The 82,546-nt window shown below is 73.5% G+C and carries 68 protein-coding genes, 1 tRNA gene and 1 pseudogene; 37 read left to right on the forward strand and 33 right to left on the reverse strand.

Annotation, left to right across the window (positions count from 1 at the left end):
* Positions 1-17 precede the first annotated feature (17 nt).
* Together AB0O40_RS00790 and mgtA are read right to left on the reverse strand one after the other, a co-directional pair.
* Positions 18-314, reverse strand: a complete 297-nt coding sequence (locus AB0O40_RS00790) for a hypothetical protein (protein ID WP_365034189.1) — start codon at positions 312-314, stop codon at positions 18-20.
* A 252-nt stretch (positions 315-566) separates the two neighbouring features.
* Positions 567-3,308: a magnesium-translocating P-type ATPase gene (gene mgtA / locus AB0O40_RS00795; RefSeq protein WP_365034191.1), complete on the reverse strand. Its 2,742-nt coding sequence runs from the start codon at positions 3,306-3,308 to the stop codon at positions 567-569.
* A gap of 567 nt (positions 3,309-3,875) precedes the next feature.
* Here mgtA and AB0O40_RS00800 point away from each other — a divergent pair.
* The 6 genes from AB0O40_RS00800 to AB0O40_RS00825 all read left to right on the forward strand — a co-directional run bounded on the left by AB0O40_RS00800 (position 3,876) and on the right by AB0O40_RS00825 (position 12,311).
* The gene (locus tag AB0O40_RS00800) at positions 3,876-5,096 is read left to right on the forward strand and encodes an ROK family transcriptional regulator (protein WP_365034192.1); all 1,221 of its coding nucleotides are present in this window, start codon (positions 3,876-3,878) and stop codon (positions 5,094-5,096) included.
* Positions 5,097-5,215: 119 nt separating this feature from the next.
* Complete coding sequence (locus AB0O40_RS00805) at positions 5,216-6,331, forward strand: substrate-binding domain-containing protein (RefSeq protein WP_365034194.1); 1,116 nt, start codon at positions 5,216-5,218, stop codon at positions 6,329-6,331.
* A gap of 176 nt (positions 6,332-6,507) precedes the next feature.
* A complete protein-coding gene (locus AB0O40_RS00810) occupies positions 6,508-7,296 on the forward strand; it encodes an ATP-binding cassette domain-containing protein (RefSeq protein ID WP_365034196.1) in 789 nt (262 codons plus the stop codon).
* Between the two features lie 62 nt (positions 7,297-7,358).
* Positions 7,359-8,594, forward strand: a complete 1,236-nt coding sequence (locus AB0O40_RS00815) for a sugar ABC transporter permease (RefSeq protein WP_365034318.1) — start codon at positions 7,359-7,361, stop codon at positions 8,592-8,594.
* A gap of 134 nt (positions 8,595-8,728) precedes the next feature.
* Complete coding sequence (gene dxs, locus AB0O40_RS00820; protein ID WP_365034198.1) at positions 8,729-10,645, forward strand: 1-deoxy-D-xylulose-5-phosphate synthase; 1,917 nt, start codon at positions 8,729-8,731, stop codon at positions 10,643-10,645.
* 151 nt (positions 10,646-10,796) lie between these two features.
* Positions 10,797-12,311 carry an amino acid permease gene (locus AB0O40_RS00825; RefSeq protein ID WP_365034199.1) on the forward strand — a complete coding sequence of 505 codons (1,515 nt, stop codon included), beginning with the start codon at positions 10,797-10,799 and terminating at the stop codon, positions 12,309-12,311.
* A gap of 42 nt (positions 12,312-12,353) precedes the next feature.
* Here the strand turns inward: AB0O40_RS00825 and AB0O40_RS00830 are convergent, their stop codons facing one another.
* The gene (locus tag AB0O40_RS00830; RefSeq protein WP_365034201.1) at positions 12,354-13,421 is read right to left on the reverse strand and encodes an LCP family protein; all 1,068 of its coding nucleotides are present in this window, start codon (positions 13,419-13,421) and stop codon (positions 12,354-12,356) included.
* A 232-nt stretch (positions 13,422-13,653) separates the two neighbouring features.
* Here AB0O40_RS00830 and AB0O40_RS00835 point away from each other — a divergent pair, with 232 nt between their 5' ends.
* From AB0O40_RS00835 to AB0O40_RS00860, 6 genes are all read left to right on the forward strand, one after another.
* A complete protein-coding gene (locus AB0O40_RS00835; RefSeq protein WP_365034203.1) occupies positions 13,654-15,210 on the forward strand; it encodes a hypothetical protein in 1,557 nt (518 codons plus the stop codon).
* Positions 15,211-15,465: 255 nt separating this feature from the next.
* Positions 15,466-17,586, forward strand: coding sequence for a hypothetical protein (locus AB0O40_RS00840; protein ID WP_365034205.1), 2,121 nt, complete (start codon positions 15,466-15,468; stop codon positions 17,584-17,586).
* Between the two features lie 73 nt (positions 17,587-17,659).
* On the forward strand, positions 17,660-19,153 hold the full coding sequence (locus tag AB0O40_RS00845; RefSeq protein WP_365034207.1) for a bifunctional cytidylyltransferase/SDR family oxidoreductase: 1,494 nt from the start codon (positions 17,660-17,662) through the stop codon (positions 19,151-19,153).
* A gap of 5 nt (positions 19,154-19,158) precedes the next feature.
* Complete coding sequence (locus tag AB0O40_RS00850; RefSeq protein ID WP_365034209.1) at positions 19,159-20,034, forward strand: rhamnogalacturonan acetylesterase; 876 nt, start codon at positions 19,159-19,161, stop codon at positions 20,032-20,034.
* A complete protein-coding gene (locus tag AB0O40_RS00855; protein WP_365034211.1) occupies positions 20,031-20,858 on the forward strand; it encodes a hypothetical protein in 828 nt (275 codons plus the stop codon). Before AB0O40_RS00850 ends, AB0O40_RS00855 begins: the two co-directional genes overlap by 4 nt.
* A gap of 64 nt (positions 20,859-20,922) precedes the next feature.
* Complete coding sequence (locus AB0O40_RS00860; protein WP_365034213.1) at positions 20,923-22,518, forward strand: glycosyltransferase family 2 protein; 1,596 nt, start codon at positions 20,923-20,925, stop codon at positions 22,516-22,518.
* A 10-nt stretch (positions 22,519-22,528) separates the two neighbouring features.
* Here the strand turns inward: AB0O40_RS00860 and AB0O40_RS00865 are convergent, their stop codons facing one another.
* The 6 genes from AB0O40_RS00865 to AB0O40_RS00890 all read right to left on the reverse strand — a co-directional run bounded on the left by AB0O40_RS00865 (position 22,529) and on the right by AB0O40_RS00890 (position 30,401).
* The gene (locus AB0O40_RS00865) at positions 22,529-23,572 is read right to left on the reverse strand and encodes a signaling protein (RefSeq protein WP_365034215.1); all 1,044 of its coding nucleotides are present in this window, start codon (positions 23,570-23,572) and stop codon (positions 22,529-22,531) included.
* A gap of 111 nt (positions 23,573-23,683) precedes the next feature.
* The gene (locus tag AB0O40_RS00870; protein WP_365034216.1) at positions 23,684-25,822 is read right to left on the reverse strand and encodes a 3-hydroxyacyl-CoA dehydrogenase NAD-binding domain-containing protein; all 2,139 of its coding nucleotides are present in this window, start codon (positions 25,820-25,822) and stop codon (positions 23,684-23,686) included.
* A complete protein-coding gene (locus tag AB0O40_RS00875; RefSeq protein WP_365034218.1) occupies positions 25,819-27,045 on the reverse strand; it encodes an acetyl-CoA C-acyltransferase in 1,227 nt (408 codons plus the stop codon). Before AB0O40_RS00875 ends, AB0O40_RS00870 begins: the two co-directional genes overlap by 4 nt.
* Positions 27,046-27,333: 288 nt before the next feature.
* Positions 27,334-28,629: a ribonuclease D gene (locus tag AB0O40_RS00880; RefSeq protein WP_365034219.1), complete on the reverse strand. Its 1,296-nt coding sequence runs from the start codon at positions 28,627-28,629 to the stop codon at positions 27,334-27,336.
* Positions 28,630-28,766: 137 nt separating this feature from the next.
* Positions 28,767-29,429: a response regulator transcription factor gene (locus tag AB0O40_RS00885; RefSeq protein WP_365034221.1), complete on the reverse strand. Its 663-nt coding sequence runs from the start codon at positions 29,427-29,429 to the stop codon at positions 28,767-28,769.
* Between the two features lie 321 nt (positions 29,430-29,750).
* A complete protein-coding gene (locus AB0O40_RS00890; protein WP_365034223.1) occupies positions 29,751-30,401 on the reverse strand; it encodes a DUF3000 domain-containing protein in 651 nt (216 codons plus the stop codon).
* 91 nt (positions 30,402-30,492) lie between these two features.
* Between AB0O40_RS00890 and hemE the strand changes: the two genes are divergently transcribed.
* The gene (gene hemE, locus AB0O40_RS00895; protein ID WP_365034225.1) at positions 30,493-31,557 is read left to right on the forward strand and encodes a uroporphyrinogen decarboxylase; all 1,065 of its coding nucleotides are present in this window, start codon (positions 30,493-30,495) and stop codon (positions 31,555-31,557) included.
* A 43-nt stretch (positions 31,558-31,600) separates the two neighbouring features.
* On the opposite strand, the gene AB0O40_RS00900 is transcribed toward hemE, so the two are convergent.
* Both AB0O40_RS00900 and AB0O40_RS00905 read right to left on the reverse strand, forming a co-directional pair.
* Positions 31,601-32,983, reverse strand: a complete 1,383-nt coding sequence (locus AB0O40_RS00900) for an FAD-dependent oxidoreductase (RefSeq protein ID WP_365034227.1) — start codon at positions 32,981-32,983, stop codon at positions 31,601-31,603.
* A 53-nt stretch (positions 32,984-33,036) separates the two neighbouring features.
* Positions 33,037-34,137, reverse strand: a complete 1,101-nt coding sequence (locus AB0O40_RS00905; RefSeq protein ID WP_365034228.1) for a DUF4349 domain-containing protein — start codon at positions 34,135-34,137, stop codon at positions 33,037-33,039.
* 125 nt (positions 34,138-34,262) lie between these two features.
* Here AB0O40_RS00905 and hemG point away from each other — a divergent pair, with 125 nt between their 5' ends.
* Positions 34,263-35,759, forward strand: a complete 1,497-nt coding sequence (gene hemG / locus AB0O40_RS00910) for a protoporphyrinogen oxidase (RefSeq protein WP_365034230.1) — start codon at positions 34,263-34,265, stop codon at positions 35,757-35,759.
* A gap of 5 nt (positions 35,760-35,764) precedes the next feature.
* The gene (gene hemQ / locus AB0O40_RS00915) at positions 35,765-36,478 is read left to right on the forward strand and encodes a hydrogen peroxide-dependent heme synthase (RefSeq protein ID WP_365034232.1); all 714 of its coding nucleotides are present in this window, start codon (positions 35,765-35,767) and stop codon (positions 36,476-36,478) included.
* 92 nt (positions 36,479-36,570) lie between these two features.
* Here hemQ and AB0O40_RS00920 read toward each other — a convergent pair whose 3' ends face one another.
* The 5 genes from AB0O40_RS00920 to AB0O40_RS00940 form a co-directional block, all read right to left on the reverse strand.
* On the reverse strand, positions 36,571-38,235 hold the full coding sequence (locus AB0O40_RS00920) for an alpha/beta hydrolase (protein ID WP_365034234.1): 1,665 nt from the start codon (positions 38,233-38,235) through the stop codon (positions 36,571-36,573).
* A gap of 99 nt (positions 38,236-38,334) precedes the next feature.
* Complete coding sequence (locus AB0O40_RS00925; protein WP_365034236.1) at positions 38,335-39,126, reverse strand: TIGR04222 domain-containing membrane protein; 792 nt, start codon at positions 39,124-39,126, stop codon at positions 38,335-38,337.
* 79 nt (positions 39,127-39,205) lie between these two features.
* Entirely contained in the window at positions 39,206-40,276 is a 1,071-nt protein-coding gene (locus AB0O40_RS00930) for a TIGR04222 domain-containing membrane protein (protein WP_365034237.1), read from the reverse strand.
* Entirely contained in the window at positions 40,273-41,634 is a 1,362-nt protein-coding gene (locus AB0O40_RS00935) for a DUF692 domain-containing protein (RefSeq protein ID WP_365034239.1), read from the reverse strand. Before AB0O40_RS00935 ends, AB0O40_RS00930 begins: the two co-directional genes overlap by 4 nt.
* A gap of 159 nt (positions 41,635-41,793) precedes the next feature.
* Positions 41,794-42,621 carry an aminoacyl-tRNA hydrolase gene (locus AB0O40_RS00940; RefSeq protein WP_365034241.1) on the reverse strand — a complete coding sequence of 276 codons (828 nt, stop codon included), beginning with the start codon at positions 42,619-42,621 and terminating at the stop codon, positions 41,794-41,796.
* Between the two features lie 85 nt (positions 42,622-42,706).
* On the opposite strand from AB0O40_RS00940, the gene AB0O40_RS00945 reads away from it, so the two are divergent.
* Positions 42,707-43,384 (forward strand): AIM24 family protein, encoded by a 678-nt coding sequence (locus AB0O40_RS00945; RefSeq protein ID WP_365034243.1) that lies wholly within the window; start codon positions 42,707-42,709, stop codon positions 43,382-43,384.
* Positions 43,385-43,397: 13 nt separating this feature from the next.
* Here the strand turns inward: AB0O40_RS00945 and AB0O40_RS00950 are convergent, their stop codons facing one another.
* The 5 genes from AB0O40_RS00950 to zapE all read right to left on the reverse strand — a co-directional run bounded on the left by AB0O40_RS00950 (position 43,398) and on the right by zapE (position 48,288).
* Positions 43,398-44,315 (reverse strand): polysaccharide deacetylase family protein, encoded by a 918-nt coding sequence (locus AB0O40_RS00950; RefSeq protein ID WP_365034245.1) that lies wholly within the window; start codon positions 44,313-44,315, stop codon positions 43,398-43,400.
* A 17-nt stretch (positions 44,316-44,332) separates the two neighbouring features.
* Positions 44,333-45,199, reverse strand: coding sequence for a PPK2 family polyphosphate kinase (locus AB0O40_RS00955; protein WP_365034247.1), 867 nt, complete (start codon positions 45,197-45,199; stop codon positions 44,333-44,335).
* A gap of 67 nt (positions 45,200-45,266) precedes the next feature.
* A complete protein-coding gene (locus AB0O40_RS00960) occupies positions 45,267-46,616 on the reverse strand; it encodes an alkaline phosphatase PhoX (protein WP_365034249.1) in 1,350 nt (449 codons plus the stop codon).
* A 100-nt stretch (positions 46,617-46,716) separates the two neighbouring features.
* Positions 46,717-47,142, reverse strand: coding sequence for an OsmC family peroxiredoxin (locus AB0O40_RS00965; protein WP_365034251.1), 426 nt, complete (start codon positions 47,140-47,142; stop codon positions 46,717-46,719).
* 54 nt (positions 47,143-47,196) lie between these two features.
* A complete protein-coding gene (gene zapE, locus AB0O40_RS00970) occupies positions 47,197-48,288 on the reverse strand; it encodes a cell division protein ZapE (RefSeq protein ID WP_365034253.1) in 1,092 nt (363 codons plus the stop codon).
* A gap of 37 nt (positions 48,289-48,325) precedes the next feature.
* Between zapE and AB0O40_RS00975 the strand changes: the two genes are divergently transcribed.
* From AB0O40_RS00975 to AB0O40_RS00995, 5 genes are all read left to right on the forward strand, one after another.
* Positions 48,326-49,132, forward strand: coding sequence for a pyrimidine reductase family protein (locus tag AB0O40_RS00975; protein ID WP_365034255.1), 807 nt, complete (start codon positions 48,326-48,328; stop codon positions 49,130-49,132).
* 124 nt (positions 49,133-49,256) lie between these two features.
* On the forward strand, positions 49,257-49,724 hold the full coding sequence (locus AB0O40_RS00980; RefSeq protein WP_365034256.1) for an indole-3-glycerol phosphate synthase: 468 nt from the start codon (positions 49,257-49,259) through the stop codon (positions 49,722-49,724).
* 93 nt (positions 49,725-49,817) lie between these two features.
* Positions 49,818-51,224, forward strand: a complete 1,407-nt coding sequence (gene murC, locus AB0O40_RS00985; protein WP_365034258.1) for a UDP-N-acetylmuramate--L-alanine ligase — start codon at positions 49,818-49,820, stop codon at positions 51,222-51,224.
* Positions 51,225-51,252: 28 nt separating this feature from the next.
* Entirely contained in the window at positions 51,253-51,660 is a 408-nt protein-coding gene (gene msrB / locus AB0O40_RS00990; RefSeq protein WP_365034260.1) for a peptide-methionine (R)-S-oxide reductase MsrB, read from the forward strand.
* Between the two features lie 52 nt (positions 51,661-51,712).
* Entirely contained in the window at positions 51,713-52,006 is a 294-nt protein-coding gene (locus AB0O40_RS00995) for a helix-turn-helix transcriptional regulator (RefSeq protein WP_365034262.1), read from the forward strand.
* Positions 52,007-52,136: 130 nt separating this feature from the next.
* Here the strand turns inward: AB0O40_RS00995 and AB0O40_RS01000 are convergent, their stop codons facing one another.
* Positions 52,137-52,943, reverse strand: a complete 807-nt coding sequence (locus AB0O40_RS01000) for a hypothetical protein (RefSeq protein ID WP_365034264.1) — start codon at positions 52,941-52,943, stop codon at positions 52,137-52,139.
* On the reverse strand, positions 52,943-54,220 hold the full coding sequence (locus tag AB0O40_RS01005) for a VWA domain-containing protein (protein WP_365034265.1): 1,278 nt from the start codon (positions 54,218-54,220) through the stop codon (positions 52,943-52,945). The genes AB0O40_RS01000 and AB0O40_RS01005 overlap by 1 nt, the downstream gene beginning before the upstream one ends.
* A gap of 186 nt (positions 54,221-54,406) precedes the next feature.
* Between AB0O40_RS01005 and AB0O40_RS01010 the strand changes: the two genes are divergently transcribed.
* From AB0O40_RS01010 to AB0O40_RS01035, 6 genes are all read left to right on the forward strand, one after another.
* Positions 54,407-54,970, forward strand: a complete 564-nt coding sequence (locus AB0O40_RS01010; protein ID WP_365034266.1) for a LemA family protein — start codon at positions 54,407-54,409, stop codon at positions 54,968-54,970.
* Positions 54,967-56,592 carry a hypothetical protein gene (locus tag AB0O40_RS01015; protein ID WP_365034268.1) on the forward strand — a complete coding sequence of 542 codons (1,626 nt, stop codon included), beginning with the start codon at positions 54,967-54,969 and terminating at the stop codon, positions 56,590-56,592. Before AB0O40_RS01010 ends, AB0O40_RS01015 begins: the two co-directional genes overlap by 4 nt.
* A gap of 163 nt (positions 56,593-56,755) precedes the next feature.
* Positions 56,756-58,816, forward strand: coding sequence for a phosphocholine-specific phospholipase C (locus AB0O40_RS01020; protein WP_365034269.1), 2,061 nt, complete (start codon positions 56,756-56,758; stop codon positions 58,814-58,816).
* Between the two features lie 119 nt (positions 58,817-58,935).
* Entirely contained in the window at positions 58,936-59,691 is a 756-nt protein-coding gene (locus AB0O40_RS01025; RefSeq protein ID WP_365034271.1) for an alpha/beta hydrolase, read from the forward strand.
* 111 nt (positions 59,692-59,802) lie between these two features.
* Positions 59,803-59,875, forward strand: a tRNA-His gene (locus AB0O40_RS01030).
* Positions 59,876-60,046: 171 nt separating this feature from the next.
* On the forward strand, positions 60,047-60,592 hold the full coding sequence (locus AB0O40_RS01035) for a GNAT family N-acetyltransferase (protein WP_365034320.1): 546 nt from the start codon (positions 60,047-60,049) through the stop codon (positions 60,590-60,592).
* A gap of 33 nt (positions 60,593-60,625) precedes the next feature.
* On the opposite strand, the gene treZ is transcribed toward AB0O40_RS01035, so the two are convergent.
* Positions 60,626-62,386 carry a malto-oligosyltrehalose trehalohydrolase gene (gene treZ / locus AB0O40_RS01040; RefSeq protein WP_365034273.1) on the reverse strand — a complete coding sequence of 587 codons (1,761 nt, stop codon included), beginning with the start codon at positions 62,384-62,386 and terminating at the stop codon, positions 60,626-60,628.
* Between the two features lie 111 nt (positions 62,387-62,497).
* On the opposite strand from treZ, the gene AB0O40_RS01045 reads away from it, so the two are divergent.
* Positions 62,498-63,058, forward strand: a complete 561-nt coding sequence (locus AB0O40_RS01045) for a DUF1707 and FHA domain-containing protein (protein WP_365034275.1) — start codon at positions 62,498-62,500, stop codon at positions 63,056-63,058.
* 49 nt (positions 63,059-63,107) lie between these two features.
* Complete coding sequence (locus AB0O40_RS01050; protein ID WP_365034277.1) at positions 63,108-63,614, forward strand: GNAT family N-acetyltransferase; 507 nt, start codon at positions 63,108-63,110, stop codon at positions 63,612-63,614.
* Here AB0O40_RS01050 and AB0O40_RS01055 read toward each other — a convergent pair.
* Together AB0O40_RS01055 and treY are read right to left on the reverse strand one after the other, a co-directional pair.
* The gene (locus tag AB0O40_RS01055; RefSeq protein ID WP_365034279.1) at positions 63,596-64,867 is read right to left on the reverse strand and encodes a M14 family zinc carboxypeptidase; all 1,272 of its coding nucleotides are present in this window, start codon (positions 64,865-64,867) and stop codon (positions 63,596-63,598) included. The genes AB0O40_RS01050 and AB0O40_RS01055 overlap by 19 nt on opposite strands.
* A gap of 77 nt (positions 64,868-64,944) precedes the next feature.
* Positions 64,945-67,293: a malto-oligosyltrehalose synthase gene (gene treY, locus AB0O40_RS01060; RefSeq protein ID WP_365034281.1), complete on the reverse strand. Its 2,349-nt coding sequence runs from the start codon at positions 67,291-67,293 to the stop codon at positions 64,945-64,947.
* Between the two features lie 82 nt (positions 67,294-67,375).
* Here treY and AB0O40_RS01065 point away from each other — a divergent pair, with 82 nt between their 5' ends.
* Positions 67,376-68,656, forward strand: a complete 1,281-nt coding sequence (locus AB0O40_RS01065; protein WP_365034283.1) for an MFS transporter — start codon at positions 67,376-67,378, stop codon at positions 68,654-68,656.
* Between the two features lie 253 nt (positions 68,657-68,909).
* Complete coding sequence (locus AB0O40_RS01070) at positions 68,910-69,437, forward strand: RICIN domain-containing protein (protein ID WP_365034285.1); 528 nt, start codon at positions 68,910-68,912, stop codon at positions 69,435-69,437.
* A gap of 72 nt (positions 69,438-69,509) precedes the next feature.
* Here the strand turns inward: AB0O40_RS01070 and glgX are convergent, their stop codons facing one another.
* On the reverse strand, positions 69,510-71,627 hold the full coding sequence (glgX, locus tag AB0O40_RS01075; RefSeq protein ID WP_365034286.1) for a glycogen debranching protein GlgX: 2,118 nt from the start codon (positions 71,625-71,627) through the stop codon (positions 69,510-69,512).
* A gap of 138 nt (positions 71,628-71,765) precedes the next feature.
* On the opposite strand from glgX, the gene AB0O40_RS01080 reads away from it, so the two are divergent.
* The 4 genes from AB0O40_RS01080 (at position 71,766) to AB0O40_RS01095 (ending at position 76,152) form a co-directional block, all read left to right on the forward strand.
* Positions 71,766-72,590, forward strand: a complete 825-nt coding sequence (locus tag AB0O40_RS01080) for a Tat pathway signal sequence domain protein (RefSeq protein ID WP_365034288.1) — start codon at positions 71,766-71,768, stop codon at positions 72,588-72,590.
* A gap of 62 nt (positions 72,591-72,652) precedes the next feature.
* Positions 72,653-73,966, forward strand: a complete 1,314-nt coding sequence (locus AB0O40_RS01085) for a copper amine oxidase (RefSeq protein ID WP_365034290.1) — start codon at positions 72,653-72,655, stop codon at positions 73,964-73,966.
* 107 nt (positions 73,967-74,073) lie between these two features.
* On the forward strand, positions 74,074-75,345 hold the full coding sequence (locus AB0O40_RS01090; protein ID WP_365034292.1) for an SAV2148 family HEPN domain-containing protein: 1,272 nt from the start codon (positions 74,074-74,076) through the stop codon (positions 75,343-75,345).
* A gap of 90 nt (positions 75,346-75,435) precedes the next feature.
* Positions 75,436-76,152 carry a 3'-5' exonuclease gene (locus AB0O40_RS01095; RefSeq protein ID WP_365034294.1) on the forward strand — a complete coding sequence of 239 codons (717 nt, stop codon included), beginning with the start codon at positions 75,436-75,438 and terminating at the stop codon, positions 76,150-76,152.
* A 12-nt stretch (positions 76,153-76,164) separates the two neighbouring features.
* Here AB0O40_RS01095 and AB0O40_RS01100 read toward each other — a convergent pair whose 3' ends face one another.
* Positions 76,165-77,016 carry an aminoglycoside phosphotransferase family protein gene (locus AB0O40_RS01100; protein WP_365034296.1) on the reverse strand — a complete coding sequence of 284 codons (852 nt, stop codon included), beginning with the start codon at positions 77,014-77,016 and terminating at the stop codon, positions 76,165-76,167.
* 77 nt (positions 77,017-77,093) lie between these two features.
* On the opposite strand from AB0O40_RS01100, the gene AB0O40_RS01105 reads away from it, so the two are divergent.
* Positions 77,094-77,642, forward strand: coding sequence for a DUF1697 domain-containing protein (locus AB0O40_RS01105; RefSeq protein WP_365034298.1), 549 nt, complete (start codon positions 77,094-77,096; stop codon positions 77,640-77,642).
* Positions 77,643-77,649: 7 nt separating this feature from the next.
* Here the strand turns inward: AB0O40_RS01105 and AB0O40_RS01110 are convergent, their stop codons facing one another.
* On the reverse strand, positions 77,650-78,498 hold the full coding sequence (locus AB0O40_RS01110; RefSeq protein WP_365034300.1) for an aldo/keto reductase: 849 nt from the start codon (positions 78,496-78,498) through the stop codon (positions 77,650-77,652).
* Between the two features lie 44 nt (positions 78,499-78,542).
* On the opposite strand from AB0O40_RS01110, the gene AB0O40_RS01115 reads away from it, so the two are divergent.
* Positions 78,543-79,547: a 2-dehydropantoate 2-reductase N-terminal domain-containing protein gene (locus AB0O40_RS01115; protein ID WP_365034302.1), complete on the forward strand. Its 1,005-nt coding sequence runs from the start codon at positions 78,543-78,545 to the stop codon at positions 79,545-79,547.
* Positions 79,548-79,804: 257 nt separating this feature from the next.
* Here the strand turns inward: AB0O40_RS01115 and AB0O40_RS01120 are convergent, their stop codons facing one another.
* The 4 genes and pseudogenes from AB0O40_RS01120 to AB0O40_RS01135 all read right to left on the reverse strand — a co-directional run.
* Positions 79,805-80,554 (reverse strand): sirohydrochlorin chelatase, encoded by a 750-nt coding sequence (locus AB0O40_RS01120; RefSeq protein ID WP_365034304.1) that lies wholly within the window; start codon positions 80,552-80,554, stop codon positions 79,805-79,807.
* Between the two features lie 7 nt (positions 80,555-80,561).
* The gene (locus tag AB0O40_RS01125) at positions 80,562-81,458 is read right to left on the reverse strand and encodes an ABC transporter permease (protein ID WP_365034306.1); all 897 of its coding nucleotides are present in this window, start codon (positions 81,456-81,458) and stop codon (positions 80,562-80,564) included.
* Positions 81,445-82,239 carry an ABC transporter ATP-binding protein gene (locus AB0O40_RS01130; RefSeq protein ID WP_365034308.1) on the reverse strand — a complete coding sequence of 265 codons (795 nt, stop codon included), beginning with the start codon at positions 82,237-82,239 and terminating at the stop codon, positions 81,445-81,447. The genes AB0O40_RS01125 and AB0O40_RS01130 overlap by 14 nt, the downstream gene beginning before the upstream one ends.
* A gap of 36 nt (positions 82,240-82,275) precedes the next feature.
* Positions 82,276-82,546: pseudogene (locus AB0O40_RS01135) on the reverse strand (sulfate ABC transporter substrate-binding protein); the annotation flags it as partial.

An 82,546-nucleotide genomic window follows, 5' to 3' on the forward strand; every position in this document is an offset into this window, starting at 1 on the left:
CCCGGTCCGGTCCCGCCTCAGGCAGCCGCCGGGTCCGGGACCACCGCCCAGCCCACCGCCGAGACCGACGGGTCCGTCGAGAGGCTGCTGACCGCGTCCTCCAGCGCCTTGGCTCCCTCGCCCTCGGCGGTCAGCAGGGCGGAGACGGTCACCCGGCCCGCCGCCGGCCCGTCCTCGCTGCGGATCTCCCGCAGCTGGTAGCCCGGCCGGCCCAGGGCGTCCACCAGCCGGGCCCGGATGTGCGCCTCCTCCGCCTCCAGGCAGACGGCCTCGAAGTGGTAGTCGACGGTGACCTCGGCCCCGCCCCGCGGCACCTCCAGCCCCGCCGGCGCTTGAGGCGCGGCTCCCGGGCCCGCGCCCGGACGCTGCGCGGAGCCAGACCCCTCCCCGCCCCTTCCCGAAACCGGTGGGCGCTGCCCCCGGAGCCCCCGCACAGCCGCTGTGCGACGGTCGCCTCAAGCTCCCCCAGCTACCGCTGGGAGGTGCCCCCAGCAGGCTGGACATGCCACAGGTGCCCGGTCGGGGACCGCCGCTCCGCGACGGTCCCCGCGGACGCCGGGTGACGGCTACAGCCAGGTGCCGAAGCGGCGGATGTAGCGGGTCTTCACGAACTGGGTCAGGGCGCAGTACGCCAGCAGGACGCCGACCAGCCACGGGAAGTAGGACAGCGGCAGCGGGACGAAGCCCAGGGCGCCCGCCAGCGGCGAGAAGGGCAGGACGAGCCCGGTCAGCACCGCGAGCACGGTCATCACCATCACCGGCCAGGAGGCCCGGGACTGGATGAAGGGGATCTTCCGGGTACGGATCATGTGCACGATCAGGGTCTGGGAGAGCAGTCCCTCGACGAACCAGCCGGTCTGGAAGAGCGAGGCCTCGGCCACGCTGTTCGCCGCGAAGACGTGCCACATGACCAGGAACATCGCGATGTCGAAGATCGAGCTGATCGGGCCGACGACCACCATGAAGCGGCCGATCCCCTTGGCGTCCCAGTTCCGCGGCTTGCGCAGGTACTCCTCGTCCATCCGGTCCCAGGGCGTGGCCAGCTGGGCGATGTCGTAGACCAGGTTCTGCACCAGCAGCATGATCGCCAGCATCGGCTGGAAGGGGATGAAGGCGCTCGCCACCAGCACCGAGAAGACGTTGCCGAAGTTCGAGGAGGCCGTCATCTTGATGTACTTGATGGTGTTGCCGAAGACGGTCCGGCCCTGCACGACCCCCTGCTCGAGGACCGTCAGGTCCTTCTCCAGCAGGATGATGTCCGCCGACTCCTTGGCGATGTCCACCGCGGTGTCCACCGAGATGCCGACGTCCGCGTCGCGCAGCGCGGCGGCGTCGTTGATGCCGTCGCCCAGGAAGCCCACGGTGTGCCCGTCGGCCTGCAGGGCCCGCACGATCCGCGCCTTCTGGACCGGGTTGACCTTGGCGAACACGGTGGTACGGGCGGCCAGTTCGCGCAGCTCGGCGTCGTCGAGCGGGTCGGTCTCGGCGCCCTGGACCACCTGGCCCACGGTCAGGCCGACATCGGCGCAGACCCGGGCGGCGACCAGTTCGTTGTCACCGGTGACCACCTTGACCGCGATGCCCTTGTCGGCCAGCCCCTGGAGGGCGGCGGCCGCGTCGGCCTTCGGCGGGTCGAGGAAGGCGAGGAAGCCGATCAGGGTCAGACCCTGCTCGTCGGCGACGGTGTACGCATCCCGCGGGTGCTCGACCGTACGGGTGGCCACGGCCAGTACGCGCAGCCCCTGGCGGTTGTGGTCCTGGGCGATCCGCCCGGCGTGCCACCGCAGTTGACCGGTGAGCTCGACGACCTGACCGTCGTCCTTCAGGTGCGTGCAGAGGTCCAGGACCTCCTCCACCGCGCCCTTGGTGATCATCACGTGCTCGGTCCGGTCCGGGTCGCCGACCACGGCGTTGCGGTTGAGGACCACCGACATCCGCCGCCGGGCGAAGTCGAAGGGGATCTCGTCGACCATCGAGAACCGTGCGTCGACGACAACCTCCTCGGCCTCGTCCACGCGGTCGATGACGGCCCGGTCCATCAGGTTCCGCAGCCCCGTCTGGAAGTGCGCGTTGAGGTAGCCGTACTCCAGGACCTCGCCGTCCTCGCGGCCGTGCACGTCCAGGTAGCGGTCCAGGACGATCCGGTCCTCGGTGAGGGTGCCGGTCTTGTCGGTGCACAGCACGTCCATCGCGCCCAGGTTCTGGATCGCGTTCAGCCGCTTGACGACCACCTTCCGGCGCGCCATGGCGACCGCGCCGCGGGCCAGGTTGGTGGAGACCACCATCGGCAGCATCTCGGGGGTCAGGCCCACCGCGACGGAGACGGCGAAGAGGAAGGCCTCGTCCCAGTCGCCCTTGGTGAAGCCGTTGAGGGCGAACACCACCGGGACCATCACCAGCATGAAGCGGATCAGCAGGAAGCTGACCTTGCGCACGCCGGTGTCGAAGTTGGTCTGCGGGCGCTCGCCGACCAGCGAGCCGGCCATGGAGCCGAAGTAGGTGTCCGCGCCGGTGGCCACCACCACGCCGGTGGCGGTGCCGGAGGTCACCGAGGTGCCCATCAGGCAGAGGTTCTCGGCCTCGACCGGGTCGGTGCAGGGGCGGCGGCCCGGGGCCGGCGGCGCCCCGGGCAGGGTCCGGGCCGGTGCGTCGGCCTTCGCCACCGGCAGCGACTCGCCGGACAGCGCGGCCTGGGCGACCATCAGGTCCTTGGAGGACAGCAGCCGCAGGTCGGCCGGGATCAGGTCGCCGGCGGCGAGCCTGACCACGTCGCCGGGGACCACCTGGTCCATCGGGATCTCGAAGGTGGTGGGTGAGGCACCGGTGCCGGCCCGGCGCTGCACCGCGCAGGTGGTGGTCACCAGCCGGCTCAGGGCGTCGGCGGCCCGGCCCGACCGGTACTCCTGCCAGAACCGCAGCAGTCCGCTGATCCCCACCATCACGGAGAGGATCACGACGCCCGGGTCCTTCGGGTCCTGCCAGAACATGACGGCCGCGAGGGCGACCAGGACCAGGATGAAGGGGTTCCAGAAGGCCTTGGCCAGCTGGACGCCCCAGTGCGGGGCCCGCTGCTGGGCGACGGCGTTGGGGCCGTGGCGCTCCAGGCGGCGGGCGGCCTCGTCGTGGGTGAGCCCGGTGCGACCGGCGTCGACGTGCTGGAGGACCTGCACCTCGGAGTGGTCGTTGACGGCGGCCAGCCGCTCGCCGACGGCCCGGGTGCGGGCCGCGAGCTCGGCGGCCCGGCGCTCGCGGCGCCCCTGGCCCGGGGGTGCGAGGGTGTTCGGGGTACGGGGGGTGAGCATGGTCATGATGAACCTCCCACCGGGCGCCCGGGCAGCACGGAGCCGCCCGGTCACACGGAGTGGTCATGGATCGGCGCGGGACGGCACGCGGCGGCCGCGGGCGCGGATCGGCATGGATGGGACCGCAGCGGCCGGAGCGCCGGGAGGGCGCGCCGGGGCGTGCGGGAAGAACGGACGCAGCCGGGGGCTACGCCGGGAAGGAAGGGTCAGGCCGCCGGGGGCGGGGCCGGGGTGACCGGGAGACGGTCAGCCGGCGAGCACGCGGCGGAAACTTCGATCGGGACTCATCCCGAACACCTCCTCGCCTCGTGCGTCACATGTCAGGGCGCCCGGTCCGGCCGTACCGACCGCAGAGGATCCGGCGCCTCAGCGACCGTAACACGAACTCTTGCGGCAGATCTCTCATACTTAAGGCTGATACGTCCGATTCGCTTTGCGTCGGCCTCTTGACGCATTACGGGGCGCAGGCTCGACTTAGGGTTCACAAGTTGGAGACGCCGGAGTCTCGATCTGCGGATCCCGGCGCGGGGGGCGGTGGACACAACGCCGCTTATGGGCAGGAGTGGATGAGTCGTGGAGACTCCGGGATCGCAGTCGTCGCTGCACCGGGCCAATCTCGAGCGGGTCGTACGGGCCGTACGGCTGGCGGGGTCGCTCACCCAGGCCGAGATCGCCCGAAGCACGGGACTGTCGGCTGCGACGGTCTCCAACATCGTGCGCGAGCTCAAGGACGGCGGCACGGTCGAGGTCACCCCGACCTCGGCGGGCGGCCGGCGGGCCCGCAGCGTCTCGCTCAGCGGTGACGCCGGCATCGTCATAGGCGTCGACTTCGGCCACACGCACCTGCGGGTCGCGGTGGGCAACCTCGCCCACCAGGTGCTCGCCGAGGAGTCCGAGCCGCTGGACGTGGACGCGTCCTGGGTGGACGGCTTCGACCGGGCCGAGGCCCTGGTCGGCCGACTGATCGAGACGGTGGGGGTGGGCCGGGACAAGGTCATCGGGGTGGGCCTGGGCGTGCCGGGGCCGATCGACGTGGAGTCCGGCACCCTCGGCTCCACGGCCATCCTGCCGGGCTGGACCGGCATCAACCCCCGCCAGGAGCTCTCCGACAGGCTCGGCGTGCCCGTGTACGTCGACAACGACGCCAACCTGGGCGCGCTCGGGGAGCTGGTCTGGGGCAGCGGCCGGGGCGTCAAGGACCTCGCGTACATCAAGGTGGCCAGCGGCGTGGGCGCCGGACTGGTCATCAACGGCCAGATCTACCGGGGCCCGGGCGGCACCGCCGGGGAGATCGGGCACATCACCCTCGACGAGTCGGGACCGGTGTGCCGCTGCGGCAACCGCGGCTGCCTGGAGACCTTCGCCGCCGCCCGGTACGTGCTCCCGCTGCTCCAGCCCAGCCACGGCCCCGACCTGACCATGGACCGGGTGGTCCAGCTCGGCCAGGAGGGTGATCCGGGCTGCCGCCGGGTGATCGCCGACGTGGGCCGCCACATCGGCAGCGGTGTCGCCAACCTGTGCAACCTGCTCAACCCCAGCCGGGTGGTGCTCGGCGGCAGTCTGGCGGAGGCCGGTGAGCTGGTCCTGGCACCCATCCGCGACTCCGTCTCGCGGTACGCGATCCCCAGTGCGGCACGGCAGTTGACGGTACTGCCGGGGGCCCTGGGGGGCCGGGCGGAGGTGCTCGGCGCGCTGGCGCTGGTGCTCTCCGAGATGGGGGATTCGACGGTTCTGGAAGGTTCCTCCACATCTGGCGCTGCACTGGGCCGGGTGGCCGTGTCTTCAGCTAGATAACGAATGGCACCGTTGTCATCTCGTTAAGTCTTCACTCCTTGACGACAACCTTGCGGCCGAGTTGACTCACGTCACACCTCGGCCGCAAGGACGCGGCCTCGTCAGGGAGGTTTCACAAGATGAACACGCGTTTCCGCCGTGCCGCGTTCGCCGTAGCCGCCAGCGCGATGGCCGTGTCCCTCGCCGCCTGTGGCAGCGCCAAGGAGTCCGGCGACAAGACCAAGCCGAGCGGCTCCGCCGTCAAGGGCGACGCCATCACGGTCGGCCTGCTCCTGCCCGAGAACCAGACCGCCCGCTACGAGAAGTTCGACCAGCCGCTGATCGAGGCCAAGGTCAAGGAACTGACCGGCGGCAAGGGCAAGGTGGTGTACGCCAACGCCAAGCAGGACGCCACCACGCAGAACTCCCAGGTCGACACCATGATCACCAACAAGGTGAACGTGCTGATCGTCGACGCGGTGGACTCCAAGGCCATCGCCGGCTCGATCAAGAAGGCCAAGGACGCCGGCATCCCGGTCGTGGCCTACGACCGCCTGGCCGAGGGCCCGATCGACGCCTACACCTCCTTCGACAACGAAGAGGTCGGCAAGGTCCAGGGCAAGGCCCTGCTCGAGGCCCTGGGCGACAAGGCCAAGTCCGGTGACATCGTGATGATGAACGGCTCGGTCACCGACCCCAACGCCGCCCTCTTCAAGAAGGGTGCGCACTCCGAGCTCGACGGCAAGGTGACCGTCGGCAAGGAGTACGACACCAAGGAGTGGAAGCCGGAGAACGCCAACGCCAACATGGAGGCGGCGATCTCCGCGCTGGGCAAGGACAAGATCGTCGGCGTCTACTCCGCCAACGACGGCATGGCGGGCGGCATCATCACCGCCCTGAAGTCCGCGGGCGTCAACCCGCTGCCCCCGGTCACCGGCCAGGACGCCGAACTCGCCGGCGTGCAGCGGATCGTGGCGGGCGACCAGTTCATGAGCGTCTACAAGCCGTACGCCCCGGAGGCCACCGCGGCCGCCGAGATGGCGGTGGCCCTGGCCAAGGGCGAGAAGCTCGACTCCGTGGCGAAGTCCACCGTCGACAGCCCCACCACCAAGGCCGTCCCGTCCGTCCTGGTGCCCGTCGTGTCGCTGACCAAGGACAACATCAAGGACACTGTGGTCAAGGACGGTGTCTACACCGTCGCGGAGATCTGCGCCGGCAAGTACGCCGACGCCTGCGCCAAGCTCGGCCTGAAGTAGGCCCCGGCCCTCGAGGCCCCCGCCTGACCAGGCCGAGAAGGCCTGGTCAGGACCTGGATCCTGCCCGGTGCCCCGCCCCATTCATCCCGCCACCGGCGGGGCGCCGGGCAGAAACGATCCGCCATCCCACCCCAGCTCTTCTGTACGACATCCCCGCCGGTCAGGCGGCGAAGGAGATGGTTCATGTGTCCGCTGCGCCCGTGCTGGCGTTGCGAGGCGTCTCGAAGCGGTTCGGTGCCGTCCAGGCGCTCACCGACGTAGACCTCGAGATCCACTCCGGCGAGGTGGTCGCCCTCGTCGGCGACAACGGCGCCGGCAAGTCCACGCTGGTCAAGACGATCGCCGGGGTGCACCCCATCGATGACGGGGTCATCGAGTGGGAGGGCCGCCCGGTACAGGTCAACCGGCCCCACGACGCCCAGAGCCTGGGCATCGCCACGGTCTACCAGGACCTCGCGCTGTGCGACAACATCGACGTCGTCGGCAACCTCTTCCTCGGCCGCGAACTGCGCCGCCGCGGAGTCCTGGACGAGGTGGAGATGGAGCGCCGCGCCCGCGAGCTCCTGACCACCCTGTCCATCCGGATCCCCAGCGTGCGGATCCCGATCGCCTCGCTCTCCGGCGGCCAGCGCCAGACCGTGGCGATCGCCCGCTCCATGCTGGGCGAGCCCAAGCTCGTCATCCTCGACGAGCCCACCGCCGCCCTCGGCGTCGAGCAGACCGCCCAGGTCCTCGACCTCGTCGAGCGGCTGCGCGAGCGCGGTCACGCGGTCATCCTCATCAGCCACAACATGGCCGACGTGAAGGCCGTGGCCGACAAGGTCGCCGTGCTGCGCCTCGGGCGCAACAACGGCGTCTTCACGGTCGCCGACACCTCGCAGGAAGAGATCATCTCCGCCATCACGGGAGCCACGGACAACGCCGTGACCCGCCGTGCGGCGCGCACCGGGGAGGCTCGCAAGTGAGCACCGAACACCAGCCCGCCCTGGATGCCGAGGTACCCGGCCCCAAGACCGCCGCCGACGAGGTGGCCGCCGAGGCGGTGCCCGCCGTCGACCCGCGACTGCTCGTCCGCGAGCAGGGCCTCGCCGGCTACCTCGGCGAGTTCAAGCGCCGGATGCGCGCCGGAGACCTGGGCTCGCTGCCCGTGATCGTCGGCCTGATCGTCATCTGCGCGATCTTCCAGAGCCTCAACGAGAACTTCCTCTCGGCCGAGAACCTGAGCAACATCGCCGTCACGATGGTCGCCACCGGCATGATGGCCGTCGGCATCATCTTCGTGCTGCTGCTCGGCGAGATCGACCTGTCCGTCGGCTCCGTCAGCGGCGTCTCCGGCGCGATCGTCGCCGTGCTCGCCGTCACCCACGGTGTCAACGAGTGGCTCGCCGTGCTCGCCGCGATAGCGGGCGGCGCGGCCATCGGCGCCCTGCACGGGTTCTTCTTCGCCAAGATCGGCGCCCCCGCCTTCGCGGTGACCCTGTCCGGCCTGCTCTTCTGGTCCGGCTTCATGCTCCAGATCCTGGGCAGCAACGGCACCATCAACCTCGACTCCGAGGGCGTGGTCGGCAAGCTCACCACGTACTACTTCACCGACGTGGCGGCCGCCTACGGCCTCGCCGTGCTCGCGGTCGCGGTGTACTTCCTCAGCGCCTTCTTCGACGCCCGCCGCCGGGCCGCGGCCGGCGTGCCGGCCCGGCCGGTCAGCGAGATCGTGGTGCGCACCGTGCTGCTCGCCGTGGTCGCGCTGGGCGCGGCGGCCGTCTTCAACCAGTACAAGGGCCTGCCGCTGGCGCTGCTGCTCTTCCTGGTCGTCCTGGTCGGCACGGACTTCGTGCTGCGCCGCACCGCCTTCGGCCGCAAGGTCTTCGCCCTCGGCGGCAGCGTCGAGGCCTCCCGCCGGGCCGGTATCAACGTCACGGCGGTCCGGATCACGGTCTTCGCCATCGCGGGCACCTTCGCGGCCGTCGGCGGCCTCTTCTGGGCCTCCAAGATCGCGGCGGCGAACCAGAGCGCGGGCTCCGGCGACCTGCTGATGAACGTGATCGCGGCGGCCGTCATCGGCGGCACCAGCCTCTTCGGTGGCCGGGGCCGGACCTGGAACGCCCTCCTCGGCGTCATGGTCATCACCTCCATCCAGTACGGTCTCGCCCTGGAGGGGATCGCCACCCCGATCCAGTACATGATCACCGGCGCGGTGCTGCTGGCCACCGTCGTGATCGACTCCGTCACGCGCAAGACGCAGAAGACCGCGGGCCGCGCCTAGCGGCCGGCCGCCGGGACCCCCGGTGGCCGGAACCCTGCGTCGAACGAGTGCCCGGTACCGCGGACGCGGTACCGGGCACTTCGGCGTGGAACATTAGACTCGTCAGACCAGCAAGCAACTGCAAGGAGGCACGGGTGCTGCTGACCCGCATCACGGGACCGCGAGACCTGGACCGGCTCAGCCCGGAGCAGCTGGACCAGCTGGCCGCGGAGATCAGGTCCTTCCTCGTCGAAGCGGTCTCCAAGACCGGCGGGCACCTGGGCCCCAACCTCGGCGTGGTCGAACTGACGATCGCCCTGCACCGCGTCTTCGAGTCCCCGAAGGACAAGGTCCTCTGGGACACCGGTCACCAGTCGTACGTCCACAAGCTGCTCACCGGGCGCCAGGACTTCTCGAAGCTGAAGATGAAGGGCGGCCTCTCCGGCTACCCCTCCCAGGCCGAGTCCGAGCACGACGTCATCGAGAACTCCCACGCCTCGACCGTCCTGGGCTGGGCCGACGGCCTGGCCAAGGCCAACGAGGTCCTGGGCCGCGAGGACCACGTCGTCGCGGTCATCGGCGACGGCGCCCTGACCGGCGGCATGGCCTGGGAGGCGCTGAACAACATCGCCGATGCCAAGGACCGCCCGCTGGTCATCGTCGTCAACGACAACGAGCGCTCCTACGCGCCCACCATCGGCGGCCTGGCCAACCACCTCGCCACCCTGCGCACCACCGACGGCTACGAGCGCTTCCTGGCCCGCGGCAAGGACCTCCTGGAACGCACCCCGGTCGTGGGCAAGCCGCTCTACGAGACCCTGCACGGCGCCAAGAAGGGCCTCAAGGACTTCATCGCCCCCCAGGGCATGTTCGAGGACCTCGGCCTGAAGTACGTCGGCCCGATCGACGGCCACGACATCGAGGCCCTGGAGTCCGCGCTCACCAAGGCCAAGCGGTTCGGCGGCCCGGTCATCGTGCACTGCCTCACCGAGAAGGGCCGCGGCTACCAGCCCGCCCTCCAGGACGAGGCCGACCGCTTCCACGCCGTCGGCAAGATCCACCCGGACACCGGCCTGCCGATCGCCTCCTCGGGCGCCGACTGGACCTCCGTCTTCGGCGAGGAGATGGTCGCCCTCGGCCAGGAGCGCGAGGACATCGTGGCCATCACGGCCGCCATGCTCCAGCCCGTGGGCCTGGACAAGTTCGCCAAGGCCTTCCCCAAGCGCGTCTACGACGTCGGCATCGCGGAGCAGCACGGCGCGGTCTCCGCGGCCGGCCTGGCCACCGGCGGCCTGCACCCGGTCTTCGCGGTGTACGCCACCTTCCTCAACCGGGCCTTCGACCAGGTCCTGATGGACGTCGCCCTGCACAAGTGCGGCGTGACCTTCGTGCTGGACCGGGCCGGCGTCACCGGCACCGACGGCGCCTCCCACAACGGCATGTGGGACATGTCGATCCTGCAGGTCGTACCGGGCCTGCGGCTCGCCGCCCCGCGCGACGCCGACCAGGTCCGCGCCCAGCTGCGGGAGGCCGTCGAGGTCACCGACGCCCCCACCGTGGTGCGCTTCTCCAAGGGCGCGGTCGGCCCCGCGGTGCCCGCCGTGGGCCGGGTCGGCGGCATGGACCTGCTGCGCACCCCCGCCCCCGAGGTCACCCGGCCGGACGTGCTGATCGTCTCGGTCGGCGCGCTGGCCCCGATGTGCCTGGAGATCGCGGACCTGCTCGACGCGCAGGGCATCTCCGCCACCGTCGTCGACCCCCGCTGGGTCAAGCCGGTGGACGAGGCCATGGCCCCGCTCGCCGAGCGGCACCGGGTCGTCGTCACCGTCGAGGACAACAGCCGCGTCGGCGGCGTCGGCTCCGCGGTCGCCCAGGCGCTGCGCGACGCCGGCGTGGACATCCCGCTGCGCGACTTCGGCATCCCGCCGCGCTTCCTCGACCACGCCTCCCGGCCGGAGATCCTGGCCGAGATCGGGCTGACCGCCCCGGACATCGCCCGGCAGGTCACCGGCCTGGTCGCCAAGCTGGACAGCCGCTTCGACAGCGCCTCCGTGGAGGCCGCGGCCGACTAGCGGCGGGGCGGGCACCCTTGCCAGGGCCGGCCGGACCACCCTTAATGGGTGGTCCGGCCGGCCCATTCTCATGACACACCCGTACGGAGCCGGGCTCGGGCTGCCGCGGCCCCGAGCATGGCCCTCACGACGAGTGCGTGGAGGTACGACGGTGAGCACGCAGCAAGGCACGGGACCGGGTTCCGGTGGAGTATTGCGGACGAAGACGGTCGAACAGTCCATCCGGGACACGGAGGAGCCGGAGCACCAGCTCCGCAAATCGCTCTCGGCCTGGGACCTGACGGTCTTCGGCGTCGGTGTGATCATCGGCACCGGCATCTTCGTCCTGACCGGCAAGGTGGCCAAGGAGGTCGCGGGCCCGGCCACCGCCCTCGCGTTCGTCGCGGCGGGCGTCGCCTGCGGGCTGGCGGCGCTCTGCTACGCGGAGTTCGCCTCGACCGTCCCGGTGGCGGGCTCGGCGTACACGTTCTCGTACGCCTCGCTCGGCGAGCTGCCGGCCTGGATCATCGGCTGGGACCTGGTCCTCGAGTTCGCCCTGGGGACCGCGGTGGTCGCGGTCGGCTGGTCGGGGTACGTCCGCTCCCTGATGGACAACGCCGGTTGGCACCTGCCCGCCGCGCTGGAGGGCCCCGACGTCGCCGGGGGCACCTTCGACCTGCTGGCCTTCGTGCTGGTGCTGCTGCTGACCGCGATCCTGGTGGTCGGCATGAAGCTCTCGGCCCGGGTCACGTCGGTGGTGGTGGCCATCAAGGTGGCGGTGGTGCTCATCGTCATCGTCGCGGGGCTGTTCTTCATCAAGTCGGACAACTACTCGCCCTTCATCCCCAAGGCGGTGGAGCAGCCCTCCGGCGGGGGCCTGGACGCCCCGCTGGTCCAGCTGATGTTCGGCTACGCCCCCACCAACTTCGGCGTGATGGGCATCTTCACGGCCGCGTCCGTGGTGTTCTTCGCCTTCATCGGCTTCGACGTGGTGGCCACCGCCGCCGAGGAGACCCGCAACCCGCAGCGGGACATGCCCCGGGGCATCCTGGGCTCGCTGGTGATCTGCACCGTGCTCTACGTCGCCGTGTCGATCGTGGTGACCGGCATGGAGCACTACACCGAGCTGTCGGTGAGCGCCCCGCTGGCCGACGCCTTCAAGGCGGCCGGCCACCCCTTCTACGCGGGGGTCATCAGCTTCGGTGCGGCGGTGGGCCTGACCACGGTCTGCATGATCCTGCTGCTGGGCCAGACCCGGGTGTTCTTCGCGATGAGCCGGGACGGGCTGCTGCCGCGGTTCTTCTCCGTCACGCACCCGAAGTTCCGCACGCCGTACCGGCCGACCATCCTGCTGGGCGTGATCATCGCGATCGTGGCCGGCTTCACCTCCATCAACGAGCTGGCGACGCTGGTGAACATCGGCACCCTCTTCGCCTTCGTGGTGGTGGCCCTCGGCGTCATCATCCTGCGCCGCACCCGGCCGGACCTGCCCCGGGCCTTCCGCACCCCCTGGGTGCCGGTGGTGCCGGTGCTCTCCATCGCGGCCTCGGTGTGGCTGATGCTCAACCTGCCGGCGGAGACCTGGCTGCGGTTCGGCATCTGGATGGTGATCGGCTTCGTCGTGTACTTCGCCTACGGCCGCTCGCACAGCCGGCTGGCCGCCGGGCCGGGGCGCGACCGCGCCTGACCGGCGCGACCGGGGCCGGCCGACGGCCGGCCCCGGGAACGGTCAGCCGCCGCTGGCGGGGGACTTCTTGGCGGCGGCGGGGATCTTCTTGTCCTCGCGGACCGCGGTCCACAGGTCGGTGGCCTGGGGCTCGGCGACCACCACGCGGTTCGGGTCGATCTGGTCGTAGGCCACCGGCAGCATGATGGTCTCCATCGTGTCCGCGTCCACGCCCTTCATGCTCTTGGCGAAGTCGGCGAGGGCGGTGAGGGAGGCCAGGTCCGAGTCGGTGGTGAGCGACTTGGTGCCGGCGTCGGCGAGCTTGTAGAGCCGGGTCGGGCTGCCGAAGACGTCCTGCTTCTTGATCTCGGTCAGCATCGAGAGCATGAACTGCTGCTGGAGGCCGATGCGGCCCAGGTCGCTGCCGTCGCCGTGGCCGTAGCGGGTACGGACGAACTTGAGCGAGTCGGTGCCGTCGAGCTTGTGGGTGCCGGGCTCCAGGGTGAAGCCGCCCTTGGAGTCGTGGATCCGCTCCTTGGTGGTGACCGTCACCCCGCCCAGGGCGTCGACCAGGCCCTTGAAGCCCGCGAAGTCGATCTCGACGAAGTGGTCGACGCGGACGCCGGACATCGTCTCGACGGCCTTGACCACACAGGCCGGTCCGCCCACCGAGTAGAGCTCGTTGAACATGACGCGCTTCTTGGCCGGGACCGTGTCGCCGCTCTTGGTCCGGCACTCGGGCCGGGTCACCAGGGTGTCGCGGGGGATGCTCACCGCGGTCGCCTTGGCGCGGCCCTCGGGTATGTGCACCAGCATCGTGGTGTCGGAGCGGGCGCCGCTGACGTCGCCGTGGTCGAGGTCGCCGTTGGCGCCGCTGCGCGAGTCGGAACCCAGGACCAGGACGTTCTGCGCGCCCGCCACGACCTTCTTGGGCCGGTTGTCGCCGAGCGCCTTGTCGAGGTCGACGCTGTCGATGTTGCCGTTGAGGTGGGCGTACATCCACCACAGCCCGCCGCCGAGCAGCAGCACCAGCGCCAGCAGCACCAGCAGGATGATCTTGCCCGCCCGGCCGCCCCCGCGCCGACGGGGAGCCCTGCGGGAGCGCGGCGGTGCTTCGGTTGCCTGAGTCATGCCAAAGGTGTCCTTCGATCCCGGTGATCGGTCGTGTGGAGTGACCGCCACCTTCGCGGGGGACCGGGCGGTCGGTCGCTTCGGCAGCGGAGGCGGGGGTCTGCGCGCTGCGGCAGTGGAGCGATACCCGAGAACTATAGGCAAACGTGCACGTCGAACGGGAGTGCCCTTATCGTGCTCGCGGGCGCCGGACGGCGAACCCGTGGTGTCGGGAGAGGGAACGTGGAGGGGCATGATGCGCTCGGTCGACCGTCGTACTGAGGGGCGTCGGGGCGCGGATCCGCAGGTCGACCGGGCGACGGGGGCCCTGCCGGCGGCCCGGCTGCTGCTGGTGGCCACCGACCCGGGGGCGGCGGCCGTCCTGTTGGCGGAGGCGGCCGGACCGGCCCGGGTGAGCGTGGTCTGCCCGGAGCCCGGGGACCCGCAGGGGCAGGCGGAGTTCGCCCGGGCCGCCGCCGGGGCCGCCGGCCGGGGCACCCCCGTCGAGGGAGCCCCCCGGCAGCCCGTGGGGGAGCGGCTGACCGAGGCGCTGCTGCGGGAGTTGTACGCCGTACAGCCGGCGCGGGTCCTGACGCAGGATCCGCTGGCCGGCCGGGACGGGGAGCCCGCCGGGCAGCGCGAGTCCGCACTGGTGCTGGCCCTGCTGGACGCGGTCGCGCAGTACCAGCGCGAGACCGGCCGCCCGGTGTTCACCGACTGCCGGGTGATCGAGGCCCCGGCCGGCCGGCCCGCGTCCTCCCGCCCGCGCTACCCGGCCCCCCGTGACTGGCTGGTGCGCGGCACCGACGGCCGGCTGACGGCCTATCTGCCGGTGCCCGGCGCGGTGGTGCGCTGGACCGAGGGCCCCGACGGCGCCTTCGGCGGGCCGGAACTGCTCCAGGTACCGGGCCTCCTGCCCGCGCTGACCGTGGTCCAGGGCCCCGACGGGTACGTCCGGCTGCTCGGGCTGCGCCGCCTCGCCCAGGGCGCGGACTGGAGCACCGAGGTGGTCTGCGCCCTCCAGTACCAGAGCGGGCGGCCGCTCGGCCCCTGGCACACCAAGAACAACCCGCACCGCTCCGAACCCGAGCGGGGCAAGTACGTCGGCCTGCCCGCGGCGGTCTGCGACCGGGCCGGCACCCTGCACCTGTTCGTCCGCAACGACCTGCACACCCTCAACCACTGCTACGAGCGGGAGAACGGCTCCTGGTCCGGCTGGACGCTGCTGCGCGGCACCCGTACCGCCGAGGACCTGGCCGCCCTGGCCCTGCCGGACGGCGGGGTGGAGCTCTACGCCCGGCTGCGGGACCGGCCCGGTACGGCCCGCTGGCACCGCGGCGGGCCGGACGGCACCTGGGCCGAGGACGGCGGGCCGGCCGTGCACGCGGCCCCCGGCTCGCTGGCCGCCGCCCCCGAGAGCGGGGCGCTGCGCTTCCGGTACGCGGAGACCGGCGAGCCGTGCGAGTGGCGCCGGGGCGCGCCGGGCCCGGTCGGCCTGAACGCGCCGGGTGTTACCGGGCGTATCACCGGAACCTCGGGCGTTCCGGTGGGGGGTTGGAGCTGCACGGTGCTGGCCGCGGCCGACGCGGACGGCCGCTGCGCCATCGGCACGTACGTGGACGGCACCCCGGAGTCGGGCGTGTGGTGGTCCTCGACGGCGCAGCGAACTGTCGTGCCCCCGGCGGTCGTCCGCGATCGGACCGGCCGCGTGATCATTGCCACAATGGGGCCGGATGCCCGCCTTTCGGTCAGTCGGCAGATTCCCGGCCAGGCCCTGGACTTCGGTGTCTGGCAGTCCGCGGGTGACTGAAAGGGGCCGGACTGGGCGCACCGGGCAAGCGGGCCAGGGCGCTCCATTTTTCACACCGGTTACTTATCCGTGACCTTGAGGCGGGTACTATCCTCACTCCAGGTAAAGCTGAGGTGAAGACTGAAAGTCGACGCGGGGAACTCAGCTGGACTGTCACCGCGGGCTGGATTCCACCCTGTTGAAGTGGCCTCAGCCGTTCCCCCTCCACCTCCGTCACCTGGCGTACGCACGGGCCGATGAGAGAAGAGGACGACAGTGATCGCCGCGCTGATCCGCCATGCGGAGATCAGCAAGGACAAGAACGTCCTTGTCCTTCTCCTCCTGTTGGGCAGTTACCTGGGCATGCTGGTCTCGGCGGTGCTCGGGCACTTCTGGGTCTTCACCGCGGCCCTTACCGTGAGTTACGCCTCCGACGTCCACCTCCACAAGCACGAGCCGGACCTCATCAAGTTCCTCGGCAAGCTCAAGTGGGGCCTGTCGATCCGCGTCCTGGTGCGCGAGCTCGCCGTGCTGGTGATGCTGCGGGACCTGGCCGGCACCGACGGGGACGCCTTCATCGTCGTCTTCCTCGGCTTCGTCGCCGTGCACTCGCTGCGGCTCCTCTACACGTTCCTGTGCATGTTCATCAAGCGCCGCCGCGCGCTGCCGGTCCGGGTGCGCAACCTGGACCTGAGCAAGCTGAACATGCCCGAGCCGCCCTCGCCGATCGCGTTCAAGAGCCACGAGCGCAAGCTCCTGTACCTGGACACGGCCGTCATCGTCGGCGCGCTCGCCTCGCAGTACACGAAGGTCATCGGCTTCGGCGTGCTCGGCGTCGCGGTGGCCGTCACCCTCGCGATCGTCGGCATGCTGATGCTGCTGCCCACCGTGAGCCAGTGCCGCCGGGTCCCCAGCCACGAGCGCACCTTCAAGATCCTCAACCAGCAGGTCGCCAAGTACCAGCCCGAGGTCGTCCTCTACTTCAGCTACGCGGCCGGCGCGCGCGACTCCGCGTACCAGGTCAACATGTGGCTGGACACCCTCGCCCGGCTCGGCCGCCGCCCGCTGATCGTGCTCCGCGAGGTCACCACCCTGCGCTTCCTGGCGTACACCCCGCTGCCGGTGGTCTGCATACCCAAGGCCGACGACCTCTCGCTGCTGGAGCTGCCCGAGGCCCGGGTCGTCCTCTACCCGGCCAACGCCGGCAAGAACGTCCACATGCTCCGCATCGCCGAGGCCAAGCACGTCTTCATCGGCCACGGCGACAGCGACAAGCTCGCCAGCTCCAACCGCGTCAGCAAGGTCTACGACGAGATCTGGACCGCCGGCGAGGCCGGCGACGACCGCTACCAGCGCCTGCGCGGCACCATCCCCGCCGCCGACCTGGTCCGGGTCGGCCGCCCGCAGCTCAGCGCCGTCGAGACCGTCGCCCCCCGCCCCCAGAGCCACATGACCACCATCATGTACGCGCCCACCTGGGAGGGCTGGACCGCCGACCCGTACCACACCTCCCTCGTCCTCATGGGCGAGAAGATGATCCGGATGCTGCTCAATTCCGAGCGGCCGGTCCGCGTCATCTACAAGCCGCACCCGCTCACCGGCAAGCGCTCCGTCCAGGCCACCCGCGCCCACCGCCGCATCATCGCGATGCTCGAGGCCGACAACGCCCGCCGCGACAAGCAGGCCGGGGCGAACGCCGCCAAGGCGCTGGCCCAGGGCGACAAGCGGCTGCGCGAGCTCGAGGGCCGGATGGGCAAGCTCAAGGCCTGGACCGTGGTCGGTGTCTACGGCATCTGGGACAAGGACCGCGCGGCCCTGGCCAAGCCGCCGAAGGAGTCCTGGGAGCAGCTGAACGCCGACTGGCACGACACCTTCTGGAGCTCCCGCGGCCACGACCGCCACCAGGTCGTCACCGGCCAGCTCCCGTCGCTGTACAGCTGCTACAACGAGTCCGACATGATGATCAGCGACATCTCCAGCGTCGTCTCGGACTTCGTGCAGAGCGAGAAGCCGTACGTGGTCTGCAACCCCTCCGACATGGACCCCGAGCTGTTCAAGCAGCTCAACCCGGCCGCCTCGGCCGCCTACATCCTGGGCCCCTCCTGCCAGGAGCTGGGCGTGGGCGTGGAGGCGGCCCGTACCGCGGGCATGGACCGGCTGGCCGACCACCGCACCATCCTCAAGCGCTACCTGCTGGGCGACGGCGACTCGATGGTCCGCTTCAACGACGCGGTCAACGCGCTCTTCGCCAAGGCGAGCACCAAGTTCCCGCCCGGCGACGTGGCCGAGCCCATCCTGGCCAACCCGTTCACCCGCGGCCAGGCCGTCGTCCACGACGCCACCATGCCGATCCGCATGGTCAGGCAGCCCCAGAACTCGATGCAGCAGTACTTCTAGCCCCCGGGGCGGCAGCACTGCCCGGGCCCGCGCCGGTGCCCACCTCCCCCGTCAGTCCGTTCGAGGAGTCGACTTGTCCCGAAGTGCCCGTACGATCGCCGTCGTTCTCGCCGGAGGTACCGGTCAAAGGGTCGGTCTCGCCATCCCGAAGCAGCTCGTCAAGATCGCCGGCCGGACCATCCTCGAGCACACCCTCGCGGTGTTCGAGGAGGCCGCCTCGGTCGACGAGGTGATGGTCGTCATGCACCCGGAGTACGTCGCCGAGGTCGAGAAGATCGTCGCCGCGGCCGGCCTGCGCAAGGTCAGCAAGGTCATCGGCGGCGGCTCCACCCGCAACGAGACCACCTGCCGGGCCATCGACACCATCGGCGCCTCCCTCGACGCGGGCGAGCCCGACCCCAAGGTGCTCTTCCACGACGCGGTCCGCCCGCTGCTCTCCCGCCGGGTCATCGACGACTGCGTGGCGGCCCTCGACAAGTACGAGGCCGTGGACGTGGCCATCCCGTCCGCCGACACCATCATCGTCACCCGCACCCACGGCGAGGACGGCGAGTTCATCACGGACATCCCGGACCGCTCCCGGCTGCGCCGCGGGCAGACCCCGCAGGCCTTCCTGCTGTCCACCATCCGCCGCGCCTACGCGGTGGCCGCCGGCGACCCGAACTTCGAGGCCACCGACGACTGCTCCGTCGTGCTGCGCTACCTCCCCGACGTGCCCGTGCACGTGGTCGAGGGCGAAGAGCACAACATGAAGGTCACCCACCCGGTGGACATCTTCATCGCGGACAAGTTCTTCCAGCTCGCCCACCAGGCCGCCCCCGAGCACGGCGACGACGCCACCTACCGCGCCGCCCTCGAAGGCAAGGCCTTCGTGGTCTTCGGTGCCAGCTACGGCATCGGCGCCGACATATCGGACTTCGCCGAGTCCTACGGCGCCACCGTCTTCCGCTTCAGCCGCTCCGGCACCGGCACCTTCGTCGAGGACCCCGCCCACGTCGAGAAGGCGCTGGCCGAGGCCTACGAGCAGGCCGGCCGGATCGACTACGTGGTCAACACCGCCGGCGTGCTGCGCACCGGCAAGCTCGCCGAGACCGACAGCGCGACCATCGAGAGCGCCACCCTGGTCAACTACCTCGCCCCGGTGCACATCGCCCGCGCCTCGCACCAGTACCTCGCCAAGACCCGCGGCCAGCTGCTGCTCTACACCTCCAGCAGCTACACCCGCGGCCGGGCCGGCTACAGCCTCTACTCCTCCGCCAAGGCCGCCACGGTCAACCTGACCCAGGCGCTGGCCGACGAGTGGGCCGTCGACGGCATCCGCGTCAACTGCGTCAACCCCGAGCGCACCCGCACCCCGATGCGCACCAAGGCCTTCGGCGACGAGCCCGCCGACTCGCTGCTCACCTCCGAGTCGGTCGCCCGCACCTCCGTCGACGTGCTGATCTCGCAGCTCACCGGCCACGTCATCGACGTCCGCCGGCAGGACCCGTTCAAGACGGTCGCCGTCCCCGAGGGCGACCTCGCGGAGGCGTTCGCCAATCTCGACGAGGGCGCCGAAGGGATCTGAGCGCGATGACGGCGATGCAGGGGCACGGCGGTCCGCGACGGCGGATCTTCCTCGCGGGCGACTCCACGGTGATCACCCGCGGGGTGGACTACCTGCCGATGGCGGGCTGGGGGCAGATGCTCCAGCTGTTCTTCACCCCCGACGTGGAGGTCGTCAACTGCGCCCGGGCCGGGGCGAGTTCGATGAGCTTCTTCAACCGCGGCCGCTTCCAGTGGATCCTCGACAACGTCAGCCCCGGCGACTACGTCGTCATCACCTTCGGCCAGGTCGACTACAAGCCCGGCAAGGGCCTGTACGCCGGCCCGCACGCCGACTACCAGCTGTACCTGCGCACCATGGTCGAGATGACCCGGGAGCACCAGGCGCACCCGGTCCTGGTGATGACCCACGAGCGGCGGAAGTTCGACAAGCACGACAACCTCATCCGCTACATCACCACCTACCCGATGGCGATGCGCGAGGTCGCCGCCGAGACCTCCGCCCCGCTGATCGACCTCTACGCCCAGAGCCTGGAGTGGTGGCAGGACCTCGGCCCCGACGCCAGCCGGGACCTCTTCACCCACCTCAGGCAGTACGAGAACCCGCTCGCCAACATCAAGGGCTGGGACGACACGCACTGCCGGGCCGAGGGCTGCACCGAGTTCGCCCGGTTCGTCGCCCGCGCCATGCGCGACCAGGGGCTGATCCCGGCCCACCAGGTCACCGGCCTGGAGCGGACCGAGTTCACCGCCGAGGAGATGGGCTGGGTCTCCGTCGCCGTCTCCGACCAGCGGGCCAAGGAGCGGGTCTCGCCGCCCACCGAGGACGCCAAGGCCCGGGTGGCCGGGGCCGTCCTCGCGCCCAGCGGCCCCGGGGTCGCCAAGCCGGGAGTGATGAAGTGACCCACCTGCTCACCGTCGTCAAGGTCGCCGAACCGGGCCGGCCGGAGAACTCCGCCCGCGCCGCGGTCTACAGCGAGACGCACCCCAGCGCCGCCGTCGCCCCCGGCCAGACCCTGCGGCTGGCCCTGTCCGTCCAGGCCGCCCCCGGCGCCCGGCACGCCTACGGCTACCTCGACGTACGCCCCTTCGGCTTCGCCGAAGCCGCCGAGGTGCTGGCCGTCCAGGGCGGCGAGTACCTGCCCGAGCGGCAGGTCTACCGGGTCCGGGCGGGCTCCGGCGCCACCGAGAACGCCCTGCTCACGGTCCGGATCCGGCCCGGCACCCGGGAGCCCGTGCTGCGCCCGGCGATCGCCGCCGGGGTGCCCGGGGTCGAGCCCCGCAAGCCGGTGCGCACCGAGCCGCTGGCCGACCTCGGCGTGCGGATCCGCGGCTTCCACGTGCCCGGCCGGGCGCTGAACGTCCCCCCGCACGCGGCGCACCTGCCCGCCCTGCTCGACGTGCGCCAGGGGGTGCCCCCGGGCACCGTGCTGGTCGGCCACGGCCAGCCCCGCACGGGCAGCGTCGCCGTCACCCCCGAGGGGCTGCTCGCCTACCAGGCAGCCCCCGGCGCCCTCGGGTACGACGGCTTCCGCTACTCCCTCCAGACGCCCGCCGGCGAGGTGGCCGAGGGGCGGGTGGTGGTCTACGTGGGCGACCTGTCGGCCACCCCGGGCCTGCTGACCCCGCCCGGGCCGAACGGCATCGGCACCACCGCCCACCAGCCCTGGCGCCAGCCGAAGATCATCGGCCAGCTGCCCTGGCCGCCGGAATCCCTGTCCGGCTGACGCCGGCCCCCGGCCGCGCGCCGGACCGGACTCCCGTACGCGACGAAGAGTGGTGACCCGCCCCGTGAACCCCCAGGACCAGCCCGACGTCAGCGTCGTCATCGACGCGGCGAACGCCCTGCCCGGGCTCGCCGACTGCCTGGCCTCCGTGCTGGCGCAGACCGAGGACGGGCTGCGCGTGGAAGTGCTGGCCTTCGACCGGGGCTCGCAGGACGGCTCCCGCGAACTGCTCCAGCAGTGGGCCGCGCAGTACCCGCAGTTCGTCCGGTGCGCCGTGCTGCCCCCGTCGGAGACCCCGGCCGAGGCCCGCAACATCGGCATCGAGCAGTCCGCCGGCCGCCACCTCTTCTTCCTCAGCGGCACCGACCGGCTCGCCCCCGGGGCGCTGCGCCGGCTGGTGAGCACCGCCGACCAGAACGACGCCGACATCGTGCTCGGCAAGGTCGCCGGGCTGGACGGGCAGAAGGTCGGCACCTCGATGTTCGTCCGCAACACGGCCGACGCGGACGTCTTCGCCTCCCGCGTCTACTGGTCGCTCAGCCCCGACAAGCTGTTCCGCCGCAGCTTCGTCGAGCGCTGCTTCCTGCGCTTCCCCGCCGACTGGCGGCTCGGCGAGGAGACCGCCTTCACCGCGCTGGCCTACCTCTACGCCGACCAGGTCTCGGTCGTGGCCGACCAGGTCTGCGTACAGCAGGCCAAGCGGGTCGCCGGGGTCAACGCCTCCCGCTTCGGCGGCTCGCTGGCCGACCGGATGGCCGTCACCCGGCAGCTCATCACGCTGGTCGCCGAGCGGGTGCCGGCCGGACCCGGCCGCGACCACGTGCTGGCCCGCCACTTCGAGCTGGAACTGGGCCGGGCCACCGGCGCGCCCTACCGCTCCTGCGACGACGCCCAGCTGCGCTGGCAGGTCATGTCCGAGTGCCGGGAGCTGCTGGAGGCGTACGCCACCCCCGGGCTCTTCGCCAAGCTGCCCCGGCCGCTGTCGGTGCGGCTGGAGCTGATCCGGCTGGGCCGCTTCGCGGAGGCCGACCGGCTGATCGCCTTCGAGCTGGACAAGGAGAAGGCCGAGCAGCGCATCGAGGGCGGCCGGGTCTACCGGGCCTACCCCTTCTTCCGGGACCCCGCCATCGGCGTGCCGGACGAGCTGTACGACGTCACCTCGACGCTGAAGGTCAAGCACCAGCTCACCAAGGCCGTCTGGACCGGGGCCACCCTCCAGCTCTCCGGCACCGGCTACTTCGAGCAGCTGCCCACCAAGGCGCCCCACACCCGGGTGGTGCTGCGGGAGCGGCGCACCGGGGCCGAACTGCGCTTCCGCACCTTCGCCTTCGACTCGCCGCCCAAGCTGAAGGCGGCCGCCAAGGTCGAGCGGGGGCTGGCCTCCTGGGAGGCCCGGATCGACCTGGCCACCGCCGACGGCCACCGGCCGCTCACCGACGGCCTGTGGGACGTCTTCCTGTCCGTGTCCTTCCTCGGCGTGGCCAAGGAGGTCCGGCTCGGCAGCGCCCGCACCGACGCCGTCTCCGACCGCACCCGCCAGGGCGTCGTGGTCGGCCCGGTCGACGCCCTGGGCCTGGAACCGGTCTGCCACCTCTACGCCACCAAGGCCGGCAACCTCACCCTCGAACTCTCAGCCCGCCGGCCCCTGCCGGGGGCGTGAGCCCGGCCGCTCAGAGCGGTTCGAAGGAGTGGACGGTCAGGCGGCGGTCGCCGGAGGGGCCGGTGGCGAAGCCGGCGCAGAGGCGGGGGCGGTCAGTGGTGCGGACCGCCAGGCCCTCCGGCTCGCGGTAGGGCAGGTCCCGGCCGGCGGTCACCGGGGCGCGGCCGGCGACCTCGCCGGAGCGCAGGTCGATGGCGGAGAGCACGGCGTTGCCGCCCTCGGCGGGCGGGTTGTCGCCGTCGTCCTCCGTGTACTCGTTGCCGGTCAGCTGGTAGACGTGCGCGCCGTACAGGGTGCAGCCCTGGAAGGTCTCGCCGGCCCGGCCGGCCGAGCGCACCGCGTACAGCTCCTCGTACCGCCCGGCCGCGAAGTCCGCGGCCCGGTAGACCGCGTACCACTGCCGGCCGGCCTCGCCCGGGGTGCGGTAGGCGACCATCAGCCGGTCGCCGTGGGCGTCGTAGACCGGCTGGTTCGCGACGGAGCCCGGCACCGGCCGGTGGTGCCGGACCGAGGGGTCGTCGCTGTCGAGGGTGGCGCCCGGGCGGAACGGGATCCGGGTCACGGCCCGCCCGTACCCGGTCTTCGGGTCCGCGTCCGACTCGGTCCACAGCCACACGCCGGTCGGGCCGGGCTGCACGCCCATCGAGACGCCGTGGCCGAAGCCGCGCAGGTACATGTACTCCGGGGGCCCGCCGCGGGCCGGCAGCCGGGTGACGCACAGGTCGCCGAGGAGGGTCCGCTCGTCCCCGGAGATCCGCCGTCCGTCGCCGGCCAGCCGCATACCGCCCTGCACGATCTGCACGGCGTACAGGTCCCCGCGGGCGGGGTCGAAGTCGAAGGACTGGGCGACGGTGGTGTTGGCGAGCCGGGTGGGGGCCAGGACCTGGCGGGTGGCGGCGGCGTCGAAGCTGCCCACCGGCTCGGGGCCGCCGGCCGCCGGGCCGTGGTCGGTGAGGCGGCGTCCGGCCAGCAGGCCGCCGCCGACCGCGACCGCCGCCGAGCCGCCGGTCAGGAGCAGGGCGCGGCGCGACAGGCGGGGGCCTCGCCGCTCCATGACCTGCTCCTTGCGTTCCCTGCACGTACTGCCGTGATCTTGTCATACGAAAAGACGGCTGCCCGTCCGTGGTGGTTCCACGGACGGGCAGCCGCCGTACTGCGTGTGCGCTTAGGCCGGGACGCTCGCCAGGCCCGGGGCCAGGAACTTCTTGCCGTTCACGCGCTCCGAGACGCCCTCGCGGTCCAGGTACGGCGTGATGCCGCCCAGGTGGAAGGGCCAGCCCGCACCGGTGATCAGGCAGAGGTCGATGTCCTGGGCCTCGGCCACGACACCCTCCTCCAGCATCAGGCCGATCTCCTGCGCCACCGCGTCCAGGACGCGGTCGCGGACCTGCTCCTCGGTCAGGACGCTGTCGCCCTGCTTGAGGAGGGCGGCGACCTCGGGGTCGAGCTCCGGCTTGAAGCCGTTCTCCGCCTTGTAGACGTAGAAGCCGCGCTTGCCGGCCTCGACGACCGCCTTCAGGTTGGGGGAGACGGTGAAGCGCTCCGGGAAGGCGCGGTTCAGGGTCTCGGAGACGTGCAGACCGATCGCCGGGCCGACCAGCTCCAGCAGCACCAGCGGGGACATCGGCAGGCCGAGCGGCTCGATGGCCTTCTCCGCCGTGACGACCGGGGTGCCCTCGTCGATGACGTTCTGGATCTCGCCCATGAAGCGGGTCAGGATGCGGTTCACGACGAACGCCGGGGCGTCCTTGGTGAGGACCGCGGTCTTCTTCAGCTTCTTGGCCACGCCGAAGGCGGTGGCCAGCGAGGCGTCGTCGGTCTGCTCGCCGCGGACGATCTCCAGCAGCGGCAGGATGGCGACCGGGTTGAAGAAGTGGAAGCCGACCACGCGCTCCGGGTGCTGGAGCTTGGAGGCCATCTCCGAGACCGACAGCGAGGAGGTGTTGGTGGCGAGGATCGCGTGCGCCGGGGCGACCGCCTCGACCTCCGCGAACACCTTCTGCTTGACGGACATCTCCTCGAACACGGCCTCGATGATGAAGTCCGCGTCCGCGAAGCCCTCGGCCTTGTCCAGGACACCGGTGACCAGGGCCTTGAGGCGGTTGGCCTTGTCCTGGTTGATCCGGGCCTTGCCGAGCAGCTTGTCGATCTCGGCGTGGACGTAGCCCACGCCCTTGTCGACGCGCTCCTGGTCGATGTCGGTGAGGACCACCGGCACCTCGAGGCGGCGCAGGAAGAGCAGCGCCAGCTGCGAGGCCATCAGACCCGCGCCGACCACGCCGACCTTGGTGACCGGACGGGCCAGGGACTTGTCCGGGGCACCGGCCGGGCGCTTGGCGCGCTTCTGGACCAGGTTGAAGGCGTAGATGCCGGAGCGCAGCTCGCCGCCCATGATGAGGTCGGCCAGGGCCGTGTCCTCGGCGTCGAAGCCGGCCTGCAGGTCGCCCGACTTGGCGGCGGCGATGATGTCCAGCGCGCGGTAGGCGGCCGGCGCGGCGCCGTGCACCTTGGAGTCGGCGATGGCGCGGCCCTTGGCGACGGCCGCGTCCCAGGCCTCGCCGCGGTCGATCTCCTCGCGGACGACCTCGGTGGTGCCGTTCAGGACGTTCGCGGTCCACAGGAGCGACTGCTCCAGGAAGTCCGCGCCCTCGAAGATCGCGTCCGCGATGCCGAGCTCGAAGACCTGCTTGCCCTTGAGCTGGCGGTTCTGGTTCAGCGAGTTCTCGATGATGACCGAGACAGCGCGCTCGGCGCCGATCAGGTTCGGGAGGATGGCGCAGCCGCCCCAGCCCGGAACCAGGCCGAGGAAGACCTCGGGCAGCGAGAAGGCCGGGATGGCCTTGGAGACGGTGCGGTAGCTGCAGTGCAGACCGACCTCGACGCCGCCGCCCATCGCCGCGCCGTTGTAGTACGCGAAGGTGGGGACGGCCAGCGCGGCCAGGCGCTTGAAGACGTCGTGGCCGCCCTTGCCGATGGCCAGCGCCTCGTCGTGCTTCTTCAGCAGCTCGACGCCCTTGAGGTCGGCGCCGACCGCGAAGATGAACGGCTTGCCGGTGATGCCCGCACCGACGATGGAGCCGGCGGTGGCCTCCTGCTCGACCTGGTCGATCGCCGCGTTCAGGTTGGCGAGGGACTGCGGGCCGAAGGTGGTCGGCTTGGTGTGGTCGAAGCCGTTGTCCAGCGTGATGAGCGCGAAGCGCCCGGCGCCGAACGGCAGGTCCAGGTGGCGGACGTGCGCGGACGTGACGACCTCGTCCGGGAACAGCTCGGCCGCGCCCTTCAGGAGCTCAGCGGTGGTGCTCACTTGGAGTCTCCCTCGGCGTTGAAGTTCGGGTTCTCCCAGATGACCGTGGCGCCCATGCCGAAGCCGACGCACATGGTGGTCAGGCCGTAGCGGACGTGCGGCTGCTCCTCGAACTGGCGGGCCAGCTGCGTCATCAGGCGGACGCCGGAGGAGGCGAGCGGGTGACCGAAGGCGATCGCGCCGCCGTACTGGTTGACCCGGGCGTCGTCGTCGGCGATGCCGTAGTGCTCGAGGAAGGCGAGCACCTGGACGGCGAAGGCCTCGTTGACCTCGAAGAGGCCGATGTCCTCGATCGTCAGGCCGGCCTGGGCCAGGGCCTTCTCGGTGGCCGGGATCGGGCCGTAGCCCATGACCTCGGGCTCCACACCGGCGAAGGAGTAGGAGACCAGGCGCATCTTGACCGGGAGGTTGTTCTCCCGGGCGAAGTCCTCGGAGGCGATGAGCGAGGCGGTGGCGCCGTCGTTCAGGCCCGCGGCGTTGCCTGCGGTGACACGGCCGTGCACACGGAACGGCGTCTTCAGGTTCGCCAGGTTCTCGAGCGTGGTGCCCGGGCGCATCGGCTCGTCGGTGGTGACCAGGCCCCAGCCGGTCTCGCCGGCGGCCTCGTTCGTGTTGCGGACCGAGATCGGCACCAGGTCCTGCTGGATCTTGCCGTCGGCGTACGCCTTGGCGGCCTTCTCCTGCGAACGCACGGCGTACTCGTCGGCGCGCTGCTTGGTGATCGTCGGGTAGCGGTCGTGCAGGTTCTCCGCCGTCATGCCCATGAAGAGGGCGGACTCGTCGACCAGCTTCTCCGACACGAAGCGCGGGTTCGGGTCCACGCCCTCGCCCATGGGGTGGCGGCCCATGTGCTCGACACCGCCGGCGATGGCGACGTCGTACGCACCGAAGGCCACGCCGCCCGCGACCGCGGTCACGGCGGTCAGCGCGCCGGCGCACATGCGGTCGATGGAGTAGCCCGGCACCGACTGGGGCAGGCCCGCAAGGATGCCCGCGGTACGGCCCAGGGTCAGGCCCTGGTCGCCGATCTGCGTGGTCGCGGCGATGGCGACCTCGTCGATCTTCTTGGGGTCCAGGTCCGGGTTGCGGCGCAGCAGCTCCCGGATCGCCTTCACGACGAGGTCGTCGGCGCGGGTCTCGTGGTAGATGCCCTTCGGGCCCGCCTTGCCGAACGGGGTGCGGACGCCGTCGACGAAGACGACGTCCCTGACGGTACGAGGCACGTTGGCTCTCCTCCAGGTGCGGGATGGCACTGCTGCGCGGAGCGGCGACTGAGCGCGCGCTCACCCGGCCATGCTACTTGCGAGTAACCGGTGTGGACACCCCCAGCCGCGGGAGCGGCGAAGGTCACACCCCGGCCCCGGTGAGGACGTGCTCATGATGGGCCGCCGCAGGCCCGGGCCGCCGCCCCCGTCCAGTGGTGCTGGACGGGCCCTGCACTACCCCCGGGTACGCCGAGAGCCCCCGGCCGGGACGGCGGGGGGCTCTCGGGAGCCGTACGGGGCGCTACCTCAGGCCTGGGCCTGCACCAGGGCCGTCACCAGGCCCGGGGTCACCTGCTCGACCTGCCAGGGGCGGGCGCCGTGGCCGGTCAGGGTCTCGGCGACGGTGTCGGCGTCCACCCGCTGCGGGGGCTCCCAGCACAGCCGGCGGACGGTGTCCGGGGTGATCAGGTTCTCCTGGGGCAGGTGCAGCTGCTCGGCCAGCGCCGAGACGGCCGCCCGGGCCGCCGAGAGACGGGCCGCGGCCACCGGGTCCTTCTCGGCCCAGGACCGCGGCGGGGGAGGGCCCGAGGGGGTCTGTCCCGGCTGCGGCAGCTCGGCGTCCGGCAGGGCCCTGGCCCGCTCCACGGCCGCCATCCACTGGTCCAGCTGGCGCCGGCCCATCCGCTGCCCGTACCCGGGCAGCGCGGCCAGCGCGTGGACGTTCACCGGCAGGGCCAGCGCGGCCTCCACGATCGCGGCGTCCCCGAGCACCTTGCCGGGGGAGATGTCGCGGCGCTGGGCGATCCGGTCGCGGGCCGTCCACAGCTCCCGGACCACCGCCATCTGACGGCGGCGGCGCACCTTGTGCATGCCGGAGGTGCGGCGCCAGGGGTCCTTGCGCGGCGGGGCGGGCGGGGCGGCGGCGATGGCGTCGAACTCCTGGCGGGCCCACTCGAGCTTGCCCTGCCGGTCCAGCTCCTTCTCGAGCGCGTCCCGCAGGTCCACCAGCAGCTCCACGTCGAGCGCGGCGTAGCGCAGCCACGGCTCCGGCAGCGGGCGGGTGGACCAGTCCACGGCCGAGTGCCCCTTCTCCAGGGCGTAGCCGAGCACGCTCTCGACCATCGCGCCCAGCCCGACCCGCGGGAACCCGGCCAGCCGGCCGGCCAGCTCCGTGTCGAAGAGGGAGGTCGGCACCATGCCTATTTCCCGCAGGCACGGCAGGTCCTGGGTGGCGGCGTGCAGGATCCACTCGGTTCCGGCCAGCACCTCGCCCAGCCCCGAGAGGTCGGGGCAGCCGACCGGGTCGATGAGGGCCGAGCCGGCCCCCTCCCGGCGCAACTGCACCAGGTAGGCCCGCTGTCCGTAGCGGTAGCCGGAGGCGCGCTCGGCGTCGACGGCCACCGGTCCGGTGCCCGCGGCGAAGGCCGCGATCACCTCGGCCAGGGCGCTCTCGTCGGCGACCACGGGAGGGATCCCCTCGCGCGGTTCGAGCAGGGGGATGGGGACGGGCAGCCCAGGGGACGATTCGCCGTCGTCCGGGGGGCCGCCCCCGGTGGTGTTGCGCAGTGCCGCGTCTGCTGCGGTCTCTTGGGCGTCTGTCACCTGTCAAGGGTATCCGTGGATGCACCGCGCCCGTCGCCGGAACGTTCCGTCGACGGGCGCGAGGTGTTCGTACGGCCGTTTCCCGGTGGCCGTACGTCCGTTTCCCGGTGTCCCCCGGGCGTTTGCGGACGGCTGGGTCAGTGAATGATCCCCGTGCGCAGGGCCACCGCGACCATGCCGGCGCGGTCGCCGGTGCCCAGCTTGCGGGCGATCCGGGCGAGGTGGGACTTCACGGTCAGGGCGGAGAGCCCCATCGAGACGCCGATGGCCTTGTTGGACTGGCCCTCGGCGACCAGGCGGAGCACTTCGACCTCACGGCCGGAGAGCTCGCGGTAGCCGCCCGGGTGGCTCGGGGCACCCGGGGGGCGGCGGTGCATCCGGGCCGCGGCGGCCCCGATCGGAGCGGCGCCGGGCCGGGAGGGCAGCCCGATGTTGGTGCGCGTACCGGTGACGACGTAGCCCTTCACGCCGCCCGCGAGGGCGTTGCGGACCGCGCCGATGTCGTCGGCGGCGGACAGGGCCAGGCCGTTGGGCCAGCCCGCGGCGCGGGTCTCCGACAGGAGCGTGAGACCGGAGCCGTCGGGCAGGTGGACGTCGGCCACGCAGATGTCGCGCGGGTTGCCGACGCGGGGGCGGGCCTCCGCGATGGACGACGCCTCGATCACATCGCGTACGCCGAGGGCCCAGAGGTGCCGGGTCACGGTCGAACGCACGCGCGGGTCGGCCACGACGACCATGGCCGTCGGCTTGTTCGGGCGGTAGGCGACCAGGCTTGCGGGCTGCTCGAGAAGAACGGACACCAGGCCTCCTGGGGGGAGTGGCGGGACGGCCGGCTCGGGGAAGGAAGCCGGTGCGAACCGTGCGGATGGTCACTGACTCCTTCGGCACGCCACCCGCCCGGCTTTAGGGAATGATCACGATTTAGTGAGTAACAATTCGGGCAATTCGGACGCGCGATCGATCAAAGGGTGATCAGAACCCTTCAGGGAGTGCGTCGTTGTGGCGCATCACCCCGGGCCCCACGGGCCCCGGAGGCCCCCGCGCCGCCCCCGTGAACGCCGACCGGGGCCTCCTGAGGAGACCCCGGACGGGCGACGCTGTTCGGCCGGTCGGCCCGATTCCTACGGGTGGTGCGGACCGCGCCGCTGTGGCAGGGAGACCACGGCCGTGTCCGCCGGCTGCACCGGCTCCAGCCCCGCCACCTGGCACAGCAGCTCGCACCAGGCCGCCAGGTGGGCGGCGGTGTCCGGCACCCCGCCCACCCCCTCACGCGGCGTCCAGGAGGCCCTGATCTCGATCTGGGTGGCCGGCCGCCGGGCCGACAGGCCCCCGAAGTAGTGCGAGGAGGCCCGGGTGACCGTGCCGCTCGCCTCCCCGTACGCCAGCCCCCGCGCCTCCAGCGCCCCCGTCAGCCAGGACCAGGACACCTCGGGCAGCAGCGGGTCCGCGGCCATCTCCGGCTCGAGCTCCGCCCGGACCAGCGTCACCAGGCGGAAGGTCCCGTGCCAGGCCTCGTGCCCGGCCGGGTCGTGCAGCAGGATCAGCCGCCCGTCGGCCAGGTCCTCCTCGCCCTCGACCACCGCGGCCTCCAGCGCGTAGGCGTACGGGGCGAGTCTCTGCGGCGGCCGGGTGGGGTCGATCTCGATCCCCGGCCGCAGCCGCGCCTTCGTCAAGCCGTCGACCGCCCTTTTGAACGGGAGCGGGACGGAGCTCTCCTTCGCGCTGTCCACACCGTCAGCGCCATCTGAAAATCGTCCCTGAGCCGCAGCCATGCGGGGAAGACTAGGCGGAAGAGCGCCCCGTTCAGCGCAAGGACACCCGGCCCGGGTCGGGCACTTCTTCGTACGTGCGAGGATTTGGGTCGTGAGTGCCATTGACAGGCCCGCGGGCCAGCCCAGCCAGACGTACGATTCCGCCTTCCTCAAGGCGTGCCGCCGGGAGCCGGTGCCGCACACCCCGGTGTGGTTCATGCGCCAGGCCGGCCGCTCACTCCCCGAGTACCGCCGGGTCCGCGAGGGCACCGCCATGCTCGAGTCGTGCATGCGCCCCGACCTGGTCACCGAGATCACCCTCCAGCCGGTGCGCCGCCACGACGTCGACGCCGCGATCTTCTTCAGCGACATCGTGGTGCCGCTCAAGGCCATCGGGATCGACCTGGACATCAAGCCGGGCGTCGGCCCCGTCGTCGCCCAGCCGATCCGCACCCGCGCCGACCTCGCCCGGCTGCGCGACCTCACCCCGGACGACGTCCCCTACGTCACCGAGGCGATCGGCATGCTGACGGCCGAACTGGGCGGTACCCCGCTGATCGGCTTCGCCGGCGCGCCCTTCACCCTCGCGAGCTACCTCGTCGAGGGCGGGCCCTCCCGCAACCACGAGCACACCAAGGCGCTCATGTACGGCGACCCGCAGCTGTGGGCCGACCTGCTGGACCGCCTCGCCGAGATCACCTCCGCCTTCCTCAAGGTCCAGATCGAGGCCGGCGCCTCCGCGGTCCAGCTCTTCGACTCCTGGGTCGGCGCGCTGCCCCCGGCGGACTACCGCCGCTCGATCATGCCGGCGTCCTCGAAGGTCCTGGCGTCCGTCGCCTCCTACGGCGTCCCGCGGATCCACTTCGGCGTGGGCACCGGCGAGCTCCTCGGCCTGATGGGCGAGGCCGGCGCGGACGTCATGGGCGTCGACTACCGGGTCCCGCTCGACGAGGCCGTGCGCCGGGTCGGCCCCGGCAAGGCGCTCCAGGGCAACCTGGACCCCGCCGTGCTCTTCGCCACCACCGAGGCCGTGGAGGCCAAGACCGACGAGGTCCTGGCGGCCGCGGCGGGCCTGGAGGGCCACGTCTTCAACCTGGGCCACGGCGTGCTGCCCACCACGGACCCCGACGCGCTGACCCGCCTCGTGGAGTACGTCCACACCAAGACGCAGCGCTGAGCCGCCGGGCCGGTCCGCCGCCGTGCGGACCGGCCCGCGCCGGTCAGACCCCGGCCGCCCGGACCGCGCGCACCGCGCGCCGGGCCGCCACCAGCACCGGGTCCCAGACCGGGGAGAACGGCGGGGCGTACCCCAGGTCCAGCGAGACGACCTGCTCGACCGTCATCCCGGCGGTCAGGGCCACCGCCGCCACGTCCACCCGCTTCGCCGAGCCGGCCCCGCCCACGATCTGCACCCCCAGCAGCCGTCCGGTGCCCCGCTCGGCCAGCATCTTGACGGTCGTCTGGGCCGCCCCCGGGTAGTACCCGGCCGTGGTCGTCGAGCTGATCGTCGCCGTCACGAACCGCAGCCCCACCGCGAGCGCGTCCTTCTCCCGCAGCCCGGTCCGGGCGATCTCCAGGTCGCAGACCTTGCTGACCGCGGTCCCCACCACCCCCGGGAAGGTCGCGTACCCGCCGCCGGCCCCGGACCCGATCACCTGTCCGTGCTTGTTCGCGTGGGTGCCCAGCGGGATGTGCCGGTACCGGCCCGAGACCAGGTCCAGCACCTCCACGCAGTCCCCGCCCGCCCAGACGTTCCCGTACCCGCGCACCCGCATCGACAGGTCCGTCAGCAGCCCGCCGGACTCGCCCAGCGGCAGCCCCGCCGCCCGGGCCAGCTCGGTGCGCGGCGCCACCCCGATGCCGAGCACCACCACGTCCGCCGGGTACTCCTCGCCGGCCGCGGTGGCCACCGCCCGGGCCCGCCCCCGCTCGTCCGTCAGGATCTTCGTGACCTCGGCGCCGGCCACCGTGCGGATGCCCATGGCGTTCATCGCCGAGTGCACCAGCCCGCCCATGTCCGGGTCCAGGGTGGCCATCGGCTGCGCGCCCCGGTGCAGCACGGTGACCTCGTACCCGCGGACCACCAGCGCCTCGGCCATCTCCACGCCGATGTAGCCGGCGCCCACCACCACCGCGCGCCGGCCCGCGGTCCCGGCCAGCGTGTCCAGCAGCGCCTGCCCGTCCTCCAGGGTCTGCACGCCGTGCACCCCCGCCGCGTCGATGCCCGGCAGCGGCGGCCGGACCGGGCGGGCGCCGGTGGCCAGCACCAGCTTGTCGAAGCCGGTCCAGGACTCCGCCCCGCTCGCCAGGTCCCGGGCCCGGACCCGGCCGCCGGCCAGGTCCAGCTCGGTGACCTCGGTGCGGATCCGCAGGTCGATCCCGCGGGCCCGGTGCTCCTCGGGCGTCCGGGCCACCAGGTCGTCCCGGTCGGAGACCGCGCCGCCGATCCAGTACGGGATCCCGCAGGCCGAGTAGGAGGTGAAGGGGGAGCGCTCGAAGGCCACGATCTCCAGTTCGTCCGGCCCCTTGAGCCGCCGCGCCTGCGACGCGGCGGACATCCCCGCCGCGTCGCCCCCGACCACCACCAGTCGTTCCGCCGCCATGACCCGCTCCCGTCCCGCGCTCTCGTCCGCACCGTGGTGCCGTGCGGACCACGCTACGGCTGCGGTCGCGGCGTCTCCCCGTCGACGGGCGCGGGGCCGGTCTGCGCGGGTACCTCCGGGGCCCCGGACGGCATCGCGGGGACCGCGGCCGACTCCCGTTCCGCGGTGGCGGGCGCCGCCTTGCGGCCGGGCCGGGCCCGCCGCACAGCGCGGAAGACCAGGGCGGCCAGCGCGCCGGCGGCCAGGAACGGCAGCAGCGCGCCGAGGACCAGGCTGATCCAGCGCAGCACGGCCACGAAGACGTCGAAGCCGGCCGAGACCGCGTCCGTGAAGCCGGGCTCGTCGTCCTTCGCCGCCGGCGGCGCGGGCCGCCCCGGCTCGGCGAGCGAGACGGTGACGGTGGCCATCGCGGTCTGGTCCGCCAGCGAGTCCCGCTGCGCCAGCAGGGACTCCAGCTCGGCCTGACGGCGGCTCAACTCGCCCTCCAGCATCACCACGTCGCTCAGCTGGTCGGCCCGGTCCATCATGGCCCGCACCCGCGCCACACTGGCCCGCTGCGAGGCGACCCGGCTCTCCACGTCGACCACCTGCCGGGTGACGTCCTGTGCGTCCACCTTCCGGCTGAGCAGCCGGCCGCCGCCCGACAGCGCGCCGAGCACCGCGTCGAACCGCTCCACCGGCACCCGCAGGGTCAGCTCGGAGACCACGCTCTGGCGGCCGTCGGCGGCCGGCTCGCGGCGGGTGGACTCGTCGCCCACGTACCCGCCCGCGCCGGTGGCGGCGGCCCGGGCGGTGACCAGCGCCGCCTGGGTGTCCTTGACCTCCAGGGACAGCCGGGCGGTCCGGATGATCTTGGGGAGGACGGCCGGGGCCTTGCCGGGGGCGGGGCTGCCGGCCGCCTTGCCGTCGGCCGCCGCGCCGCCGGTACCGGACGTGCCGGCCGTACCGCCGCCGGAGCCGCCCGCGCCCGGCCGGGCGGCCGATCCGCCGGAGCCGTCCGCGTCCTGCCGGCCGATGTCCGCCCGGGCGCCGGACTTGGCGTCGGAGCCGCGGTCGTCCGCGGACCCGCAGCCGGCCAGCGCCAGCGCCCCGGCCAGGGACAGGGCCGCCAGGGCCGTCGCGGTCCGTCGTCGTGCCGCCCGTACTGCTCTCATTCCGGCCACCCCCGAGGGTCGTGTGATGTCCTCGTTTCGACGTCCCACCACCGCCCCCGGTTGCCGCCCCCGGTCCCGAACCGGTCACGGTCCGGCCTCGGTACGGGAAATGAGACGATGACCCCATGCGAGAAGCGGACATCCGTACGGGCCGGGCGGCCGGAGCGGGCAGCGGGGGCGGGCGGCCGGCGCCGCGGGTCGTCGTGGTCGGCGGCGGGATCGCCGGGCTGGCCGCGGCCCACCGGCTGACCGGGCTGGGCGTCCGGGTGACCCTCCTGGAGGCCTCCGGCCGGCTCGGCGGCAAGCTGTACGCCGGTGAGCTGGCGGGCGCCCCGGTGGACCTGGGGGCCGAGTCCCTGCTGGCCCGCCGCCCCGAGGCGATCGACCTGGCCACGGCCGTCGGCCTGGCCGGCGACCTCCAGCCGCCCGCCACCGCGACCGCGGCCCTGTGGACCCGCGGCACCCTGCGCCCGATGCCCCGCGGCCACGTCATGGGCGTCACCGCCGACGCCGGGCTGCTGCGGGCCGCCGGCATCCTCTCCGAGGCCGGCCTGGCCCGGGTCGGGCAGGACGCCGAGCTGCCGCCGACGGAGATCGGCGAGGACATCGCGGTGGGCGAGTACGTCGCCGCCCGGGTCGGCCGGGAGCCGGTCGACCGCCTGGTCGAGCCGCTGCTCGGCGGGGTCTACGCCGGCGACGCCTACCGCATCTCGCTGCGCGCGGCCGTCCCCGCCCTCTTCGCCGCGGCCCGCGAGCACGCCTCGCTGGGCGAGAGCGTGCGCGCCGTCCAGCAGACCGCCGCGGCCACCACCACCGTGATCGGCGCCGCCGCCACCGGCCCGGTCTTCCAGGGCATTGAGGGCGGCATCGGACGGCTCCCGCTGGCCGTCGCCGACGCCCTGCGCGCCGCCGGCGCCGAGCTGCGCACCGGTACCCCCGTACAGGCCCTGGCCCGTACCCCCGAGGGCGGCTGGCAGGTCACCACGGCCGCCGGCGAGCGGATCGCGGCGGACGCCGTGCTGCTCGCCACCCCGGCCGGTCCGGCCGCCCGGCTGCTCGAGGCGGTCGCCCCCGCGGCCGCCGCCGAGCTGCGCTCCGTCGAGTACGCCTCGATGGCGCTGGTCACCATGGCCTTCCGGCGCTCCGAGCTGCCGGCCGCGCTCACCGGCAGCGGCTTCCTGGTCCCGCAGGTGGACGGCCGCACCATCAAGGCCTCCACCTTCAGCAGCAACAAGTGGGACTGGGTGGGCGGGGCCGACCCGGAGCTGTTCTTCCTGCGCACCTCCGTCGGCCGGCACGGCGACGAGGGCGACCTCAAGCGGGAGGACGCCGAGCTGGTCGACGCCTCACTGGCGGACCTGGCCGAGGCCGTCGGGCTGGCCGCCCGGCCGGTGGCCGCCACCGTCACCCGCTGGGACGGCGGACTGCCCCAGTACGAGGTGGGTCACGTGGCGAAGACGGAGCGGATCCGGGCCGCCGTGGCGGGAGTTCCCGGGCTCGCGGTGTGCGGGGCGCTCTACGACGGCGTGGGCGTGCCGGCCTGCATCGCCGGTGCCGGGACCGCCGTCGAGGCGATCATGGGCACCCTGGCGCAGAGCACCGATTCGGACACGGGACAATAGGGCACATGACTGCACCAGAGAAGACCCCCAACGCGGGGAAGAAGGCCAAGGACCTCAACGAAGTCATTCGCTACACCCTGTGGTCCGTCTTCAAGCTGAAGGACGTGCTCCCCGAGGACCGCGCCGGTTACGCCGACGAGGTGCAGGAGCTGTTCGACCAGCTGGCCGCCAAGGACATCACGGTCCGCGGCACCTACGACGTCTCCGGCCTGCGCGCCGACGCGGACGTCATGATCTGGTGGCACGCCGAGACCGCGGACGAGCTGCAGGGCGCCTACAACCTGTTCCGCCGCACCAAGCTTGGCCGCGCGCTGGAGCCGGTGTGGTCGAACATGGCGCTGCACCGTCCCGCGGAGTTCAACAAGTCCCACATCCCGGCCTTCCTGGCCGACGAGGTGGCCCGCGACTACGTCAGCGTCTACCCGTTCGTGCGCTCGTACGACTGGTACCTGCTGCCCGACGAGGACCGTCGCCGGATGCTCGCGGACCACGGCAAGATGGCCCGCGGCTACCCGGACGTGCGCGCCAACACGGTCGCCTCGTTCTCGCTGGGCGACTACGAGTGGCTGCTGGCCTTCGAGGCCGACGAGCTCTACCGCATCGTCGACCTCATGCGCCACCTGCGCGCCTCCGAGGCCCGCATGCACGTCCGGGAAGAGGTGCCCTTCTACACCGGGCGCCGCAAGTCCGTGGCCGATCTGGTCGCCGGACTCGCCTGACCTCCCCAGGGGGGATGGATCGGAGGATGACTGCCTCCGATGGATCGGGGGGACCGCCCCCGAAACCGACGCAGCCGGACCCGCCCGGAAGTTCAGACGGCAGGTGGCAGCGCGGCCCTCGGGGCCGCCGCCGCCCGCTGGTCCAACGACACCGGTGCGGGCTCCGGATGCGGCGCACAGGTGGCACGCCACCCGGGCGTGGCGCCGGTGAGCAGGTACCGCTCCACGTGCCGGTCGACGCAGGCGTTGCGGCCGCCGGCCACGCCGTGCGTGCCGGCCGCCCGCTCGGTCACCAGCGCGGCGCCGCCCAGGCGCCTCTGGAGCTCCAGGGCCCCCGCGTAGGGGGTCGCCGCGTCCCGCTCCGCCGCCACGATCAGCGTGGGCGGCAGCGCCTTGGGACGGGTCCGTACGTCCATCCGCATCTGCCGGGCCGCCGGCCAGAAGGCGCAGGGCAGGTTGGTCCAGGCGTTGTCCCAGGTCTCGAAGGGCGCCCGGCGGGCCAGCGCGGTGTTGTCCCGGTCCCAGGTCTGCCACTTCACCGGCCAGGGCGCGTCGTTGCACAGCACCGCCGTGTAGACGGCGTTCGCGTTCTCCTCCTCGGCCGCCGTCGACGGGTCCGGCCCCGCCTGCTCGACCAGCTGGCTCGGGTCGCCGCGCAGGAAGGCGCTCAGCGCCCCGGCCCGCATCGCCCAGTACTCGTCGTAGTACGCCGTCTTGAGGAACGCGGCCTGGAGTTCGCCGGTGCCCACCACGCCGCCCGCGGGCCGGCGCGCGACGGCCGCCCGCACCTTCTCGTACGAGGCCTGCACCGCCTCGGGGGTGCGGCCCAGCCGGTACGTCCGGTCGTTCCGGGCGGCCCAGGCGCGGAAGTCGCGCCAGCGGGACTCGAAGGCCAATGACTGCTCGAGGTTGTTGCGGTACCAGATGCCCGACGGGTCGGGGTTGACCACCGAGTCGAAGACCATCCGCCGCACGTACGACGGGTAGAGCGTGGCGTAGAGCGCCCCCAGGTAGGTGCCGTAGGAGGCGCCCATGAAGGTCAGCTTCCGGTCGCCCAGGGCGGCCCGCAGGACGTCCAGGTCCCGGACGTTGTTGAGGGTGTTGTACTGGCGCAGCGCCGCGCCGGCGGTGCGGGCGCAGCCCTGGGCGTAGGCCCGGGCGGCGGCGATCCGCTGCTTCTTGTACGCGGCCGAGGGGACGGCCGGCACCTGGGTGGGGGCGTGCGTGAAGGCCTTGGGGGACTCGCAGGAGAGCGGGGCCGAGCGGGCCACCCCGCGCGGGGCGTAGCCGACCAGGTCGTAGGCGGCGGCCACCCGCTGCCAGTCGGGGAGCATCCCGACGACGGGGAAGAACATGCCCGAGGCGCCGGGGCCGCCGGGGTTGTAGACCAGGGAGCCCTGCCGGGCGGCCCGCTTGCCGGTGGCCTTCATCCGGCTGACGGTCAGGTGGATCTGCGTCCCGTCGGGCCGGGCGTAGTCGAGCGGCACCCGCAGCAGCGCGCACTGGGCGGTCGGCGGCAGGTCCTCGACCGCCGGGCAGCGGCGCCAGGCCAGCCCGGCGGTCGCGGCGCGCCGGGCGGCCTTGGCGGCGCCGGCCATCTCGGGGGTCTTGGCGAAGGCCGCGCCGGGCGCGGCGGGGCCGCCCGGTGCGGCCGGGTGCCCGGCGGCGAACGCCCCGGCGGGGGCCGGGGCGACGAGGCTCAGGGAGAGGACCGTGGCGGTCACTCCGTACCGGACGAGTTCCCGCACGTCCCGCATGGCGGTATCCCCTTACATCCTATTTCTTACTGATCGTCAGATAAGTGGATGTTTCATGGGGGTGGGGCCGAAGTAAAGGAAGCGGCGCGGGTGTCGGGGTCAATGCCCCCGGGCGGCGGGGATCCGGCCCCGGCCGCCGGACAGGGCCGCGCGCAGGTCGGGGTCCTTGACCGCGGCCAGCCCCCGGACGGCGACCGCGGTCAGGTACCCGCGGTCCCCCTCCAGCCGCCGGTCGTCGTCCAGCCGGATCAGCAGCCGCTGCCCGGCGGGGGAGGCCCAGGGCGAGTAGGGGTGCGACTCGAAGCGGGCGATGCCCAGGCAGCAGACCGTGAGCACCAGCGGCAGCGCGAACCACCAGACCATCAGCACCCGGTCCGCGCCGGTCTGCGGGAGCAGGGCCGCGGTCACCGCCAGCGCGACCACGAGCACGGTGGCCGCCTTCACCCCGCGCACCGCCTCGCACAGGCTCCGCCGCTCCGGCTCGGGCACCGCCAGCCCCGCGTCGTCCAGCCGGCGGGCGAGCGCGCGCACCGTCACGTCCTGGGCGGCGGCGGCCCGGACGGCCTCCACCGGGGACTGCCCGTCCGGCCCGATCGCGCCCAGCACGCAGCGCTCCAGCTCGTCCCGGCCGACCGGGTCCACGACCGTGGCCCAGCCGGTCCGGGCCAGCAGCACCCGGCGCTGCCGCTGCATCGACAGCAGCGTCAGGACGGCCACCCGCTGCGGGCCGCCCGAGAGGTAGGCGGCCTCGTAGAGGCTGAGCTCGTCCCGGCCGGCGCCGTCGTCGGCGGGCCGGGCGGTGCCCGCGACCGCGGTCGCGGCCAGTATCAGCCGGGCGCAGGAGAGGACCGCCCCCGCCCAGGCGAGCAGGAGAAAGAGGACCCAGAACATGCGGGTCGTTCTACCCGCCGGAAGACGGGGTGTGACGGGCCGACAACTCAGGTGTGAGCAGCTCGTGATGGGTCCGTGATCAGGAACTGCTGCTTCCGCAGCTCGAACCGGATGAACTGCCGCAACTCGATCCCGAGGAACAACTGGAGCTCGAGGATCCGCAACTGGACCCGGACGACCCGCAACTCGACCCCGAGGACCCGCACCCCGATCCGGACGAGCCGCAACCGGACCCGGAGGATCCGCAGCCGGACCCCGACGAGCCGCAGCCCGAACCGCCCGAGCCCCCGCCGCCGTCGCCGCTCGCACACCACATCACGGGCGCCTCGAAGCCGCTGGACCCGCAGGAGTGGTGCGCGGAGCGGCCCGTACCGCCGCCGGAGCCGGACCGGGCCCGGCCGCCGGGCATCGGGAAGGCCATCAGCTGCATCCGCAGCAGGGGGTCCGGCAGCGCCCGGGGCCCCATGAGCGCGGTCCGCACCGCCAGGTCGGACGAGGTGAGGTGGGCGCGCCGGTAGCCGTCGAGGGCGGTCTTGCCCGCGGCGGTGAGCCGCTTGCCCGCGGCGGCGCGCAGCACCAGCCCGGCGATCAGTCCGAGGAACAGGGCGGGCGCGGCCAGCGCGAAGAGCGGTACGTCGAACTCGTAGGTGTCCGCCGACGCCCACTGGACGACGGTGAGCGCGAAGGAGACCGGCACCAGCAGCAGGCAGACCAGGGCCTGGACCAGACCCCAGCGCCGCCAGGGGGTGCCCGCCCCGGGCGCGGCCAGCAGCCCGCGGGCGGCCAGCCCGTCGCCGGTCTCCTGGACCGCGGGGTCGCGCATCACGGCGAACCGCAGGGCGGCCAGCGCGCCGTGGGGTGCGGCCTCCTGGGCCCGCAGCACGGCCCGCTCCACCGGGTCGGTGGCCCGGGCGCCGGAGCGGACCTGGACGATGCCGGGCCCGCCGATCATCATCCGGCCGTCCTGGCAGAGCGCGACCAGCGCGGTGTCCACCACCCGGCGGGGCCCGCCGGCGAGGAAGGCGGCCTCGGTGAGGTCGTGCAGCACCCCGTCGGCGCCGTGCCGGCGGCGGGAGTGCCGCAGCCCCAGGGCCAGCGCGAGGGTCGAGAGCAGGACGGCGATCCAGAGGGCGAGGGCGAGCGTGTTCACGGGGTTTTCCTCCCCACGGGCCGGCGGGGCGCGATGCGGTGGGCGATGCGGGCGATCCGGCCCGGTGGTTTCGGGCCGGTGCGGTCCCGCCACCAGGCGGTGAGCCGGCGCCGCACCAGCCCGTCCAGGTCCGGGCCGACGAGCAGGTGCTCGACGAAGTCGAGGGCGTCGCGGCGGTAGCCGGCGGACATCGGGCGGCCCCCGGCGTAGCCGAGGAAGGCCTTCCGGTACGCCTCCGGGCCGAGGATGCGCGGCAGTTCGGGGGCGACCTTGGCGATCACGTCGGCCCGCTTGGCGGCCAGCGCCCGGGCCTGCACCCGCAGCCGCCGGGCGTCGAAGCCCTCGGGCACCGGGGTGCCGGCCACCAGGGCGGAGAGCACCGCGGCCTGCGCCACGGCCACCCGGCCGCGCACCGCCTCGGGCAGGTCACCCGGCTTCGTGCCGTCCTCCTCCTCGAGCCCCGGCGCGCGTCCGTCGGCGGCCCGCCGGGCGGCCGGTACGCGGGCGGTGGCGCCCGCCGCCAGGGCCGTGCGGACGGCGGTGAGTTCCGCCGCCAGCTCCGGCTCCGGCGGGAAGTCGTCGTCCCGCTCCAGCAGGACGCCCGGCGGGTCCACCCGCGAGCGCAGCTCGGTCAGCAGCTCCAGCACCTCGGGCGGCACCGGGTGCGCGTGCGTGTCGTGCCAGACCCCGCCGCGGGCCAGCCCGCCGGCCACGTGCACGTACGCCAGCGCCTCCACCGGCAGCGCGTCCAGCACGGCCAGCGGGTCCTCGCCGCGGTTGACCCGGTTGGTGTGCAGGTTGGCCACGTCGATCAGCAGCCGTACCCCGGTCCGCTCCACCAGCTCCGACAGGAACTGCCCCTCCGTCAGCTCGTCGCCGGGCCAGGAGAACAGCGCGGCGATGTTCTCCAGGGCCAGCGGCACCGGCAGCGCGTCCTGGGCGATCCGGACGTTCTCGCAGAGCACCGCCAGGGCGTCCCGGGTGCGCGGCACCGGCAGCAGGTGGCCCGCCTCCAGCTGTGCGGAGGCGGTCAGTGCCCCGCCGGCCCGCACGAACGCGATGTGCTCGCTGACCAGCGGTGCGCCCAGGGCCAGGGCCCGCTCGGCCAGGTCCGCCAGCTTGCCCGCGGCCGGCCGGTCGGCGCCGCCGAGCCCGAGCGAGACGCCGTGCGGGACCACCGTGACCCCGCGGTCGCGCAGCCGTACCAGCGACTCGGGCAGGTGGCCGGCGCACAGGTTCTCCGCGACCACCTCGACCCAGTCGAGCCCCGGCAGCCGCTCGACCGCCGCCGCGATCTCCGGCCGCCAGCCGATGCCCACACCCAGGCGTGCCATGGCCGGCGTCTTCTCGTCCTGCATGTGTCCCCCCTGCTTCCGCCACATCGGTCCGTGACGCAGTCATGGCCCGAGCGGATCGGCGCCAATCCAGGCAGGGGGACGTTCAGAGGAACATTTGAGGTTCCCTTATTCCGTCCCTACTTCGGTGCGGGCCCGTCCCGGCCCTCCGAGCGCGTCCGGCTACGGTGCGAAGAGCCGTCCGGACGTCAGGCCCGGGTGGTCGGCGATGACCGTGGCGCTGCCGGGGGCGATCTCCGTGAAGCCCGCGTCGCGGACCACCGGGAGGCCGGCGGTGGTGAGGGCCGTCCAGTGGGCCGGGTCGGCGGTGCGGACCGCGAGGCGGAAGCCGGTCGCCGCCCAGCGCTCGCGCTCGGCGTGGTCCAGGGCCCACCAGGCCAGCTGGGCGCCGTGGCCGACCTGGGCCATCGCCTTGCCCGCGGACATGTCGAGGTCCGGGTTGAGCCACAGGACTGGCAGGCCGGGCTCGGCGGCCGCCACCGGGGCGGGCTCATCCAGGTCCGTGCCCGACACCTGGAGCTTGGCCAGCTCCTTGGGCCAGCCGTCCAGCGGGACCGGCGGGAAGACCCGGACCTCGGCGGCCTCGCCGTGCACGGTGATGCCGGGCAGCTGCCCGGCCTTGCGCCACTCCGCGCCCCGGGCCCGCCGCACCACCTTGCGGATCCGCGCGTCCTGCCAGTCCCGGACGACCTCGGCCCACTCGCCCTCGCCGTGCGCCCGCTCGTCGGACAGCAGGACGAGCACCGCGCGGGCGGCCGTCTCCAGGGCGTCGGTCCGGGCCGGCGGCCCGTCCTTCTCGATCCGCACCACCAGCGGCAGGACGAACTGCCGGGCCTCGTCGCGTGCGGAGGCGGGCCGGAAGGGACTGTCGGACCCCACGGCGGGCGGCGCCCCGGCCGTCCCCGGCGCCCCGGCCGTTCCGGCTGCCTCCGCCGCCCTGGTCCTTCCGGCCGCTCCGACCGTCCCCGGCGCTTCGTTCTCGCTGCTCATCCGGCCAAGTCTGCCAGGAGGTGTTGCGAGGCCGTGACAGACGGGCGGTTGTCCGGTGCACCTCACGCCCGCGAAGATCGCACATATGAAGAGCGACCTCTTTTCCTCGGATCACATGGTCCAGCCGGCCACCGCACCCGGCATGACCCTGCAGAACGCCAAGTCCATCAAGTACGCGGTGAACGGCGAGATGCTGGCCCGCCAGGGCTCGATGGTCGCCTTCCGCGGCAACCTCCAGTTCGAGCGCAAGGGCCAGGGCCTGGGCGGCATGCTCAAGCGCGCCGTGACCGGCGAGGGCCTGGCGCTGATGGCGGTGCGCGGGCAGGGCGAGGCGTGGTTCGCCCACGAGGCGCAGAACTGCTTCATCGTCGACATCGAGCCCGGCGACGCGCTGACCATCAACGGCCGCAACGTCCTGTGCTTCGACGCCACGCTGTCCTACGAGATCAAGACGGTGAAGGGCGCCGGCATGTCCGGCGGCGGCATCTTCAACAGCGTCTTCACCGGTCACGGCAAGCTCGGCATCATGTGCGAGGGCAACCCGATCATCATCCCGGTCTCCCCGCAGTCGTCCGTCTGCGTGGACACCGACGCGGTGGTGGGCTGGACCGCCTCGCTCCAGACCTCGCTGCACCGCTCGCAGTCGGTCGGCTCGATGATCCGCGGCGGCTCGGGCGAGGCCGTCCAGCTGCGGCTGGACGGCGAGGGCTTCGTCATCGTCCGCCCCAGCGAGGCCACCCCGAGCCAGTCCTCCGCGCACTGAGGACCCGCGGCCGCTACCGGCCGACGAGCTCGGAGACCTTCACGAACCGGTAGCCCCGGGCGCGCAGCTCCGGGACGATCCGCCGCAGCGCCGTCTCGGTCACCGGGGCGGCGCTGCGCGTGCAGTGCATCACCACCACCGAGCCGGGCTTGACGCCGTCGAGGACGTCCTCGGCCACCGCGTCCGGGTCCTTGGCGAAGGCGTCCCCGCTGACCACGTCCCACTGCACGGCCGTCACCTTGGCGGTGGAGAGCACCCGCAGCGCGTCGTCGTCGTAGCAGCCGCCGGGGAAGCGGAAGTACGGGACGGTGTTGCGGGCGCCCGCGGTGCGGAAGGCCTCGAAGGCCCGGTCGACGTCGGCCCGCGCGGCGGCCGGGTCCAGGGCCGGCAGTCCGTAGCAGGGCTCCTTGAAGGCGTAGTGGCTGTAGGAGTGGTTCGCGATCTCGAAGAGCGGGTCGGTCCCGATCGACCTCGCCTGGTCCGGGTACTCCTCGGCCCAGCGTCCCGTCATGAAAATGGTCGCGGGCACCTTCAGCCGCCGCAGCGAGGCGATCAGCTGCGGGTTGTCGAAGTGCTCGCCGCGGGCCGCGCGGGGTCCCTGGTCGGCGGTCATGTCGGCGTCGAAGGTCAGTGCCACGACCTTGTCGGTGGTGTGCCGGGCCCGCTCGAAGACCGGGGTGAGGCCGGCCGGTCCGGGCGCCAGGGTGGGCGGCCCCGACCGGCGCGGGGCGGTACCGGGCGTGGCGGCCCGGCCCGGGGCGCGGGAGGGTCCGGGCCCGGCGGGGGAGCCCGAGGCGGCGGGGGAGGGCGAGGCGTGCGCCCCGAGGGCGGCGTGCGCCCGGCCGGCCTCCCCGGACGTGCCGCTGCCGCAGCCCGCGAGGAGGGCACCGAGCGCACCGACGGCCGCTACTCTTCGTACTGAAAACGTCACGTAAGCAAACTATATGACTATGTGGCGAGAAGGCGCTCACGGCACTCGGCCACGTCGAAGTCACCCGCCGGGTACCGCGGATCCAGCTCCTCCAGGTGCTCCAGCAGCAGGGAGCTGATCGCCCAGTTGCGGTACCACTTGCGGTCCGCCGGGACCAGGTACCAGGGCGCCTCCTCGGACGAGCAGCGCTCCAGGGCCAGTTCGTACGCCTCCTGGTACGCGGGCCACAGCAGCCGCTCGTCGATGTCGCCCGGGTTGAACTTCCAGTGCTTGTCCGGGTTGTCCAGCCGCTCCAGCAGCCGCCGGCGCTGCTCCTCGTACCCGATGTGCAGGAAGACCTTGACGATGCTCACGCCGTCCTCGGCCAGGGCCTCCTCGAACCGGCGGATCTGGCCGTAGCGGCGGCGCAGCTGACCGCGCGGCACCAGCGTGCGCACCCGGGCGATCAGTACGTCCTCGTAGTGCGAGCGGTCGAAGATGCCGATCTCGCCCGGCCCCGGCAGCGCCTTCATGACCCGCCACAGGAAGGGGTGGGCCAGCTCCTGGGGCGTCGGCGCCTTGAAGGCCTTGATCCGGCAGCCGGACGGGTTGAACTGGCCGATGACGTGCTTGACCGTGCCGCCCTTGCCGGAGGTGTCCATGCCCTGGAGGACCAGCAGCACCCGCCGCCGGTCGCCCCCGGTGCTCGCCGCGTACAGCCGCTCCTGGAGGGCGCCCAGCCGCTCGCCCAGCGCGGCGGTGGCCGCCACCCCGGCGGCCTTGCCGGACGGGCCCACCGGGGTGCCGGCCGGGTCGATCGCCGCCAGGTCGGGCCGCTCGCCCACCGGCAGCCGCAGCGCCCGGCGGACCGAGGGCCCGGACCCGCCCTTCTTGCCCTTGCCCACCGCGCACCCCTTCCCGTCGGATGCGTACGATCCTGCGACGGATCGGCCGGGGGCGCGACCGGAGGTGCTACCGCCAGGGGCCGGTGACGGCGAAGGTGGTGCCCGGGGTGTAGCAGTTGACGAACATCACCGACCCGTCGGGCGAGAAGGTCACCCCCGCGAACTCCCCGTACTCCGGCGCCTTGGCGGTGCCGATGTTCTGGGCGCCGCGGGCGACCGGGAAGACCTCGCCGTCCGGGGAGAGCGCGAAGACGTGCTGCGCCCCGCCGCCGTCCTCGCAGACCATCAGCCCGCCGCCGGGGGCCAGGCAGATGTTGTCCGGGCTCTCGCCGGGCAGCCGGATGTCGGTGGCCGGGCCGAAGACCACCACCAGCGTGAGCCGCCGGCGGGCCGGCTCGTACGCCCAGACCTGGCCGAAGTGGTCCGCGGGGGCGCCCTCCCGGCGCCGGGCGTAGCTGGAGACGAAGTAGACCCGGGAGCCCTCCCAGTAGCAGCCCTCCAGCTTCTGCGCGTGCGTGATGCCGCGCGGACCGTAGTCCTGGAGGCGCACGGGGGTGTGGCGGGCCAGCGGGTCCGGTACCGGCACCCACTCGACGCCCTCGAAGACCGTGCCGGGCTCCTGGACCACGGAGAGGTCGGCCACCCCCGGCACCCGCATCGCCTCCAGCAGCCCGCCGGCCCGCAGCGAGCCGGTGCCGCCGGCCGGCCGGTGCGGCAGGAAGCGGTAGAAGAGTCCGAAGGGCGCGACGAAGGCGTCCTCGGTCTCGTACACGACGCCGGTGCGCGGGTCCACGGCCACCGCCTCGTGCTGGAAGCGGCCCAGCGCGGTCAGCGGCACCGCACCGGTGCGGTGCGGGTCGGCCGGGTCCACCTCGAAGACGAAGCCGTGGTCCTTCTCGTATCCGGTGGTGCCGGCCCGGTCCTCGGTCTCCTCGCAGCTCAGCCAGGTCCCCCAGGGGGTGTGGCCGCCCGCGCAGTTGTACGCGGTACCGGACAGGCCCACGCGCTCACCGGTGACCGCGCCGCGCGCGTCGAGCTCCAGGACGGTGCAGCCGCCCCGGCCGCCGCGGTCGTAGACCAGCCCCTCGACGTGCGGGACGGGCACCTGGGCGGTGGCCTTGTTCTCGTGGTTGCGCACCAGCCGCACCCCGCCGCCGGGCCCTTCGAAGGCGGCCATGCCGTCGCAGTTCGAGGGCACCGGCCCCTGCCCCGAGCGCAGCGGGTCGCCGGTGCGCGACAGGACCCGGTACGAGAAGCCCGCCGGGAGGTCGAGCAGGCCCCGGGGGTCGGGCAGCAGCGGCCCGTACCCGTCCGGCCGCAGGGTCCGGGCGGCGGCGCCGGCGTGCACCTCGGCGACCGCGCCGGAGAAGACGACGGCACCCGCACCGGCCAGCATCTGGCGCCGGGTCACTGGCATGGGGACTCCCTGGAGGCCGACAGGAGGGTGACCCGCACGTTGGTACCACGCGCGGTGCGCGCGGTCCGGCATGCGGGCCACCGGCCCCGCAGGTGTCGCGTCAGACGAGCTTGGCGTCCAGGGTGATGGTCGTACCGGTCAGCGCCTGGCTCACCGGGCAGTTCTTCTTGGCGTCCTCGGCCGCGGCCTGGAAGGCGGCCTCGTCGATGCCGGGCACCTCGCCCTCCACGGTCAGGTGGATGCCGGTGATGCCGGTGCCGGGCTGGAAGGTGACGGCCGCGGAGGTGTTCAGCTTGGTGGGCGGGGTGCCCGCCTTGGCCAGACCGTTGGAGAAGGCCATCGAGAAGCAGCTGGAGTGCGCGGCGGCGATGAGCTCCTCGGGGCTGGTCTTGCCGTTCGGCTCCTCGGAGCGGGCCGGCCAGGAGACGTCGTACGTGCCGACGCCGGAGGAGTCGAGCGTCACCTTGCCCGCGCCCTTGAGCAGGTCGCCCTCCCAGACGGTGTGTGCGTGACGCGTGGTGGCCATGATGGTTCCCTTCAGGCTGGTCGGCCGGGGCCGTTCGGCCCCGGCGGTGCCAACCTACTGCGCCACAAGCCCCTTTGCGTCACGCGCCAGCGCGGTGAGCCGCGAGATGGCGCGGAAGTACTTCTTGCGGTAACCGCCCGCCAGCATCTCCTCGCTGAAGAGCCGGTCGAAGGGGACGCCCGAGGCGAGCACCGGTATCTCCCGGTCGTAGAGCCGGTCCGCGAGCACCACCAGGCGCAGCGCGGTCGACTGGTCCGGGACCGGGGTGACGTCGGTCAGGCAGACCGCGGCTATGTCCTCCGACAGCGCGCCGTACCGGCTGGGGTGCACCCGGGCCAGGTGCTCCAGCAGGTGCGGGAAGTCGTCCAGGCTGGCGCCCGGGGTCGCGTACGCGGCCTTCGCCACCTGCTCGTCGGAGTAGGGGGCGGGCGCCTCGGGCAGGCCCCGGTGCCGGTAGTCCTCGCCGTCGATGCGCAGCGGCCGGAAGTGCGCGGACAGGCCCTGGATCTCGCGGAGGAAGTCCACCGCGGCGAACCGGCCCTCGCCGAGCTTGCCGGGCAGGGTGTTGGAGGTGGCGGCCAGCGCCACACCGTGCTCGACCAGCTTGCCCAGCAGGCTGGAGACCAGGACGGTGTCGCCCGGGTCGTCGAGCTCGAACTCGTCGATGCACAGCAGCCGGTGCCCGCTGAGGGTCTGCACGGTCTGCTGGAAGCCCAGTGCGCCGACCAGGTTGGTCAGCTCGACGAAGGTGCCGAAGGCCTTGTACTCGGGCGCGGCCGGGGTGGCGTGCCACAGCGAGGCCAGCAGGTGCGTCTTGCCGACGCCGTAGCCGCCGTCGAGGTAGACCCCGCGGGGGCCGACGGGCGCGGCCGGCTTCTTCGAGAACCAGCGACGCTTGCCGCCACCCGTGGCGTGCGCGCCGCCCAGGCCCTCGGCGAAGGCGCTGAGCGCCGCCACGGCCTCGGTCTGGCTGGGCTGGTTCGGGTCCGGGTCGTACGTGGAGAAGCGCACCGAGTCGAAGCGCGGCGGCGGCACCATCTCGGCGACCAGGCGCTCGGCGGGCACGTGCGGCTCGCGGGCGCACAGCGACTGCGGGCCCGCCTCGGCTATCTGGCTCCGCCCGGACGCGGAGAGGGAGGTCGACACAGCACTCAACTCTACGGGGCGTGCCACACTGCACCGCATGCGACGCCTGTTCCCTGTGACCGATCAGACAGCTGCCACCGCCGACCGGGAGTGGTCGCTCGACGAGCTCGCCGACGCGTACGCCTACCCGGCCCTGGCCGGGGACCCCGGGTCGGAGGGGGCCCCCGGTGCGGCCGCCCCCGGGCACTGGCTGCGGGCGAACATGGTCTCGACCCTCGACGGGGCCGCCCAGCACGACGGCCGCTCCCAGCCGATCTCGAGCGAGACGGACATGCGGGTCTTCGGCACCTTGAGGGCCCTGGCCGACGTGGTCGTGGTCGGGGCGGAAACGGTTCGCCAGGAGGGCTACCGGCCGGCCCGGGCCCGGGAGGCCTTCGCCGCCCGGCGGGCCGCCGCGGGCCAGGGCCCGGCCCCGGCCATCGCGGTGATCAGCGCCGGGCTGGCGCTGGACTACACGCTGCCGCTCTTCACCTCCCCGCTGGTGCCCACCCTGGTCCTGACCGGGGCCGGGGCGCCGGCGGACCGGGTGGCCGAGGCCCGGAAGGCCGGGGCCGAGGTGCTGTTCGCCGGGGAGGGCATCGGGGTGGACCCGGCCCGCGCGGTGGCGCTGCTCGCCGAGCGGGGGCTGCGCCGGCAGCTGACCGAGGGCGGTCCCCGGATGCTGGGGCAGTTCGTGGCCGCCGGGGTGCTGGACGAGCTGTGCCTGACGCTCTCGCCGATGCTGACCGCGGGGACCGCGCAGCGGATCGCCGGGGGCCCCTCGGTGGAGGTGCCGGCACGGCTGGGACTGGCCTGCCTGCTGGAGGAGGCCGGGTTCCTTTTCACCCGCTACCGTCGGATCTGAGACACACCGGAATTAACCGTTCCGCTTAGCTTCCGGTGGGCACACTTACAGCGCAGGCCCCGTGTCACAGCGGGGCAGGATGGTTTCCGCAGGGGCCGCCGGGCCCATGAAGGAGAGGACGTCCGTGTTCACGAGCGTTTTGATGATCGAGAAGCCTCTGACAGCCGTAGACGTGGACTTCGTCACGACCCTGCACGGAGACGACCGGGTCTCGTTCATCGTGCTCATGCAACCGCGGGGCGACCAGGACCGGCTGCTGCGCGCCATCGACGACGTCGCCCTCGGCGAGCTGCCGGAGGCGATCCGGGAGGGCGACGAACCGGAGGGCGCGGACGCCGTGGCCCCGGCCGAGAAGGCCCTGGACCACTCCCTCCAGGCCCTGCGGGCCAAGGGCAGCGAGGCGGTCGGGCAGATCGTCGAGGACCATCCCCTGGACAAGCTGAAGTCCGTGGTGGAGGAGACCGGGGCGGACGAGGTGATCGTCCTGACCGCGCCGCACTTCGTCGAGGAGTTCTTCCACCGGGACTGGGCCTCGCGGGCCCGGCACAAGGTCGGCGTTCCGGTGCTCAAGCTCTTCGCCCACAACGAATAAGCTGGGCGCCCGGCGCCTCGCGGCGCCGGACCGTACGCGTGACCGTCGCGCCGCCGCGACCGCCACACCGCACCGCACCTGGGGAGATCCCGTATGACGCCGCCCGGCCTGCCGACCGCCATGGAACGGCCCCACTTCATCGGCATCGGCGGCGCCGGGATGTCCGGCATCGCGAAGATCCTCGCCCAGCGCGGTGCCAAGGTGGCCGGCAGCGACGCCAAGGACTCCCCGACCGCCGAGGCGCTGCGGGTCCAGGGCGCCACGGTCCACATCGGGCACGCCGCCGGGCACCTCGCCGAGGACGCCACCTGCGTCGTGGTCTCCAGCGCCATCCGCGCCGACAACCCGGAGCTGGCCCGGGCCGCCGAGCTGGGCATCCCGGTCGTGCACCGCTCCGACGCGCTCGCCGCCCTGATGGACGGGCTGCGCCCGATCGCGGTGGCCGGCACCCACGGCAAGACCACCACCACCTCCATGCTGGCGGTCTCGCTCGGCGCGCTGGGCCTGGACCCTTCGTACGCCATCGGCGGCGACCTGGACGCGCCCGGCTCGAACGCCCAGCACGGCGAGGGCGACATCTTCGTCGCCGAGGCCGACGAGAGCGACCGCAGCTTCCACAAGTACGACCCGCAGGTCGCGATCATCCTCAACGCGGAGCTGGACCACCACGCCAACTACGCCTCGATGGAGGAGATCTACGCCTCCTTCGAGACCTTCGTCGGCAAGGTCGTGCCCGGCGGCACCCTGGTGATCTCCGCCGACCAGGCCGGTGCGGTGGAGATCGCCCGCCGGGTCGCCGGCGGCAAGGGCCTGACGGTCGTCACCTACGGCGAGTCCGAGGCGGCCGACGTCCGGATCACCAAGATCACCCCGCGCGGGCTGAGCAGCGAGGTCACCGTCGTGCTCGACGGCCGTCCGCTCACCTTCACCGTCTCCGTGCCCGGCAGCCACTACGCGCACAACGCCGTGGCCGCCCTGGCGGCCGGCGTGGCGCTCGGCATCCCGGCCCACAACCTCGCCTCCGCCCTCGGCAAGTACACCGGCGTCAAGCGCCGCCTCCAGCTCAAGGGCGAGGCCGCGGGCGTCCAGGTGATCGACTCCTACGCGCACCACCCGACCGAGATGTCCGCCGACCTGGCGGCCATCCGCGGGGCCGCGGGGGACTCCCGGATCCTCGTGGTCTTCCAGCCGCACCTCTTCTCCCGCACCCAGGAGCTGGGCAAGGAGATGGGCCAGGCGCTGGCGCTCGCCGACTCCTCGGTGGTGCTGGACATCTACCCGGCCCGCGAGGACCCGGTGCCCGGCGTCACCAGCGCGATCATCATCGACGCGGCCCGCGCCGCCGGTGCGGAGGTCGCCCCGCAGCACGACAAGGCCGGGGTGCCGGCGGTCATCGCGGGAATGGCGAAGCCCGGTGACCTCGTTCTCACCATGGGTGCGGGCGATGTGACCGACCTGGGCCCGGCCATTCTCGAGGGCCTGGCCGCCCGGTCCCGCTGAGCCGCCGAGTCGAGCCGAGGAGAGCGTGATGTCGTACGAGGTCGAGAAGACCGACGAGCAGTGGCAGGCCGAGCTGACCCCCAGCGAGTACCAGGTGCTCCGGCTGGCGGGCACCGAACCGGCCTTCCGCGGCGAGTACACCGACACCAAGACCGAGGGCGTCTACGGCTGCCGGGCCTGCGGTGCGGAGCTGTTCCGCTCCACGGAGAAGTTCGACTCCCACTGCGGGTGGCCGTCCTTCTTCGACCCGAAGGACACCGAGGCCGTCGAGCTGATCGCCGACACCTCCCACGGCATGGTCCGCACCGAGGTCCGCTGCGCGAAGTGCGGCTCCCACCTGGGCCACGTCTTCGAGGGCGAGGGCTACCCCACCCCCACCGACCAGCGGTACTGCATCAACAGCATCTCCCTGAGGCTGACGCCGACGGAGTCCTGAACCGGGCGGTCAACGAGCGGGTCCCGGCAACTGGGCTGAGACGAAGCGGAGGGTGCGCGAGGCGCATCCCGAGCTCTCCGATGCGGAGTGGGAGGCGCGCAAGCAGGCGGCGCGGACCGCGACCGAGGCGTACGTGCTCGGGTACCACCTGAGGGAGATCCGGGAGGAACAGCACCTCACGCAGGCCCAGGTTGCAGCCGCGGTCGGCATCTCCCAGGCCCGGGTGTCCCAGATCGAACGGGGCGAGATCCACAACCTGGAGACCATGCGCACCTACGCTGCGGCGCTCGGCGCTCGCATCACGGTGTCCATCGAGTACGGCGACCGGACCATCGGCGCCGCGTGAGCCGTTCCGCCGGCGAGTTCACGGGCCGGCGTGTGTGACTCGCCTTCGCTGTCCGCTTGATCGGCGGCGATGTGGAGAAGCCCCTCCCGGCCCCGCTCAGGCGGCCGGGAGGGGCTTCGCGTTCATGCCGTCAGGCGCCCGGGGGGAGGTGTCTGGGGCGGCCTCGGCCTTGGGTGAGGCGGTGGCCGGCGATGCCGGCGAGGGCGGCGAGGAGGCCGCCGGCGGCGGTCCAGAGCCAGCGGTCCGTCCAGCGGCCCGAGGCCCAGCCGTCCTCCGGCTCACCGGAGAAGAGCCGGGCGCCGGTGGTGGCGTGCGCCGCGGTGCCCGGGACCAGCGGGACGGACAGCGCGCCGTCCACCGCGGCCCGGCCGCCCATCTCCTTCGAGGCGACCTTCACCTCGGCGTGCACCGGCACGCCCGCGTCCGCCCGGTCCAGTCCGACCGCGGTCAGCCGGACGTAGTACGTGCCCGGCAGCGGGTCGTTGGCCCACGGCTCGGCCCAGGCCCGGACCGTCCGCAGGACGCAGGCCAGCTCCACCGACCGGGCCCCGCCCGCCGTGCGGGTCGAGGCGCCGTACATGCAGGACTGCCGGCGGCGCAGGCCGTCGTACACGTCGAGCTGCCAGGTGGAGGCGAGCCCCGAGGCCGCCGAGCCCTCCGGCAGCCGGACCGTGGCCGTGACGGTGGGCCGCTGGCCCGGGTCGGCGGCGAAGGACCAGTAGAGGTAGTCGCCCGAGGAGGCGTCCGCGGTGGCCGTGACCCCCTGGCCGATCTCGGTGGCGTTGCGGAAGGACGTACCGGCCTCGGTCGGGGCCGCGGAGCCGGCCGGGCTCGACGAGGGCGTCGGGCTCGGGTCGGCGAAGGCCGGCACCGCGGCCGGGCCGGCCAGCAGCCCGAGGACCGCCGCGCCGCCCGCGAGAACGTGCTTGAGCCGCATCAGTTGGTCCTCCAGACCGTCACACGCCAGCGCGAGAGCCAGCCCCACACGAGACCGGCGAGGAAGCCGGCGAGCGTCAGCACGCCCAGCAGCCACCAGCCCCGGCCGAGGCCGAAGGAGGCGACGTCGGAAGCGCCGTCGGGCCCGTCGACGAGGTCGACGGTCAGTTCCACCGGCAGACCGGGCGTGGTCTTCACGCCGGCCGCGGCCGCGAAGGAGGTGCTGACCCGCAGGCACACCGTCTCCGGCGCGGCCGCCTCGTCCGAGTCCGACTCGGGCCGCGGGTAGCGCAGCCCGGTGGAGATGGCGTCGGTCCGGCCCTCGCCGGCTTCCTGGCCGCGGACGATCTCCCGGCCGTGCAGGGTCGTGGCGCGCAGCAGCAGGCCGTAGTCCCGGGCCACCGCGCGGTCCGCGGCCACGCTCACCGAGGCGCGCAGCTCCTGCCCGGGCTTGACCTCCACCCGGTACCAGCGGTGCGCGCCGAACTCCTCGCGGTCGCTGTAGATGCCGGAGGTCAGGGCCGGGGCGGCGGTGCACTCGGTGGCGCCCGTCACCGGCTTCGGGGTGACCTCCGGCTTGGCCGCCCGGTCCACCAACTGGCCGACCCGGTGCGAGAGTTCTTCCTTGTGCCGGACCGCGGTGTAGGTGCCGCCGGTGGCCGCCGCGATGCAGCTGAGCTGCGCCTGGGTCTTGGCGTCCGGCACCAGGCCGAGGGTGTCGATGGTGATGTGGATGCCGCGGGCGGCGATGTCCCGGGCCACCACGCACGGGTCCAGCGGCGCGCAGGTGTCCTCGCCGTCGCTGATCAGGACGATGCGGCGGGAGCCCGCACCGCCGTCGAGGTCGCCGGCGGCCTTGAGCAGGGCGGGGCCGATCGGGGTCCAGCCGGTCGGGGCCAGGGTCGCGACCGCGGTCTTGGCCTCCGTGCGGTCCAGCGGGCCCACGGCGTACAGCTGCTGGGTGTCCTTGCAGCCCTCCTGGCGGTCGTTGCCGCGGTACTGGGCGCCCAGGGTGCGTATCCCCAGCTGGACCTCGGCGGGGGTGGCGTCCAGGACCTCGTTGAAGGCTTGCTTGGCCGCCGCCATCCGCGAGCCGCCGTCGATGTCGCGGGCCCGCATGGACCCGCTGACGTCGAGCACCAGCTCCACCTTGGGCGCCGGCTGTCCGGCGGGCTCGTCCGCGAAGGCCGTCTGGGGCCGAAGTCCCAGGCCGAGTACGGCGATCAGGATCCACAGCCATGCAAGCGGCCGTCGTACCGGCCGTTGTCTAGTGATCACCGGCGGATCCTATTGATCACATTCCGGTTGCTCCAAACGGCCCTGGATCGCGGGCGGACGCGGAAAATTACCCGTACCGGCCGGTAGGGGTGCCGTCTACGATGCGCGGGGATCGGTTTCCGGACCGGTCCGACCGAAAGTACATCCGAACGTGTGAACGTGAACGTGGAAGCAATGGGGTGGGGGATGGGAACCACTGGTGTCATCGCAGTGGTCGTGGGGGTCGTGCTCCTCGGCGCGCTGATATGGGCGGTCCGGACGTTCAACCGGCTGGTCGCGCTGCGCAACCAGACGGGGGCGTCCTGGGCGCAGGTCGAGGTGCAGCTGGAGCGACGGCACGACCTGGTGCCGAACCTGGTCGCCACGGTCGAGCGGTACGCGGCGCACGAGCGCGGCACCCTGGAGGCGGTCACCGCCGCCCGGGGCGCCGCGGTGGCGGGACGGGCCGGCACGGCCGCCCGGGCCAAGGCCGAGAACGAACTGACCGCGAAGCTCGGGGGGCTGTTCGCGCTGGCCGAGGGGTACCCGGAGCTGGCCGCGGCCGAGAGCTTCCGGCAGCTCCAGGCCGAGCTGGCCAGGACCGAGGACAAGATCGCCTACGCGCGGCAGTTCTACAACAGCGCCGTGCAGTCCTACAACACCGCGCAGGAGACCTTCCCCGGCACGCTCTTCGCCGGCGGGCACACCCGCAAGGAGTACTTCGAGGCGGAGACCGGCGCCCGCGAGACGGTCCGGGTGCGGTTCGCATGAGCCTCGCCGAACAGTTCGCCTGGGCGGGCGGCGCGGCCCTCGTGCTGTGGCTGGCCGGGCTCGGCCTGGCCATGCTGGCCACCCGCAACGGCACGGTCGTCCCCGGCCCGGCCACGCAGGAGCTCGGCGAGCACCCCGAACCGCCCGCCGTGGTCAGCCTGCTGGCCGACGGCTGGCGCTCCAACACCTACGCGGCCGCGGCCACCGTCCTCGACCTGGCCGACAAGGGCCTGATCGAGCTGCGGCAGGCCGGCGACCGCGCCGGTGACACCACCGTGCACGTCCGCGGGGCGGACGGGGCCGCGGCGCCGCCCTCCGACGCGGAGCTCGCCCCGTACGAGCGCCGGGTGCTGGCCCGGGTCGCCGAGCGGGCCGGCGCCACCGGCGCCCCGATCGGCGCGATCGCCTTCCGCGGCCAGGAGCGGTCGGACACCTGGAACCGGCAGCTGCGCGAGGAGGTCATCGCCGAGGCCCGGCGCCGGGGCCTGTCCCGGCCGCGGTTCGGCAACGCCCTCCAGTTGGTGCTGGCCGGCTCGGCACTGGTGGCGCCGGCGCTCTTCGCGCTGGCCGTGCTCTGCACCGGCCGGGTGTACCCCGCCGCCGTCATCGGCTCGCTGGTCTTCAGCGCCTGCATCTGGCTGTTCATGCGGGTGACCGGGGAGCGGGCCACCGAGGCGGGCCTGGCGCGGGCCGGCCACTGGCTGGGCCTGCGCTCCTGGCTGGTCGCGCACGAGGAGTTCGCCGCGCTGCCGCCGGCCTTGGTCACCGTCTGGGACCGCTACCTCGCCTACGGCTGCGCCCTGGGCGTGACCACCCGCGCCAACCAGCTGCTGGTCTTCGACACCGGTGACAAGCGCCGGGTCTGGTCCTCGTACGGCGGCACCTGGCGGGCCGTGCGGATCCGCTACCCGCGGCTGCTGCCCGGCTTCGGCCGCAACCCCTCGCTGCTGCTCCAACTCGTCGCGGGTGCGGCGACCGTGACCGTGGGGCTGTACCTCTTCGGCACGCTCCGGCAGCCCGACTGGGCGGTGACCACCGGACCCGACGCGGAGCACTCGCTGCGCCGTCCGGTGCTGCTGCTGAACGCGGGCTGGGTAGGCATCGTGCTCCTCGGGGTGCTGATCGCCGGCAAACTGCGCCGCTGGACCCTGCTGGTCGCCTTCCTCAGCATGTTCCCCCTCAACTACGCGGGCGAGCACGGCTGGGGCGGCATGGACGCCTTCGAGACGGGCCTGCTGCCGGTCGAGACGGCGGGGGTGGTGGTCGCGGGTGCGCTCACGCTCTTCCTGGCCGGCCAGCTGGTGGCCGGCCGGACCGGGGTGCGCACCCTGACCGGCGAGGTGCTGCGGCTGGAGGCCCGGCGCTCGGCCTCGGCCGCCCGGTTCCTCGCCGTGGACGAGGGCACCGAGGACCGGACCACGGCCTGGGCGCTGCCGCCCGGGCGGGCGTCCTTCCACACCGGTGACGTGGTCCGGCTGACCGTGGAGCGGGGCACCCGCCGGGTCCGCAGCGTCCACCTGGTCGCCGCGGGCTCGGAGTCGGCCCCGGAGCCGGAGCACGTACCGGACCCGGAGCACCGGACGGAACCGGACGCTATGGCTCCGGCCTCGGCGGGCAACTGAGGCGCCCCCGTACCACCGTTCGCCGGGGCGGGCGGTGGTACGGGGATCCGTTCGCCTGGAGTACCACCACGCGTCACGGGGGAGTCTTCGCGCGGTACCACTCGAGCGTTCTTCTAGGGACGCTCGCTGCCGCCCCCCTCCACACGCAGAGGTCGAATCCCCGATGGCTGAACTCAACCGCCGCCGCTTCATGCAGATCGCCGGTGGTGGCGCCGCCGCGCTCACCATGCTGTCCGACAGCATCGCGCGCGCCGCCTCCATCCCCGCGCAGGGCACCACCGGCACGATCCAGGACGTCGAGCACATCGTCGTCCTGATGCAGGAGAACCGTTCCTTCGACCACTACTTCGGGTCGATGAAGGGTGTCCGCGGCTTCGGCGACCCCCGGCCGGTGACGCTGCCCAGCGGCAAGCCCGTCTGGTACCAGACGGACGCGAACAAGAAGGAGGTCCTGCCCTTCCGTCCCCCCGCGAACAACCTGGGCATGCAGTTCATCCAGGACCTGAACCACGACTGGGCGGGCGGCCAGAAGGCCTTCAACAAGGGCAAGTACGACCAGTGGGTGCCGGCCAAGACGGCTACCACGATGGCGTACCTCACCCGCGAGGACATCCCCTTCCACTACGCGCTCGCCGACTCCTTCACGATCTGCGACGCGTACCACTGCAGCTTCATCGGCTCCACCGACCCCAACCGGTACTACATGTGGACCGGGCACACCGGCAACGACGGCACCGGCGGCGGTCCCGTCCTGAACAACGCCGAGGCCGGCTACGGCTGGACCACCTACCCCGAGCGCCTGGAGGCGGCCGGCGTCTCCTGGAAGATCTACCAGGACCGCGGCGACGGCCTCGACGCGGCCGGCGGCTGGGGCTGGATCAACGACGCCTACCGCGGCAACTACGGCGACAACTCGCTGCTGTACTTCAACACCTACCGCAACGCCCAGCCCGGCAGCGCGCTCTTCCAGAAGGCCCGTACCGGCACCGACGCCAAGGCCGGCCAGGGCTTCATGGACATCCTCCGGTCCGACGTGCAGGCCGGCACGCTCCCCAAGGTGTCCTGGATAGCCGCCCCCGAGGCCTTCACCGAGCACCCCAACTGGCCCGCGAACTACGGCGCCTGGTACATCGCCCAGGTGCTCGACGCGCTGACCTCCAACCCGGACGTCTGGGCGAAGACCGCGCTGTTCATCACGTACGACGAGAACGACGGCTTCTTCGACCACGTGGTGCCGCCGTACGTCCCCGGCTCCGCGGCCCAGGGACTGTCCACCGTCTCCACCACCCTCGACCACTTCCCCGGCAAGACCGGATATGTGGCCGGCCCCTACGGCCTGGGCCAGCGGGTGCCGATGCTGGTCGTCTCGCCCTGGAGCCGGGGCGGCTACACCTGCTCCGAGACGCTGGACCACACCTCGATCATCCGCTTCATGGAGACCCGCTTCGGGGTCAAGGAGCCCAACATCTCGCCCTGGCGCCGTGCCATCTGCGGCGACCTGACCTCGGCCTTCGACTTCTCCAAGAGCGACGGCGGCACGGGCGCGCTGCCGTCCACCGCCGGCTACTACCCGCCGGACAAGAACCGGCACGCGGACTACGTCCCCCCGGTCCCGGCGGTCGGCACCATGCCCAAGCAGGAGGCCGGCAGCAAGCCGACCCGCCCGCTGAAGTACGCGCCCTACGTCGACGGCGCGGCCAACACGAGCACCGGCAAGTACCAGCTGACCTTCAGCGGCGGCCCGGCCGCCGGCGCGCAGTTCCTGGTCACCTCGCCCAACCGCACCGACGGCCCCTGGACCTACACCACCGAGGCCGGCAAGTCGATCGCGGACACCTGGAACACCACCTACTCCAACGGCGTCACGGACCTGACCGTCCACGGCCCCAACGGCTTCCTGCGCCGCTTCCGCAACACCAAGACCGCCGGCACCGAGGTCACCGCCCGCCACAACGCGACCACCGGCAACCTCGACCTCACCTTCGGCAACGTCGGCACCGCCGACGTCCACGTCACCGTGACCAACGCCTACGGCGGCACCACGCAGACCTTCACGGTCCGCAAGGGCACCACCCTCGCCCAGAGCATCGACCTGCGCGCGACCCGCAGCTGGTACGACCTCACCATCACCTCCGACGCCGACACCACCTTCCTGCGCCGGCTGGCCGGGCACGTGGAGACCGGCGCCTCCGGCGTCAGCGACCCGGGCCTGATCACCGTCTGACCGGCCGGGCCGGCCGCCCCGGCGGCCGGCCCGGAGCCGCGGTGTGAGCCGCGGCCCGGTGGGCAGACCATACGGCGTCAGTTCTCGCGTACGTCACAACGTCAGCGCAGGGAGACCGCATGGCCATCGCCCACCGGACCGTAGGGACCGGCCCCCGCCGGGTCGTGGTGCTGCACGACTGGTTCGGCACCTCCGACAACTGGGGCTCCGTCCTGGACTACCTCGACCCCCGGGCCTTCACCTACGCCTTCCTCGACTACCGCGGCTACGGCCGCCGCAAGGGCGAGGAGGGGCGGTACGACCTGCCCGAGATCGCCGGGGACGTACTGGCCCTGGCCGACGAGCTGGGCTGGGAGACCTTCTCCCTGATCGGGCACTCCATGGGCGGCAAGGCCGCCCAGCAGGTGCTGGTCGGAGCGCCCGGGCGGGTCGAGCGGATCGTCGGGCTGGCCCCCGTGCCCGCCGCCCCGTACCCGATGGACGAGCCGACCCACGCCCTCTTCCACGGCGCCGCCGAGGACCCCGAGAAGCGGCGGATCATCCTCGACCTGGTCACCGGCAACCGGGCGAGCGCCCACTGGCTCGACCGGATGGTCGACCACTCCGTGACGGTCTCCCGGCCCGAGGCCTTCGCCCGGTACCTGGACAGCTGGACGGGCCTGGACCTCTCCGACGCCGTCAAGGGCAACACCGTCCCGGTGCTGGTCCTGGCCGGGGCGTACGACCTGGCGCTGACCGAGGAGGTCATGCGGGGCACCTGGCAGGTCTGGTACCCGCACTGCGAGGTCCGGGTGCTGCCGGGCACCGGGCACTACCCGATGCACGAAACGCCCGTGGCGCTGGTCACAGCGGTCGAGGCCTTCCTCAAGGGCTGACCGGGCCCGGCCGGATCCGGGGTCCCGGCACCCGCCGCACGGCGCCGGGACCACTCCGCTGATCGGCTATGCTGTGCATGCACATCGAACGGGCACCCGCTGCCCGTCGTGGTGGGTGTAGCTCAGTTGGTAGAGCACCTGGTTGTGGTCCAGGTGGCCGCGGGTTCAAGTCCCGTCACTCACCCTGTTCGACTTCGGGGCGTACGCATCGGCGTACGCCCCGCAGTCGTTTCCGGAGCGACCGGGAACCGGCCGTGACCGCCCGGGAGTTCGGGCCGGCCGACGGCGGCTCGAATGCGTCCGGCGCATAGGCGCGGGGCGGGCTCATGTGATAGTCCACGGTGTCATGGGCGACTTGGTGGACGTGGTGACCGCACGGCTTGTCCTGCACCCGATGACCCCGGCCGACGCGGAGCGGCTGCTGGCCCGCACCCCGCGGGCCGCCGACCGCTGGGCCCCCGGCTACCCGGCCGAGGTCGACCTGGTCGGGGCCCGCAACTTCCTGAGCACCTGCGCCGAGGGCGGGGACCCCGGACCGTTCGGGGCCTACGAGATCCGGCGCCGGGCGGACGGGGCCGCGATCGGCGGGCTGGGCTTCCACGGCCCGGCCGACGAGGAGGGCAGCGTCACCATCGGGTACGGGCTGATCCCCGCCGTCCGCGGCCAGGGGTACGCCGCCGAGGCGCTGCGGGCGCTGGTGGGACTGGCCCGGGAGCTGGGCGCGCGCAGCGTGCGGGGCGACACCTCGCACGACAACATCGCCTCCCAGCGCGTGATGGCCGCCGCCGGCCTCGAGCTGATCGGGGAGGACGACCAGCTCAGGTACTACGAGGTGAGCTGGGCCCCGCCGCCGGCGGGCGCCGGGGCCGGCGCGAGCGCCGGCGCGGGTACGGGCGGGTAGCGGGCCGGACGCGCCGGCCCGCCGCCCGGCCGCTCAGGGCCCCAGTACCACCGCGGACTCGCCGGGTACGTGGAGTCGGCCGTCCGGGTCCAGGGGGGCGGTGGGTTCCCAGGAGGCCAGGACCCGCACGCCGTTGCGGCCCAGGGCGATCGTCACCGGGTCCGGTGCCAGGTTGACCGCCACCCGCACGTCCCCGCGCCGGTACGTGATCCAGCGCCGCTCCTCGTCGAAGGCGACCCGGACCGCCGCCAGGTCCGGATCGCGCAGGTCCGGCTGGCGCCGGCGCAGCGCCACCAGGGTCCGGTACCACTCCAGGAGGCGGCCGTGCGGGGCGTTGGCCGGCTCGTGCCAGTCCAGCACCGAGCGGTCCCGGGTGGCCGGGTCCTGCGGGTCCGGCACGTCCTCCGCGGCCCAGCCGTGCGCCGCGAACTCCCGCCGCCGGCCCGCGCGGACGGCCTCGGCCAGGCCGGGGTCGGTGTGGTCGGTGAAGTACTGCCAGGGCGTGCCCGCGCCCCACTCCTCGCCCATGAACAGCATCGGCACGAACGGCCCGGTCAGGGTGAGCGCCGCCGCGCAGGCCAGCAGGCCCGGGGACAGTGCGGCCGACAGCCGGTCGCCGGTGGCCCGGTTGCCGACCTGGTCGTGGGTCTGGGCGTAGCCCAGGAAGCGGTGGGCGGGGGTGCGGCGGCGGTCCACCGGCCGGCCGTGGGCGCGGCCCCGGAAGCTCGACCAGGTGCCGTCGTGGAAGAACGCCCGGGTCATCGTCTTGGCCAGGGCGGCCAGCGGGGCCGCGGCGAAGTCCGCGTAGTAGCCCTGCGACTCGGCGGTCAGGGCGGTGTGCAGGGCGTGGTGGAAGTCGTCGTTCCACTGCGCGTGCAGGCCCAGCCCGCCGGCCGGCCGCGGGGTGGTGGTGCGCGGGTCGCACAGGTCCGACTCGGCGATCAGGAACAGCGACCGGCCGCTCTCCGCGGACAGCGCGTCCACCGCCTCGGCCAGCTCCTCCAGGAAGGTCAGCGCGCGGTCGTCGGCCAGGGCGTGCACGGCGTCCAGCCGCAGCCCGTCGATCCGGTAGTCGCGCAGCCAGGCCAGCGCGCTCTCCCGCAGGTAGGCCCGCACCTCGTCGGAGCCGGCCGCGTCCAGGTTGACCGCCGCGCCCCAGGGCGTGTGGTGCGTGTCGGTGAAGTAGGGCCCGAAGGCGGGCAGATGGTTGCCGGAGGGGCCCAGGTGGTTGTGGACCACGTCCAGCACCACCCCCAGCCCCTGCGCGTGCGCCGCCGCCACGAACCGGGCCAGTCCCGCCGGGCCGCCGTACGGCTCGTGGACCGCCCAGGGCGCCACCCCGTCGTACCCCCAGCCGTGCCGGCCCGGGAAGGGGCAGACCGGCATCAGGGAGACGTGCGAGACACCCAGCTCCACCAGGTGCGCCAGCCGGCCGGCCGCCGCGTCGAAGGTGCCCTCGGGGGTGAAGGTGCCGATGTGCAGCTCGTACAGCACCGCGTCCTGGAGGGCCGGCAGCGGCCGGGCCGGGGCCCCGCCGGCGGTGGCCGCCAGGGCGGCCGGGTCCACCACCGCGCTCGGCCCCTCCGGGCCGTCCGGCAGTCGCCGGCCGCGCGGATCGGGCCGCAGCACCGGGTCCTCGCCCAGGAGGAAGCCGTACCGGTCGCCCTCGGCGGCCGGCGCCTCGGCCGTCCACCAGCCGGCGCGCACCGGATCCCGCTCCAGCGGCGCCGGTGGTTCCCCCCGCAGCCGCATCGCGACGCGTTCCGCCTGTGGTGCCCAGACCTCGAACCGCATGAGCCGGTCCCCTCGTAGCCGACGGTACCCAACGTGCCTTCGCCGCCCATCATCGCGGGCCGCGGGGGCCCCTTCTGGACACTCCGCCCATGACGGGCCGACAATCACCCTGTGACGTCGAGTTTTGAGTTCCGCACCCCCTTCCCCGCCCGGCTCTCGGACGCCCAGCGGGACCGTGCCCTCGGGCTGCTGCGCGAGGGCGCCGCCCAGGGGAAGCTGTCGCACGACACCTTCCTGCGGCGGATGGAACTCGCCCTGCTCGCCCGGCGCGCCGACGAGCTCGCCGCGCTCACCGCCGACCTCGACGCGGGTCCCACCCAAAAGCCCTGGGGCACCCGGCTGTTCGGCTGGGTCAGCCGGGTCTCGGCCGTCTCGGTGGGCGTCCGGCACGCCTGGCAGGCCGAGAAGCTGCCCAAGCTGCTGCTGCCGCAGCCCGGCCCGCACCCGCTGCGGATCGGCCGCGACCCGGGCAACGGCCTGCGGCTGAGCCACGACACCGTCTCCCGCGCGCACGCCGAACTGAGCCTGCGCGACGGCCTGTGGGTGCTGCGCGACCTCGGCTCCACCAACGGCACCACCGTCAACGGCCGGCGCGTCACCGGCGCCGCGATCGTCCGCGAGGGCGACCAGGTCGGCTTCGGCAGCATGCTCTTCCGGCTCTCCGCCGGCTGACCGGGGCCCGACCGCGCCGGGAGCCCGGCGCGTGCCGCAGGATGGGGCCATGACCGAGCCCCGTACCGCCGCCCGGATCCGCCCCGCCGAGGCCGCGGACCTCGCCCGCATCGTCGAGCTGATCCACGAACACGCCGCGTACGAGCGGGCCGCGCCGCCCGCCCCGGGGCTGGCCGACCGGCTGGCCCCGCTGCTCTTCGGTCCCGACCGGGCGGCCGCGACCGGCCCCGAGCGGGGCCGGGACCTGCGGGTGCTGCTCGCCGAGACCGGCACCGGCGAGGACCGGCTGGTGGTCGGATACGCCGCGCTCGCCACGGAGTTCGCCTTCTGGGAGGGCCGCTCCTACCTGCACATGGACTGCCTGTACCTGGCCGAGCAGGCCCGCGGCCACGGCCTCGGCGCCGCCCTGATGGACGGCGTCCGCCGGTACGCCCGGGAGCTGGGCCTGGAGCAGGTCCAGTGGCAGACGCCCGACTGGAACGCCGACGCCATCCGTTTCTACGACCGGCTGGGCGCGGCCGGCAAGCCCAAGCTGCGCTACGGCTGGACGGTCTGAGCGGCCCCCAGCAGCCGCCGGTGCGCCGCCAGCACGGTCGCCGCCTGGTGCTCGACCTGGGTGGCCACCGGCACCCAGCGGGCCCGGAACCGGTGCGCGAAGGCCTCGCACCCGCCGGCCAGCAGGTCCTCCAGGGCCGGTGCGGCCGGATGCCCGGCGGCGGCCAGCACCCGCAGCAGCATCGCCGCCGCGCGCAGCACCAGCCGGCGGGCGAAGGCGTCGATGCCCGCGATGTACGCCGTACTGGCCCCGGCCGGCGAGGCCCGGGACCACTCCAGCGCCAGCCCGGGGATCAGCGCCAGCGTCCAGTCCGCGGCCCGCAGCAGCGGTCCCGGCTCGCCGGGCAGGTCCGCCCGGGCCCGGGCCAGGGCATCGGCGACCGGGGCCGCCTCGGCGGTGAGCCGGCGGGCCAGCCCGCGCAGGGCCGCGCGCGGGTCGGGGTGCGGGGCCGGGTCGTCGACCAGGTCCCCGGCCCACATGGGCACCTCCACGATCGCCGTGGTGCCGCCGTGCCGGTGGGCGCGGTACCAGGTGGAGAGGCGGGCGTCGTCGGCGTGCGGGGAGCCGGCCGCGGGCCCGGCCGGCTCCGGCATCACGAAGATCCCCGGGCCGGGGGAGGGCCAGCCCGCCGCGTCGCAGGCGCTGGTCTCCACCGGGATGCGCAGCTCGGCGGCCGACTTCCCGAAGGGCTCGGCCAGGCCCGGTATGTCGCGGGTCAGCTGCACCCAGCTGCCGCCCAGGTCGGTGCCGTGCAGTGAGACCTGGAGCAGCGGGCGCAGCTCGTCGATGAGCGCGGTCAGGGCCAGGGTCTCCGGCGGCAGCCGGTCCGCGGTCAGTAAAGACGGTGCCCACTCCGGCTGTTCGGGGCCCGGCGGCCGGAAGAAGTTCCGGTGGTAGTCGAGCAGGGTGCCCGGGTGCGGAGTGCGGTGCAGGGCCGCCCCGTCGGGGTCGGCGCAGAGCAGGAAGTGCCAGCCGCCGCGCTCCCGCAGGGCGGCCTCGGCGGCCACCCGGCGGGCCAGGGCGAGCGCGGTGGGCCCCCCGACGGGTTCGTTGGCGTGCGAGCCGGCCACGATCAGGACCTCGCCGCCGCCGGCCGTGGCGGGGCCCACGGACAGCAGCCACAGCGGGCGGCCGCCCCGGGAGGTCCCGACCTGCCGCAGCCGGGCCAGGCCGGGGTGCTCGGCCACGAGCGCGCGGGCGGCGACGGCGAGTTCGCCGGCGGTGGGGTAGCACAAGTCACGGGATAGGGTCACCCCGTTGCTCTGCCCCTCCCACGACTCCCGTACCGCTCCGCGCGCTTCTTTCGTCCCGGCCGGCTCCCGGGGCCCGCTCAGCCGTCGGCGAGCAGGGCCACCGGTCCGCCGTGCAGCAGCTCGGCCAGGGGCACCCAGCCGCCGCCCGGCACGGTCCCGGCCGGGCCCGTCCCGGGGCCCGGGTCCAGCGCGCCGCGCCAGCGCCCCGGCGGCAGCAGCACGGCGGTGTCCCGCCAGCCGCCCGCCCGGGCCAGGCCCAGCGGCAGCCGGGTCGCCACGCTGACCGCGCCGCCGCCCCGGCAGAACGCCACGCAGTGCTCCGCGGCCGCCCCGCGCACCTCCAGCGGCCGGTATCCGCCCTCCTCCCCGGGGCCGAACAGCCGGGGCCGGTCCCGCCGCAGCCGCAGGGCGGCGCGGGTCAGGCCCAGCTTCTCCCGCGGCAGGCCCGCCGCGGGCGGCTGCCCGTCCAGCCGGGCCGGGGCCCGGTTGTCCGGGTCGACCAGGGCCAGGTAGAGGGTTTCGGCGCCCTGGTAGACCTCCGGCACCCCGGGCACCGTCAGGTGCAGCAGGGTCGCGGAGAGGACGTTGGAGCGGGCGTGCGGGGCGAGTTCGGCGGCCAGCGCCAGCACGGCCTCGAACCGGGCGGTGGCCAGCCAGCCGGCCACCGCCGCCTCGTAGTCCGGGTCGGGGTCGGTCCAGCTCGTGTGCAGGGCCGCTTCCTTGGCGGCCTTCAGGGTGGCGTCGGCGACCCGCGCCGGCTCCCGGGCGGCCAGCCCGAAGACCGTCTGCGCCGCCACCCAGGCCAGTTGCCGGTCCGGTCCCGGGGCCACCGCGGCCACCGCCTCGGCCCAGCGGTCCGGGCACTCGGCGAGCACCGCGATCCGCGCCCGGACGTCGCCGCTGCGCTTGGTGTCGTGGGTGGTGAGCACGGTGCCGGTGGCCGGGTGGTCCCGGGCGGTCCGGGCGCAGTAGGCGTGGAACTCCGCCACCTGGACCGCGGGCCGGCCCGGGTCCCCGCCCACCTCCGTGGCCGAGAGCAGCGGCGCGAACCGGTAGAAGGCCCGGTCCTCCAGGGACTTGGCGCGCAGCGCCGCGGAGGTCTGGGCGAACCGGGCCTCGAAGGCCGGGTCCGCGCCGAGCGCCAGCTCCCGGACCCGGTCCGTGACGGCCGCGTCGCCCGGTACGTCCGCCGCCCGCGGCAGCACCGCTGGGTCGCCGCCCGGGTAGGGCCGGTAGACCGGGACCCGGGCGAGCAGGCCCCGGACCGCCGTGCGGACCACGTCCGGGCGCGCGGCGCAGGCCGGGGCGGCCATCCTGACCAGCGTCTCCACCTCGGAGACCAGGTCGTGCTCCAGCACCTCGGCGGTGGCCTGCCGGGCCGCGGGCTCCCACCGGCCGCCGGCCGCGTCCTCGAGTCCGGTGAAGGTCCGGTAGGCGTCGGCCAGTGCGGCCGCCCCGGCCGGGTCGGTCAGCACGCCGTCCAGCCGGTAGAGGGCGTCGTAGCCGGTGGTGCCGGCGGCCCGCCAGTCGGCGGGCAGCCGCTCCTCGCGGGCCAGGATCTTCTCGACCACCGTCCAGGTGCGCCGCCCGGTCGCGCCGGCCAGCCGCCGCAGGTAGCCGGCCGGGTCGGCCAGGCCGTCGGGGTGGTCGATCCGCAGCCCCTCGGCCAGCCCCTCCCGCACCAGCCGCAGGACCGTGTCGTGGCTGGCCGCGAACACCTCCGGATCCTCCACCCGCACCCCGATCAGGTCGGAGATGGTGAAGAACCGGCGGTAGTTGAGGTCGGTGCGGGCCAGCCGCCACCACACCGGCCGGTAGAACTGGGCGGCCAGCAGCTCCTCCTGCGGCAGCCCCTCGGTGCCGGGCCGCACCGGGAACTCGTACGGTCCGTAGTGCAGGACGCCGTCGGCCACCCGGACGCCCTCGGCGGTCCGCAGGCCGTCGTGGCCGGGGTCCTCGGCGAGCACCGGCATCAGCAACTGCCCGTCCCCGGCCTCCCAGTCGATGTCGAACCAGGCCGCGTAGGGCGAGGCGCGCCCCTCCTTCAACACCTCCCACAGCGGCCGGTTGAGCCGGGCCGGGGTCGGCACCGCCATGTGGTTGGGGACGAGGTCCAGGACCAGCCCCAGGCCGTGCCGCCGGGCGGTGGCGGCGAGCGCGCGCAGCCCGTCCTCGCCGCCCAGCTCGGCCCGCACCCGGGTGTGGTCCACCACGTCGTAGCCGTGCGAGGAGCCGGGCACCGCCTCCAGGGCCGGGGACAGGTGGAGGTGCGAGACCCCCAGCGAGGCGAGGTACGGTACGGCCGCCGCCGCGGCGGCGAAGGGGAAGCCGGGCTGTAACTGGAGCCGGTAGGTCGCCGTCGGCACCGGGGCTGCGGACGGCTGCGGAGATCGGTCGGCGTACTGCTCTGAGTACTGCTCGGTCATGAGAACGTACGTACCCACCCTGCTCGATTCCGTGCCATTGCCCAGTGCATCCGAGTGATTGCAGCGCGTTAGTGTCGATCAAGTGGTTGGAACAGTCGACACCTATCGCAGAGTCATCGCCCTGACCGGGCCCGTCCTCCCCTTCTTGTCCTTCTTCGCCCGGCTGCCGGTGGCGATGTCCCAGTTCGGCAGCGTGCTCCTGATCGCCCAGACCAGCGGCTCGCTGGCCACGGCGGGGGCCGTCGGCGGCACCCTCTCCGCGGGCCAGGTGGTGTGCGGCCCGCTGCTGGGCCGGCTCGCCGACCGGCACGGCCAGCGGCCGGTGGTGCTCGCCGCCGCCGGGGTCAACGCCCTGGCCACCGCCGCCCTGGTGACCGGCGCACTGATGGACCTCGCCACCGTCCCGCTCGCGGCGGTGGGGGCCCTCACCGGCGCCTCGGTACCGCTGATCGGCCCGCTGGCCCGGACCCGCTCGGTGGCCCTCGCACACCGCGCCGGCGCCGGGCCGTCCGTGATCGGCGCCGTGCACTCGCTCGAGGGCACCCTCGACGAGGTCTCCTTCGTCTTCGGGCCCGCCCTGGTCGGACTGGCCGCCCTGGTCGCCCACCCGGCCGTGGCCCTGGGCGGGGCCGCCGCCCTGGTCGCCGTCTTCGGCACCGCCTTCGCCCTGCACCCCACCGCCGCCGTCACGGCCGGGGCGCGCACCCCCGCCGGATCCGCCGCGCCGGCCCGCCGGCGCCCGCCGGGGGTGGTGTACGCGGTGCGCGGCTCGCTGCTCCTGCAGGGCGCGATGTTCGGCGCCTGCCAGGCGGGCATCGCCGCGCTCACCGACCGGCTCGGGGTACCGGGCCAGGCAGGCCTGGTCTACGCGGCCATGGGCGTGGTCAGCGCGGTGGTGGGGCTCGCCATGGGCGTGCTGCCGCAGCGCTTCGGGCTGCGGGCCCGCTGGCGGGCGGCCACCGCCGCGGCGCTGCTGCTCTCCGCCCCGCTGGTGGTGACCGGCTCCCTGCCGGGGCTCTACGTGGTGGTCACCGTCCTGGGCGCCGCGTACGCCCCGCACCTGATCACCGCCTTCGCCCTGACCGAGCGGTACGTCGCCCCGGTCCGGCTCGCCGAGTCCATGGCCTTCGCGGCCAGCTCGCTGGTGGCCGGACAAGCCCTGGCGCTCGCCCTCTCGGGCCGGCTGGCCGAGCGGTACGGGCCCTCCGGGGCGTTCCTGGTGGCGGTGGGCGCGGCCGGGCTCTGCCTGTGCCTGGCCCTGCTGACCCGGCTGCCGGCCGCCGGTGCACCGCGGGGCTCCGGGAGCCCGGCCGTCCTCCCGGAGCGGGCCCCGGCGTTGGTGCCCACCGGCGCCGAGCGGTAGGGCGCCGGGCGGGCAGGCGGGCGCCGACCGTCGCGCCGCCGGATCCGGGGCGTCCCGCCGTCCCGCGCCCGGGGCGTCCCGGTTCCCCGGCCGTCCCGTCCCGCGAGCCGGGGACGGCGGGACGCCCCCGGGACGGCGGGACGGACCGTCCGGACGGCTAGATTCCTGTTCGTCGCCGCCCAGAGCGACGCACCGCCGCGGGGCCGGGTCCGACGGACCGCCCCCGCACCGACACCTCTCCGGGAACCCTCACATGCGCATTCGCTCCGCCGCCGTGGCCGCCGCGGCCGCCGCCTCCGCCCTCGGCACGCTGCTGGTCGCGACGCCGGCCCAGGCGGTCGACACGTACAACGTGACGATCAACATCGCGGACGGCTACTGCCTGGACATCCCGAACAGCCACGCCGTCAGCAACCAGGTCGTCCAGCAGTGGCCCTGCAACGGCACCGACGCCCAGCGCTGGAACATCCTCGACTTCGGCGCCAGCCACTTCAAGATCCAGAGCGCTGCGTGGCCGAACTACTGCCTGAACAACTGGAGCAGCGGCAACACCACGGGCGACTACATCAAGCTCTACAACTGCTCCAGCGCCGACTCGGCCTTCAACACCATCGGCACCGACGGCGGCAGCAACTACATCCGCTTCCAGCCGATGCGGGCGACGAGCAACTGCGTCAACATGTGGGGCGGCCAGGTCCAGGGCGCGGTGGCCCGCCTCTACCCCTGCTCGGACGACGGCCCGAACGCGCGCTTCCGTCTGTGGAAGTCCGGCGAGATCTAAACCAGTGCCCCGCGGGTCCTCGCCCGTACACCGACGACCGGCCCGGGAAGCCTCCCGGGCCGGTCGTCGGCGTCAGACCGGGCGCTGGAGCACCGCCAGGCTGCGGCCGGTGAGGGTGAGCCGGTCGCCGGCGGACAGGCGCGGGGCGGTACCGGGGGACCTCACCTCGGCGTGCGCGGTGTCCACGATCAGGTGCCAGGTGGTGCCGAGGCCGTCGGGCACGGTGAACTCCACCGGGTCCGCGCTCGCGTTGAACATCAGCAGGAACGAGTCGTCGGTGATCCGCTCGCCGCGGCCGCCCGGCTCGCTGATCGCCTCGCCGTTGAGGAAGACCGCCATCGCCCGGGCGTTCTGCGACTGCCAGTCGCGGGCCTTCATCTCCCCGGCCTCCGGGGTGAACCAGGCGATGTCCGACAGCTCGTCGTGGATGCCCTCCACCGGCCGGCCGTGGAAGAAGCGGCGCCGCCGGAAGACCGGGTGGGCGTGGCGCAGCCGCACCATGGCGCGGGTGAACTCCAGCAGGGCGGGGGCGGGCTCCTTCGGGTCGGGCCAGGCCACCCAGGAGACCTCGTTGTCCTGGCAGTAGGTGTTGTTGTTGCCGCCCTGGGTGCGGGCGAACTCGTCGCCGTGGCTGAGCATCGGGACGCCCTGCGAGAGCATCAGGGTGGCGGTGAAGTTGCGCATCTGCCGGGCCCGCAGCTCCAGTACCGCGGGGTCGTCGGTGGCGCCCTCGACCCCGCAGTTCCACGAGCGGTTGTGGGTCTCGCCGTCCCGGTTGCCCTCCCGGTTGGCCTCGTTGTGCTTCTCGTTGTACGCGACCAGGTCGTGCAGGGTGAAGCCGTCGTGGCAGGTGTGGAAGTTGATCGAGGCCAGCGGCCGCCGGCCGTCGTCCTGGTAGAGGTCCGAGGAGCCGGTCAGCCGGCCCGCGAACTCCGCCAGGGTGCGTGGCTGGCCCCGCCACAGGTCCCGGACCGTGTCGCGGTACTTGCCGTTCCACTCGGTCCACAGCGGCGGGAAGTTGCCCACCTGGTAGCCGCCCTCGCCCAGGTCCCAGGGCTCCGCGATCAGCTTGACCTGGCTGACCACCGGGTCCTGCTGGACCAGGTCGAAGAACGACGACAGCCGGTCCACCTCGTGGAACTGCCGGGCCAGGGTGGCGGCCAGGTCGAAGCGGAAGCCGTCCACGTGCATCTCGGTGACCCAGTACCGCAGCGAGTCCATGATCAGCTGGAGCACGTGCGGGGACCGCATGAGCAGGGAGTTCCCGGTGCCCGTGGTGTCGGTGTAGTACCGCGGGTCGCCGCCCAGCCGGTAGTACGAGGCGTTGTCCAGGCCCCGGAAGGACAGCGTCGGGCCCAGGTGGTTGCCCTCGGCGGTGTGGTTGTAGACCACGTCGAGGATCACCTCGATGCCCGCCTCGTGCAGGGCCCGCACCGCCGACTTGAACTCCAGGACCTGCTGCCCGCGGTCGCCCCAGGAGGCGTAGGCGTTGTGCGGGGCGAAGAAGCCGATGGTGTTGTAGCCCCAGTAGTTGCCCAGCCCGTCGTCCACCAGCCGGTGGTCGTTGACGAACTGGTGCACCGGCATCAGCTCCAGCGCGGTGACGCCGAGCTTGGTCAGGTGCCCGATCACGGCCGGGTGGGCGAGCGCCGCGTAGGTGCCGCGCAGCTCGTCCGGCAGGTCCGGGTGGCGCATCGTGAGGCCCTTGACGTGCGCCTCGTACAGCACCGTGTGGTGGTAGTCGATGCGCGGCGGCCGGTCGTTGCCCCAGTCGAAGTAGGGGTTGACCACCACCGAGCTCATGGTGTGCGGGGCGGAGTCGAGGTCGTTGCGCGAGTCCGGCTTCCCGAAGTGGTAGCCGTAGACCTCCTCGCCCCAGTCGATCCGGCCGCTGATGGCCCGCGCGTACGGGTCCAGCAGCAGCTTGGCGGAGTTGCAGCGCCGTCCGCGCTCGGGCTCGTACGGGCCGTGGACCCGGAAGCCGTAGCGCTGGCCGGGCATGATCCCCGGCAGGTAGGCGTGCCGGACGAAGGCGTCCGTCTCGCGCAGTTCGACAGCGGTCTCCGAGCCGTCCTCATGGAGCAGGCACAGCTCGATGCGCCGCGCCACCTCCGAATAGACCGCGAAGTTGGTCCCGGCGCCGTCGTACGTCGCGCCGAGGGGGTACGCCTGTCCAGGCCAGACCTGCATAAATGCGACTCTTCCACTCCTGATCCGGCGGCCGGATTGCCCCCGCCAGATCTTCCCCGAAAGCAGGGCAACCCGGGGGGACTTGCGACCGTCCTACCGGGTGACCACGCATACCTGGTATGCATATAAGGGGGGAATGTGCCCATAACAGTACGACGCCACTTGGGGAAGCTGGTGGCGGGCGCGGCCATCGCCGTCACCGGTACGGCCGTCATGGTCGGCGTCACGCTGCCGGGCTCCGCGGGAGCCGCGGACGGCGTCGGCACGGACAAGGGCGGCAGCGCCGTCGGGGCCGCGGGGAAGGCCGGGACCGGCCTCCAGCCGGGCACCCGCCCGGGCACCGTCCAGGCGCCCGCGCGCGAGGGCGAGAAGGGCTTCGGCCGCGACCCGCTGACCGACGCCGAGCTGGCCCGGGTCCGCGCGCTGGCCCTCGGCCCGGCCGCCAAGAGCGCCAAGGCGCAGAACGCCACCGGCGGCTCCGGCCCCCAGTGGCTCACCACCGACCTCGCCGAGCAGCGCCCGGAGGACGTCCGCAAGGCCACCGCGCCGCGCCGCGCGCAGATCAGCGCGTACGACTACAAGACCGATGCGCTGACCACGTACACGGTCGACCTGGACACCGGCAAGGTCGAGTCCAGCGACGTCCAGCACGGCGTGCAGCCGCCCATCGTCCGCGACGAGGCCGTCCAGGCCGCCCGTCTGATGATCGGCTCGCCGGCCGGCGAGGGCCTGCGCAAGGACTACCAGGACGCCACCGGCAAGAAGCTCACCCGACCGGAGCAACTGGCCCTGAAGAACGCCCTCATCTACCGGGTGGGCGCGGAGAACCCGGGACCGGAGGCCGTGCGGCAGTGCGGCACGCACCGCTGCGTCCGGCTCTTCCTCAAGGTGAAGAACGGCCCCTGGATCGACGTCCGGTCGCTGGTCGTCGACCTGAGCGCGCGCACCGTCCACAAGCTCTGATCCCCTCGGGGTCGTCCGCCACCGCACTTCCTGCTCTTTTCCTGCCACAGGAGTCCCACACCATGCACGCGAACCGAATCCGGAGCGCCCGCAAGCGCGCCGTCGTGGCCCTGGCCGCCACCGCGCTGCTCGGCGGCGCCACCGCGGCCGCCGGTCCCGTCGCCGCCGCACCCCGCACCGCCAAGGCCGACACGCCCGCGCCCGACTGCAGCGCGGCCTACCGCATCGAACAGACCCTCACCGGCGGCACGACCTGGCGGATGTGCTGGCGCTACGAGAGCGAGGCCGGCCTGGTCCTGGACCGCGTCTCGTACCAGCCCAAGGGCGAGGCCAAGCCGATCATGGTGCTGACCTCCGCCAAGCTCGGCCAGATCCACGTCCCGTACGACGACGGCAAGGCCGAGTACGACGACCTCACCGGCGCCGGCTTCGGCGGCGGACTCCAGGGGATGGCCCCGGGCGAATGCCCCGGCGGCACCATCAAGACCGTCAAGGTCACCAACACCTGGGACCAGTCCCAGACGGACGTCAACGGCCTGTGCACCACCACCCGCGCCCGCGGCCACGCCTACCGCATGGCCGGCGAGAACCCTGGCCAGGTCTGGCAGGAGCAGGGCAAGGACCTGCTGGTCTACACCGTCAACAAGGTCGGCTGGTACGAGTACATCACCGAGTGGCGCTTCCAGGCCGACGGCCTGATCAGCGCCAACGTCGGCGCCACCGGCAGCCTCTCGCCCGCCGACTACGACGCCGGCGACGGCCGCGGCTGGCCCATCGGCCAGGGCGCCAAGGCCTACGCCACCAGCCACAGCCACAACATCTTCTGGCGGTTGAACTTCGCCCTGGACGGCACCCCCGGCGGCACGGTCGAGCAGTACGACTCCACCACCACGCCCGGCAAGGACGGCGCCACCCCCACCACCCGGACGGTGCGCACCCCGGTCACCAAGGAGCTGGCCGGTGACGCCAAGGACATGCGCTGGTGGCGGGTGGTCAGCGCGACCGGCAAGAACAAGGACGGGCACGCCCGTTCGTACGAGATCGTGCCGGGCGCCACCGCCAAGTACAGCGGCCGCCCGTACACCCGGCACGACGTCTACTTCACCGAGTACAAGGCCTGCGAGCAGTTCGCCACCAACAACCTCCGCAACTGCGGCCCCGACGCCGGCAAGAGCGTGGACACCTGGGTCAACGGCGAGACGCTGAAGAACCCCATCGCGTGGGTCAACATCGGTTTCCACCACGTCGCCCGCGACGAGGACCAGCAGCCGATGCCCGTGCACTGGCAGGGCTTCCAGCTCATGCCGCGTGACGTGACCGCTATGAATCCGCTCACTCCGGCCGCCCTGGCGGGTCAGAACGGCCACTCGCAGTAGGAGAGTTGGGAAACCGGAGGGTCCATCCGGCTGCACCGCCCTCCGCTTCGGGAGTACCCTTCCTTGATCGTTGGAGCGGGCTTCCAGAAGCAGAAGGCGGTGCGCGGGTGAGCTCGGGAGGGCTGGAGCTGCCCCCTGGTGACGCAGGTCACGAGGGCGGCCCCTCGGACGTCCCCGCAGGTGCCCCGCCGGGTCCCCCGGCCGGGGCGGTCTCGCTGGCCGAGCCGGCGGAGCCGGGGCCGGCGGCCGGGGCCGAACTGGACTGGAGCGCCGAGGCCTGGAGCGAGGTGCGCACCCGCGCGCAGCGCGCCGGCCGGGCGTACATCTGGCTGAACCTGATCGAGCAGCGGCTGCGGGCCGTGGTCGGCGCCGTGCTGCGGCCGATCTACGCCCCCGTCCACGGCGAGGACGACTGGGTCGTCGCCGCGGCCGGGCCGGCCGGCCAGGAGTGGGTGCACCGGGCCGTCGCGGTGCGCGAGGTCAGCCGCCGCAAGGGCTACCTGCTCGACCCGGCCGACGACAACGTCCTCAGCTTCCTGACGCTCCCGCAGCTGCGGGAGCTGATGGTCCAGCACTGGCCCTGCTTCGAGCCGTACTTCGACGACCGGCGGGACGTGGAGCTGGCCCTCGACGAGCTCGAGGTCACCCGCAACGTCGTCTCCCGCAACCGCGCCCTGAACCAGGCCGTGCTGGACCAGGCCGAGCGGGCCTCGGCGCGGCTGCTGGAGGTGCTGGGCGGCGGCGCCGGGGGCCCGGCCGCGGACCGGCTGCCCATCGACGCGGTCGAGGACCTGGTGGGCGACCGGTACGCCGACGTGGTCTCGGTCCACCCGGACCGGGTGCGGCTCCAGCGGCAGCTGCCGGCCGAGGACCTGTTCGGCGGGGCCCGCCGGCTCGACGCGATCGGCATAGGCCTGAACCTCCTGGTCCAGAACTACTCGGGGCGCCGGCTGGTGCGCCTGGCGGACGCCGGCTGCCGGGTCCGGCTGCTCTTCCTCAACCCGGCGAGCAGCGCGGTCAAGCGGCGGGAGCGGGAGCTGGGCCTGCGCAAGGGCGAGCTCAGCCGCTCCGTCGAGATGAACATCCTGCACGTGCGGCGGGTCCGGGCCCGGCTGGCCGACCCCGGGCAGTTCGCCATCCACGTCTTCGACGAGACCCCCCGCTTCACCGCCTACCTGGTCGACGGCGAGGCCGGCGGCACCGGCGGCGGCATAGCGGTCGTCCAGACCTACCTGAGACGGGCCCGGGGCATGGAGGCACCGGTCCTGGTCCTGCGGGGCGGCGGCCGGACCGCCGCCAAGGACGGCGAGCCCGGTCTCTTCGGCACCTACCGCGAGGAGTTCGAGTCGGTCTGGCAGGACTCCCGGCCGGTGTCCTGAACCCGTCGCCGCCCGCCCCGGCCGGGCCCCCGGCCCCGGAGTGTCAGAGCGCTCTGGCAGGCTGGAGCCACGATGAGGGAGGGGCACGACATGGCGTGGCACGGGGGAACACTGGCCGGATTCGACCTGGAGACGACGGGCACCGACCCGGGCCGGTCGCGGATCGTCACGGCCGCGGTGGTGGAGGTGTCCGGGGGCGTGGTGACCGACCGGCGCGGCTGGCTGGCCGATCCGGGAGTACCGATCCCCGAGGGCGCCTCGGCGATCCACGGCATCAGCACCGAGCGCGCGGTGGCCGAGGGCCGGCCGGCCGCGGAGGTGGCCGACGAGGTCGCCGAGGCCCTGGTGGGGCTCTGGCGGCGGGGCGCGGTGGTGGTCGCGTACAACGCCGCCTTCGACCTCACGCTGCTCGCCGCCGAACTGGAGCGGTACGGCCTGCCCTCGCTGGCCGACCGGCTGGGCGGGGCGGAGACCGGCCCGGTGGCCGACCCGCTGACCATCGACCGCGCGGTGGACCGCTACCGGCGGGGCAAGCGGACGCTGGAGGCGGTCTGCGAGGTCTACGGCGTCGTCCTCGACGGGGCCCACGACGCCTCGGCCGACGCGCTGGCGGCGGTGGAGGTGGCCCGGGCGATAGCCGCCCGGCACCCGCGGGTGGCCGCGCTGGCCCCGGAGCACCTGCACGAGCGCCAGATCGGCTGGTACGCCACCTGGGCCGCCGACTTCCAGGCCTACCTGCGCCGCCAGGGCACCCCGGACGCCGTCATCGACGGCACCTGGCCGCTGCGGCCGCTGGCCGCCGCCTGACGGGGGCGCCGGTCAGAAGGGGTGCCAGCGGACCTCGGGGGCGTGTTCGCGCAGGGAGGCGACGCGGCGGCGGAACTCCGCGGCGGCGCCCGGGTTGGACGGCGCGTGCTGGGCGACCCACGCGCAGCTGGCCGTCTCGCGGGCGCCCCGGAGCACGGCGCAGCCCTCCCACTCCCGCACGTCCCAGCCGTACGCCGCGCAGAAGGCGTCGTAGGCCGCCGGCTCCAGGCCGTACCGGTCCCGGGAGAGGGCCATCACCACCAGGTCGTGCTCGCGCAGGTCCAGCGCGAAGGTCTCCAGGTCCACCAGCACCGGACCGTCCGGCCCCACGTGGACGTTGCGCGGCAGCGCGTCGCCGTGGATCGGGCCCGGCGGCAGGTGCGGGACCAGCGCCGCCGCCTCGGCGGCGAAGGCGTCCCGGCGCGCCCGCAGGTACGCCGCGTCCCGGGGGTCGACCGCCTCGCCCGCCAGCCGCAGCCAGCGCTCCACCCCGCCCAGCAGCTCCCGCGGGGGCAGCGCGAACGGCGGCGCGGGCAGTGCGTGCACCGCCCGCAGCAGCTCCGCCAGGTCCCCGGCGCCGGCCGGCCGCACCGCGGCCGGCAGCCGGTGCCACAGGGTCAGCGGATGCCCCTCGACCAGCCGGGCCGCCGGCTCCGCCGCCCGTACCGCCGGCACCTCCGACGCGGCCAGCCAGCCGGCCACCGCCAGCTCGCGCTCGGCCCGGGCCAGCAGCTCCGCGTCCCGGCCGACCTTCACCACCAGGTCGCCGACGCCGAAGACGGCGTTCTCGCCCAGGGCGAGCAGCTGCGCCCCCGCCCCGAGCCCCGCCGCCGCCAGGACCTTCCTGGCCCGCGCCTCGTCCATCGCCGTACCCCATCGTTCAACCGTCGGATCGGGGCAAGTCTCGCACCGCCGCCAGGGACCGGGCTACATTGCCGATCATGGCGAAAACCTTTGTGGCGCTCCTGCGGGGCATCAACGTCGGCGGCAGGCGCAAGGTCCCGATGGCGCAGCTGCGCGCCCTGCTCGAAGGGCTCGGCTACGACGGGGTGCGCACGTACCTCCAGAGCGGCAACGCGGTCTTCACCGCGGCGGAGCCGGACGCGGACGCGGTACGGGTGGAGCTGGAGCGGGCCATCGAGGCGGAGTTCGGCTTCGCGGTGCCGTGCGTGGTGGTCGACGGCCGCTACCTGCGGGCCGTGGTGGCGGCCTGCCCCTTCCCGGCCGCGGAGCTCGAGGGCAAGCAGCTGCACGCCACCTTCCTGTCCCGGCAGCCCGAACCGGAGCGCCTGGCCGGCCTGGACCCGGCGGCCTTCGCCCCCGAGGACTTCCGGCTCGGCGACCGGGTCCTGTACCTGTACGCCCCCGACGGCCTGGGCCGCTCCAAGCTCGGCGAGGCCCTGCACCGCCCCGCGGTCCTGAAGGGCATCGACTGGACCAGCCGCAACTGGAACAGCGTGCTGGCGCTGGTGGAGTTGGCGGGGGAGTAGGGCCGGCTCAGACCAGGGCGTCCAGGAGTTGTCGTTCGGCGGGGGTGAGGTGGACGGTGGTGGCGGCCAGGTTCTCCGCCAGGTGGGCGGGGGAGCCGGTGCCGGGGGTGGGGCACAGGACCGGGGAGCGGGACAGGAGCCAGGCCAGGGCGACCTGGCCGGTGCTCGCGCCGTGCTCGGCGGCCACCGCCGCCAGGGCCGCCGGTACCCGGCCGCCGGTCAGGGCGCCGTCGCCCAGGGGGAACCAGGGGAGGAAGGCGATGCCGCGCTCCTCGCAGAGGTCCAGCACCGGCTGGGCGGTCCGGTCCAGGAGGTTGTAGCGGTTCTGGACGGAGGCGATCGGGGCGTACCCCAGGGCCTCGGTCAGCTGCTCGGCGGTGACGCTGTCCAGGCCGATGTGGGCGATCTTGCCCTCGGCCCGCAACTCCACCAGCGTGCCGAGCTGTTCGGCCATCGGGACCGCCGGGTCCAGGCGGTGCAGCTGGTACAGGCCGATCCGGTCGGTGCGCAGCCGGGACAGGCTCGCCTCGCACATCGCGCGCAGCCGCTCGGGGCGGCCGTCGATGTGCCACCGGTCCGGGCCGGTGCGGACCACCCCGCCCTTGGTCGCCACCAGCAGCTCCGCCGGGTACGGGTGCAGGGCCTCGGCCACCAGCTCCTCGGCCAGGCCGGGGCCGTAGTTGTCGGCGGTGTCGATCAAGGTGACGCCCCGGCCGACGGCCGTGCGGAGCAGGTCCAGGGCGTCGGCGCGCTCGCCCCGCGGGCCCCAGAACCCCGGGCCGACCAGACCGCCGGTACCGAAGCCGAGACGCTGGACGGGGCGGTCGCCGCCGATGGCGAAGGGGGAGTCGGACATGCCCCGACCCTAGTCCTGCGGGCCGGATGTGCCACGCTCGCCCCATGCGTTACATCATCATCGGAGCGGGCGCGATCGGCGCCACCATCGGGGGACGGCTCGCGGCGGCCGGCGGCGAGGTCGTCCTCGCCGCGCGCGGCGCGCACGCGGCGGCCCTCCGGGAGAACGGCCTGCGGCTCACCACGGCCGACGGCACCCGGGTCCACCGGCTGCCGGTGGTCGAAGGGCCGGACGAACTGGGCGCGTTGCGCCCGGACGACGTCCTGCTGCTGACCGTGAAGACCCAGCACGCCCAGGCCGCGCTGGAGGCTTGGGGCGCGGCCGAGGTCGCGGGCGGCGGTACGGCCGCGCAGCGGCTGCCGGTCCTCTGCGCGCAGAACGGCGTGGAGGGCGAGCGGCTGGCGCTGCGGCGCTTCGACCGGGTGTACGGCGTGTCGGTGTGGCTGCCGGCCTCCTTCCTGGAGCCGGGAGTGGTGGAGGCGCTGTGCGCCCCGCTGACCGGGATGCTGCACCTGGGGCGCTACCCGGCCGGGGCCGACGGCCTGGCGCGGCGGGTGGCCGCGGACCTGGTGGCGGCCGGCTTCGAGGCGCCGGTGGTCGAGGACGTGATGCGCTGGAAGCACACGAAGCTGCTGCACAACGTGGCCAACGCGATCCAGGTGACCACCGGGCCGGAGCCGCATCCGGCGAAGGCCGCGCTCGCGGGGCGGGCGGCGGCGGAGGCGCGGGCGGTGTTCGCCGCGGCCGGCATCGCGCTGGTGCCGGAGCCGGAGCAGGCGGCGGCCCGGGACGGGAAGATCGTGCCGCCGGCGGGGGTGCGGGGCGGGTCGTCCTGGCAGAGCGTGGCGCGGGGGACGGGGTCCGTGGAGGCCGACTATCTGAACGGGGAGATCTGTCTGCTGGGGCGGTTGCACGGGGTGCGGACGCCGGTGAACGACACGCTGCGGTTGGCGGCGAACATCTTCGCCCGCGAGGGGCTGCCGGCCGGCTCGATGTCCATCGCCGACCTGACGGCCCTCGCCGACGAGGCCACGGCCCGCGGCGCCTAGCCTCTGCTTTGGCCTGGCCCGGCCTGGCCTGGGCCGTCCCGGCCCGCAGGCCCGCCGGCCCGGCTGGGCGCGGGCCGCGGGGGGCGCGGATCGTGGCCCTGCGGGGCTGGTTCCCCTCCCCGCCCCTTCCCGAAACCGGGGCAAGCCCCGGACCCCGTACCGACGCTGCGCGCCGGTGCGGGGGATCCGGGGGCAGCTGCCCACCGGTTTCGCGAAGGGGTGGGGAGGGGACCGCTCCGCGCAGCGGGGCCGGGCGGTCAGGCCGACAGGGCCGGGAGGTCCGCTGCGAGGGCTTCGTCGTAGCGGTGGAGGAGGAGGGTGGCCACCTCGGGGGCCGGGCCGAGGACGGGGGCCAGGAGGTCCGCGTCGGCGGCGCCGGCGGCGATGCGGTCGGGGAGCCGGCCCGGCGCGAGGACGTACGGGGCGACGGCGATCCGGCGCACTCCCTCCGCACGGAGGGCGCGTACGGCGTCCTCCGTGCGGGGCAGCGCGGCGGAGGCGAACGCAGGCCGCACGGCACACCAACCGGTGCGCCGCCACTCCCGCGCGGTTTCAGCGATCGCTGCGATCGCCTCCGGGTCGGTGGAGCCGGCGGAGGCGAGCACCACTCCCGTGGTGGCCCGGTCCGCCGGGGTCAGGCCCAGGCCCGCCTCCGCCAGCCGCCGCTCCAGCGCGGCCACCAGCAGCGGCGAGGGGCCCAGTACCTCCGCCCGCCGGACCGAGAGGCCCGGCAGCCGGGAGGTGGCCTCGGCCAGCGCCGAGGGGATGTCCGCCTTCGCGTGGAAGGCACGGGTGAGCAGCAGCGGGAGGGCGACGACCTCCCGCACCCCGTCGGCGTGCAGCGCGGCGAGCACGGCCGGTACCGACGGCGCGTTGAAGTCCAGGAAGGCCGTCGCCACCCGCAGCCCGGGCCGCCGCGCCCGCACCCGCCGGGTGAGGGCGTGCACGGTCGCCGCGTGCCGCGGGTCGCGCGAGCCGTGGGCTATGACGAGGAGGACGGGACGCATCGCGGGCTCACTTCACCAGCAGGCCGCGGCTGCGCAGGACCCACCGCTCCAGCGGGCTGAAGATCAGCAGGTCGATGGCGATGCCGACGACCAGGATCAGGAAGATCGCCAGGAACACGCCCGGCATGTCGATGTTGTTGCGGCCGTTCTCCAGCAGCTGGCCGAGCCCCAGCCCCAGGTCGGGGGAGGAGGCGATGATCTCGGCGGCCATCAGGGAGCGCCACGAGAAGGCCCAGCCCTGCTTGAGGCCCGCCAGGTAGCCCGGCAGCGCGGCCGGCAGGACCACGTGCCAGGTGCCCTTGAGGCCGGTGGCGCCCAGCGTCCGGCCGGCCCGCAGGAACAGCGGCGGGATCTGGTCGACGCCGGCGACGAGGCCGTTGGCGATCGAGGGCACGGCGCCCAGCAGGATCACCGCGTACATCATCGAGTCGTTCAGGCCGAGCCAGATGACGGCGGGCGGTACCCAGGCCACCGACGGCAGCGACTGGAGACCGGAGAGGATCGGGCCGATCGCGGCCCGGACGAACTTCACCCGGGCGACCAGCAGGCCCAGCGGGGTGCCGATGGCCAGGGCGAGCAGGAAGCCCGACAGGCCCCGGCTGACACTCGTCCACACGACGTCGATCAGGGTGCCCTGGAGCCACATGTCCTGCAGCCCCGCCCAGACCGAGCCGGGGGAGGGCAGCTTGTCCTCGGTGGTGACCTTCGCGGACACCAGGACCTGCCACACCAGCAGCACCAGCCCGACGGCCACGGCCGGCGGCAGGACCTTCTTGACCAGCACCTCCCGGACGGGGGTGCGGCGGACCTCGACGGCGTCCAGGGCGTCCAGGCCGGCTTCCAGGCCCGCCAGGTCGTCCGCCCGGCCCGGGGCGGCCTTCTCGGTGGTCTCAGTGCTGGCCATGGCGGCGGATCTCCCCACGCAGGTGTTCAGTGATCTCGACGGACAGCTCCGCGACGTCCGCGTCCTCGATGCGGCGCGGCTGCGGGATGTCCACGGTCCATTCCTTCGCCACCCGGCCGGGCCGCGAGGACAGCAGGACCACGCGCTGCGCGAGCCGGACCGCCTCGCGGACGTTGTGGGTGACGAAGAGGACGGAGACGTCGGTCTCCGACCAGATGCGGGTCAGCTCGCCGTGCAGCACGTCCCGGGTGATGGCGTCCAGCGCCGCGAACGGCTCGTCCATCAGCAGCAGGTCGCTGTCCTGGGCCAGGGCCCGGGCCAGCGCCACGCGCTGCCGCATGCCGCCGGAGAGCTCGTGGACCCGCTTGCCGTACGAGCCGCCGAGCCGGACCAGCTCGAGCAGCCGCTCGGCCTCCCCGCGGCGCTCCGACTTGGGCACCCCGCGCAGGCGGAGGGCGAGTTCGATGTTCTTGCCCGCGGTCAGCCACGGGAAGAGGGCGTGCTCCTGGAACATCAGGGCGGGCCGCCCGCCGGGGGTCTCGATCGATCCGGCGGTCGGCTTGTCCAGGCCCGCGACCAGGTTGAGCAGCGTGGACTTGCCGCAGCCCGACGCGCCCAGGATGGTGACGAACTCGCCGGGTGCGACATCGAGGCTGATGTCGTCCAGCACGAGCTGCGTCCCGGCCGGGCCGGAGAAGGACTTGGAGACGTGCTCGATGCGGGCGGCGTGGGTCACCGCGGCCGCGGTACCTTCGGCAGCCTTGGCGTACGTGGTGGCCATGGTCGTCACCTCCTGGGATCCGTGGGGACTGCGGGCTTAGTTGGCGCCGAGACCGGCGTCGGTGACCTCGGGCTTGCCGGCGGCCTTGAGGACCTTGTTGAGGAGGGTGAGGTCGTAGATGCCGGTGAGGTCGGGCTGCTTGATGAGCTGGGCCTTGACGGCCCAGTCGGCCTCGGTCTTGAGGGTGGTGGCGAGGGGGTCGTCGGTGGTCTGGATGCTCGCCCAGGCGGGGTCGATGACCTTGGCGGGGAGTTCCTTGCCGGAGAGGGTCTTGAGGGCGGCGTTGGCGGAGGCCTTGGCCTTGTCG

Source organism: Streptomyces sp. NPDC089919 (genome assembly GCF_040684615.1).
Lineage (GTDB): Bacteria > Actinomycetota > Actinomycetes > Streptomycetales > Streptomycetaceae > Streptomyces.

What these genes read in the sequence shown, in the direction of transcription:
- AB0O40_RS00965 (WP_365034251.1), bottom strand. Translation starts at nt 47,142, where the DNA reads ATGGCCACCACGCGTCACGCACACACCGTCTGGGAGGGCGACCTGCTC.
- AB0O40_RS00905 (WP_365034228.1), bottom strand. Translation starts at nt 34,137, where the DNA reads ATGAGAGCAGTACGGGCGGCACGACGACGGACCGCGACGGCCCTGGCG.
- AB0O40_RS00850 (WP_365034209.1), top strand. Translation starts at nt 19,159, where the DNA reads ATGACGGCGATGCAGGGGCACGGCGGTCCGCGACGGCGGATCTTCCTC.
- hemG (WP_365034230.1), top strand. Translation starts at nt 34,263, where the DNA reads ATGCGAGAAGCGGACATCCGTACGGGCCGGGCGGCCGGAGCGGGCAGC.
- AB0O40_RS00945 (WP_365034243.1), top strand. Translation starts at nt 42,707, where the DNA reads ATGAAGAGCGACCTCTTTTCCTCGGATCACATGGTCCAGCCGGCCACC.
- AB0O40_RS01130 (WP_365034308.1), bottom strand. Translation starts at nt 82,239, where the DNA reads ATGGCCACCACGTACGCCAAGGCTGCCGAAGGTACCGCGGCCGCGGTG.
- glgX (WP_365034286.1), bottom strand. Translation starts at nt 71,627, where the DNA reads ATGCAGGTCTGGCCTGGACAGGCGTACCCCCTCGGCGCGACGTACGAC.
- AB0O40_RS01115 (WP_365034302.1), top strand. Translation starts at nt 78,543, where the DNA reads ATGCGTTACATCATCATCGGAGCGGGCGCGATCGGCGCCACCATCGGG.
- AB0O40_RS00890 (WP_365034223.1), bottom strand. Translation starts at nt 30,401, where the DNA reads ATGGCTGCGGCTCAGGGACGATTTTCAGATGGCGCTGACGGTGTGGAC.
- murC (WP_365034258.1), top strand. Translation starts at nt 49,818, where the DNA reads ATGACGCCGCCCGGCCTGCCGACCGCCATGGAACGGCCCCACTTCATC.
- AB0O40_RS01100 (WP_365034296.1), bottom strand. Translation starts at nt 77,016, where the DNA reads ATGGACGAGGCGCGGGCCAGGAAGGTCCTGGCGGCGGCGGGGCTCGGG.
- AB0O40_RS00835 (WP_365034203.1), top strand. Translation starts at nt 13,654, where the DNA reads ATGATGCGCTCGGTCGACCGTCGTACTGAGGGGCGTCGGGGCGCGGAT.
- hemQ (WP_365034232.1), top strand. Translation starts at nt 35,765, where the DNA reads ATGACTGCACCAGAGAAGACCCCCAACGCGGGGAAGAAGGCCAAGGAC.
- AB0O40_RS00830 (WP_365034201.1), bottom strand. Translation starts at nt 13,421, where the DNA reads ATGACTCAGGCAACCGAAGCACCGCCGCGCTCCCGCAGGGCTCCCCGT.
- AB0O40_RS01085 (WP_365034290.1), top strand. Translation starts at nt 72,653, where the DNA reads ATGCACGCGAACCGAATCCGGAGCGCCCGCAAGCGCGCCGTCGTGGCC.
- AB0O40_RS00900 (WP_365034227.1), bottom strand. Translation starts at nt 32,983, where the DNA reads ATGGCGGCGGAACGACTGGTGGTGGTCGGGGGCGACGCGGCGGGGATG.
- AB0O40_RS01120 (WP_365034304.1), bottom strand. Translation starts at nt 80,554, where the DNA reads ATGCGTCCCGTCCTCCTCGTCATAGCCCACGGCTCGCGCGACCCGCGG.
- AB0O40_RS01010 (WP_365034266.1), top strand. Translation starts at nt 54,407, where the DNA reads ATGGGAACCACTGGTGTCATCGCAGTGGTCGTGGGGGTCGTGCTCCTC.
- AB0O40_RS01070 (WP_365034285.1), top strand. Translation starts at nt 68,910, where the DNA reads ATGCGCATTCGCTCCGCCGCCGTGGCCGCCGCGGCCGCCGCCTCCGCC.
- AB0O40_RS01095 (WP_365034294.1), top strand. Translation starts at nt 75,436, where the DNA reads ATGGCGTGGCACGGGGGAACACTGGCCGGATTCGACCTGGAGACGACG.
- AB0O40_RS01105 (WP_365034298.1), top strand. Translation starts at nt 77,094, where the DNA reads ATGGCGAAAACCTTTGTGGCGCTCCTGCGGGGCATCAACGTCGGCGGC.
- AB0O40_RS01020 (WP_365034269.1), top strand. Translation starts at nt 56,756, where the DNA reads ATGGCTGAACTCAACCGCCGCCGCTTCATGCAGATCGCCGGTGGTGGC.
- AB0O40_RS00975 (WP_365034255.1), top strand. Translation starts at nt 48,326, where the DNA reads ATGCGACGCCTGTTCCCTGTGACCGATCAGACAGCTGCCACCGCCGAC.
- AB0O40_RS00935 (WP_365034239.1), bottom strand. Translation starts at nt 41,634, where the DNA reads ATGCAGGACGAGAAGACGCCGGCCATGGCACGCCTGGGTGTGGGCATC.
- AB0O40_RS00940 (WP_365034241.1), bottom strand. Translation starts at nt 42,621, where the DNA reads ATGAGCAGCGAGAACGAAGCGCCGGGGACGGTCGGAGCGGCCGGAAGG.
- AB0O40_RS00810 (WP_365034196.1), top strand. Translation starts at nt 6,508, where the DNA reads ATGGTTCATGTGTCCGCTGCGCCCGTGCTGGCGTTGCGAGGCGTCTCG.
- AB0O40_RS01000 (WP_365034264.1), bottom strand. Translation starts at nt 52,943, where the DNA reads ATGCGGCTCAAGCACGTTCTCGCGGGCGGCGCGGCGGTCCTCGGGCTG.
- AB0O40_RS01050 (WP_365034277.1), top strand. Translation starts at nt 63,108, where the DNA reads ATGACCGAGCCCCGTACCGCCGCCCGGATCCGCCCCGCCGAGGCCGCG.
- AB0O40_RS01110 (WP_365034300.1), bottom strand. Translation starts at nt 78,498, where the DNA reads ATGTCCGACTCCCCCTTCGCCATCGGCGGCGACCGCCCCGTCCAGCGT.
- AB0O40_RS00805 (WP_365034194.1), top strand. Translation starts at nt 5,216, where the DNA reads ATGAACACGCGTTTCCGCCGTGCCGCGTTCGCCGTAGCCGCCAGCGCG.
- AB0O40_RS01015 (WP_365034268.1), top strand. Translation starts at nt 54,967, where the DNA reads ATGAGCCTCGCCGAACAGTTCGCCTGGGCGGGCGGCGCGGCCCTCGTG.
- AB0O40_RS01025 (WP_365034271.1), top strand. Translation starts at nt 58,936, where the DNA reads ATGGCCATCGCCCACCGGACCGTAGGGACCGGCCCCCGCCGGGTCGTG.
- treY (WP_365034281.1), bottom strand. Translation starts at nt 67,293, where the DNA reads ATGACCGAGCAGTACTCAGAGCAGTACGCCGACCGATCTCCGCAGCCG.
- AB0O40_RS00925 (WP_365034236.1), bottom strand. Translation starts at nt 39,126, where the DNA reads ATGTTCTGGGTCCTCTTTCTCCTGCTCGCCTGGGCGGGGGCGGTCCTC.
- treZ (WP_365034273.1), bottom strand. Translation starts at nt 62,386, where the DNA reads ATGCGGTTCGAGGTCTGGGCACCACAGGCGGAACGCGTCGCGATGCGG.
- mgtA (WP_365034191.1), bottom strand. Translation starts at nt 3,308, where the DNA reads ATGACCATGCTCACCCCCCGTACCCCGAACACCCTCGCACCCCCGGGC.
- msrB (WP_365034260.1), top strand. Translation starts at nt 51,253, where the DNA reads ATGTCGTACGAGGTCGAGAAGACCGACGAGCAGTGGCAGGCCGAGCTG.
- AB0O40_RS00920 (WP_365034234.1), bottom strand. Translation starts at nt 38,235, where the DNA reads ATGCGGGACGTGCGGGAACTCGTCCGGTACGGAGTGACCGCCACGGTC.
- AB0O40_RS01125 (WP_365034306.1), bottom strand. Translation starts at nt 81,458, where the DNA reads ATGGCCAGCACTGAGACCACCGAGAAGGCCGCCCCGGGCCGGGCGGAC.
- AB0O40_RS00960 (WP_365034249.1), bottom strand. Translation starts at nt 46,616, where the DNA reads ATGCCAGTGACCCGGCGCCAGATGCTGGCCGGTGCGGGTGCCGTCGTC.
- AB0O40_RS00865 (WP_365034215.1), bottom strand. Translation starts at nt 23,572, where the DNA reads ATGGAGCGGCGAGGCCCCCGCCTGTCGCGCCGCGCCCTGCTCCTGACC.